Here is a 115343-nt window from a genome sequence, read left to right on the forward strand (position 1 = left end):
TTTGCTTCGGTCTGGAGCAACGATAATTTTCTGCATAATCTGTTTGTCGACCCGCAGTATCAGGGCGGTGGCGCAGGGAGCCTGATGCTGGAACACGTACAACAAAGGTTCACCAGTACAGGATCGCTTAAGTGTCTGGTCAGAAATGAGCGGGCGGTGGCGTTTTACCAGCGGCACGGCTGGCATATCGAAGCGACGGGGGATTCTCCGGACGGAGAGTATTACCTGATGCATTACCGGTTGCGGTAATGATGCGGGTTCCGTGCGGTCTTGCGCCCGGCGGCGCTTCGCTTGCGCGGGCCTACGGGTTTGGTGCGGTCTGGCTGCGCTGCGGGGCTACGGGTTTTGTAGGCCGGGTAAGGCGAAGCCGCCACCCGGCACAACAATCTAAAAATTAAACCGCACGAAACGCGATCTCGCTCGGAATCACTTCACCCTGCCAGTACAGCTGCGCAGCCACGCGCCCTGCCAGCTGACGGTACATTCCCGCAAACTCACTCTCAGGACGGCTCACCACGGTCGGTTTACCGCTGTCGAGATCTTCACGCAGCGTAATGTGCAGCGGCATTTGCCCCAGCAGTTGGGTGTGATATTGCGCGGCCAGTTTCTCTGCGCCACCGGTGCCGAAGATCGGCTCATGGTGCCCGCAGTTGCTACAGATATGCACGCTCATGTTCTCGACCACGCCGAGAACCGGCACTTCCACTTTCTCGAACATCACGATGCCTTTTTTGGCGTCAATCAGCGCGATATCCTGCGGCGTCGTCACAACGACTGCACCCGTCACCGGGATGTTTTGCGCCAGCGTCAGCTGAATATCCCCCGTACCCGGCGGCATATCCAGAACCAGATAATCGAGATCTGGCCACATGGTCTCCTGCAGCATTTGCAACAGCGCCTTACTGGCCATCGGGCCACGCCAGACCATCGCGTTATCGTCTGTTACCAGATAACCAATCGAATTGGTCGCCAGGCCATAGGCCATAATTGGCGCCATGTGGGTGCCATCCGGTGACGTAGGACGCTGATTTTCCGCACCCAGCATGTTCGGGATCGACGGGCCGTAAATATCCGCATCCAGAATACCGACTTTGGCCCCTTCGGCGGCCAGCGCCAGCGCCAGGTTCACGGCAGTGGAGGATTTCCCCACGCCGCCTTTGCCGGAGCTGATGGCAATAATGTTCTTCACGCCGTTGACGCCCGGCTGATTTTTCACACGCTTGAGCGTGGCGATGGTGTGCGTCAGCTTCCAGTCAATCGCCTTCGCCCCGGTGATGCGCAGCAAGTCAGAGCTGCACTGCTCTTTCAGGGTTTCGAAGGCGCTGGCCCAGACGAAAGGCATTTGCAATTCGACGTGCAGCGTATCATCCAGCCACGCGACGTGGTGCAGCGCTTTCAGCGCGGTGAGATTGTGCTTCAGGGTTGGATGCTGAAAATTAGCCAGCGTCCCGGCGACCATTGCTCGTAAGGCTTCCGGCGATTTGGCCTGGGATTGAGAACTCATCCCGACTCCTTTGTTCTTGTGAATAAGACCTTAGTTGAACAAGTTTACCTGAAAGGCCGTGGTTTGTGCTTACTTAATAATGACCCTTTTGGTACTATCAAAAACCCTTTTTACTGTAAAAGAAGTAATGCCCACTATGACTCAAGTCGCGAAAAAAATTCTGGTAACGTGCGCCCTGCCGTACGCAAACGGCTCAATCCACCTCGGCCACATGCTGGAGCATATCCAGGCTGATGTCTGGGTCCGTTACCAGCGAATGCGCGGCCACCAGGTAAACTTCATCTGCGCGGACGATGCTCACGGCACGCCAATCATGCTGAAAGCACAGCAATTGGGCGTCTCCCCGGAGCAGATGATTACCGAAATGAGTCAGGAGCATCAGACCGATTTTGCTGGCTTTGACATCAGCTATGACAACTACCACTCGACGCACAGCGACGAGAACCGCGAGCTGTCAGAGCTAATCTACACCCGTCTGAAAGAGAACGGTTTTATCAAAAACCGCACCATCTCTCAGCTGTACGATCCGGAAAAAGGCATGTTCCTGCCGGACCGTTTTGTGAAAGGCACCTGTCCGAAATGTAAATCCCCGGACCAGTACGGCGATAACTGCGAAGTGTGCGGCGCAACCTACAGCCCGACCGAGCTTATCGAGCCGAAGTCCGTGGTCTCCGGTGCGACCCCAGTGATGCGTGATTCTGAACACTTCTTCTTCGATCTGCCGTCGTTTAGCGAAATGCTGCAGGCGTGGACCCGCAGCGGTGCGTTGCAGGAGCAAGTGGCAAACAAGATGCAGGAGTGGTTCGAATCCGGTCTGCAGCAGTGGGATATCTCCCGCGATGCGCCGTACTTCGGCTTCGAAATTCCTGACGCACCGGGCAAATATTTCTACGTCTGGCTGGACGCACCAATCGGCTACATGGGCTCGTTCAAGAACCTGTGCGACAAGCGTGGCGACACAACAAGCTTTGAAGAGTTCTGGAAAAAAGATTCCAGCGCTGAGCTGTATCACTTCATCGGTAAAGACATCGTTTATTTCCACAGCCTGTTCTGGCCAGCGATGCTGGAAGGCAGCGGTTTCCGCAAGCCAACCAACCTGTTCGTGCACGGCTACGTAACGGTGAACGGCGCGAAGATGTCCAAATCACGCGGGACCTTCATCAAAGCCAGCACCTGGCTGAACCATTTCGACGCTGACAGCCTGCGCTACTACTACACCGCGAAGCTCTCTTCGCGCATCGACGATATCGACCTGAACCTGGAAGATTTCGTGCAGCGCGTGAACGCAGACATCGTCAATAAAGTGGTGAACCTGGCGTCGCGTAACGCAGGATTTATCGCCAAGCGTTTCGACGGCGTGATGGCGGCTGAACTGGCTGACCCGGCTCTGTACAAAACCTTCACCGACGCGGCAGCGACCATCGGCGAAGCGTGGGAAGCGCGTGAGTTCGGTAAAGCGGTGCGCGAAATCATGGCCCTGGCCGACCTGGCTAACCGCTATGTTGACGAACAGGCTCCGTGGGTAGTTGCGAAGCAGGAAGGCCGCGATGCGGATCTGCAGGCAATCTGCTCAATGGGCATCAACCTGTTCCGCGTGCTGATGACCTACCTGAAGCCGGTACTGCCGCAGCTGACCGAACGTGCTGAAGCGTTCCTGAATACCGAACTGACCTGGGATGCAATCCAGCTGCCGCTTCTCGGCCATAAAGTGAATACCTTCAAAGCGCTGTATAACCGCATTGAGATGAAACAGGTTGAAGCTCTGGTTGAAGCGTCGAAAGAAGAAGTGAAAGCGGCCGCTGCGCCAGTAACTGGCCCGCTGGCAGACGATCCGATTCAGGAAACTATCACCTTTGATGATTTCGCTAAGGTCGACCTGCGCGTTGCGCTGATTGAAAACGCGGAATTCGTGGAAGGCTCCGACAAGCTCCTGCGTCTGACGCTGGATCTGGGCGGTGAGAAGCGTAACGTCTTCTCCGGCATTCGTTCTGCGTATCCGGACCCGCAGGTGCTGATTGGTCGCCAGACGGTGATGGTCGCTAACCTTGCGCCGCGCAAAATGCGCTTCGGTATCTCGGAAGGGATGGTGATGGCCGCAGGCCCTGGCGGGAAAGACATCTTCTTGTTAAGCCCTGACGAAGGCGCGAAGCCGGGTCAGCAGGTGAAATAAACGAAAAAGCCGGAGATTATCTCCGGCTTTTTTTTGCCTATTTTGCCGGGTGGCGGCTTCGCCTTACCCGACCTACTAAACCCGTAGCCCGTGCAGGCGCAGCGTCGCCGGGCTTAGGCAGACGGCTTCGCGCCATGCACCCGATGGGTCAGCCCGCGCAGGAAATAACGCATAAACTGGTCGCCGCACTCGCGGAAATTCTTATGATCCGGCGCACGCATCATGGCGGTGATTTCCGGCATCGACACGCGGAATTTCTGCTCGGTCATGATCGCCATTACGTCGTCGGATTTCAGCGAAAACGCGATACGCAGCTTCTTCAGCACGATGTTGTTATTCACGCGACGCTCAGGTGACAGCACCGGCGCAGACTCGTCTTTGCCGCGCTTATCGTAGATCAGCCCGTTCAGGAACGAAGACAGAATGATGTCCGGGCAGCGAACGAAGCCCTCTTCGTCCTCTTTGGTTATCCAGCTGGCAATATTCGCCGGGGTCGTCTCGACCTCCGCCAGCGCCAGAATACGAACCAGATCGTTATTGTTGGATTTCAGGATGTAGCGCACGCTGCGCAGAATATCGTTACTTAACATAGAGCCTTCAACTGTCGGTGATGCGATGGGGCGCAGTGTACCAGTTTTACAACCCAATCGCCTCTTTCAGGGTTTTCAGATAGCGCCGACTCACCGGCACCGTCTGCCCCGCGCGCAACACCAGTTCCGCCTGGCCGTTCTCTTCCAGACGAATCTCCTTCAGATGCGCCATGTTCACCAGATACTGGCGATGGCAGCGGATCAGCGGCGTGCGGCTCTCCAGCGTGCGCAAGGTCAGCTCCGTAAAGCCCTCTTTGCCTTCGGAGCTTGTAACAAACACCCCGCTCATGCGACTGCTGACAAACGCCACATCGTCCATCTGCAACAGGTAAATACGACTGTGTCCGGTGCAGGGGATAAATTTCAGCGCCTGCTGATGCTCCGGCAGGAGCGTCACGTCCTGCGCGGTACGCTCCTGGCGCAAGCGGTTAAGGGTTTTCTCCAGTCGCTTCTCTTCGATCGGTTTCAGCAGATAGTCGAAAGCATGTTCTTCAAAAGCTTTGACCGCATACTCATCAAATGCGGTCAGAAAAACGATGTACGGACGATGCTCTGGATCGAGCATTCCGACCATTTCCAGACCGCTGATGCGCGGCATCTGGATATCGAGAAACAGCACGTCGGGGCGCAATTTATGCACCGCGCCAATGGCTTCGATGGCGTTGGCGCACTCACCCGCGATTTCAATGTCGCTCTGTTCTTGTAACAGAACCCGCAGGTTTTCCCGCGCTAACGGCTCATCATCGACAATCAGCACGCTTAACATGCGTTTTCCTCCAGCGGCAATCGTAAGGTAATACGGGTAAAACTGTCCGGCTCGCAGTTTACGGTAATGCCGCAATCATCGCCAAAGTGCGCGCGCAGACGTTTGTCGACCAGGCTCATTCCCAGCCCGCCTGACTCAGCGCCAGGCAGGTAAAGCCCGGCGTTGTCTTCAATGTCCAGCACCAGATGATGATTAAACTGGCTGGCGGAGATACGAATCTCGCCGGTCCCCAGCAGCTGCGAGGTGCCGTGTTTGATGGCATTTTCCACAATTGGCTGTAGGGTAAATGCCGGAAGATGCTGATGGGCCAACGCGTCCGGGACGAACAACGACACCTGCAAACGCGACTGGAACCGGGCTTTCTCAATTTGCAGATAGGCATTCACATGTTCAATCTCATCGGCCAGGGTCACAATTTCTGAAGGGCGCTTCAGATTCTTGCGGAAAAAGGTCGACAGAAATTGCACCAGCTGGGTCGCCTGTTCACTGTCGTGGCGGATTACCGCCTTGAGTGTATTCAGGGCATTAAACAGAAAATGCGGATTCACCTGAGCGTGCAGCAGCTTGATTTCTGACTGAGTCAGAAGCGCTTTTTGCCGCTCGTACTGCCCCGCCAGGATCTGCGCCGAAAGCAGCTGGGCAATCCCCTCTCCCAGCGTACGGTTGATGGAGCTGAACAGTCGGTTTTTGGCTTCATACAATTTGATGGTGCCCATCACCCGCTGATTCTCACCGCGCAGAGGAATCACCAGCGTCGAACCCAGCTTGCACTGCGGGTGCAGCGAACAACGGTACGGCACTTCATTTCCGTCGGCGTACACCACTTCGCCGGTTTCAATGGCCCGTAGCGTATAGGCTGAAGATATCGGTTTGCCCGGTAGGTGGTGGTCGTCGCCGGTGCCGGTAAAGGCCAGCAGCCTTTCACGGTCGGTGATCGCCACCGCGCCAATGTCCAGCTCCTGATACAACACCTGCGCCACTTTCATGCTGTTCTCTTCGTTAAAGCCCTGGCGCAGAATACCCTCCGTCGAGGCCGCCACCTTTAACGCCGTCGACGAAAACGCCGAGGTATATTTCTCAAACATCGCACGTTTATCTAACAGGATGCGCATGAACAGCGCCGCGCCGACGGTATTGGTCACCATCATCGGGGCAGCGATGCTGCTTACAAGATGCAAAGCATCTTCAAACGGGCGGGCGATAAGCAGAATAATCAGCATCTGCGCCAGCTCCGCCACCAGCGTAATTGCTCCGGCGGTCAGCGGGCTAAAGACTTTATCCGGGCGACCACGCTTGATCATATAGCTGTGGACAAGGCCGCCGAGCAGCCCTTCGACGATCGTCGAGATCATACAGCTGAGCGCGGTCATGCCGCCCATCGAATAGCGGTGCAATCCGCCCGTCAGCCCGACTAATCCCCCCACCACCGGGCCGCCGAGCAGCCCGCCCATCACCGCCCCGATGGCGCGTGTGTTGGCAATCGAGTCTTCAATGTGCAGGCCAAAATAGGTGCCAAGAATGCAGAAAATCGAGAAGGTGACGTAGCAGAGGAGCTTGTGCGGCAGGCGAACGGTGACCTGCATCAGGGGAATGAACAGCCGCGTTTTGCTCATCAGCCACGCGATGACCAGGAAAACGCACATCTGCTGAAGCAGCAGCAACACCAGATTAAATTCGTACATGACTGCAAACCGCACTGTCTAAAAACGCGTAACATACACTGATACACATTAACTTTCTTTGAAGCATTCCAAAAAAGCTGCAATTCGTGCCCGTCATCACATCCTTTAGCGGTACAACTTCCACCCTTCGCATTATTTGTTCAAAAAACGGTCGATTCTTCCTGGTTCGCGAATCAGCGTCTACAGTTATTCTGGGGATGCGCAAGCCAGGGGGCGAACATGGCGCTTTACACGATAGGTGAAGTGGCACTGCTTTGTGATATCAATCCTGTGACGCTGCGAGCATGGCAGCGGCGGTATGAGCTGCTAAAACCGCAGCGAACGGACGGAGGACATCGTCTGTTTAACGAAGCGGATATCGACCGGATCCGCGAGATCAAAAGCTGGATCGATAACGGCGTTCAGGTCAGCAAGGTCAAATCGTTGTTATGTGAACACGATGCCGATAGTCTGGCCGAGTGGCGTGAACATCAGGAAACACTGCTCCGGCTGCTACAGGCCGGTAACTTTCAGCGTCTGCGAACCTGGATCAAGGAGCAGGGCCGGGGTTATCCCGCCCAGACGTTAATCACACATCTGTTTATACCGCTTCGTCGCCGTCTTTCTCAGCAACCGGCACTGCAGGCGCTGCTGAGCATGCTCGATGGGATGTTGATCAATTACATTTCCGTGTGCCTGTCGACGGCACGCAAGAAGAGCGGAAAGGACGCCCTGGTGGTCGGCTGGAATGTTCACGACACCACCCGCTTATGGCTCGAAGCCTGGATAGCCACGCAGCAAGGCTGGCGTGTAGACGTGCTGGCGCATTCATTAGCTCAGCTTCGCCCGGAGCTTTTCGAAGGGCAAACCCTGCTGGTCTGGTGCGGAGATATCCCCACTGCCGCCCAACAGCAGTCGCTGAATGAATGGCGCGAACACGGCTATCCCGTCATTACCCTCGGCCCGTAAATGTCTTAACGGCATTTAATGGTTCATTAACAGGTGTGCTTCACCGTATAATTGGGCGGTTAACAAAAGGAGCACATTATGAAGGCAACCAAAGTGGCCGCAATCACCCTCTTCGCTTTAATGGCCATCAGTGGCATTGGCGGCGTTATGCTCGCCGGCTACTCATTTATCGTGCGTGGCGGTGTCGGCTGAGATACTGCGCCAGCCGTTCAAACCCGCGATCGACTACAATCGCTGCCAGCGCAACCAGCACCGCACCTTGCACAATATAGGCTGAGTTAAATCCGCTTAATCCGATGATGATCGGCGTGCCCAGGGTGTTCGCCCCGACCGTTGACGCAATGGTCGCCGTGCCGATATTGATGATCACCGACGTGCGCACCCCAGCCAGAATCACCGGTGCCGCCAGCGGCAACTCCACTTTTCGCAGACGTTGCCCCGCACTCATGCCCATTCCTTCCGCCACGCTTGTCGCCGCCGCAGGCACAGCCGTCAATCCGGCCAGCGTCGCCTGCAAAATCGGCAACACGCCGTATAAAATCAACGCAATAATCGCCGGTTCCTGACCAAAGCCAATCACCGGTACTGCAATCGCCAGCACCGCCACCGGGGGAAATGTCTGTCCAATTGCAGCAATCGTCTCCACCAGCGGGCGAAACTCACGGCCCATAGGTCGCGTCACTGCAATCCCGGCCCCAACGCCGATCACAATCGCGATGGCGCTCGAAACGCCCACCAGCCAGAAATGGGCCAGCGTCAGGCTGATAAAACTCTCCTGCAAATAAACGGGGCGCGGCAATCCGGGGAACAACGCGCTAAACAGCCCACCGCTGTAAGGCATTAGCCATAATAGCGCGACGAACAGCAGCACCAGCCACAGGAGCGGATCACGTAGCCATTTCATGTGCCACCTCTCCCGCCAGTAAATCCCGAAAATGCAGCGTTCCACACGGAAAGCCTTGCTCATCCACCACCGGCAACACTTCGCACTGACGGGCGACAAACGCCGACAGCGCATCGCGCAGGCTCATCCGTGCCTGAAGCGGCTCCCCAGTGACAGCGCCATCCTGCGGGCGCAGATACTCACCAACGGTGCGCAGAGACAGCAGCCGCACGCCCAGTTCACTGCGGCCAAAGAATTCGCGTACAAAGTCCGTCGCAGGACGCGTTAACAGCTCCAGCGGCGTGCCCTGTTGCACCACTTCCCCGCTGTCCATCAAAACCAGACGATCGGCGAGGCGCAGGGCTTCGTCGATATCGTGCGTCACCAGAATAATCGTGCGCCCGAGAATGCGGTGGATGCGGGTCATCTCCGTTTGCAGCGCGCTGCGGGTCACCGGGTCCAGCGCGCCAAAGGGTTCATCCATCAGCAGTACTTCAGGATTGGCAGCTAAGGCACGCGCCACCCCGACCCGCTGCTGTTGCCCACCGGACAGCTGATGCGGATAGCGCTCGCGAAGCGATGGCTCCAGCCCCAGCAGCGCCATCAGCTCATCCACCCGGTCGGCCACTTTTTGCCGCGACCATTTTTGCAGTTGCGGCACGGTTGCAATGTTTTGCGCCACCGTCCAGTGCGGAAACAGGCCAATCGACTGAATGGCGTAGCCCATCCGGCGGCGCAGCTCCAGCACTGGCAGGCTGCGGATCTCCTCCCCGGCAAAGCGAATCAGCCCGCTGTCGTGTTCCACCAGCCGGTTGATCATCTTCAGGGTGGTCGATTTCCCTGAACCGGAGGTGCCGATCAGCACCGAAAACGCCCCTTCTTCAAAGCGCAGATTCAGGTTTTTTACCGCCGTCTGCCCGGCAAATTCTTTGCTCACATCGTGAAATTCAATCATTATTTTTCCCCTTCAGCAGGGCCAGCCACAGGGCAAAGAGTGCGTCCACTACCACCGCCAGTGCAATGGTCGGAATGACGCCGAGTAACACCAAATCCAGCGCGCTGCTGAGCAAGCCCTGGAACACCAGCGCCCCGAAGCCACCGGCCCCAATCAGCGCGGCTATCACCGCCATCCCGACAGTTTGCACCGCAACCACGCGCAGGCTGCGCAGCAGAAGCGGTAGCGCCAGCGGAAGCTGGATTTTCCAGAATCGCTGGCTGGCGCTCATCCCCATCGCGCTGGCGCTTTCCAGCACATCGGGCGACACCTGGCTCAATCCGGCAACCACCCCGCGCGCCAGCGGCAGTAATGCATACAGCACCAGTGCAATCAGCGCAGGGGTTAGCCCGGTCCCCGCGATTCCGATGGCGGCAAGCGCGGGAAAAGATTTGACCAGGCCTGCGAGCGGTGCAATCAGCAGACCGAAAAGGGCCACGGACGGGATGGTCTGGATCACGTTCAGCACCGTAAATACCGGCCCCTGGCGTTTAGGATGACGGTAGCACCACAGGCCGATCGGCACGCCGATGAGCAGCGCCGGAACCAGTGTGCCAAACAGGATGGTCAGATGCTGCAACAGCGCATCGTTAAACACTTCCTGACGGTTGGCGTACTCTTTCAGCAGCGAAAGGGTGTTCAGTTCACCGCTGAACAGCAGCGCCAGCGGCAAAATCCAGATCTGCGCATTCAGCAGCCAGCGCCACACCGGGCGCGTCGTCAGACGGCGGATCGCATCGCTACAGGCCAGCAGGCATAGCGCCATCCACAGCCACAAACCGCTGCCTGTCGAGGTACGCGCTAGCGGAGTGTCGGCTGTGGCAAGATGATTCGCCGCCAGTCCGGCGCTCCAGGCCAGCAGCACAAAAAGCAGTTCGCAAACTATCAGCGTGAGAATGAGCGGCACGCGCCCGGCGCAAAAAGACAGCACGGTAACGCATACCAGAGAGAGCGCCAGCAGGAAGGGCGAAACCGCCCACACCTGCCAGACTGAAAGCCCCTCGCCGGACATCAGCCGGTTCGGTGCAAAATTGACGAACGGAAGCGCGCACGCTGCCAGCCCGACAAACGCGAGCAGCAGCAGTACGCGGTTATGACATGTTTTTGGCAAAGCGTTGTCCTGTTACTTCACGAGTCTTTTTTGCTTCAGGAAATCTGCCGCCACTTTTTTGGCATCCAGCCCTTCCACCGCAATACTCGCATTCAGCTGTTGCAGGGTTTTCTCATCGAGTTTTTCAAATACCGGTTTCAGCCACTCGCCGATGTGCGGATATTCTTTCAGCACCGCCTCACGTACTACCGGCGTCGGGGCATAGATAGGCTGCACGCCTTTCGGATCGGTCAGGGTTTGCAGACCCAGCGCCGCCACCGGGCCGTCGGTGCCGTAGGCCATTGCCGCATTCACGCCCGACGTTTGCTGCGCGGCGGCTTTGATGGTCACCGCCGTATCGCCGCCCGCAAGAGACAGCAGTTGCTTCTGGTCGAGTTTGAAATCATAGGCTTTTTCAAAGGCCGGAAGCGCATCCGGGCGTTCGATAAATTCCGCCGAGGCTGCCAGTTTGAAATCGCCCTTGTCTTTCAGATAGCGGCTGAGATCGTCGAGCGACGTCAGCTTGCCTTTCTCGGCGATGTCTTTACGAACCGCAATGGTCCAGGTGTTGTTGGCGGGCGCAGGCGTCAGCCAGATCAGTTTGTTCTGTTCGGCATCGAGTTTTTTCACCTTCTCGTAGCCCGCGCTGGCGTTTTTCCACGCCGCGTCGTTTTCATCTTTGAAGAAGAAAGCCCCATTACCGGTGTATTCCGGATAGATATCCAGCTCACCAGAGGTAATCGCCCCGCGAACCACTGGCGTGGTGCCAAGCTGCACTTTATTGACGGTCTTCACGCCGTGGCTTTCAAGCACTTGCAGGATAATATTGCCCAGCAACGCCCCTTCCGTATCAATCTTAGACCCCACCTTTACCGGCTCTGCCGCCTGTAAAGGCAAGCTCAGCGCCGCCAGTAACGCCGCTGAACCCCATATCCCCTTTGCGATTGTCATTCCACTTTCCTCATTAATTTGCCGCCTTTATCAGGGGCTTGAGAGAAAAGCGTAGACTAAAATCGGAAAATCATCCTTCTTCTGGCAACCGGAGCGGAACCGTCAGCAAACTGGCGGCAAAATAGAGCACCGCAATCACCCACAGCGTCCCCTCCACGCCAAAAGGTGACACGCACAGCGTCACAATCAGCGGGCCAACAAAATTGCTCAGCCCCGATCCGAGATTCAGGCACGAGATGGCTGCGCCTTTGTTCTCCGGTAGCAGCGACGGGATCAGCGCGCTCAACGGGCCAAAGGCTCCCAGCCCGATGGCGTACAGGGCCAGGGCCAGAAACAGCGCCGTTTCGCTGTCACCGAACAGTACCGGGGCGTAGCACACCGCCAGCATCGCCAGGCCGCACAGGGAGCCAGAGAACCAGACCACCGTGTTACGCCAGCCGATGGTGTCGCCCAGCCAGCCGAAGAAGTAGTTAGCAAAGATGTTGAGCACATTCACCAGCCCCCAGACGGTGAGCCACTCGGCGATGCTAAACCCGAAACGCGGGAGGTAAACCGGCATCAGGATCACCAGCGAAAACTTGCCGATATCGTTGATGGTTTTGACGATCACCGCCAGACGCATTTTCGGCTCGCGCACCAGCACCAGAATTCCCTCGGCAAAGGCCGCGCCGAGATGGCCTTCGCGCTGCCAGGTCGGGCGATCGCGATTGAGCACCAGCGCGCAGAATGCGCCTGCTGCAACAAACGCAAATCCGCTCAGCAGCGTGGAGGTTTCGCCAATTCGCGGCAGCATCAGGCTGGAGTACCACGGTCCAACGATGGTCATCCCCACGCCGAACGCTATCCAGAACCACGACACCGCGCGCCCAAGAATGCCCGGCTCGCAGCGCTGGTTAATCCACACCAGAAACGAGTACGCAAACAGCGGATACGCCACGCCGCGCAGGGCGTAGCTCGCGACCATCAAGGGATAATTCCCGTGCGGCAGCGCGTAGCCGATAAACGGAATCGAACCGATGAAGTAAATCAGCGTCGCGGCCCACATCAGGCGGCGCAGACCGAGCACGCCCGCGCCAATCCCGGAGAACCACGATACCGCCGCGACGCACAAACCAAACACCGACGACAGCAGGCTGATGTGTACCGCATCAAAACCCCGGTGCTGTAGCATCGATGCCAGCCAACTCTGCTCGATGGTGGCCCCGGTGATAAACAGAAAAATCCCGACAAAACCCCAGCACAATTCCCTGGGCAACCCCAGCCTGGCCCACAGGCCCTGCTGGATAAAAAGTCCTTGTTCCGTCATGCCATTTTGTCTCGCAGCGTGCGTGCATTCATGCGTTTACGATTCATATATCCGACGCTGTTTTCTCCCCAGCAGTGGTCGTACGGCATCCCGGTCAGGCTTTCGATCACCGCTTTGTTCTCCGCGCTGACCGTCGCCTTGCTGCCGCCCTGCTTCAGGCGCGCCACTTCTTCGTTGAGAATCGCGTGGGTGCGGCTGTTCACTTTGAACTGGAAGGCCGACCAGATCCCCCACAGCGTCAAAATGACCGGCAGCACAATCATGATCACCAGAATCATGTTGATGGCCGACTGCGGCTGTGCGCTTTGTCCGGAGACGAAACCGGATATTTGCAGTGCCACGCCGACGAGGAAAATCGACAGCGCCTGCGAGGCTTTCCGCAGCAGGCTCATAAAGCCCGCGAAGATCCCTTCCCGACGGCGGCAGGTGAGAATTTCATCCACGTCCGCAACAAAGGTGTAGTTGTTCCACGGAATAGCGTAGATACCGCCACGCGCCAGCCCAGCCACTGCTGCACCGACGTACAGCAGCGTCATCCCGCTGGTCCCGCTGAAGTACGCCGAGACAAACAGGGCAAAGGCCACCAGCGCCATCGTGGCCTGGGTAGCAAACGCGCGTGACGGGGAGTAGCGCAACGTCAGCCAGGTCGCGATGCCCACGCCGAAGAATTGCAGGCCATTGACCACGCCGAGCAGGTTAGAAGCCATCACCGACGAGGTCATCAGGGCGAAAACCACAAAGTAGGTAAAGACTGAGTTGAAAATATCCTGCGCCACCGAGCCACCGAGATACATCCCCAGATGCGAACGGAACGTTTTGATTTTTAACGTCGAAACGAAATCGTAATAGATATGGTACGCGCGGGTGGCGAACGGCTCTTTCTCTTCGTCCTCGTCGTGTTGCTCATTTTGCTGGATCTCTTCCAGCGAGCGTTCCCAGGTGCCGAAGTAAACGAAGAACAGCACGATCATAAAGGAGACGGTAAAAATCGCCCCGGTGTAGAAGAACGAATCGGACGAGTCAGGGCCAAAGTACGCCACCAGACGCCCCGGCAGAAACGCCGCCGCAAAGCCCGCGAGCTGGGCGATGTACATGCGTGCGCTGGTCAGTTTTGAGCGCTTTTTGAAATCCGACGTCATCTCCGCTGACAGGGTGTCGTACGGGATGATGATCATGGTGTAGACAATTTCAAACAGGATGTAGAACAGCAGGTACATCCAGTAGTTGAAGCCTTCTACCCATAACAGGCTGTAGACCGATACCAGCGGAATACTGGCTAACAGGAAGAAACGGCGACGGCCAAACCGACGCCCTAAACGCGTTTTGTGGAAGTTATCGGAAACGTAGCCAATCACCGGACACATGATCACGTCGACAATTCTCGCCACCGCAAACAGCGAGCCCGCCTGGATTGGCGTCAGGCCGCAAAAGGTGGTTAAGAAAAACAGCAGCCACGCACTGACTAGCGTAAAGGCCCCGGAACCGATCACATCCGCCAGACCGTAGCAGACGTAGTTCCGCAGTTTGATTTCCCGCACTTTTTTGATCATTTTGAACTCCGGATATTCTCTGGGTCCCAGCCCGTCGGCAGCGGCGTTGGGCGCGTAATGGTGATGGCATGAAGATGCAACCCGTCGACGCCGTGCGCGTAAATAGCAGGCAGGCCGTGCGGGTACATTTCCACACCGTGGGCGCGCCCGGTTTGTAGATTCACCAGATAGGCGTTATCCAGCCCCATTCCAGTTGGACGCTCCGGGTTACACGGCGGGCGAACGTCGTAGTAGCCTTGCTCGTCGGATACGGCGAGTTGCTGATTGAAGGTCAGACCGTTAAAGGTGATATCGCGGATCGCACCCGACGTTTCGCTGTGCAGATTAATCGCCCCCTCACCCACACCGTTCAGGCTGGCGAAGACAATCTGGCTGATATCGCCCGGCGTAACGTCCGGCGCGCGGTGGCGCACGGAGATAAACACCGGATCGGCTTTCCCCCAGTGACACGGATTGGCGTGGCGGCAGTCGAAAATGATGTTGCTGAAGCTCATGTGGCTGAAATGGCCGCCGTCGCGGGAGACCAGGCCGATACCGCGGTTGGATTCAAAGATCACGCAGTTGCTGACCGCCAGATGGGTGATGTCGGCGAAGGTTTCGGTCCCGACTTTAATCGCGCAGCTTTTGGAGCGAATGATGCAGTTGTTCACTGTAACGTTATAAATCGGCTGCTGTAGCTCCGGCGTTTTAGCGGTGGTTTTCAGGCAGATGCCGTCATCGGCAGCGCTAAAATAGCTGTCGCTAATGTGGACATGCTGACAGCTGTCGATATCCAGCGCGTCGGTATTCGCCAGCGTCAGATCATTATCAATGCTGATATTGCGGATAAACACGTGGTTACAGCTCACCAGATGGGCGGTCCACATCGGCGAGTCGTACAGGGTGATATCGGTGATGCGTACCTGATCGCACCCTTCCAGCACCAGCAGGCGCGGACGCTGCTCTTTCGGCTGGCGATAGCCCTGAGAATCCGCCTGTGCTTCAAACCAGGCTGTGGCGTTGCCGTCGATACAGCCCGCACCGCTCAGCGTCACGTTGCGCGCATCGCGGGCGTAGATCAGCGCCATGCGAGACAGCTCGGCCATGCTTTGCGTTTCGGCGGCGTGGTAATCGCGCGCATTCTGGCTGGCCAGCAGCCGTGCACCCGCCTCAAGATGTAGGGTGAAATTCGACGGCAGCACCAGCGTACCAGTGAGGTAAATTCCCGGCGTGACCACCAGCGTGCCGCCTCCGGCTGCGGCAAGTTGGTCAATTAGGCTTTGGAGGGTGGACGTCACCGGCGTCTGGCCGCTGCGATCGAGGGAGACATTTTCTAATGAGAGTTTCATGTGAATACCTGTCTGCTGTGATGTGACAGGGATTAAACGGGTTTTCTGCGCCGGGTAAGTGGCATGTTTAGCGGGGTTTTGTGGGAAGAGTGAAGAGAGTCACGCCTGCCCGACGCGGCAGGTTGCGCATTTGATCTTGTTCACGTTTTCATCGGTGAGGGAAAAATGAAGTGTGAATGGGGTCACGTTTGGCGGGTGGCTGAGGGGGTGAAAAGTGCGTTTCGGTGAGATTTTGGGATGAGAGGGAGGAATGTTGCGGGGTGGGTCACAGATTGGGCGGGGAGTGAGGGATTGGGGGTTGTGCGGCTTGATGCCCTCACCCCGGCCCTCTCCCACTGGGAGAGGGAGAATTAAGTCCCCTCACCTTCGAGGGAGAGGGCGAATTTAGTCCTCTCTCCCTCGAGGGATAAAACCAGCTCAGTGCGGTTCCCTCTCCCTTAGGGAGAGGGTGAGGGGGAAACCACCACTACAACAGCTCGAACTCGCCCTTATTCACCCGCGCAGAATCTACGCCGATAAAGACGTTGAACTTGCCCGCTTCCGCATCATATTTCATTTGCTGATTCCAGAACTTCAGCGCATCGACGTCAATCGGGAAGCTCACGGTTTTGGTTTCACCCGGCTTCAGGTCAACCTTCTCAAAGCCGCGCAGCTGTTTCACCGGACGGCTCATGGACGCGGTGACATCCTGAACGTACATCTGAATCACCGTTGCGCCTTCGCGTTTACCGGTGTTGGTCACGTCCACGCTGGCGGTCACTTTGCCGTCACGTTTCATCGTTGGCGTAGACATTTTCACGTCCGACACCTTGAAGGTGGTGTAGCTCAGACCATAACCGAACGGATACAGTGGGCCGTTAGCTTCGTCGAAGTAGCGCGAGGTGTATTTGTTCGGCTTATCCGCGTTATACGGACGACCGGTGTTCAGGTGGCTGTAATAGACCGGAATCTGACCAACGGAACGCGGGAAGGACATCGGCAGTTTGCCCGATGGGTTGTAATCGCCAAACAGCACGTCGGCGATGGCGTTACCGCCTTCAGTTCCGGCGAACCAGGTTTCCAGCAGCGCGTCTGCCTGCTGATCCTCTTTCACCAGCGCCAGTGGACGACCGTTCATCAGCACCAGCACCAGCGGTTTACCGGTCGCTTTCAGGGCGCTAATCAGGTCACGCTGGCTCTGCGGAATGTTGATGTCGGTACGGCTCGACGCTTCGTGCGCCATACCCTGCGCTTCGCCGACAACCGCCACGACCACATCAGACTGTTTCGCCGCATTGACCGCTTCGTCGATCATCTCTTGAGGAGAGCGCGGATCGACTTTCACCGCCTCTTCGTACTGGTTCAGGAAGGTAACGATATCTTTGTCGTTGGTGACGTTCGCCCCTTTGGCGTACACCACGTTGCCGTTTTCACCCAGCGCGTTTTTAATACCGGTCAGCACGGTAATGGACTGATCGGCGACACCCGCTGCGGACCAGCTGCCCATCACGTCGCGTTTGCTATCAGCCAGCGGGCCGACCACAGCGACAGTGCCAGATTTTTTCAGCGGCAGGGTTTCGAGGCGGTTTTTCAGCAGTACCAGGCTTTCGCGCGCCACTTCACGGGCATCTTTACGATGCAGGCGGCTTTCGGCGTTGGTATCAACCGGGTCAGAATCTTTCGGCCCTAAGTGGCTATACGGATCGTTAAACAGCCCCATGTCGTATTTTACGTTCAGCACGTGACGGGTGGCGTCATCCAGCTCCGCCATCGTGACTTTGCCGGTTTTCACCAGGTCTGGCAGGTATTTGCTGTAGTACTCGTCGCTCATGCTCATGTTGATCCCGGCTTTGAGCGCCACGCGCACCGCGTCTTCCGGATCGGAGGCGGTACCGTGTTTAATCAGCTCTTTAATCGCGCCGTGATCGGAAACGGTAATACCCTTAAAGCCCCACTGGTCGCGCAGGACATCTTTCAGCAGCCAGGAATCGGAGGTCGCCGGGGTGCCGTTGAGGGAGTTCAGGGCCACCATCACCGCGCCGCTGCCCGCGTCCAGCCCGGCTTTGTACGGCGGCATGTAGTCGTTGAACAGGCGCTGCGGACTCATATCGACGGTGTTGTACTCTTTCCCGCCCTCCACTGCGCCGTAGGCAGCGAAGTGTTTAACGCTGGTCATCACTGAATAGCGATCCGCCGGGCTTTTACCCTGCATCGCTTCAACCATCGTTTTGCCGAGAGTGGCGGTTAAATAGGTGTCTTCCCCGAAGCCTTCGGACGCACGGCCCCAGCGCGGATCGCGCGAGACATCGACCATCGGTGCCCAGGTCATGTTCAGACCGTCGTCGGCGGCTTCATAGGCGGAAATGCGCCCCACGGTTCTGACCGCATCGAGGTTAAAGGACGAGGCCAACCCCAGGCTTATCGGGAAGACGGTACGCTGGCCGTGCACCACGTCGTAGGCGAAGAAGAGAGGAATTTTCAGGCGGCTGAGCTGCATCACCTGGTCCTGCATTTTACGGATATCTTCGCGGGTGACGGTGTTGAAAATCGCCCCGACCTGGCTCTCTTTGATCATCTCACGGATCGCCTCTTTCGGGTTATCCGGGCCGACGCTTATCAAACGCAGCTGGCCGATTTTTTCGTCGACCGTCATTTTGGTCAGCAAGTCGGTAACGAAGGCGTCACGGGCTTCCGGGGTTAACGGGTGGTTGCCAAACAGATCTTCAGCCAGCGCGGGTTGCAGCGCCAGGCTTACTGCGACAGCTACAGAACAAAGCCATTTCATGTTGTTGTACTCTCTCATCATCAACCGCCGGAAAACTCGGCCAGACCGTGCGAAAAGCGCAGTGTGCCACAAACCCTTTAAACGTTGCAGGGTTATTCTCTGATTTTTCTCATGAATACTTGTTCGCTTAACAGTTAATCGCGCTATGCTTTACAGCGAGAAATTTGCCCCACCACAAGGAGTGGAAGATGACGTCTGTTCGCACACAAAATAACAACACTTTCATTAACGAACTGTCTCGCCTGGTTGGTCACTCTCACCTGCTGACTGACCCGGAAAAAACCGCCCGCTATCGCAAGGGCTTCCGTTCTGGTCAGGGCGAAGCGCTGGCGGTGGTGTTCCCCGGCACGCTGCTGGAACTGTGGCGCGTCCTCAGCGCCTGCGTCGCCGCCGACAAAATTATTCTGATGCAGGCGGCGAATACCGGCCTGACGGAAGGCTCAACGCCGAACGGCAATGATTACGACCGGGATATCGTCATTATCAGTACCCTGCGCCTCGATAAACTGCATCTGCTGGATAAAGGCGAGCAGGTGCTGGCGTATCCTGGCACCACGCTATATTCACTGGAAAAAGCGCTCAAGCCTTTCGGTCGTGAGCCGCATTCGGTGATTGGTTCCTCCTGTATTGGCGCGTCGGTGGTTGGCGGGATCTGCAATAATTCCGGCGGTTCGCTGGTGCAGCGCGGCCCGGCGTATACCGAAATGTCGCTGTTTGCGCGTATTGATGAAAACGGCAAGCTCCAGCTGGTGAACCATCTGGGGATCAATCTTGGCGTCACGCCGGAGCAGATCCTCAGCAAGCTCGACGACGAGCGTGTCAACGACGCCGACGTGCAACACGATGGCCGTCACGCCCACGATCATGATTACGTTGAACGCGTGCGTGATATCGAGGCCGATACCCCAGCGCGCTATAACGCTGACCCGGATCGTCTGTTTGAATCCTCCGGCTGCGCGGGCAAACTGGCGGTGTTTGCCGTACGCCTCGACACTTTCCCGGCAGAGAAAAATCAGCAGGTCTTTTATATCGGCACCAACCAGCCGGACGTGCTGACCGAAATCCGTCGCCATATTTTAGGTGAGTTCAAGAATCTGCCGGTGGCGGGCGAGTATATGCATCGCGATATTTACGATATCGCCGAGCGCTACGGAAAAGACACGTTCCTGATGATCGACAAGCTCGGCACCGACAAAATGCCGTTCTTCTTCACCATGAAAGGCCGCGCCGACGCGATGCTCGGTAAAGTGTCGCTGTTCAAACCGCACTTCACCGACCGCTTTATGCAGAAGCTCGGCACCGCCTTCCCGGCGCATCTGCCGCCGCGCATGAAAAGCTGGCGCGATAAGTACGAACATCACCTGCTGCTGAAGATGTCGGGCGATGGAATTACCGAAGCGCAGACCTGGCTAGCAGATTACTTTAAAACTGCCGAAGGCGATTTCTTCGCCTGTACGCCGGAAGAAGGCAGCAAGGCGTTCTTACACCGCTTTGCCGCGGCGGGCGCAGCGATTCGCTACCAGGCGGTTCACGCCGACGAAGTGGAAGATATTCTGGCGCTGGACATCGCCCTGCGTCGTAACGACACCGAATGGTTTGAACATCTGCCGCCGGAAATCGACAGCAAGCTGGTGCATAAACTCTATTATGGCCACTTTATGTGTCACGTTTTCCACCAGGATTACATTGTCAAAAAAGGCGTGGACGCGCATGGGCTGAAAGAACAGATGCTGGAACTGTTGCGCGCGCGCGGGGCGCAATACCCGGCGGAACACAACGTGGGGCATCTGTATGAAGCCCCTGAGACGCTTAAACATTTTTATCGCGAGAATGACCCAACCAATAGCATGAATCCCGGCATTGGTAAGACCACAAAGCACAAATACTGGAAAGAGGCGTCAGATGCAGAGCATGGCGAGACGCAAGCTGCTGATCAAAGAGTAAAGCCCCATTGAAACTGTTGTTAAGCTCTTAACAATCGTACTAGAGTAGTTTCACATCGCCGGAGAAACCTTTCTCCGGCATTTTATTCTGAGGAGCAAGCCCACCATGTCGGCCGTTGATATCTTATCTGCTTGTGAAGTTGAGGTACGAGACGCCCAACCTGACGACGTTCATGCCATTGCCGCGATCTATGCCTGGCATGTGCTCAACGGGCGCGCCTCGTTCGAAGAAGTGCCCCCGACTATTGATGAAATGCGCCAGCGTATGAGCACAATTGCCGCTGACAGTTTACCCTGGCTGGTGGCGCTGTATCGCGGCGTAGTGGTCGGATATTGCTACGCGGGGCTGTATCGTGTGCGCCCGGCTTATCGCTACACGCTGGAAGAGTCGATTTACGTTGATGCCAGCGCGACGGGGCGTGGCTTTGGCAGTGCATTAATGGACGCACTTATCGCCCGTTGCGAACAAGGTCCGTGGCGACAGATGATTGCCGTGGTCGGAGACGGGCATAACAATGCTGGCTCTCTGCGGTTGCATAAAAAACATGGATTCGAAGTGGCCGGACAGCTCAGAAGTGTGGGCTATAAGAAAGGGAACTGGCGGGATACGCTGATTATGCAGCGTCCGCTGAATGACGGTGACTGGACGCTGCCGGAATAGCTTTTGTGCGGTCTGGTGCCCTCACCCCGGCCCTCTCCCACGGGAGAGGGAGAAAACACTAAAAACGGCAACGAAGTTGCCGTTTTGCTTTGACCTTGTAGGCCCGGCGTTTGCCCGGCCTACAAAACCACAACCAACATAACCACAGCAGACGATCAATCGTTTTGCGCGGTTTCCATCTGCGCCGCTTTTTGCTTTTTATAGCTCATCGCCGCCGCAGGAACGGGTGTGACTTTCCCGGTTTCAATCCAGGTGCGTAAACGACTCGCATCAGCAAAGTGGGTGTATTTCCCGAATGCATCCATCACCACCAGCCCGACCGGTTTACCGTTAAAGACGGTACGCATCACCAGACAGTGACCTGCCGCATTGGTAAAGCCGGTTTTGGTTAACTGAATATTCCAGTTATCGCGATACACCAGATGGTTAGTATTGCGGAACGGCAGCGTGTACGCCGGATTGGAGAAGGTTGCCATCTCTTCGCGCGTGGTGCTGAGCTGGCCGATCAGCGGATACTGTTTGCTGGCCAGCAGAAGCTGCGTCAGGTCCCGTGCGGTCGAGACGTTATGAATCGACAGACCGGTCGGCTCGACAAAACGGGTGTTGGTCATGCCCAGTGATTTGGCTTTCGCATTCATCGCGCGGATAAACGCGTTATACCCGCCCGGATAATGGTGCGCGAGGCTCGCGGCCGCACGGTTTTCCGAGGACATCAGCGCCAGCAGCAGCATATTTTTACGGCTGATTTCGCTGTTCAGACGCACGCGAGAATAGATTCCTTTCATCTCTGGCGTCTGGCTAATATCGACTTTCAGTTTCTCATCCAGCGGCAGTCGTGCATCAAGCACCACCATCGCGGTCATTAATTTGGTAATAGACGCAATCGGACGCACCAGATCCGGATGACTGGAATAGATCACCTTATTGGTATTCAGATCGACAATCATTGCGCTACCGGAGGCAATTTCCGGTTGAGCGGCAGTGGTGACTGCAGTTGTTTTAGCAATCGCTGGCGCGGCAACAGGCACAGCCAGGATCAGCGCAAGGCTAAGCAAAGAAATTCGGAATTTCAGCATGGTGAGACTTCTGATAATTATTCATGCACGTGATGACGTACGCCTCCTGTCACATCGAGCGAAACAGGCTGGCCAAGGCATCATAGCGGCCCTGCTGAGTTGTCGCCAGTGGAGAATCATGAACAGATGCTGCATTGCTGGCATTTACGCCAGCAATGCTTTTACCTCAGAAGAGACGGTAGCCGTAACCCCACAGAATGACCGTGAGTGCCAGCAGCGCCTCCAGCACCAGCACGCCAATGGCGAGAGTTGAACTGGAGAAGCTTAAACCTTCTTCTTTGTTAATGTTGAGGAAGGTCGGAATACCGACGTACAGCAGATAGCCGGTGTAAAACAGCGCGATGGTCCCAATCAGCGCGCACAGCCAGACCAGCGGATAAAGTGCCACGATGCCGCTCATAAACAGCGGTGTCGCCACATATCCGGCGAAGACCATGCACATCGTGAGCGACGGACGCTGCGGATAGTTACGCGCCATCCAGTAAATAACCCGCCCCATCACCGCCACGCCTGCCAGCATCAGTCCGTAGAACACTATCGCCAGCGCCAGCCCGGTCATCCAGGAAAGCTTCACGATAGTGCCATCGCCAAAATTCCAGCCAATTTGTGTTGTGCCTATAAACGCGCAGATCACCGGTACGGCAGCCATGAGCAGGACATGGTGCGTGTAGTGATGCGCGACCGTTTCGTTCTCGCTTCTGATGACATGCATCTCACGATCGGGATGGGAAAACAGCCCCCAGACATGGTTCATACAGCCCCCTCATTGTCGGCCCGTCAGGCGATACCCTAAGTATAATTCAGCTTTAGATTATTTTATGACCAGCAATAAAAATGCCGCTTACGGGCAAATCACGCTGGTTGCCGCGCCATTGATTCACAGGGTGTATGCTTAAAGGAGGTTCACAGAGGGAGACAACGCTGACCTTATGGATATCAATAGTCTGATTGAACAATACGGGTATGCGGCGCTGGTGATAGGCAGCGTGGCGGAAGGTGAAACCATTACGCTTCTCGGAGGGGTGGCGGCCCATCAGGGTTTACTCCGTTTTCCGCTGGTGGTGGCCGCCGTGGCGCTCGGAGGGATGATTGGCGATCAACTGCTCTATCTGCTGGGATTACGCTTTGGCCCGACCCTGCTCAAACGTTTCTCAAAGCATCAGAAAAAAATCAACCGCGCCCAGCGGCTGATTCAGCGTCATCCTTACCTGTTTGTTATCGGCACCCGGTTTATGTACGGTTTTCGTATTATCGGCCCGCTGCTGATTGGTGCCAGTCGTTTGCCGCCGAAAATCTTCCTGCCGCTCAACATCATCGGGGCCATTGCCTGGGCGCTGATTTTTACCACGCTTGGGTACGTCGGCGGGGAAGTGATCGGCCCGTGGTTGCATAATTTCGATAAGCATCTGAAGCACTGGATCTGGTTAATCGTGGTGGTGGTCGTGGTGGTAGCCTGGCGACTGTGGCGCAAGCATCGGGATAGTGCGCGGGAGTAAAAGTATTACTCCCGCACGCGTTTAGCTGTGGTGGTATCCGCCGCCCAGCGCGGAGGTGAGTTGCAGCGTGGCATCGACGTACTGGCCTTGCAGCGTCAGCCCAGCGATGTGCTCCTGCAGAGCAGGAATTTTCACTTCGCTGACGCGCGAACCAGCAATGATCCCGGCGTTAAAGCGAGCCTGCGCCTGGGCTACCACGCGCGCGGTATCGGCTTCAATTTTCTGCTGTTGCTGGGTCTTACTGATCAGCGTGTCCACTTCACTGGCTGTGCGAGCGACTTGATTCACCGCATCGACCACCGCTTTGTTGTAATTCGCGACGGACAGATTGCTTTGCGCCTGGGCGATATCCAGATTGGCATTCAGGCGTCCGCTGTCGAAAATCGGCAACGTCAAACCTGCCGTTACGCCCATTTGTTGCGCCGACGAGCGGAACAAATCGCTTAAGTGCAGGGCATCCTGTTGCAGGAACGCCATCAGGTTGACGTCAGGATAAAAGGCCGCCTTCGCCGCATCCACTTCGTTCATAGAGGCTTCGATATACCAGTGCGCTTCCTGCAGATCCGGGCGGCGTGCCAGCAATTCGTAACCGAGCGTCGACGGTAGCGAAGCCTCAATTTTCGGCAGGTCGTGCGGGGCCAGCTTCATCGACGAGGTATTGGTCAACGCCTGCAGGCACGCTTCGATGGCTTTCATTTTCCCGTGGACTTCAGCCATCTGTTCCTCGGTTTTGCTGGCGTTGATATCGGTGACGGCGCCTTCAACAGAAGAGTTGATGCCCTGCTGATACAGCTCGCGATCGACGGCGATGATCGACTCTTGTTCTTGCTTGATGTGGGTGAGCACATTACCGATGGCGGCCTGCGTTTGCCACTCCCAGTACAAACGCGCCACGCTGCTGGCGAGCAGCTGCCGGGTCTGTTCCATCTCCGCTTTCTGCGCGTTGACTTTGCCAATGCGTGCCTCGACCTGAGAGCGGTTTTTCCCCCACAGATCCAAATCCCAGCCCGCGGTCAGGCCAAAAGTACCGTTGGTGTACCACGGCCCTGTAGTGCCCGCCGCTGGATCGGTGAAGGCAAACGGACCCATCAGCCCTTCAGCTGACATTTTTTGCCGCTCGGCATCAGCAGAGAAATCAACCTGAGGGCCACCCGCTGCCATTGCCATTTTGGCCTGTGCTTCGGCCAGCGCGATACGCTGATGCGCAATCTGCATATCCGGCGCATCGGCCTGCGCTTTCGCAATCAGGGAATCCAGCTCAGGGTCGTGGAAATCTTTCCACCATTCGTTTTTGGGCCACTGGGTATGGCTAAACTGAGTGCTGATTTGGGTCACTGGCGATTGCGGTTTCAGTGAAGCTGCCGTGTCGTGGCCAGGAGCACACGCCACAAGAAGTAAAGAGAGAGGTAAACTCAAAGAATAAATAATTGAACGTTTCATCACGCCATTCACGCAAAATAGAAAGACGCAAATTACGCCTGATGCTTTTCTTTTTTTTAGTAACCCGTGGCAACCCGCACTTTGAAACACACGCACATAATCAGAAAAATATTCTCGTTATGAATTAGTTAATTATATTCATTCATCGCACTGATGAATTAGGCGTGCTGTCAGGCTGCTACACTTAAATGGATTTGAACTCATGCCAATGGAGAAGGGAATGAAAATACTACTGTGGATTATCCTGATTATTTTCCTGATTGGTTTACTGGTTGTGACAGGCGTCTTTAAAATGATTTTCTGAGGGTCCCCCGACAGGCTTTGGCCTGTCGGGGCAAGATTATTTGGACTGAATGACCCGCGCAATATCCGCCGACGTTTGCAGAGTGCGAATCTCCTGAAATAACGTCAGCGCTTCGGCGTATTCTTTGCGTAAATAGCTCAGCCACTGCTTAATACGTGCCACATGATATAGCCCGGTATCGCCCTGCTTTTCCAGACGAGAATATTTTTGCAGCAGCGTGACCACGTCAGGCCAGGGCATACGCGGTTCATTGTACTTAATCACCCGGCTCAGATTGGGCACATTGAGCGCGCCGCGACCGATCATTACCGACTCGCAGCCCGTTTCTTTGATGCACGCCTGCGCGCTTTCGTAGTCCCAGATTTCGCCGTTAGCGATTACTGGAATAGAGAGTCGCTGGCGGATTTCGCCGATCGCCTGCCAGTTAATACGCTCGGCTTTGTAGCCGTCATCTTTGGTTCGCCCATGAACGGCCAGCTCTGTGGCTCCGGCCTGCTGTACCGCATCGGCAATTTCGAACTGGCGGTCGCTGCTGTCCCAGCCCAGGCGCACTTTCACCGTGACCGGTAAATGGGCTGGCACCGCCTCGCGCATTGCTTTCGCGCCACGATAAATGAGTTCAGGATCTTTGAGGAGTGTCGCCCCACCGCCGCTGCCGTTGACCATTTTCGACGGGCAGCCGCAGTTGAGATCCACACCGTATGAACCCAGTTCAACGGCGCGGGCGGCATTTTCCGCCAGCCACTCAGGGTATTGTCCCAATAGCTGAATGCGTACCAGCGTGCCGGATGAGGTGCGGCTCTGGCGATGCAGCTCCGGGCAGAGTCGGTAAAACGACTTTACTGGCAATAGCATATCGACCACCCGCAAAAACTCGGTGATGCAGAGATCGTAATCGTTAACCTCGGTCAGCAGCTCGCGCACTAATGAGTCGAGCACGCCTTCCATCGGCGCCAGTAAAACACGCATTCTCAGTACCTGTGAAAAAAGACGCGCTATAGTAGCCGCTCTCTACAGGCGTGCAAAGGCTTTAACGCGAGTCTATCTCACAAACCAGTAGGCCAATATGCCCAACACGATAACAATGAGTATCGTGAAAGCCGGCCCCATTGCGAAGGCGTACCAGTTCAGATCTTCTTCTTTTTTTATATCGTTGAAACGCATCAGGGCGCTTGCGGCATCCAATGCCGTAACCTCTTCAAACTGCTGTTCATAGCCCTGCTCTTTCAGAAGCGTTGCGGCCTCAGCGTTACGTTTCTCCACTGCCGAAATCTGTGTTCCCTTTTTGAAAAAAATGAAATCTTTCACCGGAATCTCCTGACCACGATAATGCCTTTTATCATATCATCGCTTCAAAAATAGTCACCGCAACTACACTGTTTTAACTGGCTTTTACTGTGAATGCTGTGGAAATGCCTAACGTTCCAAAAAGGAATGTCTGGTATGCTCAAATTTCATGTTGTGATCCGTAGCACGTTTCTATGTTTAATTGTATGATGAATTCGTTCCATCAAGGACTTTCACCATGACCAAAACATTCAATACCCTCTGGCAGTACCTGCGTGCATTTGTGCTGATTTATGCCTGCCTTTACGCCGGGATTTTCATCGCCTCCCTGCTGCCTATTATCATACCTGGCAGTATTATCGGGATGCTGATTCTGTTTTTACTGCTGGCGCTGCAAATCCTGCCCGCTAAATGGGTCAATCCCGGCTGCTACGTGCTGATCCGCTATATGGCGCTGCTGTTTGTGCCTATCGGTGTCGGGGTGATGCAATATTACGATCTGCTTAAAGCCCAGTACGGCCCGATTCTGGTCTCATGTGCGGTGAGTACGCTGGTGGTGTTCCTGGTGGTGAGCTGGAGCTCGCATCTGGTGCACGGCGAACGCAAAGTCATTGGGCAAAAAGGGACAAAAGAATGATAGCCAATATCTGGTGGTCGCTGCCGTTGACCCTGGTGGTGTTTTTCGCTGCGCGTAAACTTGCGGCACGCTTTAAGATGGCGTTGCTCAATCCGCTGCTCGTTGCCATGGTGGTCATTATTCCGTTCCTGCTGTTCACCGGTATTCCTTATGAGCGCTATTTTGCCGGTAGCAAGATTCTGAACGATTTACTCCAGCCTGCCGTTGTGGCACTGGCGTTCCCGCTGTATGAGCAATTGCATCAAATCCGCGCACGCTGGAAGTCAATCATCACCATTTGCCTGATTGGCAGCGTGGTGGCAATGGTCACTGGCACGTCAGTGGCGCTGCTGATGGGCGCATCTCCGCAAATTGCCGCCTCTATTCTGCCGAAATCCGTGACCACCCCCATTGCAATGGCCGTTGGCGGCAGCATCGGCGGGATACCAGCGATCAGCGCCATGTGCGTTATTTTTGTCGGTATTTTAGGCGCGGTGTTTGGTCATACTTTGCTAAATTTAATGCGTATCCGGACCAAAGCTGCGCGCGGCCTGGCGATGGGTACCGCTTCGCACGCCCTTGGCACTGCGCGCTGTGCCGAACTGGACTATCAGGAAGGCGCGTTCAGTTCGCTGGCGCTGGTAATTTGCGGGATCATGACTTCGCTCATCGCTCCCTTCCTGTTCCCGATTATTCTGGCGATCGTTGGCTAAAATTTGCGATGTGTCGCGCAAATTTCATTTTGTTTTCATAAGTTGCATACATAATGAGAAGTGGATCACATATAAAGCCCTGGTGGCTCCGTACACTACCGATCCATTAACCTTTATGAGGCATTGCCATGCACCCACGTTTTCAAACTGCTTTTGCCCAGTTAGCAGAGAATTTGCAATCAGCCCTGGCTCCGGTTCTGGCGGATACGCACTTCCCCGCCTTGCTGAGCGCAGAGCAGGTCACGACGCTTAAACAGGCAACGGGACTGGACGAAGACGCGCTGGCTTTCGCACTGCTGCCGCTGGCTGCCGCCTGCGCCAGAGCCGATCTCTCCCACTTTAACGTTGGTGCCATTGCGCGCGGCGTGAGCGGGACCTGGTATTTCGGCGGGAACATGGAGTTCCTGGGTGCGACCATGCAACAGACCGTCCACGCCGAACAAAGCGCCATCAGCCATGCCTGGCTGCGCGGTGAAAAAGCGCTGCAAGCCATCACCGTGAACTACACTCCTTGCGGTCACTGCCGCCAGTTTATGAATGAGCTGAACAGCGGTTTGCAACTGCGCATCAATCTGCCTGGCCGTGAGCCACATACGCTGGGTGACTATCTGCCGGATGCCTTTGGCCCGAAAGATCTGGATATCAAAACTCTGCTGATGGATGACCAGGATCACGGCTACGCTTTGACAGGTGATGCGCTGTCCCAGGCCGCAATCGCTGCGGCGAACAAAAGCCACACCCCTTACAGCAAATCACCGAGCGGCGTGGCGCTGGAGCTGCGTGATGGGCAAATTTTCTCCGGGAGCTACGCTGAAAACGCCGCCTTCAACCCGACGCTGCCACCGCTGCAAGGCGCACTGAATCTGCTGAGCCTGAACGGGTACGACTATCCGGATATTCAGCGCGCGATTCTGGCTGAAATTGCCGATGCACCGTTGATCCAGTGGGACGCCACCGCCGCCACGCTGAAAGCGCTGGGCTGTACCAGCATCGACCGGACATTGCTGGCGTAATTACCCTGTGCGGGCAGAAATGCCCGCTCTGCTGATGAAAATCCCCCCAATCAAACCGCTGTTTCTTGCGCTTACCAGGCGGGTAAAGTAGCCTGAGTGAAATTTCCCTTCACGGAACGAGCCATCTTCATGTTAAAGCGCGTGTTTTACAGCCTGTTTGTCCTGGTCGGCATTCTGCTGTTGACTGCACTTGGCCTCGACCGTTGGATGAGCTGGAAAACCGCCCCTTACATCTTTGATGATCTGCAGGATTTACCTTATCGCCAGGTCGGCGTGGTGCTGGGTACCGCCAAGTATTACCGTACTGGCGTTATCAATCAGTATTATCGCTACCGCATTCAGGGCGCGCTTAACGCCTATAACAGCGGAAAGGTCAATTACCTGCTGCTGAGTGGCGATAACGCCCAACAAAGTTATAACGAGCCGATGACCATGCGAAAGGATTTGATTGCCGCAGGTGTCGATCCGGCAGATATCGTGCTCGACTACGCCGGATTCCGTACCCTGGATTCCATCGTCCGCACGCGCAAGGTCTTTGATACCAACGATTTTATTATTATCACCCAGCGCTTCCACTGCGAACGGGCACTGTTTATCGCCCTGCACATGGGCATTCAGGCCCAGTGTTATGCCGTTCCCTCACCGAAAGATATGTGGAGCGTTCGGGTACGTGAATTTGGCGCCCGCTTTGGCGCGCTGGCCGATCTCTATCTGTTCAAACGTGAACCGCGTTTCCTCGGCCCGTTAGTTCCGATTCCGGCGATGCATCAGGTGCCTGAAGATGCGCAGGATTATCCAGCGGTGACGCCGGAACAGCTTCTTGAATTGCAAAAGAAAGAGAAAAAATAAGTCATTTTTATATTTTCTTTATAGTAGTGAGTGGCATTTTTACAGCCCGTTTATATCTTAAAATAAACGGCTATTTTATGCTGGATTCATCGCCATCACGGCCTCACTGAAGCGCAATTATGAACTCCATCATCAGTACTTTATTTCTGAAAAATATCCGCTCATATCTTAATTTCCCGGTCGCATCTCTGCCCGGTTATTTACAGTCGGAAGTTAACGATTATTTAAGTGATTATCCACTGACTCAACATGTGGATGTTTATCTTTATGACATCAATGGCACGATGCGCGGAAAACGTCTTTCTGTTGAGAGTCTTTTTACGCTTTCAAAAGGATGTTATTTTCCGCTTTCCGTCTATTCGATGGATCAGAAAGGCAAGGTTTCGTGTCATTCCCCAGCACAACCCCTTCATGACGAACCCGATCACCTGTGCCTGCCAGTGCCGGGCACGCTGCGCCCTTCGCCTCAGGACCCCTTGCATACCGCGCAGATCCTGCTGACGATGACCGACAACCATCAGGCTCCGTGTCAGCTGGAACCGCGCGTTATTCTGCAGAACGTGCTTTCGCGCTTTCATCAGCATGGGCTTTATCCGGTGGTCGCCCCCGAAATTGAGTTTTATCTCTCCAGCCCGCAGCCAGAGGATATCCGCGGCCAGGGATGTTTTAATATGGAGAATTCCACAGCCCGTAGCGCCGTTTTTAATGACCTTGAGCAGCTCGCGCAGGTTCAGCAAATCCCGCTGACCGGTATTGTGGCAGAGGCCGAATCTGGCCAGTTTGAACTGAATCTTAAGCACAGTTCCCGCATCTTAGAAGCCTGTGATAACGTACTGGCCTTGCGCCGCCTGACGCGTTATGTCGCTGAAAAACAGGGTCTTAAAGCCAACTTTATGGCGAAACCCTACAGCCTACAGTCTGGCAATGGTCTGCATTTTCACTTCAGTTTGCAGGATGTACACGGAGAAAACGTGTTTGCCTCCTCCGCCGATGAGCTCAACAGCATGATGCGCCTGTGCATTGCCGGTCAGCTGGCGCTGATGCCTGCTTCGGTAGCCATCCTCGCGCCCGGTGTGAACGCATTTCGGCGTCTGCGCAAGAACCTCGATGAGCCCCTGTTTAACTCATGGGGATATAACAACCGCTCCGCCGCCCTGCGTATTCCGTGCTCTGACGAGGGCAATCGGCGCATCGAATATCGTCTTGCAGGCGCCGATGCCAACCCCTATCTGGTGGTCGCGACCATTCTTACCGGCATGTTGTACGGACTGGAGTGCTTCGACGAGCACGACCTTGCCGACCCGCAGAACGCCGCCCCGGCCCTGCCACTGTTTCAGCAGCATGCCATCGAACAGTTTGCCCAGTGTCAGTATCTGACCGACAGCCTGGGACACGCGTTTTCGCAGCAGTGGATCGCCTGCAAACTGTCGGAATTAGCCTGGTTCGAAAGTATCGTGACAGAGGAAGAATCCACCCTGAGTTAATTCCATTCTCGAATATCATTTCCCCGAGGCCAGATTCACTGGATATATTATGTCTACGTTGATTATTGTTTCGAACCGTTGCATTACGCGAAAGACGACATTTACCGATCCGCTACTGGACGTTCTGGAAAAAATAGCCATTAATTATTCCGCTAAATGGTACGGATGGGACGGTGAAATAGAGACCAGCCGAAAAGGACCACAACGAAGCCGCCATGATATTAATACTTTTACCGTATATAGCAGACCGTTTTCCGCCAACGAATACGAGAATGGATATCACGGATACATCCATAAAGTCTTGTGGCCGGTATTTCACAATCGCCCCGACCTTGCGGAATATCAAAAAGAGTATTTCACGACCTATAAAATGAATGCGCAAAACGTCGCAGAGGATATCGCGCAAGATCTCCGCGATGAAGAGATTATCTGGGTGCATGATTACCATTTGCTCCCGGTGGGCAAAATGCTGCGTGATGGAGGGCATCACAATATGAGCGGTTTTTTCCTGCATCAACCCTTCCCGCCGGGTGACGTCCTGCGCAGCATCCCGGAGCATAACTGGCTGGTGAACGCGTTACTGGAGTATGACGTGATTGGCTTTCAGTCGAGCGCCGACGTCAGTAATTTTCTGACCTACGTGCTGCGATACCATCGGGTCACACGTCTGGCGCCTGACCTTATTCAGCTCAATGGCAAAACCATCCGCATCGGCATTTTCCCCTGCGGGATTGTGGCTGATGCTCAGAACGTGGCACCGCCCATACATCGTCAGGTTGATGACTATCCATGTCAGATAATTATCAGCAACGATGTAATCAGCGATATTAGCGGTATTCATTACCGGCTGGATGCGATGCGAACCTTTTTGAACCACCATCCGCAGTACATCCGCAATGTCAGTTTGCTACAGATATCCGATCCGTCGCGTGAATATCCTCGTTCGACCAGCAATCTCTGTACGCGTCTGGAAAGGTTTTGCGGTGAGTTAAACGGCCAGTACGGTGATTTTTCGTGGTATCCGGTGAATTACATCCACAACACCCTGTGCAGCCAGACGTTGATTCAGGAGCTGTACGCCAAAGCCCAGGTGGCGCTGTTTACACCACTATCGGAAGGCACCAGCCTGAGCGCCAAGGCCTTTATCCTGGCGCAGGATGTCGACGATCCTGGCGTGCTGATCCTCTCGATGTTTAGCGGTGCGGCGGAACAACTGAGCGAAGCGATTATTGTTAATCCCTACGATGCCAACGAAACCAGCGATGCTCTGCACTCTGCGCTCTCGATGCCGCTGCATGAGCGCAAACGGCGTCACGGATTGATGCTGAAGAAGGTTCTGCGCTACGACAGCCTGTGGTGGGGGCGAACCTTTATTGAGGCGCTGGAGGATAAAACCCGGCCTGCGGCACCGGTGTTCAGAACTTCCCATTACGGCGTTTTCACGCCGCAAAAACTCTACTAAATAAAAAGGCCCGCTGAGTCAGCGGGCCTCATAAGCGTCGTGAAGATTACTTCTTACGCGCGTATTTCAGTGAATCCAGGGCAACGGCGAAGATGATGATCGCGCCCTTGATAATGTACTGCCAGTACGGGTTCACGCCGATGTAGGTCAAACCGTAGTTGATAACGGTGAAGATGATAACACCAGTCACCACGCCGACTACGGTACCCACACCGCCGCTGAAGGATACGCCGCCCACCACGCAGGCTGCAATCGCATCCAGTTCATACATAAAGCCGAGGTTGTTGGTCGCCGAGCCGATACGGCCTGCTTCGAGCAAACCACCGAAGGCATAGAACACGCCGGACAGGGCATAAATCATGAGCAGGTTCAGAGCCACGTTCACGCCAGATACTTTTGCCGCTTCCGGGTTACCGCCGATAGCGAAGATGTTTTTACCGAAGCGGGTTTTGTTCCACAGTACCCAGACAAAACCGACGGCGATCAGCGCGTAGAAGGTGATGTAGGAAAGGCGGAAACTGCCCAGCGCCACAAAACCTTGCGCGAACGTCGAGAAGCCACTGTCGAAGCCTGAAATCGGTGATGCGCCGACGAAGTCGTAGTACAGGGAGTTGATACCGTAAACGATAATCATCGTGCCCAGCGTGGTGATAAACGGCGTCACGTTCAGGTAGGCGATGATAATACCGTTGATCAGACCGATGATGGCGCCAACCACGCAGACAATCAGCACGACGACAATGATCGGCATGGTCGCCATTTCCGGGAACACCTTGTTGGCGTTCTCCATCGACTGCAAGAGCGTGGCCGCGACAACCGCAGCCAGACCGACCTGACGCCCGGCTGACAGGTCAGTACCCTGAGTCACAATCAGCCCGGCCACCCCGAGGGCGATGATGATACGCACTGAGGACTGGGTCAAAATGTTACTCAAGTTAAGCAAACTTAAGAACGTAGGGTCCTGGAAAATAATAATGGCCAGCAACACTAAAAGAACAACGTAAATACCGCCTTCTTTCAGATAAGTGAGAAAACTCTTTTTATTTAGCGCACTCATGAGGAGCCCCTGATCTTAAAGGTGCAAAGACGCAAGACGGAGAATTTCGTTTTGCGTTGTCGTTTTGGTGTCAACAATTCCGGCAACGAGACCATTGCTCATAACCAGAATACGATCTGTGATCCCTAACAATTCCGGCATTTCGGAAGAAATAATAATAATCCCTTTATTCTTTTTCGCCAGTTCAGCAATCAGCTGATAGATTTCAAATTTTGCACCTACGTCAATACCACGAGTCGGTTCATCAAGCATTAAAATTTCTGGTTGGGTTAATAGCCAGCGACCAATAATAACCTTCTGCTGGTTACCGCCGGAAAGTGAGCCAATTTGCGTTTGATGTCCTGGCGTTTTCACACGCATTGAATCGATAACCCACTGGGTATCACTTTTCATGCGGGAAGTATCCAAAAGACCGACTTTGTTTTTATAGTTCCGAATATTAGAAATTAACGAGTTAAAATTAATATCCAGATAAGCATAAATCCCCGTTGAGCGGCGCTCTTCGGTCACCAGGGCGAAACCGTGATTAATGGCTTCATTGGCGTTGTGATTATTAATTTTCTTTCCGTGCAGCGTAATCGTACCCGCGACTTTTTCACGGATACCAAACAGGGTTTCCACGATATCGGTACGTTTTGCACCGACCAGGCCCGCGATGCCCAGAATTTCGCCTTTGTGCAAATCGAAAGACACATCACGAATAGACGGCTGGCGCAGGGATGTGAGGTTACGCACTTCAAGAATCACTTCACCCGGCTTGTTCTCTTTATCCGGGAAGCGCTGGTTCAGGGAACGGCCCACCATCATCGCGATGATCTTGTCCATATCCAGCCCTTCAAGGGGCTGAGTGGTGATCCACTGACCGTCACGCAGAATGGTGATTTCATCGCACAGCTGGAAGATTTCTTCCATTTTGTGCGAGATATAAACGATGCCGCAGCCGCGATCTTTCAGCTTACGGATAATGGTGAAAAGGTGATTAACCTCTTTTTCCGTCAGTGATGAGGTCGGCTCATCCATAATCACGATTTTCGCGTTATAGGAGAAGGCCTTGGCAATTTCGATCATCTGCATTTGTGAAACGGATAACGTGCCTACGCGTGCGCGCGGGTCGATATCAATATCCAGTTCATCAAAAATCGCTTTCGTATCACGATACATTTTGTCCTGATCGACAAATACGCCTTTGGTCGGATAACGACCCAACCACATATTGTCCATAACAGAACGTTGAAGCACCAGGTTTAATTCCTGGTGAACCATCGAAATACCATTCTCCAGTGCTTCCTTGGCGGAATGGAAGTCGATCTCTTTCCCCTGAAAAAGAATGCTACCAGAATCTTTTTGATAGATTCCAAAAAGGCATTTTAATAATGTCGATTTACCTGCACCGTTCTCTCCCATCAACGCATGAATAGAGTGAGGACGTACTTTTAAATTAACATTGTCGAGAGCCTTAACGCCCGGAAAAGACTTGTTAATACCGCTCATTTCTAACAAGAATTCACCTGAGGACTGAGTATTTGTGCTGACCATAATTATACCTTGACGGCCTCGCATATCGCGTTATAAAAGGGCGCAAAGAATTGCGCCCTGTGAGAACAGGCAATATCTAACTTATTTACCGATAAACTCAGCCAGGTTTGACTGGTCTACGCCCACGTAAGGTACGCGAACAATTTTGTTCTCGATTTTCCAGTTGGTGCCTTCTGCCGCTGCTTTACCATCGGCCAGGTTTTTCGCCAGATCGAAGGTCGCTTTCGCCTGGTTGTTGGCATCGTTCAGCACGGTACCGGCCATTGCGCCAGATTTAACCAGTGCCAGCGCTTCTGGCAGTGCATCCACGCCGAAGACCGGAATAGAGGATTTATTGTGTGCTTTCAGCGCTTCAACTGCACCCATTGCCATCGCATCGTTGTTGGCGATAACCACTTCGATTTTGTTAGCATTCGGGCCAGACAGCCATGCGTCCATCTTATCTTTCGCCTGAGCGGTATCCCACATTGCAGTGTCTAATGCCAGCTGCTGGGTTTTCAGACCTTTGTCGTTCAACTCTTTGATAACATATGTGGTACGCGCTTCAGCATCCGGATGGCCCGGCTCGCCTTTCAGCAGCACGAACTGAATCTGACCGTCTTTGTTCAGGTCCCAGTTCGGGTTAGCAGCCCAGTGTTTTGCGATCAGATCGCCCTGGATAATACCGGACTCTTTGGAATCAGTACCGACGTAGAAGGCTTTGTCATAGCTGTCCAGCGCTTTGCGGGATGGCTCTTTGTTGAAGAATACGATTGGCACATTCTGGCCACGCGCTTTCTCAATCACTGTACCTGCTGCAGCCGGGTCAACCAGGTTAATGGCCAGGGCTTTCACACCTTTCGCCAGCAGAACGTCGATCTGGTCGTTCTGTTTGGACTGGTCGTTCTGGGAGTCATTCATCAGCAGCTGAACATCTGGCGCTGCTTTAGCATCTTTCTCGATAGCTTTACGCACAACAGACATGAAGTTGTCGTCGTATTTATAGATTGTCACACCAATACGGGTATCCGCAGCGTGCGCAGCCGCACCAAAAAGCATGCTTGCCATAACAGCAGACAGAGTCAAAACCTTCTTATTCATGGTATCTCCGGTTTTTTTTATGCAGGGTAGTTCTTGTGAATAACGGTCGGCGGGCAGATGTTAAGAAAACGTTACTGACAGCCGAAGTTCACTTATAAAATTTCTATCTTCCGTGTTCGGTAACGCTCCAGTAATGCGTTTTATTGGTTGTTTGTGGCACTTTGGCTATAGTGAAAGTGATTAATCACCGTTACATAGCGTTTCAGTCCCTAAAACGCTGACATCATAGTCAGCGGCTTGTTAAGATACTGTGAATTTACTCACAGATTGAAAACGGTTACATCATCCAACATAATCAGTTAGTGATCGGAGCCACAATTTGCCGAATAGCAACCGAATGGCGACGCACTAAAGTCGGCATGAAACAGTGTGTTGCGCTGAGATCCTGCTGTCCTGCGGCCCCTTGTAACGCCAGTTCAGTGGCCAGGCGAGCCATTGACGCAATCGGGTAACGCACGGTGGTAAGCTGCGGGTCGGTGTAACGGGCAATCGGGATATCATCGAAACCAATCAATGACAGATGCTGCGGCACGGCAATGCCGTTGTCTTTCAGGGCGGTCAACGCACCTGCAGCCATGCTGTCATTGTAGGCAAAGACGGCGGTCAGTTGCAGGTTACGTCCGAGCAGTTCAACCATTGCGGCCTCCCCTCCCGGCATATCAGGCGATCCAGTGCCAATCCAGCTGTCAGCGGGCGTAATTCCGGCTTCTTTCAGAGCATTTTGCCACCCTTCCCGGCGCATATCGTCATCTTCAATATGATGGCTGGACGCCAGATAGCCGATGCGCTGATGGCCGTTATTGAGCAACATACGCGTCGCCATCATCGCCCCGCTGACGTTATCCAGCGTCACGCAGCGATGGGCGTAGCCCGGCACCACACGGTTGATGAGCACCATCCCGGGGATTTGATCCATAAACCCAGCCAACTCCTCATCGCTGAGCGCTTTTGAATGGACGATCAGGGCGTTACATCGCTGGCGAATCAGCACCTCAATGGCATGACGCTCTTTTTCAGCCTCGTGATAGCTGTTACCGATCAGCACATATTTATGGTGCTGCTGGGCGACAACGTCCACGGCTTTGACCAGCGCACCAAAAAAGGCATCTGACACGTCCATCACCACCACGCCAATGGTGTCACTCACCTGGGTGGCGAGAGCCTGGGCGTTAGCATTCGGGCGATAGCCGAGTTGCGTCACCGCCTTCATCACAGTTTCACGAGTTTCAGGACTCACCAGCGCGCTGTTGTTCAGTACGCGGGAGACAGTGGCGACAGAAACACCCGCGATGCGGGCTACGTCACGAATGGTGATCATATTCACCATCCTTATATGGATTGCAGCAACTCACAGACACCCCCTGTGTTTAGCAAGGAGGCTATTCTGGCAGTGACGAAGAGGGGACTACGTGAAGAAGGTCACACAGATGAAAACGGTTACATCCGTTTTGTTAATGATTGTGATCCAGATCGTTATCTGGATGTATTACTCAATGATACACCTGAAGCACGTGCGGTTAATTGACGCCACAGCCATTCCAGCGGGCCCTGGCGGAAAAAGCGCAGCCAGATAACAGAAAACACCATGTTTATCCCCCAGACCGGAATAACAAATGCCAGCAGCTGGAGTCGGTCGAATTTCATAAACAGACCGAATCGATAGAAAAGCGTGGTGCAAATGAGCGTTTGCAGCAGGTAATTGCTCAATGCCATTCGGCCCACACACGCCACGGCAGCCACCACCTTGAAGCGCGCCATCTGCGGCCAGAAGCCGTAAATCAACGCCGCATAGCCGATAGTCTGAAACGGTGCACTTAACTCGCGCGGGGCCTGTAGCAGGAAGGCACACCAGCGATAATCCCAGTCCAGCACCCACTGCGCGACAACCGCGGGAAGATTAATGACGACGCCAATGCACACCAGGGCAGCCCCTGTCCGGCGATAATGAGAGAGACTAAACTCCCCTTTCAGCCAGCCGGTTCGCATCAGCGCCGCGCCCATCAGCATCATCCCGGCCAGCTGCCAGCCGTACTGTGCACCCAGCGCGATCAGGTTATCGCCGAGCATATCGGCACGATTGCTGACGGCTTCGATACCACCTTTGAGTTTCCAGAACTGTTCATACTGAAGATTCGCGGCATCCGGTATCCACGACCGATTGGTCGCTCCGCCAGAAATCATCCCCAGCAGCAACAACACGCCGATACCGATGAGATACAGAATGACGCCGGTATTGAACAGATTTTTCACGTCGTGCGCGTCACGAATCATTCGCCAGCAAATCAGACCCACTAATCCATAAGCCAGCAAAATATCGCCGTCCCAGAAAAACAGACCGTGGATAAACCCGAGTAAAACGAGCAGCGTCAGGCGAGACTGGATCCAACGCTTGCCGCGTTTGAGCAGCAGCTGCAGCCCTGCGCCGAAGAGGAGTGCAAAAAGAGAAAGGAATTTAACTTGTGCGAAAAGGTCGAGGATCGCCCACGTCCAGGCGTCGCTGCGGGTGATTTCGCCATACCAGGCAGGATTGAGATACGCCGCTTTTGGCAGACCAAACGCGGCGATATTCAGCAGCAGGATACCGAGGATGGCAACGCCACGTACAAAATCCAGCGTGACATTACGCTCCATTTATCCTGCCCTGTAATTAGTTGTGGTGACGTACGGCGCGCAGAAACTCCTGGCGAGTATTCTGGCTGGATTTAAACAGACCACCCAGCGACGTAGTCGTGGTCGCGCTGGTTGCATCACGAACGCCACGCGCTTTCACGCAATAATGGACGGCATCAATGGATACAGCCACATTGTTGGTGCCGAGCAGCGTTTGCAGCGCCGTCAGGATCTGCTGTGTCAGACGTTCCTGAACCTGAGGACGCTGGGCGAAGAACTGCACGATGCGGTTGATCTTCGACAGACCAATCACCGTATCTTTCGGGATATAGGCCACGGTGGCTTTACCGTCGATGGTCACAAAATGATGTTCGCAGGTGCTGGTCAGCGTGATATCGCGCACGGTCACCATTTCATCAACCTTCATCTTGTTTTCGATGACGGTGATTTTTGGGAAGTTGGCGTAATCCAGGCCGGAGAAAATCTCATCGACATACATTTTTGCAATGCGATTCGGCGTTTCCATCAGGCTGTCATCGCTCAGATCGAGATTCAGCAACTGCATGATCTCGGTCATGTGCCCGGAAATAAGACGTTTGCGTGTTTCTTTGTCCAGTTCATTAACGGGCGGACGCAGCGGGGTTTCAAGACCACGCGCGACTAACGCTTCATGAACGAGAGCGGCTTCTTTACTGAGTGATGGCATTATTGTCTCCTGCAGGTGTGGCTGCCTTTTGCCCTCTTTGAAGCAAAAGTGTGCGCTCATTGTGCGTGAGGCGGCGCACATAATCCAGTATTCACGGCGATTATTATTGCAATTGTTGCTGCCTTTCGGCTTGTCGATCCCAGACCAATGCCCCCCCGACGATCAGCGCGACACCCGCAAGGCCCAGCGCGGGTTCCAGCTGATGGGTGAACCAGGTGGATATCGCCGACGTGACCGGGCCAACCAACTGACCCAGCGCATACCCGGTGGTCAGTAATCCGGCCATGTAACGGGTGTGATTCGGCGCAAGTTCACGCCCACACAGAAGGGACAACTGAACGGCGCACAGGAATCCACCACCGACCAAGAGCGCCCCTGTAACCAGCCCACTGATTCCCGGCATCAGCCAGGCGGCAAAGACGCCCACCCCTTGTAACCACAGCACTATCGACAGGCGGCGGTTCGACGTTGAAACATGGCGCAGCGCAATGCTTAACGCAATGCCAGCCACGGCAGCTGCACCAAACACTGGCCAGACAAACTGCGCAAACAGGCTACCGGGGAAGCGCACCGCCGCCATCTGCGATAAAAAAGTGGCGGGCAGAATGTAGCCAAAACCAGCCAGACTGTAGCTCCAGACCAAGCGACGTAAATCAGGGGTCAAGACCAGCGGTTCCGGCGTGGTGCCAGGGCGATGCAACTGCCCACCACGCGGGAGATAGCGCGCCACCAGCACAATTAATATCAGCGCCAGCACGCCGTAAATCTGCCACGCCGCTCCGGCTGAAAGCGAGCGCGCCTGAATGTAAACCGCCAGCAGGCCGCTGAGCGCAATCCCCGCCCCCGGCCCGGCAAAGACTGCCGCGCTGAGTCCCGGCTTGCCGTAGTGCGCCAGCCGTTCGTTGGTCCACGCGGCAATCAGTACCATCGACCAGCCGCTCATGCAGCCGATCACGAATCGAATCAGGCCGTGAATAACAGCGTTATCCGCCACGGCTGACAGTAGCGTCAGTGCCACTGCGCCAAAAATCCCGAGGTACAGACGCCCTTCGACAAACCGGTGCGCACGCATGGCATCCCACGCGCCGACCAGATAGCCCAGATAGTTCATGGCGGCCACCAGCCCGGCGCTGGTTAGCGTCAGTTGTCCAGCCGCAATCATCAGTGGAACCTGAGGAGTAAAGGCAAAACGCCCTATCCCCATCGCTACCACTAACACCACAAATCCGCTGAGCGCGATACGCAGCGCCATGATTGCCTCAATTGTTAAAATTTAGTTAATTCATGATGCAACATCTGACGTTTGAGCGGAAGTGAAAGTTACTCACAGGTGAATGAATAATCTGTATTATGGATTGAGTGAATATCAATACCTATCAGGAGCCTTGCATGGAACTGCTCGAAGAGCACCGTTGTTTTGAAGGTCGGCAGCAGCGCTGGCGGCACGACTCCACCACGCTAAATTGCGCCATGACGTTTAGCATTTTCCTCCCGCCGACGACAGAAAATGTTAAACCGCCGGTGTTGTACTGGCTTTCCGGTCTCACCTGTAACGATGAAAACTTCACCACTAAAGCAGGGGCACAGCGCGTGGCCGCCGAATTAGGCATTGCGCTGGTGATGCCCGACACCAGCCCGCGCGGGGATGATGTCGCCGACGACGCCGGATACGATCTGGGTAAAGGTGCTGGTTTCTATCTTAACGCCACCCAACAGCCGTGGGCGAACCACTACCGGATGTACGATTACATCCGCGACGAATTGCCTGCTCTGGTCAAGGCACAGTTTGAGGTGAGCGATCGCGCGGCTATCAGCGGACATTCGATGGGCGGCCACGGGGCGTTGATTATGGCGCTAAAAAATCCTGGCACGTTCACCAGCGTATCGGCATTTGCGCCTATCGTTAACCCGACGCACGTTCCTTGGGGGCAGAAAGCGTTCTCGAATTATCTGGGTAATGATGAAACAACGTGGCAGGAATGGGACAGCTGCGCGCTGATGCAGGCAAGTCATGCGGAACACGCGATCCCGACCCTTATCGATCAGGGCGATGCGGATCAGTTCCTCGCAAATCAGCTGCAGCCCGCCGTTCTGGCAGAAGTAGCGCGACAGAAAAGCTGGCCGTTGACCCTGCGTATTCAGCCGGGACACGATCACAGCTATTACTTTATTGCGTCGTTTATTGAGGATCATCTCCGCTTCCATGCGGAGCATTTGTTCGGATAAGTGCCTGTTTGTTGCCCGGTGGCGCTGCGCTTACCGGGCCTACAAAACCAGGTAGGCCGGGTAAGGCGAAGCCGCCACCCGGCAAACCCGCTATCAGAACCGGTAATCCACCGCCATAAAGTAACGACGGCCATCTTCGGTGTAGCTGTAGTCGTCGCGGCTCAGATCTTTATCCAGCAGGTTTTGCACGCCAGCACGCAGTTTCACATTTTTGGTGGCCTGCCACGCTGCACCGGTATTCCAGACCACATATCCGCCAGGCGTCGCTGCACCGTCGGTGAGAGCGCGTTTTTCACCAGAATAGTTACCCTGCATGTAGAACGACCAGTCCTGCGTCGCCTGCCAGTCAATGGTTCCGTTCGCGGTATGGAACGGCAGCTCGGAGAGCGGTTTGTTTCCGCCGTTGCTGATATCACGTCCGTCGTTATAGGTGTAATTCAGCGTCACTTTCCAGTCTTCCGCCAGCGGGAATTTCAGCTCAGTTTCCACGCCGCGAATACGCGCTTTATTGACGTTGTAGTAGCGGAAAATCGGCTCGCCGTCGGCATTCAGCCCAACGTAGTTCGGGTAGCTCTGCGCCTGGTTCACGTTCGCGGTGCGGCTGATGCTGATTCGGTCATCCACATCGTTCTGGAAGGTGGTAATACTGGCCTGCACGCCCTCTAACCAGCCCTCTTCCCCGGCATAGTAAAGACCCAGTTCGAAGCTTTCGCTGGTTTCGGGTTTCAGATCCGGGCTACCGACAATTTCACAGGCACCACGGCACGAGCCGGTGGTCCAGTCCGGGCTTAACTGAAGCAGGGATGGCGCTTTGAATGCCGTCGCCCAGCCGCCTTTCACCGTCACGGTGTCGGTGGCGCTATACACCAGATACGCACGCGGGCTCCAGTGGTCGCCGTAGGTTTCGTGATCGTCCATACGCACACCGGTGGTCAGCGCCAGCGGCTCAAAGATGCGCCATTCGTTTTCGATAAACAAGGCGTACTGGCTGGCGGACGTGTTGCTGCTGGAGCCGCCGGTCAGGTTGATCGGATCTTTTAGCTTATCGTGACGCCATTCCCCGCCGAAGGTCAGCACCTGGTTGATTTCAGCCAGCGGAAGGACATATTTCCCGTCGATGCTGTTGCTTTCCGAGGTGATTGGGCTGCTGTTGCCTGGATTTTTGTTATCCACTTTCTCGCCGTAGAATTTCAGCTCGCTATTACCGACATCCCAGCGCCCGTTGTGGCTCAGGGAGTAGTTCTGGCGCTCGAGGCGGTTCTGGTCGAGGGAGTCTGAATCGCGGTCCTGACGGTCGAAACCGTAGCCTGCGGTGAAATCGTGGTTTTGATTCGGCGTCCAGGCGAACTCGACGTTGGCGTCGCGGCTGGTGAATCCTTCGATGCGAGGTGTTTCGCCCGTCGCAGAGGTCGAGGATTCCTGCTGATCGTCTTTTTCACGTTTAGAGAGGCTGCCATAGGCTTTTAGCCCCAGCACGCCATCCACCAGCGGACCGCTGGTAAAGAACTGACCGTTGTAGGTATCACCGCGATCGCGATGTTCCTGAATAGTGGTGTCTGCCGTCAGGGTGCCGGTCCATTTCTGGCCGATTTTTTTGGTGATGATGTTCACCACGCCACCCAGCGCATCGGAGCCATACAGGGAGGACATCGGGCCGCGCACCACTTCGATGCGCTCGATAGCATCGACGGGGACCCAGTTGAGATCGAAATCGTTATGGCGGAAGACGGCGTTGCGGGAGTTGACGCGCTTACCGTCCACCAGAATCAGGGTGTAGCTGCTGTCCAGCCCACGGATGCTGACCCCTTTACGGTTATCCCCTTCATTGGTGAGCTGCACGCCTGGCACGTCCTGTAACACATCTTTCAGATTCTGAACGGGTTTACGCTGCAGATCTTCCTGAGTAATGACGCTGATACTGGCTGGCGCATCTTTGAGGTTTTGTTCGGTGGCAGACGCCGTGACAACCAGCGTATCGCCAGATTCAGCCGCGATAACCGGTAACGCCAGGGACATTGCAGACGCACAAAGTCCTCCCCGTACGAAGGGATTTAACCTAAACATTCCATATCTCCATGAGGTAAACACAACAATATCAAATAATTATTGCTCACAGTGCATTGCATACCGCCGGCTTCTTTGGCTGGTCGGCTGTGTGTTTATTTGCAGGTGTGGCAGTAACGTCATCGTCTGACCCACAACGCGACGCTGACTCCTTCATCCTTTTGATAACGGCGATAACGATAAAACAAACGATAATTATTATCAATTCAATTGTTAACAATTATGTCTTTTATGCATATTGTGGAGATAAAAAAGCCCGCTCGAATGAGCGGGCTAAAAGAGAGGAAGTGCGATTATTGTTTGAATCGTCCTGGGAATTCCATTTCGCTGTAGCGAACGAAGCGGGTTCCTCTCGTCAGTTTGTAACCAAACCAGATAATCAGGAACAGTGGAATACCAATATAGGTCGCCATCACGCCGCCCCAGTCGATGGTGTCAGACAGGAAGGCTTCGTAGTTTTGGCCGAGCGTAATGATCAGGCACAGGATAAAGGCGAAGATCGGACCCAGCGGGAAGAACCCGGAGCGATACGGCAGGTCATTAATATCATGTCCCTGCATCACGTAGCCGCGACGGAAACGATAGTGACTGATGGCAATACCGAGCCAGGCGATGAAACCGGTCATACCGGAGGTGTTCAGCAGCCACAGATAAACCGTCTGGTTGCCAAACATCGACGTCAGGAAGCACAGACCCGCCACTACCGTGGTCGCATACAGCGCATTGCGCGGTACGCCGCCACGAGACAGTTTAGAGAAAATACGTGGCGCTTTACCGTCGCAGGCCAGGGTGTAAAGCATACGCGTTGACGCGTACATCCCGGAGTTACCCGCCGACAGCACCGCCGTCAGGATTACCGCATTCATCACCGCCGCCGCAGAGAGCAGACCCGCATGCTGGAATACCAGCGTGAACGGACTGACGCTGATGTCTTTCACATCGTTACGCAGCAGGCTTGGATCGGTGTAAGGAATAATCAGGCTGATAATCAGGATCGCGAACACATAGAACAGCAGAATACGCCAGAACACCTGACGCACCGCGCGCGGGATGTTCTTCTCAGGATCTTCAGATTCACCGGCTGCGATACCGATAAGCTCAGTGCCCTGGAAGGAGAAGCCGACAATCATCGCCACGCCGATCATCGCCGCAAAACCGCCGGCAAACGGCGCTTCGCCTATCTGCCAGTTGCTCCAGCCCGCAGGCTGTGCCCCTTTGAAGATGCCGACAATCATTGCTACGCCGACGATGATAAAGATGATCACGGTCGCGACTTTAATCAGTGAGAACCAGTACTCCGCTTCGCCAAAACCGCGCACGGAGATGTAGTTCAGCAGGAAAATCACCGCCAGGAAGATGGCGCTCCAGATCCAGCCTGGCGTGTCCGGGAACCACCAGTTCATCACCAGCTGCGCAGCCACGAGGTCAACGGCGATGGTCACCGCCCAGTTGTACCAGTAGTTCCAGCCCAGCGCGAAGCCGAAGCCTTCTTCAACGTATTTTTGGCCGTAAGTAGAGAAGGAGCCAGAGACCGGCATGTAAGCGGCCAGTTCGCCCAGACTGGTCATCAGGAAGTACACCATCAGGCCAATCAGCATGTAAGAAAACAGCGCGCCACCGGGGCCTGCCGCTGAAATAGTTGCACCAGAGGCAACAAAAAGACCTGTACCGATTGATCCGCCAATAGCGATCATCGTCAGGTGACGCGCCTTGAGTTCGCGGCGTAGCGCGGGCGCTTCTGTGGTTTTAGTTTCGGAAACCATATGAAAATGCTGTCCATTCAAAAAATGAGGCGAGATTGTAGCAGACGATCCGCGAACCTTCCGGCAGAAATGCTCTGTTATAAGAGAGCTTCATGACTGCCCAGGAATTATAAGTAAAGCAGAGCCTGGTCTACATTTCGCAATAGCGCAAAAAGCGCTGCAACGAGTTCGACAGGTGTTTCTGGCGATGGTGAATGCACCACAGCGTGCGCACCAGCTTCGGCAGCGGGACCGGGATTTCAATCAGCGACCCGCTCTCAAGCTGCTCGGCTATCACCCGGCGGGATAAACAGCTGATCCCCAGCCCATGTCGTACGGCGTGCTTGATGGCCTCGGAATTCCCAAGCTCCATCCCGAGCTGGAACTGCGGCAGATGTGAAAGCAGCAAATAGTCGACAATTTCGCGTGTACCGGAACCGTGCTCGCGCAAAATCCACGGCGCCTGCGCCAGGCGCTCCAGCGTCACTTCGCCCTGCAGCAGAGACGATGCGGGAGAGGCAAACACCACCAGCTCATCTTCCAGCCAGGGTTCGGCAATGATATCCACGTTATGACATGGGCCTTCGATCAGCCCGATGTCGACGCGGAAATCGATGATCGCGTTGATCACATCCTGGCTGTTACCGACGCTCATCTCCAGCGGCAGCGTCGGAAAATCGCGGCGATAGCGGGCTATCACTTCCGGCAGAATATAATTACCAATCGTACTGCTGGCATACACGCGGATCGCGCCGTTGTCTTCCCGGAACAACTGCTCTATTTCGACGGCCTGCTCCAGCAGGGCCAGCGCGCGCGGGTAAAGCAGTCGCCCGTGTTCGTTCACTACCAGCCGTTTCCCTACTCTGTCGAAAAGCTGCACCCCAAGCTGCCCTTCCAGATCGGTCAGCGCCGCGCTGACCGCTGACTGGGACAACGCAAGGCGCTGCGAAGCCTGCGTGGTTGACCCGCTTTTCAGGACTTCGGCAAAGACTTCGAGTTGACGCAATGTAATGTGCATAGTGGCCTTCCGCGCGGGTAAGCGCGTTGCTTACCACTTATAAAGATTAATTATAAATATATAATCAATTTTATTTTTAAGCCAGAGCGCCGTAACCTTTTAACCATTGAAAGGAGAAGGCTATGACTGAACTCACTGTGCATCATCATCGTACGCTGTGGCATTACGTTCCGGGGCTTGCGCTGAGCGCACTCATCACCGGCGCGGCATTATGGGGCGGCAGCATTCCAGCCATCGCCGGGGCAGGTTTCAGCGCATTAACGCTGGCGATCCTACTGGGGATGGTCGTCGGGAATACGGTTTACCCTAAAATCTGGAGCTCATGCGACGGCGGCGTCTTGTTCGCGAAACAGCATCTGCTGCGCCTGGGGATTATTCTTTATGGTTTTCGCCTGACCTTCGCGCAAATTGCGGATGTCGGCGTGAGCGGCATCGCCATCGACGTGCTGACGCTGACCAGTACCTTCTTGCTAGCCTGCGTTATCGGCCAAAAAGTGTTTGGTCTCGACAAACAAACCAGCTGGTTGATTGGCGCAGGTAGCAGTATTTGCGGTGCAGCGGCAGTTCTGGCTACGGAACCGGTGGTCAAAGCGGAATCCAGTAAAGTGACCGTTGCGGTAGCCACCGTGGTTATTTTCGGTACGCTGGCAATTTTCCTGTATCCAGCCATTTACCCGCTGCTGGCACACTGGTTCACCCCGGAAGCGTACGGCATCTACATTGGTTCGACCGTGCATGAAGTGGCACAAGTGGTCGCAGCGGGCCATGCCATCAGCCCGGACGCTGAAAATGCAGCAGTGATTGCTAAAATGCTGCGCGTCATGATGCTGGCCCCGTTCCTGCTGATTCTGGCGGCACGCGTTAAACAGCTGACTCCAGCGGGCAAAGGCGAGAAAAGTAAAATCACCATTCCGTGGTTTGCGATTCTGTTTATCGTGGTGGCGATTTTTAACTCCTTCCATCTGCTGCCAAAAGCAGTGGTTGATATGCTGGTCACGCTGGATACGGTTTTACTGGCGATGGCGATGGCGGCACTGGGCGTGACCACTCACGTGAGTGCACTGAAAAAAGCCGGCGCAAAACCGCTGCTGATGGCGCTGATGCTCTTCGCCTGGCTGATTGTTGGCGGGGGCGCGATTAACCTGGCGGTTCATAGCCTGATGGCATAAACCACTACATCCTTATCCTGTTAACCCGCTATCATAAGCGTTTCGGGTTAACAGGAGTCCCTTATGAAATACGTTGGAGCGCACGTGAGCGCAGCAGGTGGTCTTGCGAATGCCGCCATTCGCGCCGCCGAAATCGAGGCGACCGCTTTCGCCCTGTTCACCAAAAATCAGCGTCAGTGGCGCGCGGCACCGCTCACCGCTGAAGTGATTGATGATTTCAAAGCCGCCTGCGAAAAGTATGGGTTCGGGCCGGGTCAGATCCTTCCCCACGACAGCTATCTCATCAACCTGGGCCATCCGGTCGAAGAAGCGCTGGAAAAATCCCGTGATGCGTTTCTTGATGAACTGCAACGCTGCGAGCAGCTTGGCCTGACGCTGCTGAACTTCCATCCAGGCAGCCATTTGATGCAAATCGACGAAGACGCCTGTCTGGCGCGCATCGCCGAGTCTATCAACATTGCGCTGGCCCAGACTCAGGGCGTGACGGCAGTCATTGAAAACACCGCCGGTCAGGGCAGCAATCTGGGATTCAAATTTGAACATCTGGCAGCGATCATCGACGGTGTGGAAGACAAATCCCGCGTTGGCGTATGTATCGATACCTGCCACGCGTTTGCCGCTGGCTATGACCTGCGTTCGCGCGAAGAGTGTGAAAAAACTTTTGCGGAGTTCGAACGTATCGTGGGCTTTAGGTATCTGCGCGGTATGCACCTGAACGACGCCAAGAGCGCATTCGGCAGTCGCGTTGACCGCCATCACAGCCTTGGCGAAGGCAACATCGGTCATGACGCGTTCCGCTTTATTATGCAGGACGACCGTTTTGACGGCATCCCGATGGTGCTCGAAACGGTGAACCCCGATATCTGGGCGGAAGAGATTGCCTGGCTGAAAGCCCAGCAAACGGCTGAACAAGCCGCATAAAAAAGGTTCATCGCGCTTTACCGGGGAACGCGGCTTTGATTTTCAGGAAGAAGTCATCGTTATCCCGGTATCCATAGAGCCCGTCAGCCATTTCCCCCTGCCGCATCTGGGGGAAACCATCTTAATTATTTAGCATGATGGAATTAAACATTTAATGCGTGTCATTATCTATAATATTACCTGATTGTTTTATTAAAATATTATCCAATTTTTAACTCTCATTTACCTCTATCACATCATCGGCATTAGCGGCTATCATCTTTAAGACGAGGAGTAATTACTCACACTAAACTAAATAGGCATCCCATTTATGGTTTTCAGTATATTAATGCTGTTGATTATCACGGTAATTATTCACTCCCTCTGGATGCTGTGGATCATGAGGTATGTGAAATTCACCAGAACATCTGCGTTTCGAATCATCCTCAGGAACATCCTCGTTGTTTCCACGGCCCTTGTTGCCCATATCCTGGAAGCCGGTGTTTTTGCCCTCTACTATTTCCACTCCGGTGCGCTCAGCACCTGGGAAAGCAGCCTCTATTTTTCACTGGTCAGCTATGCCACCGTCGGTTACGGGGATGTCACCCTGTCAGGAGAATGGCGTCTTATCGGAGCATCTGAAGGGCTGGTAGGAGCACTGATGGTGGGCTGGTCAGTTGCCGTTCTGGTCGTGTTTCTTCAGCGCCTGAGGTTTATGTTAGACGACTAAATAAACCGCCTCGATAATCCTCAAGACTGCATTCTTTTAGCGAGGTAGCTTAGCCTGGTCGATAGTGCACGGGCAAATATACGAGAAACATCAGAGTCGATTAATATTATTAGACAAAGCCTGAGGGTATGAAGAAAATTATTGAGAGCATATCTATTTCTTAATTCTTTATTGTTGTGAAAATAGATCATAGCATTCTGAAGCTTCTCTCTCCTGGAAGCGCCTCATAAAAAGGTCATGCTCACGGAAACTCTGCATTAGCGGAGTTTACCCATGATAACATTGAAAAATGTCACCAGAATCAGACATCATGGAAAATGGCAGCAATGGACAGAATCATCTGGATGTCCATCCACCGGAAATTAAGCCGGAAGCGTAAATAAAAAAGCCGGGCAGCGTAAGCACCCGACTTTTTTTGTAGGTCGGGTAAGCGAAGCGCCACCCGACAATAGGTTTAGGCTACTTTAGCAACCGCTTCGACTTCCGGGCGTTTCAACACCGCGTAAGACAGACCCGCCACCAGCGTACCGGCGATAATCGCGAACAGATAACCCAGAACCGGGGTAATCGCGCCAGGGATCAGCAGAACAAACAGACCACCGTGCGGTGCCATCAGTTTCGCGCCAATCGCCATCGAGATTGCACCTGTCACCGCGCCACCCACGATACAGCAAGGCAGAACGCGCATCGGGTCACGGGCTGCGAACGGAATCGCACCTTCGGTGATGAAGCACAGCCCCAGAACCAGAGCCGCTTTACCACCCTCTTGCTGCGCCTTGTCAAACTTACGACGTGCAATGATGGTTGCCAGACCCAGCGCCAGCGGTGGCACCATACCGGCCGCCATGATTGCCGCCATCGGGGCATAAGTCTGGGTACTCAGCAAGCCAACACCAAACGCGTACGCCGCTTTGTTGACCGGGCCACCCATGTCAGTACACATCATGCCGCCAAGGATTGCGCCCAGCAGTACCGCGTTCGCTGTACCCATAGTTTGCAGCCAGTGGGTCAGGCCTTCGAGGATACCGGCAACCGGTTTACCAATCAGGTAGATCATACCCAGGCCAACCACCAGGCTGGAAATCAGCGGGATTATCAGGATCGGTTTCAGCGCTTCCATACTCTGCGGTAATTTCAGCTTAGAGCTGATGGCTTTCGCCACGTAACCTGCCAGGAAACCGGCAATGATACCGCCAATAAAGCCAGAACCGGTGCTCACGGCCAGCATACCGCCGATAAGACCCGGCGTCAGACCCGGACGGTCAGCGATGGAGAAGGCAATATAACCCGCCAGCACCGGCACCATAAGCGCAAACGCCGAACCGCCACCGATCTGCATCAATGCCGCCGCCAGCGTGCCTGGCTCTTTAAAGGCTTCGATACCGAACGCGAAGGACAGCGCGATACACAGACCGCCCGCCACGACCATCGGCAGCATGTATGACACGCCGGTCAGCAGGTGACGATAGGCGCCCGCAGACTCTTTTTTGCCTTCGGTTGCTGAGGACTCAGATTTGCCCGTCGTCTGATAAGGCTTCGCTTCCGCGAGTGCTTTATCAAATTCCTGCGCCGTTTTCTTCAGCGCCAGTCCGGTAGAGGTGCGATACATTGGCTTACCGGCAAACTTCGCGAGGTCTACTTCGATATCAGCGGCCACAATAACCAGATCCGCTTCCGCCACTTCTTCAGGTGTGATCGCGTTGCCTGCCCCCACGGAACCGCGGGTTTCAACCTTCACCCACCAGCCGCGTTTTTTCGCTTCGGTTTCGATGGCTTCAGCCGCCATAAAGGTGTGCGCCACGCCCGTTGGACAAGCGGTGATGGCCACGACGCGTTTCGGGCCAGTCGCAGATGCAACCGCAGCGGTAGCAACAGGTGCGGTATAAACAGCCGCATGGCCTTTTGCTTCGCTCAGGAATAATTCAGGATGTGCCACTGCGCGATTGATATCGCCCAGCCACACTTTTTTGCCGTTCAGCGCGCTGTCAGCAGGAACTTTATCGCCCAAAACAATCGCCAGTTCGGCATCATTTGGGTTATCGACCATTTCAACATGCGCTTTGTGTGCCGCCGCGCCCAGCAAGGTCTTCGCCATATAGGCGCGAGCTTGTCCGAGACCGGAATCAATGATCAGCAGCGTTTTCATTATGCCTCTCCTGCTGTTAGTTAAAAGGTTGTAAGTCAACGCGCGCCATCATCGCGGCCAACTGGGTACGTTCGGTAATTCCAACATTGCTCTGACTTACGGCCAGGGCGGCAACAGCGGTAGCAAGACGTAAAGTATGCTCACTGGATTCGCGCATCAGCAGGCCGTAGATCAGGCCGCCCACCATTGAATCCCCGGCACCTACGGTGCTGACCACTTCCACCGACGGTGGCTTGGCGATCCATTCGCCAGACGCGTTAACCCACAGCGCGCCTTCCGCACCCAGCGAAATGACCACGTGAGCGATACCCTGTTCACGCAGCGCATGGGCTGCTTCAATTACATCCTTTAATTCTGGCAGCTTACGGCCCGCCCAGATCTCCAGTTCGCGGCGATTGGGTTTGACCAGCCACGGAGAGGCTTTCAGACCCGCCACCAGCGCTTCACGGCTGCTGTCAAAAATAATGCACGGGCACTGACTACGCAGACGCAGCATCCAGTCGGTGAACGCTTCCGGGCTGACGCCTGACGGCAGACTGCCGCTGACGCAAACCATATCGAACTGACCCAACCAGCTCAGGGAATCGTTCACGAAACGCTCCCAGTCTGCGCCGGTGACTTCAAAACCTGAGAAGTTCAGATCGGTCACTTCACCGTCTTTTTCCGTCAGCTTGACGTTAATACGGGTACGGCCCTGAACCACCTGGAAACGGTTGGCGATACCCAGCTCGCTGAACAGCTGCTGAAAACCGTCCTGGTTGTCTTTGCCGAGGAAACCGCCCACGGTCACGTCGATGCCTAAGTCTTTTAAAACTTTAGCCACGTTGATGCCTTTACCGGCAGCGTGCAGACCGGTGGTGCGAACGAGGTTCACTTCACCGCGTTCAATTTCAGGGCAAAAGCCAACGAGATCGTAAGCTGGATTCAGCGTAATAGTCGCGACACGTCTGCTCATTATGCGCCCTCCCCCAGACCGGCCGCGATGGCATCGCCAATCGCTTTCAACGCAAGTTCAGCATCCGCGCCCTGGGCAGTGAAGCGCAGGCGGTGGCCTTTTTTCACACCCAGTGCGACGACTTTCATCAGGCTGCGGCCATTGGCCGGTTTGCCCGAACCATCCAGGTTGGTCACGGTAATCTCACTTTCGAACTGTTTAATGGTGTTGACCAGCATGGTGCCAGGACGCGCGTGCAAACCGTGTTCGTTGCGCACCACAAACTCAGCGGTCAGCAGGTCATCGGTTGGGGCATCGTCACTGGTCAGCAGTGCCAGCAGCGTCGCTGCATCCGCTTTCAGCAGATGTTCAGCTTTGTTATTCAGCAACAGGTCACTCAGGCGTTTCAGCACGGCAACCGGCTGTTCATCGGCCATCGCGACGGTCACCAACAGAGCGGCGTGTTCGCCATCGGCTTCAAATGCCGTTGCGGCACGACTCACGGCGATAGCGCTGCGCACGTTGCCTTCCGCGCTGTCGTTCAGCCAGACGCCCTGGCCCAGATTCAGCGGCTTATCGTTAATCACGCGGGCGACGAAAGCGGTTTCGACAGCACCCACTTCTTTCAGACGACCGGCGTTCAGCGCTTGTAAGGTCACCAGATCGGAAGCCACCACGTCGAGCGTCAGCGTCTCGTTGTCCAGCTTCAGCGCTTCGCTCTGTTTTTCACCCATCAGCAGAGCGCGGAGCTCTTCTGCGGTGGTCGCGGATTGCAGCTGTTCAGCAACAGAGTCGTCGCTCAGCACATGCGTCAGCTGACGCAGCAAGCCCAGATGCTCATCACTACTGGCGGCGATGCCGATTGCCACGTAAGCCACCTGCCCTTCGCCCCACAAAATCCCCTGCGGGAACTGATAAACCTGAACACCGGTTTTCAGCACCTGGTCGCGGGTATCGGTGGTGCCATGCGGGATGGCGATACCGTTGCCGAGGAAGGTGGAGGTCTGCTGCTCACGCGCCAGCATGCCGTCTACATAGCCGTCTGCCACGTTGCCCGCCTGCACGAGGGCAGCGGCAATCTTGCGAATGGCCTCTTCTTTATTACCGGCCTGTTCGCCCGGATGGATGTCTTGCACTGATAACTGGAACATGGTTCTCCTCTCTCGCTGAATTGAATCGTTTCAGCCTTAATGAGAAAAAATGCGCTAACCTGCTCCGTCAGTTAAAACAAGATAGCGCTGAAACGTTTCAAGAAGTCTTGCGCTTAATGTTATGGCTTGCAAGGAAAGTTACATTTCACGTTTCAGAATTTAGAAGTGCAGCACATTTCTTCAACATTTGCTGATAGGACAAGGACGTTTACCGCTTCGCTTCAGCACACTTCAGCCAGATATAATTTTGAAATGCTATTTTGATTTTTCGTGGGTAATTTGACCGCACCACCTGTTTATTTTCTGACAAGCGGCGTAAACTCCGCGACTCTTCACATCACCGATATCAAACCATGCACAATTCCCCCGCTGCCGCCTCACCAAAGCCATTTGATTTGACGTCATCGGCGTTTTTGATTGTTGCCTTTCTTACCGGGATCGCCGGTGCGTTACAGACGCCAACGCTGAGCCTGTTTCTGACTAACGAAGTCCACGCCCGTCCGGCGATGGTCGGCTTTTTCTTTACCGGCAGTGCCATCATCGGCATTCTCGTCAGCCAGTTTCTGGCGGGACGATCGGATAGGAAAGGCGATCGCAAAAGCCTGATTGTCTTCTGCTGCCTGCTCGGCGTGTTTGCCTGCGTGCTGTTTGCCTGGAACCGAAACTATTTTGTTCTGCTGTTTGTCGGGGTGTTTCTGAGCAGCTTTGGCTCGACCGCCAACCCGCAGATGTTTGCCCTTGCGCGCGAACATGCGGATCACACGGGCCGCGAAGCAGTGATGTTCAGCTCCATCCTGCGCGCCCAGGTCTCGCTGGCGTGGGTGATTGGCCCGCCGCTGGCTTACGCGCTGGCGATGGGTTTTGGCTTTACGGTGATGTATTTGAGTGCAGCCGTGGCGTTTGTGGTGTGCGGGGCCATGGTGTGGTTTTTCCTGCCGTCGATGCGCAAAGAGCCGAAACTGGCAACGGGTGCGCTGGAAGCCCCGCGCCGTAACCGTCGCGATGCCCTACTGCTGTTTGTCGTCTGCACGCTGATGTGGGGCACCAACAGCCTCTATATCATCAATATGCCGCTGTTTATTATTGATGAACTGCACCTGCCGGAAAAACTGGCGGGCATCATGATGGGCACGGCGGCGGGTCTGGAAATCCCGACGATGCTGATCGCCGGTTACTACGCGAAGCGCTTCGGAAAGCGTTTTTTGATGCGGATTGCGGTCGTCGCAGGCTTGCTGTTTTACGTCGGGATGCTGACGGTTCATACCCCGGCGCTACTGCTGGCGTTACAACTGCTGAACGCTATCTATATTGGTATCCTTGCAGGTATCGGCATGCTCTACTTCCAGGATTTAATGCCTGGCCAGGCTGGTGCAGCAACCACTCTTTATACTAATACGACCCGTGTCGGCTGGATTATCGCGGGATCGTTGGCTGGAATTGTGGCGGAAATCTGGAGCTATCACACAGTGTTCTGGATAGCGCTGGTGATGTGCATCATTACTACTGGGTGCCTGACGCGGATTAAAGACGTTTAGGAAGATATCCTCATTCCCAAAGAGGTGACACTGCGACAAAGTGTCACCATTATCAATCGCTACCCGCTGAGTTATTGCAGCAGAAACGTGATCGATAGCCAGACAAAATATCCACCGCAGATAACCTGAACAAGCCGAAAACCCCAGCGGAAATATCGCCATTGATAGCACTCTTTCGCATCAGCTTCAGAGATAGCTGAACTAAAGTACTTTTCTTTTTTTCGCTTTCTCAAAATACGCCATACCCACAGCATCAGAAGTATGGCGAAGGTTATTTTGCCAAGAAGCAAATTACTCATATTAAATATCGGAGCCTCTTTCGTGCATTAGCAGAACGTTTACTAATTTGATAATTCTTTCAATATAATTTCTGGTCTTACATTTCCCATAAAAACAACTGGGGTTGGCCTTAGCACAATCATCGCGGGTGTGGCCTGGATTTCTAAACGATCAGCGAGTGCCGCCTGTTGTTCAATTAACTGTGTGCATGCTGGCGTACTGTCGTTATCGGGCAAAAAACCTTTCATCGAATTTTGCAGGCTCTTTGCCGGATCGGCAGCACACCAAACCCGGGACATGTCCTCAATGACGCTGTCACGAATGCTCTTAGGAGCAGCCGTCAGGAATGACATTGTCAAACCGACATCCGTATAGGCTTTAACGTTTTTGAGCACATCGGCGCAGTAGTAACACTGGTTTTCGACAAAGATTACGATATGATCTTTTTCATTTTCAGCCCGAAAAGTTATAGGCTTGAGCCCCGCAAGGTGCTGTTCAATATCTTGTTCATATTCTTCCGGTGTAGTGGCATATGTCCGGGTGGACACGGTCAGTGCCACTACCAAAAATAATAGCGTCGTTATTATATATCGTTGAATCATAATATTTCCCTGCAAGAAAATTCCAACTCATTATTATACAAAAGTGCCGCACGACTATTACACGCACTAAGAGAAGGGTCAATATGGGATTTGTTTTTCCCATAGAATAGACTTAGAAGGTTTAACCTGAATGAATGATAATTTCAGGGAGCCGTTTGTTGCTCCAGGTGAATAAGCCACGCCATCGCTTTGTGACGGTCCGTCGAGCACATCTCCACGGAAGGCTTAAGACTTGCGCAAACTTTTGGCCGCAGCGGCGAACCAAAGATATTGCACATATTGGCTTCAGAAAGCTGAGCGCAGCGGGTGTTCGCAGGCTTGCCCTCTGGCATCCCTGGAATCGGGCTTGAGATGGACGGCGCGGTGCAGCAAGCACCACAGTCTGGACGACAATCCATAAACCCTCTCAATGAGTGACAGATGCCCGCAGGGTCGGGCGTGGCGCGCACAGTAACACCTTTTGCGTATTGATAGCAAAAGCCACTAATTCCTCTTGCCTGAAAGGCTGCGCGCGAGTAATTTGGCGCGATATTTTTTACCTCCCAGTAAACAGGATCATTGCAATGCCAAGAGCGAACGAAATTAAGAAAGGTATGGTACTGAACTACAACAGCAAACTGCTGATTGTGAAAGATATCGATGTTCAGTCCCCTAGCGCCCGTGGCGCAGCAACGCTGTACAAAATGCGCTTTGCTGATGTGCGTACCGGCCTGAAAGTGGAAGAGCGCTTCAAAGGCGACGATATCGTAGATACCGTGACCCTGACCCGTCGTTTCGTTGATTTCTCTTACATCGACGGCAACGAATACGTGTTCATGGATAAAGAAGACTACACGCCTTACATCTTCACCAAAGATCAGATTGAAGACGAGCTGCAGTTCATTCCTGAAGGCGGTATGCCGGATATGCAGGTTCTGACATGGGACGGCCAGCTGCTGGCGCTGGAATTGCCGCAGACGGTAGATCTGGAAATCGTAGAAACCTCACCAGGCATCAAAGGTGCTTCTGCCAGTGCGCGTAACAAACCAGCGACCCTGACCACTGGTCTGGTGGTGCAGGTTCCGGAATATCTTTCTGCTGGTGAGAAAATCCGTATCCATATCGAAGAAAAACGTTATATGGGTCGTGCGGACTGATTGCGTTTATTGCCGGATGGCGACTTCGCCTTATCCGGCCTACAAAAAAACCGGCTTCTGGGCCGGTTTTTTTATGCCTGTTGTGCAGGTCGGGTAAGGCGAAGCCGCCACCCGACGATAAAAGCTACAACAACTCTGGATACTTGGTCATCTTCAGCGCCAGCTCCACGCCGCGCACTTCCGCCATCCCTTTCAGACGGCCAATCGCTGAATAGCCTGGGTTCGTTTTCTTACGCAGATCGTCCAGCATCTGATGCCCGTGGTCCGGACGGAACGGAATCGGACGCAAATCACCCGCTTTCTTACGGCGCTGCTCTTCACTCAGAATCGCATCAACCACTGCCACCATATTCACATCACCGTTGAGGTGCGCCGCTTCGTGGAAGGTTTTCGGGTTACCTTCGCGGCAGGTTGCACGTAAATGGGTGAAGTGAATGCGATCGCCGAAGGTTTCAATCATACGTACCAGGTCGTTGTCCGCGCGCACGCCATAGGAGCCGGTGCACATGGTAAAACCGTTGTTGATGCTGTCGACGGTTTCTTTCAGCCATTGCATATCTTCAATAGTGGAAACGATACGCGGCAGGCCGAGAATTGGGCGCGGTGGATCGTCCGGGTGAACCGCCAGACGTAAACCGCACGCCTCTGCTACCGGCACAATCGCACGCAGGAAATAGGCCATGTTTTCGCGCAGCTGATTTTTGTCGATATCGCCGTATTCCGCCAGACGCGCGCGGAACTGATCCAGGGTATAACCCTCTTCCGCACCCGGCAGACCGGCGATGATATTGCGGGTGAGCTTCTCGATGTCTGCTTCGGTGGCATCGTTAAACCATTGCTGCGCCTGCTGCTGCTCTTCAGCAGAATAATCCGCTGCTGCACCTGGACGCTTGAGGATATGTAATTCAAAAGCGGCAAAAGCAATCTGGTCAAAACGCAGCGCTTTAGAGCCGTCCGGTAACTGATATTCCAGGTCGGTACGCGTCCAGTCCAGTATCGGCATGAAGTTGTAGCACACGGTATCAATGCCGCAGGCCGCCAGATTGCGAATGCTTTGCTGGTAGTTAGCAATCCAGGTTTCAAACTCACCGGAGTGGGTTTTGATCTCTTCGTGTACCGGGATGCTTTCAACGACTGACCAGGTCAGCCCTTTTTCTGCCAGCACCGCCTGACGCTTTTTAATTTCGTCCACCGGCCAGACCTGACCGTTCGGAATATGGTGCAGTGCCGTGACAACACCCGTTGCGCCAGCCTGACGCACATCATCAAGAGAAACCGGATCATTCGGCCCGTACCAACGCCAGGTTTGTTCCATTGCCACACCCTCTCAAGTTGTTATACCAATATGTTTAATGCAATGACGACTACCATACATGTTTGGTTCTGACGGTCAATACAGCCGGCGACATTGATTGATCGATCTCACAGAATCTGGATATTTACGGCTTACCAATTCAATTTGCTGTCATATAACTTTACACTAACCTTGTTAATTAATGGTTAATCAGGTGTGTATTTCATGAAGACAATTGCCTCGACCGCGCTCCCTTCTCATGTCCAGCTGCCGCAGTTCGATCGCCAGCAGCTGCGCTCCCGCATCGTTCACTTCGGTTTTGGTGCTTTTCATCGCGCGCATCAGGCGTTGTTAACAAACCGCGTGCTAAATGCCAAAGGAGGCGACTGGGGGATCTGCGAGATTAGCCTGTTCAGCGGAGATACGTTGATGAGCCAGCTTCGCGCACAGGATCATCTCTTTACTGTGCTGGAAAAAGGGGCCGACGGTAATCAGCCAATTATCATCGGTGCAGTGAATGAATGTCTGAATGCAAAACTCGATTCGCTAGCGGCCATTATTGAGAAGTTTTGTGAGCCGCAGGTGGCGATTGTGTCACTCACCATAACCGAGAAAGGCTATTGCATCGATCCGGCGACGGGCAAACTGGATACGCAAAATGCGCGGATCGTTCACGATCTGGAAAATCCATCTGAGCCGCACTCGGCACCGGGCATTCTGGTGGAAGCCCTGCATCGGCGCCACGAGCGTGGACTGGCTCCGTTCACAGTACTCTCCTGCGATAACATTCCTGATAATGGTCATGTGGTGAAAAACGCGGTGCTGGGGATGGCGGAAAAACGCTCGCCGGAACTTGCCGCGTGGATTGCTGAACACGTCAGCTTCCCTGGCACTATGGTTGACCGTATTGTCCCCGCCGCCACGCAAGAGTCGCTGGCGGAAATAACCCGCGAACTGGGCGTGGAAGATCCCTGTGCCATCAGCTGCGAACCGTTCATCCAGTGGGTCGTCGAAGATAACTTTGTGGCCGGGCGGCCGGAATGGGAGCTGGCAGGCGTACAAATGGTGCAGGATGTGTTGCCCTGGGAGCAAATGAAGCTGCGGATGCTTAACGGCAGCCACTCGTTCCTTGCGTATCTGGGTTATCTGGCCGGTTTTGCGCATATCAGCGACTGTATGCAGGACGACGCGTTCCGTGAGGCCGCGCGCCGCCTGATGCTGAATGAACAGGCTCCAACGCTGCGAATTACTGGCGTTGACCTGACTGCATATGCCGACAGCCTGATCGATCGGTTTGCCAACCCGGCGCTACAGCATCGTACCTGGCAGATCGCGATGGACGGCAGCCAGAAATTGCCTCAGCGTATGCTGGAGGGCGTGCGAGTTCATTTAGCGCGAGAAAGCGCCTGGCCGCTGCTGGCACTGGGGATTGCGGGCTGGATGCGCTACGTCAGCGGTTTTGATGACGACGGCAACAGCATTGATATTCGCGATCCGCTAAGCGATAAAATTCGTGCGATTGTGGAAACCAGCAATGAAGAAGAACGCGTCAGCGCCCTGCTGGCGCTGAGCGAAGTGTTTGGCACGGATTTACCGCAGCATCCGCAGTTTGTCGAGGCGATAAATCAGGCGTATCAACGCATTGTCCAACACGGTGCGCGTCAGGCAGTGCTCGAGACTCTGGTCGTTTAACCCATCGTGCGTTTAAGGCGAACAGAAGCGCCTCTGTTCGCCTCACCCCTTCCCAACGCTGTTAATTTTCGCCAGGATTATTGATAATTGTTACAGCATTACAATTATTCCTGGAGCGCATGTGACCAAAACTAACCTCGTAACCGGTTTTCTCGGCAGCGGCAAAACCACCTCCATCCTTCATCTGCTGGCCAATAAAGATCCGGCGGAGAAATGGGCCATACTGGTGAACGAATTCGGTGAGATTGGCATTGATGGCGCGCTGATGGCTGACAGTGGCGCGATGGTCAAAGAGATCCCCGGTGGATGCATGTGCTGCGTTAACGGCCTGCCGATGCAGGTGGGGCTGAACACTCTGCTGCGCCAGGGAAAGCCGGACCGTTTAATCATTGAACCGACCGGTTTGGGCCATCCTAAGCAAATTCTCGATCTCCTCACCGCCCCGGTGTATGAGCCGTGGATCGATCTTCGCGCCACGCTGTGTATTCTCGATCCACGCCAGCTACTGGATGAGAAAGCGGTGAAAAATGAGAACTTCCGCGATCAGTTGGCTTCAGCAGACATCATTGTGGCGAATAAAGAGGACCGTGCTTCCCTGGAAAGCCGCGACGCCTTTGATTTCTGGTGGCAGAATTTTGGCAACGATCGTCAGTTTGTGATGGCGACGCAGGGAAAAATCGATAATGCGCTGCTCGACCTGCCGCGTCGGAATATGGCCGAACTGCCTGCCAGCGCCGCACATGCCCACAGTCACGCCCCACAAAAAGGGCTGGCGGCGTTGAGCCTGCCGGAACATCAGCGCTGGCGTCGCAGCCTGAACAGCGGGCAAGGCCATCAGGCCTGTGGCTGGATTTTTGATGCCGATACCTGCTTCGACACCATTGGTATTCTTGAGTGGGCAAGGCTCGCGCCGGTGGATCGCGTCAAAGGCGTTATGCGCACCCAGGATGGCCTGGTTCGCATTAACCGTCAGGGAGCGGACTTCTTCATTGAAACCCAAAACGTTGCGCCACCTGACAGCCGAATAGAGTTAATTAGTGCGGTTAACACCGACTGGAACGCACTTCAGGCGAGCTTGTTGAGGCTTCGTTTAAGTTGAAGCCACTAACGTTGCCCCCGACTAAACTGCTATGCATATGACGATGATTAAAAAACTTCCCCTGATATTACTGCTCAACGCCGCCGGTGTGGCGCTCTTTTTGTCCTGGTATCTGCCGGTAAATCACGGTTTCTGGTTCCCGATTGATTCCGGTATCTTCCATTTCTTCAATGAACAGCTGGTCAAGAGCCAGGTGATTCTGTGGCTTGTCGCGATCACTAACAATCGCGCCTTCGATGGCTGTTCCCTGCTGGCAATGGGCTGCCTAATGCTCTCATTCTGGCTCAAAGAAGATGCCGCGGGACGCCGCCGAATCATTATGATCGGTCTGGTGATGCTGCTCACCGCCGTGGTGATTAACCAGCTCGCGCAAGGGTTGATGCCGGTTAAGCGCTCCAGTCCGTCGCTGTTCTTCCCAAATGTTCATCGGGTCAGTGAATTACTGCATATCTCCACCAAGGATGCGTCAAAGGACAGCTTCCCTGGGGATCATGGAATGATGTTGCTTATTTTCTCTTCATTCATGCTTCGCTATTTCGGCAAAAAAGCCTTCGCAGTTGCCCTGATTATTGTTGTGGTTTTCGCTTTCCCACGCGTAATGATTGGCGCGCATTGGCTAACGGATATTGTTATCGGTTCACTTTCTGCAGTGCTGATTGGCGCGCCGTGGTGCTTAATGACCCCGCTCAGCGATCGTCTGATTGCGTTATTTGATCGCTATCTTCCGGGTAAAATGCAACAAAACCAAAACAAATAACCCACCTAAATTAACATCATCCATCAGGGATCATTTCGATCCCTGATGCTTTTCCCGCCGCTTATGCCCTATTTTGTCATCTTCTCGTAATATCATTCACCTGACAAATGAATGCCTTGCATAAGATTTAACCTAAATTGCCGCTATTTTAGTCAATCCCGGTTAATCGCTTTGCCTATCACATTTTCTTATAAAAAAGCCCCTATTTTTGCTTTCAATGCCTAAGGGGATCGGGTAATCTCGAACTCGTTTTGCCTCACAGAGATAATTATTCTCAGGGTGAATAAGTTTGTGCGTTAGACCACAGATTTGGCCATAAAGAATTGTCTCATTGTGCGCAGGTAATTAGTCTCGTCACGTTTGGCATTTTTATAACGGTATTTATCGTTAAGGACTTCAAGGGAAAATAATCAAAATGGTCAAATCTCAACCGATTTTGAGATATATCTTGCGGGGAATCCCGGCAATAGCAGTAGCGGTACTGTTATCTGCATGTAGCACGACAAACACCGCAAAGAATATGCATCCTGAGACGCGTGTTGTGGGCATGGAAGATGCCTCGTCACTGCAAGCCTCTCAGGATGAATTTGAGAATATGGTACGTAATCTGGACGTTAAGTCCCGCATTATGGACCAGTATGCTAGCTGGAAAGGCGTGCGCTATCGCCTGGGCGGCAGCACCAAAAAAGGTATCGATTGTTCCGGTTTTGTACAGCGTACATTCCGCGAGCAGTTTGGCTTAGATCTGCCACGTTCGACTTACGAACAGCAGGAAATGGGTAAATCCATCTCGCGTACGAAATTGCGTACCGGTGATTTGGTTCTGTTCCGCGCCGGTTCAACAGGCCGTCACGTCGGTATCTACATCGGCAACGACCAGTTTGTTCATGCTTCCACAAGTAGTGGTGTGACGATTTCCAGCATGAATGAGCCTTACTGGAAGAAGCGCTATAACGAAGCGCGCCGTGTACTGAGTCGCAGTTAATCTGTCGTGTTGTTGGTTATCCCTTGGCTGGCAACGCGATAAAAAATAAGCACTGCTTCGGCAGTGTTTTTTTTTGCCCGTTTAACCCCGCGCGCTCTTTTCTCATATATCACTGGTTATATAAAACCAGGCTATAGTCTTGTAAATACGTAAGATTAGTCGTCCTGCCGGAACCACGACGATCCAGGAACAATGACGTTTATGCTCACTCGTTTCTTTTCCACCAGCCGCAAAGTTCTGACAGGCAGCATCCTCGCGGGCATTATTGTTGCCCTCCTCTGCGGAATGCTGCAGTTTTTTCTGAGCTACCATAAGCGGGAAGTGAAGTTCGATACCCTTATTGTTGACCTTAAAGTCTACATGGAGAGCTATTTCTCCGATCTCAAAACCTCTATTGATACCCTGCAACCCTTCACCCTGAGTAATTGCCAGGACGTGGGCGCAGAGCTGACCTCCCGTGCCGCCTTTAGCGTTAACGTTCGCGCCTTTTTACTGGTCCGGGATAACGCTGCATTTTGCTCTTCGGCCACCGGGCCGATGGACGTCCCGATGAAGGAACTGATACCGGATCTGGATACCACTAAATCCGTGGATATGGCACTGCTGCCCGGTACACCAATGCTGCCAGACAAACCCGCGATCGTCGTCTGGTATCAAAATCCGCTGATCAAAGGCGGTGGTGTATTCACCTCAATCAATATCAATTTAACGCCCTATTTGCTCTATACCTCGCGTCAGGATGAGTTTGCCGGTATCGCGGTAATCATTGGCAAAACGGCGTTATCCACCGCGTCAGGCCGTCTGATCAACGTCAACGATTTGCATGAAAACCCTATCCGCAGCGCTACCCTGAAAGACGTCCCACTCACCATAAACCTGTATGCCCAGGAGTGGACGCCCTACGAAATCCTGTTTGCACTGCTCTTTGGCCTGATATGCGGCATTTTGGCGGGCACGCTCACTTTTTATATCCTCACCATTCGTTTGCATCCCGGCAAAGAGATCCTGACCGCTATAAAACGTGGCCAGTTCTATGTGGTCTATCAGCCGGTGGTAGATGCGAAAGAGCTGAAGATGCAGGGCTGCGAAGTGCTGATGCGCTGGAAGCACCCGACGATGGGAGAAATCCCGCCGGATGCGTTTATCAATTTTGCCGAAGCGCAAAAGCTGATTGTCCCGCTGACGCTACATCTTTTCGATCTGATTATCCGCGATGCTCCGCAGCTACAAACCGTGCTGCCACCGGGGGCGAAGCTGGGGATTAACATCGCGCCAGGTCATCTTCATGCCGACAGCTTCAAAGACGACATGCGTAAATTCGCGGCCTCTCTGCCGCCGGATCATTTCCAGGTGGTACTGGAAGTGACTGAGCGCGACATGATAAATCAGCTCGAAGCCGCCCCGCTATTCGAATGGCTGCACCATGAAGGCTTTGAAATTGCGATAGATGATTTTGGTACTGGCCACAGCGCGCTGATTTATCTGGAACGCTTCACGATGGATTACCTCAAAATCGATCGCGGTTTTGTGAATGCCATCGGTACGGAAACGGTCACTTCTCCGGTTCTGGATGCCGTGCTGACGCTGGCACGACGCCTGAATATGGTAACGGTTGCTGAAGGCGTCGAAACGCCCGAGCAGGCAGCCTGGCTCCGCCAACATGGCGTGAACTACCTGCAAGGTTACTGGATTAGCCGCCCCATGCCGCTGGCACAATTCCTGAAATGGGAACCTGATTTTGTTAAAGACAGTGAATGATTTCACAATGGCGGTTTCGTCACTTATTATCAGCTAACCATAAGTCTCACTGACGGTGAGCCAGAATAGAAGAGGGATACGCTGCGAATGACTATGCGCTTTGTTTTGCTGTTAATGGCGTTCATCAGCGTGACTTGCCAGGCGCAGAATATTAAAGAGAGCTATGCGTTTGCCGTGCTTGGCGAGCCAAAGTATGAGGCAAACTTTACCCACTTCGATTACGTTAACCCTGCGGCACCTAAAGGTGGGAATATCACTCTCTCTTCGCTAGGGACGTTTGACAATTTCAACCGTTTTGCCCTACGCGGAGTCGCCGCTGAGCGTACCGATTCGCTGTATGACACGCTTTTTGTCACCTCTGATGACGAGCCAGGAAGCTACTACCCGCTTATCGCCGATTCCGTCCGTTACGCAGATGACTTTTCCTGGGCGGAAGTGACGCTCAATCCCCGCGCACGTTTTCATGACGGTTCCCCCGTCAAAGCCAGCGATGTTGCTTTTACCTTTCATAAATTTATGACTGAAGGTGTGCCGCAGTTTCGCCTGGTGTTCAAAGGTGCCACCGTGAAAGCTATCGCCCCACTTACCGTGCGCATCGCACTGGCTGAGCCGGGCAAAGAGAACATGCTGAGTCTTTTCTCGCTCCCGGTGATGCCAGAATCATTCTGGAAAGACCATAAGCTCAGCGACCCGATCTCCACACCACCGTTGGCTGGCGGCCCTTATCGCATCACCCGCTGGAAGATGGGGCAATACATCGTCTACTCCCGCGTGAAAGATTATTGGGCGGCTAATTTACCGGTCAACCGTGGGCGCTGGAATTTCGATACCATTCGCTACGACTACTATCTGGACGACAATGTCGCCTTCGAAGCGTTCAAAGCCGGAGCGTACGATATGCGCCAGGAAGTCAGCGCTAAAAACTGGGCGACCCGCTACGTGGGCAAAAACTTTGCTAACCACTTCATCGTGAAAGATGAGCAAAAAAACGAATCCGCGCAGGACACCCGCTGGCTGGCGTTCAACATCCAGCGCCCGGTGTTTGCCGACCGGCGTGTGCGTCAGGCAATCACCCTGGCCTTTGACTTTGAATGGATGAACAAAGCGCTGTTTTACGGGGCTTACAGCCGCACCAATAGTTATTTCCAGAACACTGAGTACGCGGCGCGGGGTTATCCCGACGCCGCCGAACTGACCCTGCTTGCACCACTCAAAGCGGAGGTTCCTCCAGAAGTCTTTACCAGCATCTTTGAGCCACCGACGTCGAAAGGCGATGGCTACGACCGGGATAACCTGCTCAAAGCCAGCAAACTGCTGGACGACGCTGGCTGGACGCTTAAAAACCAGAAGCGGGTGAATGCGCAAACCGGGAAACCGCTCAGCTTCGAGCTGCTGCTCTCTTCAGCGGGCAATAATCAGTGGGTGCTGCCGTTCCAGCACAATCTGGAACGTTTAGGTGTCACCGTGGAGATCCGCCAGGTTGATAATGCGCAGATAACCAACCGCATGCGCAACCGTGATTACGACATGATGCCGCGCTTATGGCAGGCCCAACCGTGGCCCAACACCAATCTGCGGATTTCGTGGGCGTCGGACTATATCAACTCCTCTTACAATGCGCCTGGCGTCAAAAGCCCGGTCATCGACAACCTGATTGCTCAGATTATCGCCGCGCAGGGAGATAAAGATAAACTGGTTCCTCTGGGCCGCGCACTCGATCGCGTTTTGACCTGGAACTACTACATGCTGCCGATGTGGTTTATGGGGGAAGATCGCCTCGCTTACTGGGATAAGTTCTCGAAGCCGTCCGTTCGCCCGATCTACTCGCTGGGATTCGATAACTGGTGGTATGACGTCAATAAAGCCGCCAGACTGCCCGCTGAACGGCGTTAAGGAATAAAAATGGGTGCTTACCTGATTCGCCGCTTATTGCTGATTATCCCGACGCTGTGGGCGATTATTACTATTAACTTTTTCATCGTGCAGATTGCCCCCGGCGGCCCGGTCGATCAGGCCATTGCCGCCATTGAGTTTGGCCACAGCGGCAGCTTACCCGGCGGCGGTGGCGAAGGCCTACGCGCCAGCCACGCACAAACAGGCACCGGGAATATCAGTGAGAGTCACTATCGCGGCGGACGTGGGCTAGATCCCGAAGTGATCGCCGAGATCACCCATCGCTATGGCTTCGACAAACCGATTCACGAACGTTATTTCAAAATGCTCTGGGATTACGTGCGTTTCGATTTCGGTGACAGCCTGTTTCGCAGCGCCTCGGTGATCCAGCTCATTAAAGATAGCCTGCCGGTATCGATAACCCTCGGGTTGTGGGGCACGCTAATTATCTATCTGGTGTCGATTCCTCTGGGAATACGCAAAGCGGTGCATAACGGCAGCCGCTTTGACATCTGGAGCAGCACTTTCATCATCATTGGTTACGCGATCCCGGCGTTTCTGTTCGCGGTTCTGCTGATCGTCTTTTTTGCTGGCGGCAGTTATTTTGACCTCTTCCCGCTGCGCGGACTGGTGTCAGCTGACTTCAGCTCATTGCCGTGGTATCAGAAAATCACCGATTATCTGTGGCATATCACCCTGCCGGTGCTGGCGACCGTTATCGGTGGGTTTGCCGCCCTGACGATGCTGACCAAAAACGCGTTTCTGGATGAGATCCGCAAGCAGTACGTGGTGACCGCGCGGGCAAAAGGGGTGAGCGAAAAGCAAATCATGTGGAAGCATGTGTTTCGCAACGCCATGCTGCTGGTGATCGCCGGTTTTCCGGCCACTTTCATCAGCATGTTTTTCACCGGCTCGCTGCTAATCGAGGTGATGTTCTCCCTCAATGGCCTTGGCCTGCTCGGCTACGAAGCCACCGTCTCACGCGACTATCCCGTGATGTTTGGCACACTCTATATTTTCACCTTGATCGGCCTGCTGCTGAATATTATCAGCGACATCAGCTACACGCTGGTCGATCCTCGTATTGATTTTGAGGGCCGCTGATGCCGCATTTAAGCCCCGTCAACCAGGCCCGCTGGGCGCGTTTTCGCCATAACCGTCGCGGCTATTGGTCCCTGTGGATCTTTGCCGTGCTGTTTATCCTGAGCCTGTGTTCAGAACTTATCGCCAACGACAAACCGCTGCTGGTGCATTTTAACGATCGCTGGTACACGCCGGTTATCAATAACTACAGCGAAAGCGATTTCGGTGGGCCGTTTGCCACACCGGCGGATTATCGGGACCCGTGGCTGCGCGATCGGCTCGACAACCACGGCTGGACGCTGTGGGCGCCGATTCGTTTTGGCGCGAACAGTATTAACTTCTCCACCTCGACGCCCTTCCCTTCTGCTCCCTCGGCGCAAAACTGGCTAGGGACCGACGCGAACGGCGGGGATGTGCTGGCACGTATTCTCTACGGTACGCGGATCTCCATTCTGTTCGGCCTGATGCTGACGCTGTGTTCAAGCGTGATGGGCGTGGTGGCAGGCGCAGTTCAGGGCTATTACGGCGGCAAAATCGATCTGTGGGGCCAGCGTTTTATTGAAGTCTGGTCCGGAATGCCGACGCTGTTTTTGATTATTTTGCTCTCAAGCGTATTACAACCTAACTTTTGGTGGCTGCTGGGCATTACGGTTCTGTTTGGCTGGATGGCGCTGGTGGGCGTGGTACGCGCAGAGTTTTTACGCACCCGTAACTTCGATTATATCCGCGCAGCACAGGCATTAGGCGTCAGCGATCGCAGCATTATCTTCCGCCATATGCTGCCCAACGCGGTGGTGGCGACGCTAACCTTTCTGCCGTTTATTCTGTGCAGCTCGATTACCACCCTGACTTCGCTCGATTTTCTGGGGTTCGGTTTACCGCTCGGCTCACCGTCATTAGGCGAACTGCTGTTGCAGGGCAAAAACAATTTGCAGGCACCGTGGCTGGGTATTACGGCATTTCTTTCCGTGGCCATATTGCTGTCGCTACTGATTTTTATTGGCGAAGCGGTCCGCGATGCCTTCGATCCTAACAAGGCGGTATAAGATGACCCAGCCTCTTCTTAGCATTGAACATCTTTCTATCGCTTTTACCCAGCAGGGTGAGACGCGTGACGTGGTGAGTGATTTATCTCTGCAAATCCACACCGGGGAAACGCTGGCGCTGGTCGGTGAATCCGGCTCCGGCAAAAGTGTGACGGCGCTGTCGGTGTTGCGTCTGCTCCCCTCACCGCCGGTGGTTTATCCGCAGGGCGATATCCTGTTCCACAGCCAGTCGTTGCTGCACGCAGATGAACATACCCTGCGCGGGGTACGCGGGAATAAAATCGCGATGATCTTCCAGGAACCGATGGTGTCGCTCAACCCGCTGCACACCCTGGAAAAACAGCTGTACGAAGTGCTGTCCCTGCACCGGGGAATGCGCAAAGAAGCCGCCCGTGGCGAGATTCTCGATTGTCTGGAGCGTACCGGCATCCGCAATGCTGCTAAACGGCTGACGGACTTTCCGCATCAGCTGTCGGGCGGAGAGCGCCAGCGTGTGATGATTGCCATGGCACTGCTGACGCGCCCGGAACTGCTGATTGCCGACGAGCCGACGACTGCGCTGGATGTCACGGTGCAGGCGCAAATCCTGCAGTTGCTGCGCGAATTGCGCGATGAGCTCAACATGAGCCTGCTGTTTATCACCCACAACCTCAGCATTGTGAAGAAGCTGGCGGATAATGTGGCGGTGATGCAAAACGGCCGCTGCGTCGAACAGAACACAGCGAGCGCCCTGTTCCATGCGCCTCAACACCCTTACACACAGCGCCTGCTCGACAGCGAGCCATCGGGCGATCCGGTCCCGCTGACGGCGGGCAGCCCACCGCTATTGAACGTCGAAAACCTTGGCGTCGCCTTCCCGGTGCGTAAAGGTATTTTCCGCCGCCAGGTGGCAGAGAATACCGTGTTGAAGAACGTCAGCTTTTCGCTGCGTCCAGGTGAAACGCTGGGGCTGGTTGGCGAGTCAGGTTCCGGGAAAAGCACCACTGGCCTGGCACTGCTGCGCCTGATTGCCTCTCGCGGCACCATTATGTTTGATGGTAAACCGCTTCACAGCTGGAACCGCAGGCAGATGTTACCCGTGCGACCACGAATGCAGGTGGTATTTCAGGACCCGAACTCGTCGCTCAATCCCCGGCTGAACGTACTGCAAATTATTGAGGAAGGGCTGCGCGTTCACCACCCGGAACTGAGCGCTCGCCAGCGAGAAGATGAAGTGATTCGTGTGATGCGGGAAGTTGGACTGGACCCAGAGACACGCCATCGATATCCGGCGGCCTTTTCCGGCGGTCAGCGCCAGCGAATTGCCATCTCCCGCGCGCTGATTTTGAAGCCCGAGTTGATTATTCTGGATGAACCGACGTCGTCCCTCGACAGAACGGTACAAGCGCAGATTCTGGCATTACTGAAGGGATTACAGGAAAAGCACCGGCTGGCCTATATCTTTATCAGCCACGACTTACACGTAGTGCGCGCGTTGTGCCATCAGGTGATTGTGTTGCGACAGGGAGAAGTGGTCGAACAGGGTGATTGTCAGCGCGTTTTTGCCGCGCCGACGCATGAGTATACGCGTCAGCTGCTAGCGTTGAGCTGACGCTCAGAAAGGATACTGGCCGGAAAACGGCTCGGCGATCGCAACACCAAAGTTCTTCAAACGACAGGTCGCCGCAAATTCATCCTGGCTGTTTACAAACAGGCACGGCTCGCCTTCGCACTCCAGCACAGAGCTGACGACTTCGATATCGGTCAGCGCCTGGCTCAAACGCTCCATAACCGGCCATGCATTTTCATCATCCGGGCTGAGTAACTTCAGCGCAACCAGACTGTTTTCGCCCTCTTTTCCACTTTGCGGAATCGGTTCAACTTTCGAACCTGCAAAACCCGCCGACCAGCGATAGCTCTGGGGCAAGCGATGGACTATAGAGAGTTGTAATGTATTCACGTTCTTTCCCCGGAAGCAAAAAAGCCTTCACAATTTATTTACATTTATAGTAACACATCGTTGCTAACCTGCCGTTATTTTCCTGAGAAACCGCATACAGCCTGATGTTACAAGCTATGAAGTCTGATTTTACAGGGCATTATTTTGTGAGTTACAGGCTCGCTTTGGCGCTATATGTACCCGTTTCTGCGATCTAACTCAACCTTTTTAACTACAACGATGTGACTTTTTACATAAATAGATTTTACATAAAAGAAACAAACAAGGGGTAAACAAACGAGAGTTTGGTTGACGAGCGTCAAAAAAAGGGGCCGCATTGGCCCCTTTTCTTCATCAGCTTGCCGATTTTCGTGGCCGACTGGCATAGAGATAGAAAAGAATCGAACTGGTGGCGCAAAACGCGATCGACCAAATCATCGGCCAGGCGGTGTTAAACGTCGCCATTGAGAGCAGCGCACCGACAATCGCGCCAATGCCGAAACGGAATGTCCCCGCCAGGGACGATGCGGTTCCCGCCATGTGAGGAAACTCGTCGAGAATTACCGCCATGCCGTTGGATGACACCATCGACACACAGCCGACAAACGCCGCTACACCGACCACCAGCGCCCAGAAACCGATGCCAAAGAAAGCGGTTAGCACCATCCAGATAGCCATTACAAATTGGATCCACAGCCCCGCGCGGAACATATTGATGGCCCCAACCCGACGGACAAAGCGGCTGTTAATGATGGTCATCACAAACAGGAACACGATGTTTAGCGCGAAGTAGTAGCCGAAATGCTGCGGTGAGACGTGGTTGATTTCGATGTACACGAACGGACCGGCGCTCAGGAATGAGAACATTCCCGCAAAGCTGAAGCCGCTCGCCAGCATGTAGCTCAGGACGCGTTTATGACGAAACAGCGACGCAAAGTTTCCGATAGTGGTGCGAATATGAAACTTCTGCCGACGTTCCACCGGCAAAGTTTCATCGATAAAGAAGAAAATCATTGCTGAGGCCAGCAGCGCGGCAATCGCCAGAATCCAGAAAATCGCGTGCCAGCTAAACCATACCAATACTGCGCCACCAATCATCGGAGCCAACAGCGGCGCGATGGTGGTCACCAGCATGACGAAAGACATCATGCGCGAGAACTCTTCCTTCGGATAGATATCGCGCATCAGGGCATTTATCACCACGCTCGCCGCCGCAGCCGCCAGACCGTGGAAGAAACGCATGATAATCAGATGATCGATCGTCTGCGCCAGCGCACAGGCCACCGCCGCACCCGCAAACACCAGCGTTCCCCCGAGGATCACCGGCTTGCGGCCAATGCTGTCCGCCATCGGGCCATACAACAATTGGCCAACGGCAAAACCGAGGATATAGGTGCTGAGCGTCATTTGCGCGCTGCCGGCTGGTACGCCAAACTGCGCGGAAATCACCGGCAGTGCAGGCAGGTACATGTCGATAGACAGCGGCATCAACATGGCCAGCAGACCAAGGATAAACACGATGCTGATTGATGAGTGTGGCCTGGTGGTCACAGTGTGCTCCTGAAATTAGCGGGAAGTCATGCCAACGCTGGCAATTTCTTCTTCCGTCAACGGGCGGTATTCACCGGGTTCAAGCTCGGGATCAAGGGCAATCTCACCGATGCGCTCGCGGTGCAGGCCGACCACGCGGTTACCCACAGCAGCGAACATACGTTTCACCTGATGATAACGACCTTCGCTGATGGTGAGGCGTACTTCGGTCGGGGTGATCACTTCCAGCACTGCAGGTTTGGTGAGATCTTTCTCGTTGTGCAGCTGCACACCCTGGGTAAACTGCTCGGCGGTATCGTCAGACACCGGCGATTCGAGCGTGACCAGATAGGTTTTTTCGCAGTGATGACGCGGAGAGGTAATGCGGTGCGACCACTGACCGTCGTCGGTCATCAACACCAGGCCGGTGGTGTCGATATCCAGACGCCCCGCCGCATGCAGCTTGTGCGCCACCGGTACATCGAGGAAATAGAGCACCGTCGGATGATCCGGGTCGTCCGTAGAGCACACGTACCCTACCGGCTTGTTGAGCATGAAGTAGCGCGGGCCGTTCTGCTGAGCCAACGTGTTGCCGTCGAACTCCACGTCATGTTCTGGCAGGAGTTTGAAAGAACTGTCTTTCACAATATCGCCATCCACGGTAACGCGGCTGGCGCGAATTTCACGCCCGGCAATAGCGCGGCTTACGCCGAGTTGCTGAGCGATAAACTTATCAAGTCGCATGAAATCTTATAGCCTTTATGGTGCTGGAAGTCGGACAACATGTCCGAAAAAGAAGCAGTCAAGAACTGTCCAGTATAGCGGTCTGGTTGCGCCACTCAAGGGAAAAAGTTTCGTGGCATACTATGTGCGAGATAACAAATTAGAGAGCCCATGACTTTTACACTTCGCCCCTATCAGCAGGAAGCCGTTGACGCCACCTTAGACTGGTTTCGCAAACACACAGATCCTGCCGCCATCGTCCTGCCCACCGGGGCGGGTAAAAGCCTGGTGATAGCCGAACTGGCGCGACTGGCGCGTGGCCGCGTGCTGGTGCTGGCTCACGTCAAAGAGCTGGTGGCGCAAAACCACGCCAAATACTGCGCGCTGGGTCTGGAGGCCGATATCTTCGCTGCCGGGCTGAAGCGTAAAGAGAGCCACGGCAAAGTGGTGTTCGGTAGCGTGCAGTCGGTGGCGCGAAATCTGCCGCATTTTCGCAGTGAATTCTCGCTATTGATTGTCGATGAGTGCCATCGCATCAGCGATGACGACCAAAGCCAGTATCAGCAAATCCTCAACCACCTGAAAGAGGTGAACCCGCAGGTGCGTCTGCTTGGGCTGACCGCCACACCGTTTCGCCTTGGCAAAGGCTGGATTTATCAGTTCCACTATCACGGCATGGTGCGCGGTGACGAAAAAGCGCTGTTCCGCGACTGCATCTATGAACTGCCGCTGCGCTACATGATCAAACATGGCTACCTTACGCCGCCTGAGCGTCTTGATATGCCCGTCGTTCAGTATGATTTCAGCCGGTTGCAGGCCCAGAGTAACGGTCTGTTCAGCGAAGCGGACATGAATCAGGAGCTGAAAAAACAGCAGCGCATCACGCCGCACATCATCAGTCAGATTGAGGAGTTCGCCCAGACGCGCAAAGGGGTGATGATTTTCGCGGCTACCGTCGAACATGCCAGGGAAGTGACTGGCCTGCTCCCTGCTAACGACGCAGCGCTGATCACCGGCGAAACACCGGGACCTGAGCGCGACAAGCTCATTGACGCGTTTAAAGCGCAGCAGTTCCGCTATCTGGTCAACGTTTCGGTACTGACCACCGGCTTTGACGCCCCACACGTCGATTTGATTGCCATTTTGCGCCCAACCGAATCCGTCAGCCTGTATCAGCAGATTGTCGGGCGCGGGCTACGGCTGGCTCCCGGCAAGACCGACTGCCTGATTCTGGATTACGCCGGGAATCCGCACGATCTCTATTCGCCCGAGGTAGGTACGCCAAAAGGCAAAAGCGGTAACGTTCCGGTGCAGGTATTTTGTCCAGGATGCGGTTTCGCCAATACTTTCTGGGGAAAAACCACCGCCGACGGCACGCTGATTGAACATTTTGGCCGTCGCTGTCAGGGCTGGTTTGAAGATGACGACGGCCATCGCGAGCAGTGCGATTATCGCTTTCGCTTTAAAAATTGCCCGCAATGTAACGCTGAAAATGACATCGCGGCGCGGCGCTGTCGCGAGTGCGATACGGTGCTGGTCGACCCCGACGATATGCTGAAAGCCGCGCTGAAACTCAAAGACGCGCTGGTGCTGCGCTGCTCCGGCATGGCACTACAAACCGGTGCCGACGAGAAAGGCGAATGGCTGAAAATCACCTACTACGATGAAGATGGCGCAGACGTCAGCGAACGTTTCCGTCTGCATACACCCGCCCAGCGCATGGCCTTTGAGCAGCTCTTTATACGCCCGCACACCCGCACGCCAGGGGTGCCTCTGCGCTGGATTACCGCCGCTGATATCGTTCATCATCAGGCGCTGTTGCGTCATCCTGATTTTGTTGTCGCACGTAAAAAAGGCCAGTTCTGGCAGGTGCGCGAAAAGGTGTTCGATTACGAAGGACGCTTCCGCCGGGCCAATGAATTGCGCGGTTAAGGGACTTTTGATTGATGTGAAAGGCGTTTGAGTATAAAATGCCGCCCGCTTCACATCCGTGAGGCAGAACACTCACCTGCTGCTGGGTCGCCTGTAGCAGGACTTATTTACAGAGAGAAATCAATGTTTACTATCAATGCAGAAGTACGTTCTGTGCAGGGTAAGGGTGCGAGCCGCCGCCTGCGCGCAGCTAACAAGTTCCCGGCTATCATCTATGGTGGCGATGCTGCTCCAGTCGCAATCGAACTGGACCAGGACAAAGTCTGGAACCAGCAGACTAAAGAAGGGTTCTACACTGAAGTTCTGACTATCGTTTTCGATGGTAAAGAAGAAAAAGTGAAAGTTCAGGCTGTTCAGCGTCACCCGTTCAAGCCAAAACTGTCTCACGTCGACTTCGTTCGCGCTTAATCGCCAACAAGTTGAGAAAAACCCCGCATTGCGGGGTTTTTTTATGGCTGTTATTTACCGCCAGAAGTCCGGCGTTGCAGCTGATCGCGCAGGTTCGGCGGGGTGCCTTTGATGGTCAGGGTGTCCGTTGCCGGGTCCCAGAAAATACGCTCGCCCAGCAGCATGGCATCAAAATTCACCGTTAACCCACCGCCGCTACCAGCAAACTTGGTGAGCTGACGCAGCGTGCTGCGATCCGCCGGGAAACTCTCTTCCAGCTCGTAGCCTTTCTCCGCCGTAAATTTGTGGAAGCTAACTTCGCTGACGCCTGACAGCTCTTTCGACAGGGATTCCAGTTCAATCTCTTCCCCGGCCTGCAGCTGTTCGTTGCAGTAGCTGTAAACCTGCTGACGCACGTTTTGACGCTCAGATTTATCGAGCTGCGCTTCGGCGGTGAAATCATCCACTGCTTGCAGCAGCCCTTTGTTCTGTGCTTTGGCGTTCAGACCTTCGGTGGCACCGAGGAAATCCATAAAGAAATCGGCAACTTTGCGGCCTACGCGTCCTTTCAGGAAGGTCAGATAGCGGGTCGATTCCGGATTGGTTTCCCATTCGGTCAAATCGATACGCGCCACGATGTCGGCGTGATTGATATCCAGATAGTGGGTGGAGCTGATATCCATTTGCTCGTTAACGCGCATGCTGCTCAGATTACTGAGAACCGTTATCAACAAATACTCAACGGCCAGGTAGCGATACTGGCAGAACAGGACAATCCCGCCGTCAGCAAATGGATATTTTGCCAGCTCGTCACGCAGACGACCGGTCGCCGCGCGGCTAAACGCCAGGAAATCTTCGTCGCCCTTGCGTTGCAGACGCAGGCTTTCGGCCAGTTCACTCTCTTCGTTGAACATGCCGTAGACTTTATTTTTCGCGCTGTAGACGCGATGCAGCTCCGCCATCATTTCCGTAACGGTAGGCGTAGATTCCAGTAACGAATCGCGAAGCACCAGCTCCAGGGTTTGCTCATCGCGCTTGATAAGCTGGTGCAAGGCAATCTGGTTGATATCCAGACTCATGATAAACTCTCCTTTAAGACCGGGCGGTATTCAACCACCACCCACGCATGTGTGCAATAGAAGATAAAAAAGGGGAAAAAAAGCTGTTGCTACGGTAATATGTTGCCCTTTCATCAACAAACTGATTTCGATTTATGCCACAACATTCCCGCTATAGTGATGAACACGTTGAACAACTCCTCAGTGAGATGGTCAACGTACTTGAAAAACATAAAACGCCGACCGATCTTTCCCTGATGGTTTTGGGAAATATGGTCACCAACCTTATCAATACCAGCGTTGCTCCGGCTCAACGTCAGGCGATCGCAAAATCATTCGCCCAGGCTTTGCAGTCTTCAGTGAGCGACGACCAGGCGCACTAAGGGAAACGAACGACAGTCTATGGTGACGAATCGTCAGCGCTACCGTGAAAAAGTCTCCCAGATGGTTAGCTGGGGGCACTGGTTCGCCTTGTTCAACATTCTGTTGGCCATGGTGCTCGGCAGCCGTTATCTGTTAGTGGCCGACTGGCCGACGACGTTGACCGGGCGTATTTACTCCTGGATAAGCGTTGTCGGGCACTTTAGCTTTTTGGTTTTCGCCACCTATCTGCTGATTCTGTTCCCTCTGACGTTTATTGTGATGTCGCAGCGGCTGATGCGGTTCTTATCCGCCATCCTCGCCACTGTCGGCATGACCCTGTTACTGATCGACAGTGAAGTTTTCACCCGTTTTCATCTCCATCTCAATCCGATCGTCTGGGAACTGGTGATCAATCCCGACCAGAACGAAACCGCACGTGACTGGCAGCTGATGTTTATCAGCGTGCCGATTATCCTGCTGATTGAGATGCTGTTTGCCACCTGGAGCTGGCAAAAACTGCGTAGCCTCACCCGACGTCGTCACTACGCGCAGCCGATTGCCGCCCTGTTTTTTGTGGCGTTTATCAGCTCACACATTATGTACATCTGGGCAGATGCGAACTTCTATCGCCCGATTACCATGCAGCGCGCCAACCTGCCGCTCTCTTATCCAATGACGGCCCGTCGTTTCCTTGAGAAACACGGTCTACTGGATGCCCAGGAATACCAGCGTCGTCTGGTAGAACAAGGCAATCCGGAAGCGGTGTCGGTTCAGTATCCGCTGAGTGAATTGCGCTATCGCGATATGGGCCAGGGCCAGAACGTTCTGCTCATTACCGTCGATGGCCTGAACTACTCACGCTACGAGAAGCAGATGCCTGCGTTGGCACAATTCGCTGAACAAAACATCAATTTCACACAGCATATGAGTTCGGGTAATAACACCGATGCCGGGATTTTTGGTCTGTTCTACGGTATTTCCGCAGGCTATATGGACGGCGTACTTTCCTCGCGTACCCCTGCGGCGCTGATTACGTCTCTGAACCAACAGGGTTATCAGCTTGGGCTGTTCTCATCTGACGGTTTCAGTAGCCCGCTCTATCGCCAGGCACTGCTGTCTGATTTCTCTCTGCCTGCGGCAAAAAATCAGTCCGACGAACAAACCGCCGGTCAGTGGGTTAACTGGCTTAACCGTTATGCGCAGGAAGATAACCGCTGGTTCTCATGGGTAGCATTCAACGGCACCACGCTTAATGACAGCAATCAAAAAGGCTTTGTTCGCCGCTACGCCCGCGCAGCTGGCGATGTCGACACTCAGATTGCACGGGTCATTACGGCATTGCGCGAATCCGGCAAACTGGACAATACGGTAGTCATTATTACCGCGGGCCACGGCGTACCGCTGGGTGATGAAGCGAATGACATGAACTGGACTCGCCCTAACCTGCACGTGCCACTCGTGGTTCACTGGCCGGGCACGCCCGCGCAGCGCATCAATATGCTGACGGAACACAAAGATGTAATGACCACGCTGATGCAACGTTTGCTGCATGTCAGCACCCCGGCTAATGAATACTCACAGGGGCAAGACCTGTTTAGCGCCACACGTCGCCATAACTGGGTAACGGCAGCCAGCGGAAATACTCTGGCGGTAACAACGCCTATGCTGACTCTGGTGCTGAACAGCAACGGGAATTACCAGACATACAACCTGCAGGGTGAGAAGATACACGACCAAAAACCACAGCTTAGTCTGCTGTTGCAAGTACTAACCGATGAGAAACGGTTTATCGCTAACTGATTAATTTTAAATCAGTTAGCGCTGTGCGGACTTGCAATCAATTAGCAAACAGGTAGTATCTTTTTCATACGTCGGCACGTAGCGCAGCCTGGTAGCGCATCGTCATGGGGTGGCGAGGGTCGAGAGTTCAAATCTCTCCGTGCCGACCAAAACATATAAAAAAACCAACCTTTTACGGTTGGTTTTTTTATACCTGCATATCCACGCCGCTTGACTCTCACCCATTTTACAGTGAAAATACTGTACATAAAAACAGTTATCATGAGGCAGTTATGTTTGTTGAACTGGTGTATGACAAGCGCAACGTTGCAGGTTTACCCGGCGCGAGTGACATTATTCTGAATGAATTAACAAAGCGTGTGCATCGGATTTTCCCGGATGCCGTCGTGAAGGTTAAACCCATGCAAGCTAACGGATTAAACAGCGATGCCAGCAAAAGCGATCGTGAAAAGCTCAACCGAATGCTCGAAGAAATGTTTGATGAAGCCGATATGTGGATGGTTTCTGAGTAATTCTTAGTGCAGATTTAGCGCGTGATTGCGCGCTTTATAACTTCTGCAATAATAATGTAAACAGCTGATGGGCAACATCATGAATCCCAAAGTCGTCATGCCGCTCCACACTCTGACACGTTTTAAGCCTTTCGCTCAGATTGACAGCCTGATTCACCACTTCCTTCCGCATGCAGAAATTGAACACTTTTCCGCTAATCGTCTCCTTCATCTTGATCGCAAGGGAGAACGGGCATGCTTAATACTGCTCGAGGGTCTGGTCGATATTTCCCGCATCGATGACGGCATTCTTAAAGGAACATTGAAAGCGCCATTTGTGGCGGGGATATCACATCCAGACTATATGGGAAACGCATTCCATTTAATGAGTGCAACGGCGGTAAAAGTCGCTATCCTGCCATATAAAAGTGCGATGACGATAATCAGAGAGCAGAAGTTATGGGAGGACTACAGTAATTATCTTCTGTATATTATGGGATTACATTCCACTCTGAGTAATCATAGTATCGGGCTTCGTTCACGCGATATCATTCGTGACTGTCTGTTTGATTTGATGAACGAGAATGAACAATATCGCCTGAAAACGAATGCCTGCAAATATATTATTGAAAAAACGGCACTGTCACGCAGCGGCGTGATGGGGATTCTGGCAGACATGAAAAAAGAAAACATCATTGGGATCCAGAGAGGGGTGCTTATTTTTATTAATGATGAGCAGAACTCACATCGCAACGATTAAAAAGGCCATCAACTGATGGCCTTTTTAATTTTACTAACGCGGCAATTACATATGGAATCCACCACCGGCACCGTCATGTCCACCAAAAGCGTGGTCATGCGCATTGTCAGCACCCGTGCCCGTGCCGTGATCACCGTGAGAAACGGCGTTCTCATGGCTGTTACCACCTTTTACGGAATGCTGGAAAACGTCGTGGAACGGCACGCTAATCTGAGTAGACGGCGTCAGAGTTGATGCTTTTACCACGCTTTTGCGACCAGTTGTGCGATCGGTAACCTGAATGAGGGTGTCAGGTTTAAGAGTATTGGCGGCAACGTTGATTGTCGCGCCGGTGTTTGGGCGCGTCGTGATACCACTGTAAGTCATCGCGTGAGGCTGTTCATTGTAAGTTGCTGTGCCCGTGCGTTTGACACCGTAGTTCGCGATGTCTATTGCATGCTCTTTAACCTGACTATCTGCTTCAGCCTGGCGCGCATCAGCAAGGGCTACAGCTTGTTGCTCTGTTCGGGCAATATTCGCTTGTGTCAGGCTTTTGCCCATATCGGGAGATTGCTGATGTGTCGGCGTACCTGTTGGGTCATTTTTAATTCCGGACAACATCGTATTCGTCGCCCCGGTATTTGGACGAGAAGAGGTGCCTGAATAGCTAACCGCATGAGCAGGCTCTGAATACGTCGCGGTGCCAGACTGTTTTATTCCGTATTGAGACAACTCAGCCTTATGTTGGGCCATTGCTGCTTTCGCCGCAGCTTTAGCTGCCTGATGATCCGCAGTACTACTATCAAGACGAGTCGCTGGCCCAATTTGATGGGTTGGATGCCCCGCCGGATTACTCTCTTTCACAACGCCTGGCGTTTGCGTCCAGTGGTGAGGGTCCATCGGGTCAACCTGATGAGTGGGATGCCCTTCAGGGTTGGATTCTTTGATGATACCCGGCGCCATCGTCCAGCCAAGGCTTCGGCTGGCCGTTGCAGACGGCGTATTTAAACGAGCTGCAGCCGTTCTGGCATCTCGCTCTGCAATCATCTCAGCTTTATCAGCGGTGTCTTGTTTATTCTGCGCTTCTTGTACTGCCGCACGCTGGTCAGCATACGCCTGAGCACGCATTTCACCTGCAGCATTCATTAAATCGCGATCGTCTTGCATCGTCGTATGAGAGACACTGTGTATATTGTGAATAACTTGCTCATGGGCAGATTCTACGGCTCGCTCAGAGCGAGCGACTTCTGCATCAGCATCCGCAATAGACATTGCATGCGCAGACATCGATAAAGCAGAAAGTACCACCAGAGAAATAATTGTTTTATTCATTGCATTACTCATCAAATTTATTTAATAGAAAATCCCGCATAGATTAAATGCGTTAAAAATTTCATCATTATTCGTGGGGCTGAAAATGTTTACATTAAATCTATTACTGTGTGAATTAGATTTGTATGACAAAGAATAGAGTTATTACAAAATGAAAGCAATCATCTCAACGAATACAATAAATGAAAGTTTTTTATAGGATGGCCATTATTTAATGTATACATAATAGGTGTTAATTAAATATATTTCTGACATTAAACAACTTAACGCACGAGTAACTTTTTAACGATGATAAAACGATATTAGCTAACAATCAGGCATAAAAAAGCCAACTCACAGGCTGGCTTCTTCTATCAGGTATTCGTGTTTAGCGCTTATCGGGGCCGCCGAGGAAAAAGATCCCAAGGGGAATAGCCAGAAGGACCGTAAATACCAGACTGTAAACAAAGATCATCGCAGACTGCAGCACATACATGCTGGTGGTCCACTGCGAGAGCGGAATGTTGTACTGCTCAATCACGCCGACAATTGTCGCTCGCCCAACGCCAGCTGCGGCAATCAAAAACACCACAAACAGCGCCAGTAAAAACTTCCTGCCTTGCGGAGTGTTAAGTTTTTCGCGGACCATGTCTCTCTTTCCTTTACAGATGAATAACATTATTTCCGCTTACCCTAACACGATCGTCCTTTTCATTCCATATCAGCATTTAAATCTGCACCATCACCACCAAAGCAGTTCAATCCACCTTATGAAATCAAAATATAAGTAAATCAAACCAAACACTGGCCTACGCTATGCTAATCTTGCATCGATTGTTTGACATAAAAGGAATGAATGTGAAAAACACACCTAAATTTGCCATTGCCCTTCTGACCGCTGCCTGCATGAGCACCAGCGCTTTCGCAAGCGAAACGCAGAAGCCACAGCCTCTTGAAAAGACTGCGCCGTATCCACAGGCGGAAAAAGGCATGAAGCGCCAGGTCATCCAGCTCCCGGTTCAGGAAGATGAATCGGCGTTTAAAGTCGAGCTGTTGATTGGGCAAAACCTGGAAGTGGACTGTAACCGTCATCGCCTGGGTGGCAAACTGGAGAGCAAAACCCTCGAAGGCTGGGGCTATGACTATTACGTGTTTGATAACGTGACGTCACCGGTTTCAACCATGATGGCCTGCCCGGATGGCAAGAAAACCCAGCAGTTCGTGACGGCCTATCTGGGTGATAACAGTCTGCTGCGCTACAACAGCAAATTACCGATTGTGGTCTACACGCCTGAGAATATCGACGTGAAATACCGCGTCTGGAAAGCAGACGAGAAAGTCGAAAACGCCGTCGTGCGTTAAAAAAAGGCCGGGTAGCGATACCCGGCCTTTTTGTATTGCGTTAACTCAGAGGGCAATATCCGCGACCGGTTTGGATTCCGGCTGAGGTTTTGCCTGCGGTTGCGCCTGTGGAGCCGCATCCGCTGCCTGCGGTTTTTCGTATTTAAGCTGCAGAACGCCGCTGGTGTATTCCAGCTCTTGTTCCGTCGCGGCAACATTCCCGTTCAGTTTAGTGCCATAAGAAGGAATAATCGTTTTCAGCTTCGCCTGCCATTCCGGGCTGGCGACTTTGTCTTTAAACACTTTTTCCATCAGATGCAGCATGATCGGTGCGGCAGTTGATGCACCAGGCGATGCGCCAAGCAGCGCCGCAATGGTGCCGTCTTTGTCGCTCACCACTTCGGTACCGAGGCGCAGTACACCACCCTCTTTCGGATCGCGTTTAATAATCTGCACGCGCTGGCCCGCCTGCCACAAGCGCCAGTCGGCTTTCTTAGCCTGCGGGTAATACTCTTGCAGGGCAGCGAAGCGGTCATCATCGGACAGCATCACCTGGCTAATCAGGTATTTCACCAGATCGAAGTTATCCAGGCCCACGTCCACCATCGGCATAAAGTTAGAGGTGGTCGTGGAGCTGAGCAGATCCCACAGGGAACCATTTTTCAGGAATTTAGTGGAGAAGGTCGCGAACGGCCCAAACAACACCACGCGTTTACCGTCCAGAATACGGGTATCGATGTGCGGAACAGACATTGGCGGTGCGCCAACAGAGGCCTGACCGTACACTTTCGCCAGATGGCGATTCACCACTTCCGGGTTATCAGACACCAGGAACTGGCCGCCGACCGGGAAGCCTGCATAATCGTCCGCTTCAGGAATACCAGACTCCTGCAGCAGTTTCAGCGCTGCGCCACCGGCACCGATAAAGACAAACTTCGCCTTGATCACGTGCTCGGCTTCGTTGTTTTTCAGATCGGCGACTGTCACGCTCCAGCTGTTATCCGCATTGCGCTTGAAACCGCGCACTTCGGTGCTGACCTGCAGTTTAAAGTTGTCTTTTTTCTGCAGAGCGCCCACCAGCTGACGGGTGATTTCGCCGTAGTTCACGTCCGTACCGATCTCAGTGCGCGTGGCGGCCACTTTCTGATTCGGGTCGCGACCTTCCATCACCAGCGGCGCCCACTCTTTGATCTGAGCATGATCTTCAGAATATTTCATGCCGCGGAACAGGCTGCTCTGCTGGAGTGCCGCATAGCGCGCGCGCAGGAAATTGACGTTATCGTCGCCCCAGACAAAGCTCATGTGCGGAACGGTGTTAATGAACGAGTGCGGATCGTGCATCACGCCGCTGTTGACCTGATGCGACCAGAACTGGCGGGAGATCTGGAATGCTTCATTGATCTCCACCGCCTTCTCGATACTAATGGAACCGTCCTTTTTCTGCGGGGTATAGTTCAGTTCCATGAGTGCCGAGTGGCCCGTACCGGCGTTATTCCAGCCGTTCGAACTCTCTTTCGCGACGCCGTCGAGGCGCTCAACCATGGTCATCGACCAGTCTGGCTGCAATTCTTGTAAGTAGGTGCCCAGAGTGGCGCTCATAATGCCGCCGCCAATTAAAAGGACGTCCGTTTCCTGCTCTTTCGGGGTATCAGCTTTCGCCGCCATCGAGATGGCGCTCAGCCCTACGGCCATAGAAAAGAGCATGGCAGTCATTTTTTTCATCATTTATGCCTTACTTGTAGTCGTGCTTTTTAGGTGGAAATTGCAGGTGAAATAAACTGCGGGGCAAACTTAACAATTTTTAAACATTGTTTAAAGGTTAAGAAATTATTGTAATTGTGAAATTAAATGTTGGGATTATTGTAGGGATACCCACAGAGGCGGCTGGCAAGGCGAGGTTTTTGTGGCTACTATGCTGCACTTTGTGATCGCGCGCACGGAAGCCTGCCCTAACCAGTGAATGCCTATGTCATTACCCCACTCTCCTGCCCTGACGCCTGACGATGGCCGTGTGGCGAGCGTTTTGCGCTCCCCCAAATTGTTTATGCGAGAAACATTAGCGGGTGTGATTACCGCACTGGCGCTGATCCCCGAGGTGATTTCGTTTTCTGTGGTCGCCGGGGTTGATCCGAAGGTGAGCCTGATTGCGTCAGTGGTGCTGTGTCTGGCGATGTCCGTTTTCGGCGGTCGCCCGGCGATGGTCACGGCTGCTGCTGGCTCCGTCGCGCTGGTGATCGGCCCGATGGTGCATCAGCATGGCGTGCAGTACATTCTGCCTGCGGTGATCCTCGCCGGACTCATTCAAATCCTGTTTGGCGCACTGGGCATGGCGCGTCTGATGCGCTTTATTCCGCAAGCGGTCATGACCGGATTTGTTAACGCCCTTGGCGTTTTAATTTTCTTTGCTCAGGTTCCCCATTTCTGGAGCAAAAGCCCGCTGATCGTCGGCCTGTTTGTGCTCACATTGCTGATTGTTATCTGGGCACCACGCTTTATCAAAAGTGTTCCCTCGCCGCTGATCGCCATTGTGATATTAACGATATTCACTGTGACCAGCGGGCAAATTCTGCCGACCGTCGGCGATGAAGGTTCCATGAGCGGCGGTTTGCCAGGCCTGACGCAGCTGCTGGTGCCGTTGAATATGCAAACTCTGAGCATTATCTGGCCCTGCGCATTGAGTATCGCGTTTGTCGGTCTGATGGAATCGCTACTGACCGCGAAACTGGTTGATGAACTGACCTTGACGCCGTCCAGCAAGCGCCGGGAGAGCATCGGGCTGGGCGTGGCGAACATTATGTCGGGTTTTTATGGCGGTATCGCCGGTTGCGCGATGATCGGGCAAACCATCGTCAATGTGGAGATGGGGAAAGGTCGCAGCCGTATCTCTACGCTGGCTGCGGGGGTTATTTTGCTGCTTCTGGTGACGGCACTGAGTGAAGTGATGGCCAAAATCCCGATGGCGGTGCTGGCCGGTATCATGGCTATTGTGGCGTTCAAAACCTTCAACTGGCACAGCGTTCAGCCAGCAGCCGTTAAGGCTGTACCAGTCGCGGAAACGGCGGTGATGCTAGTAACCGTTGCAGCCACCGTATTCACCGGCAATCTGGCGATTGGCGTAGTGGGCGGAATTATCGTGATGGCGATAATCCCTGCCCGCCTAAAACACAAACACAAACACAAACACAAACACAAACACAAGGTTAAAGCAGGAAAATCGTCGCCAGACCAAGGAAAATAAAGAAGCCGCCGGTATCGGTAATGGCGGTGATCATCACGCTCGACCCCACTGCGGGGTCGCGCCCAAAGCGGGTCATAGCCAGTGGGATAATGACTCCCATCATCGACGCCACCAACAGGTTTAGCACCATTGCCAGCATCATCACCCCGCCCAGCGCCATATCGTCGTAAAGCCACCAGGTGATGCCGCCCATGATTCCGCCCCAGACCAGGCCGTTAATCAGCGCTACGCCCATCTCTCTGAAGATCAGAAACGTGAAGTTACCGGGCTGGATTTTCTCCAGCGCCAGAGCACGTACAATCATAGTAATGGTTTGATTACCGGTGTTACCGCCAATCCCCGCCACAATGGGCATCAGTGAGGCCAGCGCCACCAGCTGTGAAATGGTATGTTCGAAGCCGTCGATCACACGAGAAGCAATAAAAGCGGTGCAAAGGTTAATGGCCAGCCACGCCCAGCGCGTTTTAACCGCCTTACCGACGGAGGCGTGAACGTCATCCTCGGCGCTTAAACCGCCTAACGCACGTAAATCGTTGTCGGTTTCTTCGTACACCACGTCAACGATCTCATCGATCGTCACACGGCCCATCAGTTTGCCGACAGAATCGACCACGGCGGCACTGATCAGGTTGTCACGTTCGAAGGTACGCGCGGCTTTTTCGGCATCGTCTTCGGGTGAGAAAACCATCGGCTGGGTTTCCATAACCTCACTCACCCGGCACTGCGTACCTTTGAGCAGGATGGTTTGCAGCGTTAACTCACCGAGCAACGTTTTGTCGCGCGCCGTGACAAACAATTTATCGGTGTTCTCAGGCATTTTCCCCAGTCGGCGCAGATAGCGCTGCACGGTTGCCAGCGTGACATCCGGGCGCACCATGATCACTTCGAATTCCATGATCGCGCCGACGCTGTCCTTATCGAAATTCATCACCTGCCGCACGCGGGCACGTTCTTCGGCTGGCAGCGACGCCAGCAACCGGCCAGTCAGATTTCGCGGCAGGTGTTGGACAAGGTAGATCTGTTCGTCGATATCCAGGGTCTGTACGGCATCAAGAAGTTCACGGTCGCTCATCTCATCAATGAGATCGTCCCAGACGTTTTCAGAAGCTTCCAGAAGTACCTGACCACGTTCATGATCCTGCACCAGTCGCCATAGGGCATGACGCTCTTCAGAGGGGAGAGATTCGAGGGTATCCGCCAGATCCGGCGGCGGCAAATGGGCTACCAGCGCCCCTACCTCAGCAATATCGTCGGACAAGGTACCGACGTCATATTGCTCAGCCAGGGTTAATTTACCTAATAACGCCGACGTGACTGCTTTATCAGTAGTGAGGAGCCAGATAAGTCGGGCACGCTCCTGATCGCGCAGCCTTGCGCTGTTTTTGTTTATCAACGACATCAATCATAAATCCATGAAATAAGGTGATATCAAGCATAGCGCGGGGGAATGTAAATGATAATAAACAAATAGCCGGAATGGATAAAAAAGCGGCGGATAGTGAGAGGTTTTGTGCCGGGTGGCGGCTACGCCTTACCCGGCCTACGGTTTTGTAGGCCCGGCAAACGCAGTGCCGCCGGGCAAAACAGTTTATGCGGTTCGCGCCACCGCATCCCGCGACGCCGCATCGCGCTCGTCGCCGGTCAGTTCACTGAGCTGACCGTCACGCATCTCCAGCAGGCGGTCGGCGTGAATGAAGTAGTGATCGTCATGGCTGATGGCGAAAATAGTCTTACCCATTTCCTGCATCAATGGCAGCAACACCTGATAAAACTCGCGGCGGAAGTGCGGGTCCTGATCGGCCGCCCATTCGTCCAGCAAAATGATGTCACGCTCTTCCGCTAACGCCAGCAGCAGCGCCACGCGTTTTTTCTGCCCTTTCGACAGCTTGAGATTGAGGATTTTCCCGTCCTGTAGCTCCAGTTTATGGGACATTTTCAGCTGTTCAAGCCATTTTGCCACCAGCTCAGGATCGGCCTGTTTGCCTTCGGAACCTAACAGCTGGTCGAATAGCCACACGTCGGTAAAGACGGCAGAAAAGAGTTTGCGATAATCCTCCGGCTTCTCGACCGACACGGCTTGACCATCCAGCAAAATTTCGCCCGACTGCGGTTGATACAGCCCGGTCAGGAGCATCGCCAGAGTCGATTTCCCGCTACCGTTGCCGCCAATCAGGAACAGCAGTTCGCCACGATTGATCGTCAGATTCACCGGGCCGACCGCAAAATTATGATCCTGATAATGGAAAGTGACGTTACGCAGTTCCAGCGTTTTCCAGTTCGGAAAGGCTTGTGGGCGCGGGAATTCTGCGCGGAACGGCGCCAGCGCAAACTGATTGAGTTTTCTGAACGCCACCTGCGCACTAAGCAGCGTCGGCAGTGCGCCAACGGCAGAAAGCAGCGGCGTGCGCAGGAACAGCAGCGTCAGCGAGTAGGTCGCCGCCACGTTGGTATCGGCCCAACCGAGGCTGTTCGCCATCCAGAACACCAGACCAATTGCGCCCAGCATCATGATATTCGACCAGTTCACCGCGCTCAGGTGGAAAGTATCGGCGCGGATAATGTGATGCCGATACTCGCGCGCATCCGGGATATAGAGATTATTGAAGATGTGCTCGGCGCGTTCGCGGTTCAGCGTCAACTCTTTACGCCCTTCCAGCACCGTCTGATAATCGTTATAGAGCTTGTCTTCTGTTTCGCGCAGCACCGCCATGTGTTTGTACACGCGCGACACCAGCAGATAGCCGCCCCAGATAGTGACTACGATCCAGATTGCGGTCACGGCCAGCATTTTGGTCGACAGCCACGCCAGATAAGCCGCTGACCCGAAAGTCAGAATGATGCCCTGTACCAGCTCCGGCAAGCGCACGAACGCGATGGTAATGGCACGCACATCGCTGGTCAGCCCCGCGAGCAATGACGCACTGCCCAGCTGTTCGATACGCTCAACCTGGGTGTCGAGGATCCGTTTGATAAATTCGCCACGCAGGCGATAGACAAAATGGTGCCCCAACGCCGTCAGCGCCAGCTGTGAGGCCAGGGTGACTGCCATTAATAGCAGCAGCAGGCCGAGAAACTCCGGCAAAACCGACAGTTGGGTATCGACCATTTCAATCAAACGCACGTTTATAAAGGCGATAAGCCCAATGCCCAGCGCGGCGCTGGCAAGGCTGAGCGCCATGACCGCGACAAACGGCCAGCGGTACTGACGCCAGACAAGGAGAAGTAGTTGCATGCAAAGCAATCCGGACAAGAAAAAACAGCCAGCAGTGTAAACTGCCCGACGGTTACATCAAGAATAATTCTTATTTTTATTCGCTATCAGCCGCCTGACGGAAAGTCAGATTATAGCGATACTCCCCCGCCAGCGGATGCACACCGGGTTTAAGGGGTTGAATCCCGTGATAAAACAGCCGTGACTCTCCACCCCACACCACTACATCGCCGTGTTCAAGCATCAGGCGTTTAAGCGGATCGCTGCGACGTAAACCGCCAAACTGAAAGATAGCGGGCAGGCCCAGCGAAACAGACACAATCGGCGCGCGCAGGTCGGGCTCGTCTTTATCCTGATGCAGCGACAGTTTCGCCCCTGGCGCGTAGCGGTTGACCAGGCAGGCGTCGGGCCGAAAATGCGGATAGCCTGCTGCAACCGCTGCGTCATAGCACAGCGAACTGAAAACCTCAGGTGTTTTCGGCCACTGATGACCCGTTTTGGGATCGACGGGCGAATAGAGATATCCTCTTTCGTTCGTCGCCCAGCCCAGATTGCCACAGTTGGTCATCGCCACCGACATCGTGTAGCCGCCCGGCGTGACCATGTGGCGGAACGGCGAAATAGCGGCTACGGCTTCAATGCCCTGAAATAAGGTCTCTGCGCGTGCTAAAGCAAAGCGGCGCAAAATCACCGCGCCGGGCGCTAAAGGCTCTTCCCAGGGATCGCTATCCGCAAACAGATCCAGCATCACTCCTCCTGGTTTTTTGCTTCACGTTGCAACAACTGCGCTTTTCGCGCCGTTCCCCAGCGATAGCCGGACAGAGCGCCGTCGTTTCGCACCACGCGGTGACAGGGGATGACGATTGCCAGTTTATTTGCCGCACAGGCGCTCGCGACTGCCCGCACGGCTTTCGGTTTACCGATAGCGCTGGCGATCTGCTGATAGCTGGCCGTTTCACCGCAAGGAATAGAGCGCAGGGTTTGCCAGACCTGCTGCTGAAACGCAGTCCCGCGAATATCCAGCGGGAGTGCCAAAGTATTACTGCTGTTATCCAGGCTGTTAATGACCTGGTGGAGCCTTTTTGCAAATTCACCCTCTGGCGATTCTGAGTGCGCCAGAGGAAAGAGCGTGTGGATTTCTTCGATCAAAGAATCATCATTATCGCCCAGCAGAATTGCGCAGATCCCACGCTGGCTTTCTGCGACCAGACAACGGCCCAGATCGCAGTCGCTGATGGCGTAGCGCACGGTCACGTCGCTTCCGCCGCTGCGATACTGTTTCGCCGTCATACCCAGCGTGTCATCGGCTTTTCGATAATAGCTGCTGCTGTCGGGGAATCCGGCGGCTAACACTGAGTCAGTAATTTTTTCTCCCGCCGTGAGAGACGTGCGCAAACGTCGGGCTCGTGCCGCCTGTTGCCAGGCTTTGGGCGTCATGCCCGTCACCGATCTAAACAGACGGTGAAAATGAAACGGACTCATCGCCACCTGATCGGCAAGTGCATTCAGGGTTAGCGTCGAATCACTTTCCAGCAGGCGGCAGGCCCTTTCGATTTTGGCCATTTTTTGCGCCAGTGGATCAGCTTTATCCGGCGCACAGCGTTTGCAGGGGCGAAACCCTGCCTGTTCGGCATGAAAAGAATCGGGATAGAAATGAACATTCTTACGCAGCGCGTGACGCGCCCGACAGGAGGGACGGCAATAGATGCCGGTTGTCTGGACGGCAAAGACAAACTGGTTATCGGCATTAACATCGCGGGCCAGCACAGCCAGCCAGCGTTGTTCATCGGTATTCAGGGTCAGGTTTTTCATCATCGGCTCCTCTTACAAGCATACTCATACAATGCCTGAGCGCCACTGAACAAAAACCCGCAACCTTGCTTTTTAATTTTGTTCGCTGACGAGGAAGCCCTGGAACTGTGGCGACATCCAGGTTTTAAAACTCTCGCCCTCTTTGGTTATCATATACACCGCCAGCCCTTCTTGTCGCACCACCTGTTTGGCTTTCTCCGGGCCGAGGACCATCAGCCCCGTATCCCAGGTATCGGCCTCCAGCGCAGTTGGCGCGATGACGGTGACGGAAACCAGATTGTGTTCGATCGGACGACCGGTATTTGGATCGATAACGTGCGAAACTCGCTTTCCATCCAGCTCGTAATAGTTGCGGTAGCTGCCAGACGTGCTGATACCGTGGCCGTTAATGTCCACCACCGCCTGGACCGCATTTTGGGTATCGGTCGGTTTTTGGATCGCTACACGCCAGGGCTTATCGCTGGCGTTCAGGCCCCTACTCACCAGCGCACCGCCCACCGAGACCAGATAGCGTGAGATACCTTCCTGCGCCATTAGCGTAGCCAGATGATCCGCAGCGTAGCCTTCTCCGACTGTCGACAGGTCAACAAACAGATCGGGAATGTCTTTTTGCAGGTACTGCTGCCCGTATTGATTGATCACCGTCAGATGCTGCAAACCGGTACGCGCGCGGGCATCGTCGATTTGTGCCTGATCGGGCACATGTTCAGGTTGTTTTGTTGGGCCAAAACCCCACAGATTGACCAACGGCCCGACGGTAATATCCATTGCGCCATTGGTTTTATAGCCAATGTGCAGAGACTCGGTCACGATATCGGCCATCGCTTCGCTGACCGGCCACAGGGAAGTGCTGTTCGACAGGTTAAAGCGCATCAGCGCTGAGTCATTTTTATACGTAGAGAGCAGTTGATCGTCAGCGTCGAGCTGTGACTGAATTTTATCGCGTAGTTCGTCCGCGCGTTTGGTATCAACATTGATAATGCTGACACGCCAGAACGTCCCCATGGTCTTCCCTTCGAGCACGGTGGCCGCAGGGGTTTCGGTTTTTACCGCTGAGGTGGAAGAGTCGCATGCCGCCAGTAATAAAACGCTCGCCAGAAGTCCGGCGCGCCAAAAAGTCATGTCCATTGGTTATTATCCTCATGCCTGGGCGGCAAGAGTATACCAAAACATGACGCAGGTAAGACCGCAAAAAGAGAAGAGAAAAAGGGGCCATTTGGCCCCTTTTGTGTTACTGAGCGTGTCTTAGAACTGGTAAACCAGACCCAGAGCGACGATATCATCAGTACCGATACCAGCCTGTTTGGTGAAGGTGTTTTCATCCAGCAGGTTGATTTTGTAATCCACGTAGGTGGACATGTTTTTGTTGAAGTAGTAAGTCGCGCCAACATCAACATATTTCAGCAGATCCTGATCGCCGAAGTTGGTGGTGCTGTTGCTTACGTCCTTACCTTTAGACTGCAGGTAAGCCACGGATGGACGCAGACCGAAGTCGAACTGGTACTGAGCAACCACTTCGAAGTTCTGCGCTTTGTTCGCGAAGCCGTAAACAGTGCTGTTGTTCTGAGAGTTACCGAAACGCGTTGCGTTGTAAGTCTGAGAATACTGCGCTGCCAGGTAGATGTTGTTGGCATCGTATTTCAGACCACCGCTGTAAACATCCGCGCGGTCACCCTGACCATACACAACCGCGCCATTCTGGTCAGCAGTACGTTTAGAGGAAGACGCTGCACCACCGATGCTGAAGCCTTCGCCCAGGTTGTAAGTCAGGGATCCACCGTAACCGTCACCATTCTGTTTCAGCGTGCTGCGACCAGTGTCGTTTTCACCGCTTGCGCTGCCGTTTTTACCCTGATACTGCAGAGCGAAGTTCAGACCATCAACCAGACCGAAGAAGTCCTGGTTACGGTAAGTAGCTACGCCGTTAGCACGGGATTGCAGGAAGTTGTCAGAACCGTAGGTGTCGCCGCCAAATTCTGGCAGAACGTCAGTCCAGGAGGTCACGTCATAGATCACGCCGTAGTTACGACCGTAATCGAAAGAACCCGCGTCAGCGAATTTCAGACCCGCGAACGCAACACGCGTCCAGGACTGGTTGTCGCTTTCGGTGGTGTTGCCCTGAACCTGATATTCCCACTGGCCGTAACCGGTCAGTTGATCGTTAACCTGAGTTTCGCCTTTGAAGCCGATACGCATGTAGGTCTGATCGCCGTCGTTACCTTTGTCGTCGGAGAAATAGTGCAGGCCGTCGACTTTACCGAACAGATCTAATTTGTTGCCGTCTTTATTATAAATTTCAGCCGCATTTGCTGCGCCTGCTACCAGCAGAGCTGGTACCAGGAGGGACAGTACTTTAACTTTCATTTTATTAACCCTCTGTTATATGCCTTATTATTACCACTGCTTACTGATTAACCCTCTTAACCAGTCGGCAACTTCATTCTCCGCAAAAATACAGAATAATCCAATAAGATTATGATACTAAAACTTTGAAGATGTTTCATTTATCTACGAACATGTTTCATTTTGTAAATAAGAGGGAACTTTTCATTAGCACGAATAGCTAAAAAATATAGCACTTTAAAGCAACAACCCAGTTAATACATGTAATACCAAAGACTTAGCGAAAGAATACATTACCGCACTGATTGTCAAAACAAAATCCATCCAAATCACTAAAATAACTCCCGCTATCATCATTAACTTTATTTATTACCGTCATTCAGCTTTGAATGTCTGTTTATCCCTAATTCAACCGAGTGCACTGCATTCGGTTTTTTTTTACTCTTCTTTACGTAAACTGAATTGATTTGTGCTACCGCACTGAAATTATAACGACTATTAATTAATCATTAATTGCCTTTCTGATTCTTTCCTGAAATTTAACAATCTTTAATTTCTTGTTAATTAGTGCTATTTTTCGAGCATCTTGCCAAATATTTGTACAGTTCTATCACTCTTGTACACTTTCTGAATCACTCAGCCACGCGCAATTCAATGTACAAAAAGTCCCTCCTGCTCGGGCTACGATGCTGGAAATTCAGGTATTACCCTTTATACTGCCCTATCCCCCTTTACGTGCGGCCAAATCGGGTTAAACATATCAATGAGTCAGTCTGAAACCTCAGCGCCAGGTAAGTTCTCCCTCCTTCCTGGGAGCATCACCCGCTTCTTTCTTCTCTTGATCATTGTGCTGTTGGTGACGATGGGCGTTATGGTTCAAAGCGCGGTCAATACCTGGCTGAAGGACAGAAGCTACCAGATTGTTGACATCACCCACGCGGTGCATAAGCGTATTGATACCTGGCGCTATGCTACCTGGCAGATTTACGACAACATCGCTGCCGCACCAGGAGCATCATCAGGGGAAGGTTTGCAGGAAACGCGCCTGAAACAGGACGTTTACTACCTTGAAAAAACGCGCCGTAAGACCGAAGCGCTGATATTTGGCTCGCACGATAGCGCAACGCTTGAGATGACGCAGCGGATCTCAACCTATCTCGATACCCTGTGGGGCGCAGAAACCGTGCCCTGGTCGATGTACTATTTGAACGGTCAGGATAACAGCATGATCCTGATTTCCACGCTGCCTCTTAAAGATCTCTCTTCCGGGTTTAAAGAGTCCACTATTGGGTCGATTGTCGATTCTCGCCGTGCGGAGATGCTCCAGCAGGCCAACGCCCTTGATGAGCGCGAAAGCTTCTCTTCCCTGCGCCGTCTGGCGTGGCAAAACGGGCATTACTTTACGCTGCGTACCACTTTTAATCAGCCGGGGCATCTCGCCACCGTCGTCGCGTTCGATTTACCGATTAACGATCTGATTCCTCCTGATATGCAGCTGGACAGCTTCCGTCTGGAACCCGACAACTCCGCGCAAAATCTGCGTACGCCACCGGATAAAAAAGAGAGCACCGAGAGCGCATCCATCTCCTTTAATGGCTCGAAAATTGAAATCGCCTCGCCGCTTAATTCGACAGGGATGCGCCTGGTCTGGCAAGTCCCGTTTGGCACGCTGCTGCTCGATACCCTGCAAAATATTCTGTTACCGCTGCTGTTGAATATTGGTCTGCTGGCGCTGGCATTGTTTGGCTACAGCACCTTCCGCTTCCAGCCTGGACGTCAAAGCGAAAGCGTTTCGTCATCCGGCTCAAACAATGAATTACGTGTTTTGCGAGCGCTGAATGAAGAGATCGTCTCCATTCTGCCCCTCGGACTGCTGGTGCATGACCAGGAAGCCAATCGTACAATCATGAGCAACAAAATTGCCGATCACCTGCTGCCGCACCTGAATTTACAGAACATCACTGCGATGGCCGATCAGCATCAGGGGGTGATTCAGGCCACCATAAATAATGAATTGTACGAAATCCGTCAGTTCCGCAGTCAGGTCGCTTCTCGCACGCAGATCTTTATCATTCGCGACCAGGACCGTGAAGTTCTGGTGAACAAAAAGCTGAAGCAGGCCCAGCGGTTGTACGAGAAAAACCAGCAGGGCCGCGCGGCGTTTATGCAAAACATCAGCGACGCGTTTAAACGCCCATTGAAAGAGCTTGCCAGCCAGGCGGCGATGGTCAGCACCCCGGAAAACCATCAGCTCGCCAGCCAGGCGGATGCGCTGGTACACCTGGTAGATGAAATCCAGCTGGCCAATATGCTGGAAAATGACACCTGGAAAGGCAACGCCACCCTGTTTTCCATTCAGGATCTGATTAACGAAGTGGTGCCAGAAGTCCTGCCGGTTATCAAGCGCAAAGGGCTGCAGCTGCTGATTAACAACAACCTGCCTGCCAACGATAAGCGTCATGGCGATCGTGATGCGCTGCGCCGCATTGTGCTGATGCTTATCCAATATGCCGTCACCACCACGCAAATCGGCAAAATTACGCTGGAAGTGAGCACTGACGAATCCGCCGACGATCGTCTGACGTTCCGCATTCTGGACACCGGCGAAGGCGTTACGCTGAGCGAAGTCGACAATCTGCACTTCCCGTTCCTGAACGATACCCAGAGCGACAGTTACGGCAAAGCCAACGCCCTCACCTTCTGGCTGTGCGATCAACTGGCGCGCAAACTTGGCGGTCATCTGAACATTAAAGCCCGCGAGTCGCTTGGCACACGCTATTCACTGCACGTCAAAATGGCCGCCACTCCGCAGGAAGAAGATGAAGAACGACTGCTGGATGATGTGGTTATCATGGTGGATGTGACCTCGAGTGAGATCCGCAACATCGTGGTACGCCAGCTGGAAAACTGGGGCGCGTCCTGCATAACGCCGGATGAAAGGCTCACGAGTCAAGAATATGATCTGTTTTTAACTGATAATCCGTCTAATCTTACTGCCTCGGGCTTGCTTTTAAGCGATGATGAGTCAGGCGTGCGAAAAATCGGCCCTGGCCAGATGCGCGTCAACTTTAATATGAGCAATGCTATGCAGGAGGCTGTACTACAACTAATAGAGGAGCAGCTGGCACAAGAAGAGATCCTGGAGTCCCCGTTGGGTGGTGATGAAAATGCCGAACTCCATGCCAGTGGATATTATTCGCTCTTTGTAGATACAGTACCAGATGATGTTAAGCGGTTGTATACTGAGTCCGCGGCGAAGGATTTCGCTGCGCTGGCGCAGACAGCACACCGGCTTAAAGGGGTGTTTGCCATGCTTAATCTGGTTCCGGGCAAGCAGTTATGTGAAACGCTGGAACATCTTATTCGCGAGAAGGATGCTTCTGGCACAGAAAAATACATCAGCGACATTGACGCCTACGTCAAAAGCTTGCTGTAGCAAGGTAGCCTTATACATGAACAATATGAACGTAATTATTGCCGATGACCACCCGATTGTACTGTTCGGTATTCGCAAATCACTTGAACAGATCGAGTGGGTGAATGTTGTCGGTGAATTTGAAGACTCTACAGCACTTATCAATAACCTCCCGAAACTTGATGCACATGTTCTCATTACCGATCTCTCCATGCCTGGAGACAAATACGGTGATGGGATTACGCTTATCAAATACATTAAGCGCCACTTCCCGAGCATTTCGATCATCGTTCTGACGATGAACAACAACCCGGCGATTTTAAGCGCCGTGCTGGAACTCGATATTGAAGGGATTGTCCTGAAGCAAGGTGCGCCAACCGATTTGCCAAAAGCGCTGGCTGCGCTGCAGAAAGGTAAGAAATTCACGCCGGAAAGCGTCTCTCGTCTGCTCGAGAAAATTAGCGCCGGTGGATACGGTGACAAACGTCTGTCGCCGAAAGAGAGTGAAGTGCTGCGCCTGTTCGCCGAAGGTTTCCTGGTGACGGAGATCGCCAAGAAGCTGAACCGCAGTATTAAAACCATCAGTAGCCAGAAGAAATCGGCCATGATGAAGCTGGGTGTGGAAAACGATATCGCCCTGCTGAACTATCTCTCTTCGGTTACGCTGAGCGCGGTTGATAAAGACTGATTCTGCGCCTCTCATAAAAAACCCGGCAGCGCTCGCGCTTACCGGGTTTTTTTATACCCTGGATTTCCTGACGCGATCGGCATACACCGTCAGCGTCTGTTTAATCACATCCAGCGTCACCGGTTTCGACAGGCAGCTGTCCATGCCCGACTCCAGACAGCGCTGTTTCTCTTCCGCCAGCGCATTCGCCGTCACGCCGACAACCGGCAGCGTCAGGCCCAACTGACGAATACGCTGCGTCAGACGATAGCCGTCCATATTCGGCATATTCACGTCGCTAAGCACAATATCGATGTGATTTTTGCTCAGCACATTGAGGGCGTCCACACCGTCATTGGCCGTCAGGCATTGATATCCCAGCGATCCGAGCTGATCGGCAAGCAGACGGCGGTTGATCGGGTGATCGTCCACGACCAGAATCATCATATCGTCATTCATCGCCACCGTTGAGTCCGGCGACGGTAGCGCGTTAACGCCGTCGTGCTCGTCCACTTCCACGCGATAAATATGCGCCAGCAGGTGCATCAGCTCATGCGGCGTTGCGACGCTATGCGTCCACTCTCCCGGCACACGCTCTTGCGGAATACCAATATGACGGCGACAGAAGATGATGGCGGCTCTGCCCTGCCACGATGGGTCAACGTCCACATCCGTAATCAATGTATCGTCTGCATCCGTGCTTTGCCCTTCGTAGCGCACAACGCGAAGACCCCTGTTCGTCAGCATTGATTCCAGGAAGGCATACAGCGAAGCGTTATGGACTGCCAGCCAGCAGGTTTTGCCGCTCAAGCCTTCCGCTGGTGCTTTCACTGGATATTTTGCCGAGTAGAGCGGAATACGAATCGTGAACTGACTGCCCATGCCCGGTTCGGTATCCACAGAAATATCGCCGTCCATCATGCTGATCAACTGCTCGCAAATCGCCAGCCCCAGCCCCGTTCCCTGGAAGTTACGCTGAACGCCGGTCCCCACCTGGAAGAATGGATCGAACAGTTTTACCACCTCTTTTGCCGGGATACCCGTTCCCGTATCACGGACACGAATGCTCAGATAATCTCCGGCGCGGGAAACGTGCAGTACGATACAACCCACATCGGTAAATTTGATAGCGTTACTGAGCAGGTTCGAAATAACTTGCTGCAGGCGCATCGGGTCGCCAAGCAGCGTTACCGGCACATCAGGCTCGATAAAGCAGTAAAGGCCGAGCTGTTTACGCACCACCAGCGGCATATAGTTAGCGCTGATGTGGTTCATAACCTCACGCGGAGAAAATTCGCTCGGCTCGATTTTCAGCTGCTCAGATTCAATTTTAGAGAAGTCGAGAATGTCGCTAATGATTTTCAACAACAGGCTTGATGAGTTATTCATCGCGGTTACCAGGCGCTCAACGCCCTTCGGTAACTCTTTGGTTTGCAGCAGATCGAGGTTGCCGATAATACCGTAAAGCGGTGTACGCAATTCATGGCTAACGGTCGCAAGGAACATCGACTTCGACTGGCTGGCCTGCTCCGCCGCCTGCGCCATCTCCTGCAACGACTCTTCCATTTTCACGCGCGAGGAGACATCCACCAGCACGCAAATCGCCACGTTTTCGTTGCGATAGCGGGAATGTACAAAACTGATTTGCAGATTAGTGTGATTGCTGGTTAACACATCGACAAAATTCACCTGCTGACCGCAGATAATCTGCGTCAGCCGCTGCCTGTCCTCATGCGTCAGCATGTTCAGATAGTTATGCGCCAGCTCATTACTGAGGATATTTGTCCCGTCCTGAGTACGCAGGATACAGATACCGACAGGCGCGGAGGCCACAATTTTGCGGTTAAACTGTTCGTGCTCTTCCAGTCGCTGGGCGTCATTTTCCGCCGGAATGAAAATCTTACGCTCATACATTCGCGCCAGCGTAAACAACGCAATCCCCACCAGCACATTCAGTAAGATGGAATTGAGAATCAGCATCCGAATGCGTTCCAGCACCATATCAACCGGTACGGAATAGACGATGCTCAGGGAGGACGGTGGCAGGCTTTTCTTCAGCACCAAATCACGGAACCCTGAGGTGTAGCCAAACCAGGAGCGTTCCTGCATCCAGCGTGGATCGACCTTCAAACGATCTTCCGGTCCGGTCAGGGAAATCAGCTTATGACCATTTTCGTCGAGAATGGTCACGCCCATCGGTAAGCTGCCCGGCGTGAAAAAATTCTCCATGCGGATCGTCTGCTCAGTGCCCAGCAGCGCCTGCAGGCGATTGGCCAGATACACCGGCGTCAGGGCATAGAAGTACCCCACTCCCGGACGCGGCCCCTGACTTATCCAGAAGATATTATTGCTGCGCTCATCCTGCGGCGCATTACGATATTTAAGAATACGCTCGTGCAGACTTTTCAGCGCATCTTCCCGCTCAACGGGCATATCCCGCAGGCCGAAATCAGCCATACACAGATTTTCGCTGCCGATGAGGAACACGCGGTTAAGGTCGTACGCAGCAGAAAAATTATCGCGCCAGTAGCGCATAAACCAGGACAGTGACTCAAGAGAGCCTCGCCACGCATTGCCCATCGCCGAGCAGTCTGAATCCGGGAACAAAGGCTCAAAGTCCGGAACTTCTGATTTGTCTTCCCGCCCACGCGTGGCAAGAATGCCGTTTTCCGCCGTCAGACGGTTTTCAGCAATGTACTTAAGCTCTTTCATCACATCAGACGTTCGCTGAATATAGCGTTGGGCCTGATCGGAGCTTAAGTTAAACTCCTGGCGGATCTCGGACTCCTTCTGATGCAGCGCGTTAACGATATAGAACACCGAGAACAGCGCGACCAGCAACCAAAGCAATAACGCCAGCGCCCGAAACAGATAGCGAGAGACTTTAAGCGTGGTACGAAAGGAGACGAGGTATTTCAAGGGGGCGAAGCTCCGCCAGCAGGGTCAAAAAGGAATGTGGTTAAGGTAGCGGTAAACGCGGCTTGCCGCAATGCTCGCTTGTCTGCAAAAAAGAAAGGGCCGGAAACCGGCCCTTTTTCTGTCAGGAGACATTACTCTTCGGCATCATCTGCCGCTTCATCATCGGCATCGGTATCAGCTTCTGGCGCGATTTCATCATCGCCTTCTGCCACACTTCCGTCGATAGAATCGAGTTCTTCGTCATCCACTGGTTCAGCTACACGCTGCAGACCCACAACGTTTTCGTCTTCCGCGGTACGGATGAGGATTACGCCCTGAGTATTACGACCGACGACGCTGATTTCAGAGACGCGTGTACGCACCAGCGTGCCCGCATCAGTGATCATCATGATCTGGTCGCAATCATCAACCTGCACTGCGCCGACCACGGAGCCGTTACGCTCGGTCACTTTAATCGAGATAACGCCCTGCGTGCCGCGAGACTTGGTTGGGTATTCCCCTTCCGCCGTACGTTTACCGTAACCATTCTGCGTCACGGTGAGGATTGCGCCTTCGCCACGTGGAATAATCAGGGAAACAACGCTGTCTTCGCCCGCCAGTTTGATGCCGCGCACGCCGGTCGCCGTACGACCCATTGCGCGCACCGCGCTCTCTTTAAAGCGCACCACTTTACCGGCGGCAGAGAACAGCATGACCTCGTCAGTACCGGATGTCAGATCGACGCCAATCAGCTCATCGCCTTCGTTCAGGTTGACGGCAATGATGCCGGCAGAACGTGGACGGCTAAACTCTTTCAGCGCGGTTTTCTTCACGGTACCGCTGGCGGTTGCCATGAAGACGTTGACACCTTCTGCGTACTCACGCACCGGCAGAATCGCAGTAATACGCTCATTCGGCTCAAGCGGCAGCAGGTTGACGATTGGACGACCACGTGCCCCACGGCTCGCTTCCGGCAGCTGATAAACCTTCATCCAGTACAGACGACCACGGCTGGAGAAGCACAGGATCGTATCGTGGGTGTTGGCCACCAGCAGGCGGTCGATAAAGTCTTCTTCTTTGATACGTGCAGCAGATTTGCCTTTACCACCACGACGTTGAGCTTCGTAGTCGGTCAGAGGCTGATACTTCACGTAGCCCTGGTGAGACAGGGTTACAACCACATCTTCCTGGTTGATCAGATCTTCGATGTTGATATCAGCGGTGTTCGCTGTAATCTCAGTGCGACGCTCATCGCCAAACTGATCGCGGACCAGCTCCAGCTCTTCACGAATCACTTCCATCAGACGATCTGCGCTACCCAGGATGTGCAGCAGTTCAGCGATCTGCTCCAGCAACTCTTTGTACTCGTCGAGCAGTTTTTCATGCTCAAGGCCAGTCAGTTTCTGCAGACGCAGATCCAGAATCGCCTGTGCCTGCTGTTCAGTCAGGTAATACTGACCGTCACGCACACCGAACTCAGGTTCCAGCCACTCAGGACGCGCGGCGTCATCGCCCGCACGTTCCAGCATTGCAGAAACATTGCCCAGCTCCCACGAACGTGCAACCAGGCCCGCTTTTGCTTCTGCAGGCGTTGGCGCGCGACGGATCAGTTCGATGATCGGATCAATGTTCGCCAGTGCAACAGCCAGTGCTTCGAGAATGTGCGCACGATCGCGCGCTTTACGCAGTTCGAAAATGGTACGGCGCGTCACCACTTCACGGCGGTGACGGACGAACGCGCTCAGGATCTCTTTCAGGTTCATGATCTTCGGCTGACCATGGTGCAATGCCACCATGTTGATACCGAAGGAAACCTGCAGCTGAGTCTGGGAGTAAAGGTTGTTCAGAACCACTTCACCCACGGCGTCGCGTTTGATTTCAATCACGATGCGCATACCGTCTTTATCAGACTCGTCACGCAGCGCGCTGATGCCTTCAACGCGTTTATCTTTTACCAGCTCCGCGATTTTCTCGATCAGGCGCGCTTTGTTCACCTGATACGGAATTTCGTGGACGATAATGGTTTCGCGGCCAGTCTTCGCGTCAGCTTCCACTTCCGCGCGGGCACGAATATAAATTTTGCCGCGACCGGTACGGTACGCTTCTTCGATACCACGACGGCCATTGATGATGGCGGCAGTCGGGAAGTCCGGGCCAGGGATGTGTTCCATCAGACCTTCAATGCTGATGTCTTCATCTTCAATAAAGGCCAGACAACCGTTGATCACTTCCGTGATGTTATGCGGCGGAATGTTGGTCGCCATACCCACGGCAATACCGGAAGAACCGTTCACCAGCAGGTTCGGGATCTTAGTTGGCATGACGTCTGGGATGCGCTCGGTGCCGTCGTAGTTATCGACGAAATCTACCGTCTCTTTTTCCAGGTCGGCCATCAGCTCATGGGCGATTTTCGACATACGGATTTCCGTATAACGCATCGCCGCAGCGGAGTCGCCATCGACAGAACCAAAGTTACCCTGGCCATCCACCAGCATGTAACGTAAGGAGAAAGGCTGCGCCATACGCACGATAGTGTCATAAACGGCGGTATCACCATGAGGGTGGTATTTACCGATTACGTCACCAACGACACGGGCAGATTTTTTGTAGGCTTTATTCCAGTCATTGCCCAATACGTTCATGGCGTATAGTACGCGACGGTGTACCGGCTTCAGGCCATCTCGGACGTCTGGCAGCGCACGGCCAACAATGACCGACATCGCATAGTCCAGATAGGAGCTCTTAAGCTCTTCCTCGATGTTAACCGGTGTAATTTCTCTCGCAAGGTCGCTCATCTAACCGCTATCCCTCTACTGTGTCCCGGATTCAAAGGTCGCAAATTATAACACAACCGCTCTCAGACAGGTAAACCTGTATGCTTTATTCATGGGGAGAGCCTGATATACTCGATCCTCTTGCGAAATAAGGAGTAAAAGCGCCCATGAATGCCGAAAAATCCCCGGTAGCTCACAACGTTGACCACAACGAGATCGCCAAATTTGAAGCGGTGGCATCCCGCTGGTGGGATCTCGAAGGTGAGTTCAAACCTCTGCACCGTATTAACCCGCTACGTCTGGGCTATATCGCGGAGCGTTCCGGCGGTCTGTTCGGTAAAAAAGTGCTCGATGTCGGCTGTGGTGGTGGCATCCTGGCAGAAAGCATGGCGCGCGAAGGCGCAACGGTCACCGGGCTGGATATGGGTTTTGAGCCGTTACAGGTGGCGCGTCTGCACGCTTTAGAAACCGGTATTCAGGTGGAATATGTGCAGGAGACTGTAGAAGAACACGCGGCGAAACATGCGCATCAGTATGACGTCGTCACCTGCATGGAAATGCTGGAACACGTTCCTGATCCACAGTCGGTTGTCAAAGCCTGTGCCGCGCTGGTCAAACCCGGTGGACAGGTCTTCTTCTCGACCATTAACCGCAACGGCAAGGCGTGGCTGATGGCGGTGGTCGGCGCGGAATATGTGCTGCGGATGGTGCCAAAAGGCACCCATGACGTGAAAAAATTCATTAAACCAGCAGAGTTGTTAGGCTGGGTCGATGGCACTTGGCTCAAAGAGCAGCACATCACCGGTCTGCATTACAATCCGTTAACGGATAAATTCAAGCTGGCGCCGGGTGTAGATGTTAATTATATGTTGCACACAACCGCAAAAAACGACTAACGTCATTCGATAATCTTATAAAGATTGCGCAGCATCATGTTGCGCAATTTTGACCTCTCGTTGAAGAAATCAGCACTCGATCAAATTTTGAATTTTTTTTCTTAAATATTGACATGTCGTCCAGGCCTTACAGTACGAGGACTTAGGCTTTTTTACCCTTTCACAACCTCAATTTAACGTCAAAATCAACCCTTGTACTGAAATGATTCGATACTAGAATACTCACCATATAGCGTTCTTCTAATCGCAAAACCCCTACATGTAGTATTTATCCACAGACTTAGTCACAAGACCATTCTGTGGATAAGCGGGGGATATTTCTATTTCACGGTAATTCACGGACAGGTAAAAACCCACATGAATCAGAGTCTGCTGGTGACAAAGCGCGACGGTACCACTGAGCGTATCAATCTCGATAAACTTCATCGAGTTCTCGACTGGGCAGCAGAAGGACTGAATAACGTATCTATCTCCCAGGTTGAGCTGCGTTCACACATTCAGTTCTACGACGGCATCAAAACCTCTGACATCCACGAAACGATCATCAAGGCGGCGGCTGACCTCATCTCCCGCGAAGCGCCGGATTATCAGTATCTCGCGGCACGTCTGGCGATTTTCCACCTGCGTAAAAAAGCCTACGGCCAGTTTGAGCCGCCAAAGCTGTACGATCACGTGGTGAAAATGGTCGGACTGGGCAAATACGACACGCATCTGCTGGAAGACTACACGGAAGAAGAGTTCGAGCAGATGAACGGGTTTATCGACCACTGGCGCGATATGAACTTCTCTTACGCAGCGGTTAAACAGCTCGAAGGGAAATACCTGGTTCAGAACCGCGTCACCGGCGAAATCTACGAAAGCGCGCAGTTCCTGTACATTCTGGTTGCCGCATGCCTGTTCTCTGGCTATCCGCGTGAGACGCGTTTGAGCTACGTGAAGCGTTTTTATGATGCGGTTTCGACCTTCAAAATTTCTCTGCCTACGCCGATCATGTCTGGCGTGCGCACCCCGACTCGTCAGTTCAGCTCCTGCGTGCTGATCGAGTGCGGCGACAGCCTGGATTCTATCAACGCCACCTCCAGCGCCATTGTGAAATACGTCTCCCAGCGTGCCGGAATCGGCATCAACGCCGGTCGTATTCGTGCCCTGGGTAGCCCGATTCGCGGCGGTGAAGCGTTCCATACCGGCTGTATTCCGTTCTACAAACACTTCCAGACTGCGGTGAAGTCCTGCTCTCAGGGCGGCGTTCGCGGCGGTGCGGCCACTCTGTTCTACCCGATGTGGCATCTGGAAGTTGAAAGCCTGCTGGTTCTGAAAAACAACCGTGGCGTCGAAGGTAACCGCGTTCGTCACATGGACTATGGCGTACAAATCAACAAACTGATGTACACCCGTCTGCTGAAAGGCCAGGACATCACCCTGTTCAGCCCGTCTGACGTCCCTGGCCTGTACGATGCGTTCTTCGCCGATCAGGATGAGTTCGAGCGTCTGTACACCCAATATGAAAACGACGACAGCATCCGTAAACAGCGTGTGAAAGCCGTGGACCTGTTCTCCCTGATGATGCAGGAACGTGCCTCAACGGGCCGTATCTACATCCAGAACGTCGACCACTGCAACACCCACAGCCCGTTTGATCCAGCCATCGCGCCAGTGCGCCAGTCCAACCTGTGCCTGGAAATCGCCCTGCCGACCAAACCGCTGTACGACGTTAACGACGAAAACGGCGAAATCGCGCTGTGTACATTGTCCGCCTTCAACCTTGGCGCAATCAAAAGCCTGTCCGAGCTGGAAGAACTGGCTGTGCTGGCGGTTCGTGCGCTGGATGCGCTGCTGGATTATCAGGATTACCCAATTCCTGCGGCAAAACGTGGCGCAATGGGCCGCCGTACGCTGGGTATTGGTGTGATCAACTTCGCTTACTGGCTGGCGAAAAACGGCAAGCGTTACTCCGATGGCAGCGCCAACAATCTGACGCACGAAACCTTCGAAGCGATTCAGTATTACCTGATGAAAGCCTCGAACGAGCTGGCGAAAGAGCAAGGCGCGTGCCCGTGGTTCAACGAAACCACTTACGCGAAAGGCATTCTGCCGATCGACACTTACAAGAAAGATCTGGATGCTATCGTTAACGAACCGCTGCATCTCGACTGGGAAGCGTTACGTGAGTCCATTAAAACTCACGGCCTGCGTAACTCCACGCTCTCCGCACTGATGCCGTCTGAGACCTCTTCGCAGATCTCCAACGCCACCAACGGCATTGAGCCGCCGCGCGGTCACGTGAGCATTAAAGCGTCGAAAGATGGCGTGCTGCGTCAGGTCGTGCCGGATTATGAACTGCTGAAAGACAACTATGAACTGCTGTGGGAAATGCCGAATAACGACGGTTACCTGCAGCTGGTGGGCATCATGCAGAAATTTATCGACCAGTCGATCTCTGCGAACACCAACTACGATCCGACGCGCTTCCCGTCTGGCAAAGTGCCGATGCAGCAGTTGCTCAAAGATCTGCTGACCGCCTACAAATTTGGCGTCAAAACCCTGTACTATCACAACACCCGTGACGGTGCAGAAGATGCGCAGGATGATATGGCACCGTCCATTCAGGATGATGGCTGCGAAAGCGGCGCATGTAAGATCTAGTTTTGCCTTTTGCCGGATGGCGGCGTAAACGCCTTCTCCGGCCTACATAATTACGTGGTGTTGTAGGCCGGATAAGCGAAGCGCCATCCGGCATTACACTCCTACAGGACCCACATTAATGGCATATACCACCTTTTCACAGACGAAAAACGATCAGCTCAAAGAGCCAATGTTCTTTGGCCAGTCGGTCAACGTGGCACGCTACGATCAGCAAAAATATGACATCTTCGAAAAGCTGATCGAAAAGCAACTCTCCTTCTTCTGGCGTCCGGAAGAAGTCGATGTCTCACGCGATCGCATCGATTTTCAGGCGCTGCCTGACCATGAAAAACACATCTTCCTCAGCAACCTGAAATACCAGACGCTGCTGGACTCCATTCAGGGTCGTAGCCCGAACGTGGCGCTGCTGCCGCTGATCTCGATTCCTGAGCTGGAAACCTGGGTCGAAACCTGGGCGTTTTCTGAGACGATCCACTCGCGCTCTTACACTCACATCATCCGTAACATCGTCAACGATCCGGCGGTGGTGTTTGACGATATCGTCACCAACGAGCAGATCCAGAAACGCGCTGAGGGCATCGCCCATTACTACGATGAGCTGATCGAAATGACCAGCTACTGGCACCTGCTCGGCGAAGGGACGCACAACGTGAACGGTAAAACCGTCACCGTGAATCTGCGCGCGCTGAAAAAACAGCTGTATCTGTGCCTGATGAGCGTCAACGCGCTGGAAGCGATCCGTTTCTACGTCAGCTTCGCCTGCTCATTTGCCTTTGCCGAGCGCAAGCTGATGGAAGGTAACGCCAAAATTATCCGTCTAATCGCTCGCGACGAAGCCCTGCACCTGACCGGCACTCAGCACATGCTGAACCTACTGCGCAGCGGCATCGACGATCCGGAAATGGCAGAGATTGCTGAAGAGAGCAAACAGGAGTGCTATGACCTGTTCGTGCTGGCGGCTCAACAGGAAAAAGAGTGGGCAGATTACCTGTTCCGCGACGGTTCGATGATCGGTCTGAATAAAGACATTCTGTGTCAGTACGTGGAATACATCACCAACATCCGCATGCAGGCGGTGGGCCTGGATCTGCCGTTCAAAACGCGTTCCAACCCAATTCCGTGGATCAACACCTGGCTGGTGTCCGATAACGTCCAGGTTGCGCCGCAGGAAGTGGAAGTGAGTTCGTACCTGGTCGGTCAGATTGATTCCGAAGTGAACACTGACGACCTGAGCGATTTCCAGCTCTGATGAGTCGCGTCACGCTAAGCCTTTCCGGCACAGAAGTTCTGTGCCGCGAAGAGCACCCTTCTCTGTTGGTCGCGCTCGAATCGCACCAGGTTGAGGTCGAATACCAGTGCCGCGCCGGTTACTGTGGCTCCTGCCGCTGTCGTTTAGTGGCAGGCCAGGTCGACTGGCTCACGGAGCCGCTGGCGTTTATCAGCGAAGGGGAAATTTTGCCCTGCTGTTGCCGGGCAAAAGGCGATATCGAAATCGAGATGTAATGCCTGAAAGACACGCCCGGCGGCGCTTCGCTTGCACGGGCCTACGGGTTTTGTAGGCCGGGTAAGCGCAGCGCCACCCGGCAATACATGCGTCTGATTATCCGCGTTTCTGCATCATCTCGGCATGATGACGCTTCTCACCAATCATCACCACAATCAACAACAGCACCGCCATAATGCTGCCGCCAATCATCACCATAAAGCCACCGTCCCAGCCGAAGAAATCGACCGTATAACCAACAATGGCGCTGGCCGCAACCGATCCACCGAGATAACCAAAGAGCCCGGTAAAGCCCGCAGCGGTTCCTGCGGCTTTCTTCGGTGCCAGTTCAAGGGCGTGCAGGCCAATCAGCATTACCGGACCGTAAATCAGGAAGCCGATGACGATCATACAGGCCATATCTACGCCCGGATTGCCCGGCGGGTTGAGCCAGTAAACGATGGTCGCAATGGTCACCAGCGTCATAAAGAACACGCCCGTTGCACCGCGATTACCCCGGAACACTTTGTCCGACATCCAGCCACACAGCAGCGTGCCCGGAATCCCGGCGTATTCGTACAGGAAATAAGCCCAGGATGACTTATCCAGCGCGAAGTGTTTCACCTCTTTCAGGTAGGTCGGAGACCAGTCGAGAATGCCGTAGCGCAGCAGATAGACAAACACGTTCGCCACCGCGATGTACCACAGCAGCTTGTTCGGCAACACGTATTTCATGAAGATCTGCTTTGCCGTCAGCTCTTCTTCATGCTCTTTGCTGTAATCATCCGGGTAGTCGTTTTTATACTCTTCAATCGGCGGAAGGCCACAGGACTGCGGCGTATCGCGCATTAGCGCAAAGGCAATCATCGCGACGACAATCGCGCCAAACGCCGGCATGTACAGCGCGGCTTTCCAGTCGTTAAACCACGCCATCCCCAGCAGGAACAGCAGCGGAGGGATACCGCCGCCGACGTTATGCGCACAGTTCCATACCGACACAATCCCGCCACGTTCTTTCTGTGACCACCAGTGAACCATGGTACGCCCACACGGCGGCCACCCCATCCCCTGGAACCAGCCGCAGAGGAACAGCAGAACAAACATCACCGCGATGCTCGATGTCGCCCACGGCACAAAGCCCATAAACAACATCACCGCAGCGGCGAGAATCAAACCCGCGGGTAAGAAGACGCGCGGATTCGAACGATCCGAAACGGACCCCATAATGAATTTGGAAAATCCATAGGCGATAGAAATACCGGACAGGGCAAATCCTAAATCACCGCGCGAAAATCCCTGTTCCACCAGGTAAGGCATCGCCAGCGCGAAGTTTTTACGCACCAGATAGTAGGCGGCATAGCCGAAGAAAATCCCGAGGAAAATTTGCCAGCGCAGGCGGCGATAGAGCGGGTCAACTTCTGCGTCAGGCAGACGCGCCCGATGCGGGGCAGGTTTGAAGATACTGAGCATAATAGCCTCCGTGGCCATATTTTGAATTGCCGGGGCGTATCACAGCACCCCAGCTCCAGAGAGGCGGCGATGTTAAATAATCACAACGATTGTTACTGTGAATCAACGCACGAATTGTTACAGAAATATGACATAGTGCGCAAAAAGGCGCACGGAATCACGTTTCAATTTCGTTTTATGCTCGAATGTGTTCGAAATCAAACAAACCACATTTTTGATGTGGCTAAATGGTAAAAAAACGAACATGAGGGAAGACAATGACAATCCGCGATCCCCGTTATAGCGATGTGATTATCATTGGTGGCGGCGCAACGGGTGCCGGAATGGCGCGGGACTGCGCCCTGCGAGGATTAAGCGTTACGTTGCTGGAACGCCACGATATTGCCACTGGCGCCACCGGACGCAATCATGGCCTGCTTCACAGCGGCGCGCGCTATGCCGTCACCGATAACGAATCGGCGCGCGAGTGCATTGCTGAAAACCAGATCCTCAAACGCATCGCCCGCCACTGCATCGAGCCGACCAGCGGCCTGTTTATCACCCTCCCCGAAGACGATCTCGCCTTTCAGAAAACCTTTATTACCGCCTGCACCGAAGCGGGTATTACCGCCGAAGCGATCGCCCCTGAACTTGCGCGGCGTATCGAACCTGCCGTGAACCCTGCCCTGCTCGGCGCGGTCCGCGTTCCCGATGGCACCGTTGACCCCTTCCGTCTGACGGCCGCTAATATGCTCGATGCCCGCGAGCACGGCGCGACTATTCTAACCGCGCATGAAGTGACGGGGCTGATCCGCGAAGGCGACAGAGTGCGGGGCGTACGCGTCTATGACCACCTCTACGGCGAACACAGCGAGTTGTACGCCAGTGTGGTAGTGAACGCCGCGGGGATCTGGGGACAGCGTATTGCCGAATATGCCGAGCTGTCCATTCGCATGTTCCCGGCCAAAGGCTCGCTGCTGATCCTCGATCACCGCATCAACAATCACGTCATCAACCGCTGCCGTAAGCCGTCCGACGCCGACATTCTGGTACCCGGCGATACCATTTCCCTGATTGGGACCACCTCGACGCACATTGATTACAAGGATATCGACAGCAACCGTGTCACCGCGGAAGAGGTGGACATCCTGCTGCGCGAAGGGGAAAAACTGGCGCCGATCATGGCGCAAACCCGCATTCTGCGGGCTTATTCCGGTGTGCGTCCGCTGGTCGCCAGCGATGACGATCCAAGCGGGCGTAACGTCAGCCGTGGCATTGTCTTGCTGGATCACGCCGCCCGCGACGGGCTGGAAGGGTTCATTACCATTACCGGCGGCAAGCTGATGACCTACCGTTTAATGGCCCAATGGGCGACGGACGCCGTGTGCCGCAAGCTTGGCAATACGCAGCCCTGCACCACCGCCGAACGCCCGCTGCCTGGCTCACAGGAGCCGACCGAAAAAACGCTGCAAAAAATCATCTCACTGCCCGCCCCACTGCGCGGCTCAGCCATTTATCGACACGGCGATCGCACGCCCGTCTGGCTTGGAGAGGGCCGTCTGAGCCGCAGCCTGGTGTGTGAGTGCGAGGCAGTGACGGCGGGCGAAGTGCAGTACGCGGTGGAAAATCTGACGGTCAACAATCTGCTCGATCTGCGCCGTCGCACCCGTGTAGGCATGGGGACCTGTCAGGGCGAACTGTGCGCCTGCCGCGCGGCGGGTCTGTTGCAACGGTTTAATGTCACCACGTCAGCGCAATCTCTGACGCAGCTCAGCGAGTTCCTCAATGAGCGCTGGAAAGGGGTGCAGCCTATCGCCTGGGGCGACGCGCTGCGCGAAAGCGAATTTACCCGCTGGGTCTATCAGGGGCTGTGCGGGCTGGAAAAGGAGCAGCACGATGAAGTTTGATACGGTGATTATCGGCGGCGGTCTGGCCGGACTGCTGTGTGGCCTGAAACTGACGCAAAATGGTCAGCGCTGCGCCATCATCACGCGCGGTCAAAGTGCGCTGCATTTTTCCTCCGGGTCACTGGACTTACTCGGCGCAATGGCCGACGGGTCCCCCGTGCAGAATCCACTCACCGCGCTGCAAAATCCACAGGCACTGCCGCCTGAACATCCTTATCGTCGGGTGGGTATCGACAAAATTTCCCGCCTGGCACTGGAAACCGAGGCGCTGCTCGCCCATTGCGGCACGCGCTTAAAGGGTCACGCCGGGAATAATCATCAGCGCGTCACACCGCTGGGCACATTGCGCAGTGCATGGCTCAGCCCGGAAGAGGTGCCTGTCGCACCCGCGCAAACTCAGCGCGTTCGTGTGGTTGGCATCAGCGGATTTCTCGATTTTCAGGCTCACCTCGCCGCTGCTTCTCTGCGACATCAGGGAATCGAGGCGGACACCGTAGAAATCGAGCTGCCGGAGCTGGATGTCCTGCGCGAAAACGCCAGCGAGTTTCGCGCGGTGAATATCGCCCGCTTGCTGGATAACGACGTTCACTGGACGATGCTGTTTGATGCCTTAAAACCGCTGGCTGCGGATGTCGATGCGCTGTATCTGCCCGCCTGCTTTGGACTGACGGATAACCGTTTGTGGCGCTGGCTCTCCGACCGACTGCCCTGCCCGCTGCATCTGTTGCCCACGCTTCCGCCGTCGGTGCCCGGAATCCGTCTGCATAATCAGCTCCAGCGCCAGTTTGTCGCGCAGGGCGGCGTGTGGATGGCAGGGGATGAAGTTAAAAAAGTGTCTCTGGAGGAGGGAAAAGCCCGCGCCGTCTGGACGCGAAATCACGACGATATTCCGCTTCGCGCACGTTTCGTGGTGCTGGCGAGCGGCAGTTTCTTCAGCAACGGTTTGCTCAGCACCCGTGATGGTATTCGTGAGGCGGTGATGGGCCTCGACGTGCGCCAGAGCGCCTCCCGCGCCGACTGGTATCAGAGTGACTTCTTCACCCCGCAGCCGTGGCAACAGTTCGGCGTGATCACCGACGATCATTTACGCCCGCAGCTTTCCGGGGTAGCGGTAGATAATCTTTATGCCATTGGCTCAGTACTCGGCGGTTTTGATCCGATAGCCCAGGGCTGCGGCGGCGGCGTCTGCGCCATCACCGCACTGGCGGTTGCCGAACAGATTTGCCAGCGTGCGGGAGAACACCCATGAACGACACCCGATTTGAAAGCTGCATTAAGTGCACCGTTTGCACCACAGTCTGCCCGGTCAGCAGCGTGAATCCTCGCTATCCTGGCCCGAAACAGGCCGGGCCAGACGGGGAGCGCCTGCGCCTGAAAGATGGCGCGCTGTACGACGAAGCGCTCAAATACTGCATCAACTGCAAGCGCTGCGAAGTTGCCTGTCCGTCTGACGTGAAAATCGGCGACATTATTCAGCGCGCGCGGGCGCAATACAGCACACAAAAGCCGACCCTGCGCGACGCCATTTTGAGCCACACGGATCTGATGGGCAGCGTCTCAACGCCGTTCGCTCCGCTGGTCAACGCCGCCACGGCGTTAAAACCCGTGCGCAAATTGCTCGACGTAGCGCTTAAAATTGACCATCATCGCAGCCTGCCAAAATACTCCCACGGCACCTTCCGCCGCTGGTATCAATCTGTCGCCGCTGAACAGGCGCAATACACCGACCAGGCCGCGTTTTTCCACGGTTGTTACGTCAACTATAACCACCCGCAGTTGGGCAAAGATCTGGTCACGGTGCTGAATGCGATGGGAACCGGCGTGCAACTTCTGAATAAAGAGAAGTGCTGCGGGGTGCCGCTGATTGCCAACGGCTTTACCGACAAAGCACGTAAACAGGCGCAGCATAACGTGACCTCCCTGCGCGAAGCGATTGTCGACAAAGGCATTCCGGTGCTCGCCACCTCATCCACCTGCACTTTTACCCTTCGCGATGAGTATCCGCACCTGCTGGATGTCGATAACAGCGGCCTGCGCGAGCACATCGAGCTGGCAACGCGCTTTATCTGGCGCAAGCTCGATAATGGCCAGACGTTGCCGCTCAAACCCTTGCCGCTAAAAGTGGTGTATCACACGCCCTGTCATATGGAGAAAATGGGCTGGGCGATCTATACGCTGGAGCTGCTGCGCCTCATTCCGGGGCTGGAACTTACGGTGCTGGATTCGCGCTGCTGCGGGATTGCGGGAACGTACGGCTTTAAGAGCGAAAACTACCCGACCTCGCAGGCCATCGGCGCACCGCTGTTCCGGCAAATTGAAGAAAGCGGCGCCGACCTGGTGGTGACCGACTGCGAAACCTGTAAATGGCAGATTGAGATGTCCACCAGCAAGCGCTGCGAACATCCGATTTCGCTGCTGGCGAAGGCATTGCGGTAGCAATTTGTTAAACACCTGAGGTTTTCCCGTTCACCTTATGTTCAGCAGAACATAATCACTCTCTAACCTGTGAACGTGATAAGGGGGCTGCGCGGCCCCCTTATCAATCCCCGCGCCCCTCCATGAAATCGGTGCTTCGCACTGCGCTCACCTCCCGGCCTGCTGCCTGCGGTCGGCTCGACGTCCCTGTCGCGTTTCGCCTCTGGCCGCCATCCCTGGCGTCCAGCCCTTGTCATCCGGCCTCCGGTTCGCCGATTTCTGCGGGGACCCAACACCGGTGCCACATTCAAACAGTTGTGAAGGCTGAGGGATCGTGAGTCCGGCAGAAAATCGCCGAAGCGTTTCCGTAAGGCCGGGGCGACGCGCAGGGATGCGCGGAGAGGGTGCGACCTGCATGGATGCAGGATCGCGCCCGACCCGAAAGTCTGAAGGAATAAGCTGAGGGCACCGCGAAGCGGCGATTTTCATTGCCGGGAGCCGGGATTGTTAAGGGGGCGGCGATAGCCCCCTTAACACGTTCACCGCAGAGAAACAGACAAAAAGCAGCGAACTAAGAGTGAACGGAACGATTCCACTCATTTCCCAAAGCGCATCAAACAGCACGGCCCCACATAGTTCTACTCAATAAACAGAGTATCCACCACATCAATCCAGCCGTGATCGCTCGCAACATCTTTGCCATTCAACCAGCGGCGCAGCATATTCAACGCCATCATCGCGCACACTTCCTGACGCACCGGCAGGCTGTAGCGCGTCGCGCTCATTTTCACCCGCAGGGCATGAGTTCCCTGCGGCGTGGCGAGGGCAAAGTTGAGATGCTCGTCTTCAAGCCCACTGACCGACAGCGCCAGCCCGGCGAAATGATTCACCCGACGATCGGCTGCCCAGTGAGCGGTTTGTGCCAACGTCTCTTCCTGCGAGGGCACCACTTCGCTCGCCAGCAGCGACGCGTTTTCTCGCGAGAGTTGCAGCGCCAGTAAACCGCCAGTGAATTGCTCGCTTAAGGTCAGGCTTAGCTGACGCTCCTGCAAATGACGGGCAATTTGCGCCGGTAATCCTTCGGTGCCTTCGAAGATCAAGTTTTCACCCGCCACGCGCTGCACTTCCGGCCATGCCGCCAGCATGGCTGCCTTTTCGCTGGCCGGGCCGGTGAGTTTTAACTCAATGATTGGCATCGAAGAGCGATAACCCATAGACACGCTTTCCGGCAGCGCAAGATGGTCGAGGCTTTGCGCCAGATCGCTTTCCGAGCGGCCAAAAGTGGTCAGACGCAGGCAGATCGGCGGCTCAGGCAGCGTGAAACGCTCGCGCAGGCGCGGCATGATTTCCTGCTCGACCATCACTTTAAATTCAGAGGGAACGCCAGGCGTGAAGAACATCAGGCAGCGGTTCAGCTTAATGGCAAACCCGCAGGCCGTGCCGACCGGGTTATTGATAAATTCGGCGCTGACGGGGATTTCCGCCTGTTTGCGGTTGCTGG

The 115343-nt window shown here is 54.0% G+C and carries 97 protein-coding genes and 1 tRNA gene (2 of these 98 only partly in view); 47 read left to right on the top strand and 51 right to left on the bottom strand.

The features are described from left to right. On the top strand, positions 1 to 249 hold the 3' portion of the coding sequence (locus tag JBO43_RS04650) for a GNAT family N-acetyltransferase (RefSeq protein ID WP_095282639.1). Its footprint begins 240 nt before the window's first position; 249 of the gene's 489 nt are visible here — the last part of the coding sequence; its start codon lies off the left edge, out of view; its stop codon occupies positions 247 to 249. Positions 250 to 394: 145 nt separating this feature from the next. Here JBO43_RS04650 and apbC read toward each other — a convergent pair whose 3' ends face one another. Beyond that, a complete protein-coding gene (gene apbC, locus JBO43_RS04655; RefSeq protein ID WP_095282640.1) occupies positions 395 to 1504 on the bottom strand; it encodes an iron-sulfur cluster carrier protein ApbC in 1110 nt (369 codons plus the stop codon). 136 nt (positions 1505 to 1640) lie between these two features. Between apbC and metG the strand changes: the two genes are divergently transcribed. Beyond that, positions 1641 to 3674 carry a methionine--tRNA ligase gene (metG, locus tag JBO43_RS04660; protein WP_202673805.1) on the top strand — a complete coding sequence of 678 codons (2034 nt, stop codon included), beginning with the start codon at positions 1641 to 1643 and terminating at the stop codon, positions 3672 to 3674. A gap of 113 nt (positions 3675 to 3787) precedes the next feature. Here metG and JBO43_RS04665 read toward each other — a convergent pair whose 3' ends face one another. Genes JBO43_RS04665 through JBO43_RS04675 form a run of 3 tightly spaced genes read right to left on the bottom strand, consistent with a single transcriptional unit; the run spans position 3788 to position 6712 of the window. Then, a complete protein-coding gene (locus tag JBO43_RS04665) occupies positions 3788 to 4264 on the bottom strand; it encodes a YehS family protein (protein ID WP_202673806.1) in 477 nt (158 codons plus the stop codon). A 46-nt stretch (positions 4265 to 4310) separates the two neighbouring features. Beyond that, the gene (gene btsR / locus JBO43_RS04670) at positions 4311 to 5030 is read right to left on the bottom strand and encodes a two-component system response regulator BtsR (RefSeq protein WP_095282643.1); all 720 of its coding nucleotides are present in this window, start codon (positions 5028 to 5030) and stop codon (positions 4311 to 4313) included. Next, positions 5024 to 6712: a sensor histidine kinase gene (locus tag JBO43_RS04675; protein ID WP_202673807.1), complete on the bottom strand. Its 1689-nt coding sequence runs from the start codon at positions 6710 to 6712 to the stop codon at positions 5024 to 5026. Before JBO43_RS04675 ends, btsR begins: the two co-directional genes overlap by 7 nt. A 219-nt stretch (positions 6713 to 6931) precedes the next feature. Here JBO43_RS04675 and mlrA point away from each other — a divergent pair, with 219 nt between their 5' ends. Together mlrA and JBO43_RS04685 are read left to right on the top strand one after the other, a co-directional pair. After that, the gene (gene mlrA, locus JBO43_RS04680; RefSeq protein ID WP_095282645.1) at positions 6932 to 7660 is read left to right on the top strand and encodes an HTH-type transcriptional regulator MlrA; all 729 of its coding nucleotides are present in this window, start codon (positions 6932 to 6934) and stop codon (positions 7658 to 7660) included. A 78-nt stretch (positions 7661 to 7738) separates the two neighbouring features. Continuing rightward, on the top strand, positions 7739 to 7852 hold the full coding sequence (locus JBO43_RS04685; RefSeq protein ID WP_015959724.1) for a protein YohO: 114 nt from the start codon (positions 7739 to 7741) through the stop codon (positions 7850 to 7852). Here JBO43_RS04685 and JBO43_RS04690 read toward each other — a convergent pair. The 8 genes from JBO43_RS04690 to bglX form a co-directional block, all read right to left on the bottom strand. Further along, positions 7827 to 8564 carry an ABC transporter permease gene (locus JBO43_RS04690; protein WP_095282646.1) on the bottom strand — a complete coding sequence of 246 codons (738 nt, stop codon included), beginning with the start codon at positions 8562 to 8564 and terminating at the stop codon, positions 7827 to 7829. The genes JBO43_RS04685 and JBO43_RS04690 overlap by 26 nt on opposite strands. Beyond that, positions 8548 to 9498, bottom strand: a complete 951-nt coding sequence (locus JBO43_RS04695) for an ABC transporter ATP-binding protein (RefSeq protein ID WP_202673808.1) — start codon at positions 9496 to 9498, stop codon at positions 8548 to 8550. The genes JBO43_RS04690 and JBO43_RS04695 overlap by 17 nt, the downstream gene beginning before the upstream one ends. Beyond that, the gene (locus JBO43_RS04700; RefSeq protein WP_095282648.1) at positions 9491 to 10648 is read right to left on the bottom strand and encodes an ABC transporter permease; all 1158 of its coding nucleotides are present in this window, start codon (positions 10646 to 10648) and stop codon (positions 9491 to 9493) included. The genes JBO43_RS04695 and JBO43_RS04700 overlap by 8 nt, the downstream gene beginning before the upstream one ends. A gap of 12 nt (positions 10649 to 10660) precedes the next feature. After that, complete coding sequence (gene osmF / locus JBO43_RS04705) at positions 10661 to 11578, bottom strand: glycine betaine ABC transporter substrate-binding protein OsmF (protein ID WP_202673809.1); 918 nt, start codon at positions 11576 to 11578, stop codon at positions 10661 to 10663. Positions 11579 to 11648: 70 nt separating this feature from the next. After that, entirely contained in the window at positions 11649 to 12884 is a 1236-nt protein-coding gene (locus tag JBO43_RS04710; RefSeq protein ID WP_202673810.1) for an MFS transporter, read from the bottom strand. Further along, the gene (locus tag JBO43_RS04715) at positions 12881 to 14434 is read right to left on the bottom strand and encodes an MFS transporter (RefSeq protein ID WP_103946222.1); all 1554 of its coding nucleotides are present in this window, start codon (positions 14432 to 14434) and stop codon (positions 12881 to 12883) included. The genes JBO43_RS04710 and JBO43_RS04715 overlap by 4 nt, the downstream gene beginning before the upstream one ends. After that, complete coding sequence (locus JBO43_RS04720; RefSeq protein WP_202673811.1) at positions 14431 to 15762, bottom strand: glycoside hydrolase family 28 protein; 1332 nt, start codon at positions 15760 to 15762, stop codon at positions 14431 to 14433. Before JBO43_RS04720 ends, JBO43_RS04715 begins: the two co-directional genes overlap by 4 nt. Positions 15763 to 16228: 466 nt before the next feature. Continuing rightward, positions 16229 to 18526, bottom strand: coding sequence for a beta-glucosidase BglX (bglX, locus tag JBO43_RS04725; RefSeq protein WP_202673812.1), 2298 nt, complete (start codon positions 18524 to 18526; stop codon positions 16229 to 16231). Between the two features lie 188 nt (positions 18527 to 18714). Between bglX and dld the strand changes: the two genes are divergently transcribed. Further along, positions 18715 to 20481 (top strand): D-lactate dehydrogenase, encoded by a 1767-nt coding sequence (dld, locus tag JBO43_RS04730; RefSeq protein WP_202673813.1) that lies wholly within the window; start codon positions 18715 to 18717, stop codon positions 20479 to 20481. 94 nt (positions 20482 to 20575) lie between these two features. Continuing rightward, entirely contained in the window at positions 20576 to 21130 is a 555-nt protein-coding gene (locus JBO43_RS04735; RefSeq protein WP_202673814.1) for a GNAT family N-acetyltransferase, read from the top strand. A gap of 155 nt (positions 21131 to 21285) precedes the next feature. Here the strand turns inward: JBO43_RS04735 and pbpG are convergent, their stop codons facing one another. Together pbpG and JBO43_RS04745 are read right to left on the bottom strand one after the other, a co-directional pair. Continuing rightward, the gene (gene pbpG / locus JBO43_RS04740; protein ID WP_095282656.1) at positions 21286 to 22206 is read right to left on the bottom strand and encodes a D-alanyl-D-alanine endopeptidase; all 921 of its coding nucleotides are present in this window, start codon (positions 22204 to 22206) and stop codon (positions 21286 to 21288) included. A 166-nt stretch (positions 22207 to 22372) separates the two neighbouring features. Then, a complete protein-coding gene (locus JBO43_RS04745; RefSeq protein ID WP_202673815.1) occupies positions 22373 to 22960 on the bottom strand; it encodes a Yip1 family protein in 588 nt (195 codons plus the stop codon). Between the two features lie 175 nt (positions 22961 to 23135). On the opposite strand from JBO43_RS04745, the gene JBO43_RS04750 reads away from it, so the two are divergent. Then, a complete protein-coding gene (locus tag JBO43_RS04750) occupies positions 23136 to 23702 on the top strand; it encodes a DedA family protein (RefSeq protein ID WP_095282658.1) in 567 nt (188 codons plus the stop codon). A gap of 21 nt (positions 23703 to 23723) precedes the next feature. Here JBO43_RS04750 and mdtQ read toward each other — a convergent pair whose 3' ends face one another. Further along, positions 23724 to 25142, bottom strand: a complete 1419-nt coding sequence (gene mdtQ / locus JBO43_RS04755; protein WP_202673816.1) for a multidrug resistance outer membrane protein MdtQ — start codon at positions 25140 to 25142, stop codon at positions 23724 to 23726. 220 nt (positions 25143 to 25362) lie between these two features. On the opposite strand from mdtQ, the gene yohP reads away from it, so the two are divergent. Continuing rightward, positions 25363 to 25446, top strand: a complete 84-nt coding sequence (gene yohP / locus JBO43_RS23270) for a small membrane protein YohP (RefSeq protein ID WP_087855921.1) — start codon at positions 25363 to 25365, stop codon at positions 25444 to 25446. A 36-nt stretch (positions 25447 to 25482) separates the two neighbouring features. Here the strand turns inward: yohP and dusC are convergent, their stop codons facing one another. Beyond that, positions 25483 to 26415, bottom strand: coding sequence for a tRNA dihydrouridine(16) synthase DusC (gene dusC / locus JBO43_RS04760; protein ID WP_202673817.1), 933 nt, complete (start codon positions 26413 to 26415; stop codon positions 25483 to 25485). Positions 26416 to 26487: 72 nt separating this feature from the next. Continuing rightward, on the bottom strand, positions 26488 to 26754 hold the full coding sequence (locus JBO43_RS04765) for a hypothetical protein (RefSeq protein WP_103949601.1): 267 nt from the start codon (positions 26752 to 26754) through the stop codon (positions 26488 to 26490). Between the two features lie 217 nt (positions 26755 to 26971). Between JBO43_RS04765 and JBO43_RS04770 the strand changes: the two genes are divergently transcribed. The 6 genes from JBO43_RS04770 (at position 26972) to JBO43_RS04795 (ending at position 32870) form a co-directional block, all read left to right on the top strand. Further along, the gene (locus JBO43_RS04770; protein ID WP_095282662.1) at positions 26972 to 27370 is read left to right on the top strand and encodes a CidA/LrgA family protein; all 399 of its coding nucleotides are present in this window, start codon (positions 26972 to 26974) and stop codon (positions 27368 to 27370) included. Then, entirely contained in the window at positions 27367 to 28062 is a 696-nt protein-coding gene (locus JBO43_RS04775) for a CidB/LrgB family autolysis modulator (RefSeq protein WP_103947184.1), read from the top strand. The genes JBO43_RS04770 and JBO43_RS04775 overlap by 4 nt, the downstream gene beginning before the upstream one ends. Positions 28063 to 28190: 128 nt before the next feature. After that, positions 28191 to 29075 carry a cytidine deaminase gene (gene cdd, locus JBO43_RS04780; protein WP_103947185.1) on the top strand — a complete coding sequence of 295 codons (885 nt, stop codon included), beginning with the start codon at positions 28191 to 28193 and terminating at the stop codon, positions 29073 to 29075. A 129-nt stretch (positions 29076 to 29204) separates the two neighbouring features. Then, positions 29205 to 29924 (top strand): outer membrane permeability protein SanA, encoded by a 720-nt coding sequence (gene sanA, locus JBO43_RS04785; protein WP_095282665.1) that lies wholly within the window; start codon positions 29205 to 29207, stop codon positions 29922 to 29924. A 119-nt stretch (positions 29925 to 30043) separates the two neighbouring features. After that, positions 30044 to 31408 carry a glutamine synthetase family protein gene (locus tag JBO43_RS04790; protein ID WP_237729925.1) on the top strand — a complete coding sequence of 455 codons (1365 nt, stop codon included), beginning with the start codon at positions 30044 to 30046 and terminating at the stop codon, positions 31406 to 31408. Between the two features lie 49 nt (positions 31409 to 31457). Further along, positions 31458 to 32870, top strand: coding sequence for an alpha,alpha-trehalose-phosphate synthase (UDP-forming) (locus JBO43_RS04795; protein ID WP_202673818.1), 1413 nt, complete (start codon positions 31458 to 31460; stop codon positions 32868 to 32870). A 46-nt stretch (positions 32871 to 32916) separates the two neighbouring features. Here the strand turns inward: JBO43_RS04795 and mglC are convergent, their stop codons facing one another. The 7 genes from mglC to JBO43_RS04830 form a co-directional block, all read right to left on the bottom strand. Then, on the bottom strand, positions 32917 to 33927 hold the full coding sequence (gene mglC, locus JBO43_RS04800; protein ID WP_095282667.1) for a galactose/methyl galactoside ABC transporter permease MglC: 1011 nt from the start codon (positions 33925 to 33927) through the stop codon (positions 32917 to 32919). Positions 33928 to 33942: 15 nt separating this feature from the next. Continuing rightward, on the bottom strand, positions 33943 to 35463 hold the full coding sequence (mglA, locus tag JBO43_RS04805; RefSeq protein ID WP_103947187.1) for a galactose/methyl galactoside ABC transporter ATP-binding protein MglA: 1521 nt from the start codon (positions 35461 to 35463) through the stop codon (positions 33943 to 33945). 81 nt (positions 35464 to 35544) lie between these two features. After that, a complete protein-coding gene (gene mglB / locus JBO43_RS04810) occupies positions 35545 to 36543 on the bottom strand; it encodes a galactose/glucose ABC transporter substrate-binding protein MglB (protein ID WP_103947188.1) in 999 nt (332 codons plus the stop codon). A gap of 295 nt (positions 36544 to 36838) precedes the next feature. Continuing rightward, positions 36839 to 37861 carry an HTH-type transcriptional regulator GalS gene (gene galS / locus JBO43_RS04815; protein WP_103947189.1) on the bottom strand — a complete coding sequence of 341 codons (1023 nt, stop codon included), beginning with the start codon at positions 37859 to 37861 and terminating at the stop codon, positions 36839 to 36841. 155 nt (positions 37862 to 38016) lie between these two features. Beyond that, positions 38017 to 39174 (bottom strand): DUF418 domain-containing protein YeiB, encoded by a 1158-nt coding sequence (gene yeiB, locus JBO43_RS04820; protein ID WP_202673819.1) that lies wholly within the window; start codon positions 39172 to 39174, stop codon positions 38017 to 38019. A gap of 16 nt (positions 39175 to 39190) precedes the next feature. Further along, positions 39191 to 39859 carry a GTP cyclohydrolase I FolE gene (gene folE, locus JBO43_RS04825; RefSeq protein ID WP_095282673.1) on the bottom strand — a complete coding sequence of 223 codons (669 nt, stop codon included), beginning with the start codon at positions 39857 to 39859 and terminating at the stop codon, positions 39191 to 39193. A gap of 103 nt (positions 39860 to 39962) precedes the next feature. Beyond that, a complete protein-coding gene (locus JBO43_RS04830) occupies positions 39963 to 41111 on the bottom strand; it encodes a YbfB/YjiJ family MFS transporter (protein ID WP_202673820.1) in 1149 nt (382 codons plus the stop codon). 137 nt (positions 41112 to 41248) lie between these two features. On the opposite strand from JBO43_RS04830, the gene fghA reads away from it, so the two are divergent. Further along, entirely contained in the window at positions 41249 to 42085 is an 837-nt protein-coding gene (gene fghA / locus JBO43_RS04835; RefSeq protein WP_202673821.1) for an S-formylglutathione hydrolase, read from the top strand. Between the two features lie 93 nt (positions 42086 to 42178). Here fghA and cirA read toward each other — a convergent pair whose 3' ends face one another. The 3 genes from cirA to yieE all read right to left on the bottom strand — a co-directional run bounded on the left by cirA (position 42179) and on the right by yieE (position 46909). Next, entirely contained in the window at positions 42179 to 44149 is a 1971-nt protein-coding gene (gene cirA, locus JBO43_RS04840) for a catecholate siderophore receptor CirA (protein ID WP_202673822.1), read from the bottom strand. A 293-nt stretch (positions 44150 to 44442) separates the two neighbouring features. Further along, the gene (lysP, locus tag JBO43_RS04845; protein WP_095282677.1) at positions 44443 to 45912 is read right to left on the bottom strand and encodes a lysine-specific permease; all 1470 of its coding nucleotides are present in this window, start codon (positions 45910 to 45912) and stop codon (positions 44443 to 44445) included. A gap of 130 nt (positions 45913 to 46042) precedes the next feature. Next, a complete protein-coding gene (gene yieE / locus JBO43_RS04850; RefSeq protein WP_202673823.1) occupies positions 46043 to 46909 on the bottom strand; it encodes a DNA-binding transcriptional regulator YeiE in 867 nt (288 codons plus the stop codon). A gap of 122 nt (positions 46910 to 47031) precedes the next feature. On the opposite strand from yieE, the gene JBO43_RS04855 reads away from it, so the two are divergent. The 3 genes from JBO43_RS04855 to JBO43_RS04865 all read left to right on the top strand — a co-directional run bounded on the left by JBO43_RS04855 (position 47032) and on the right by JBO43_RS04865 (position 49708). After that, positions 47032 to 48078 carry a YeiH family protein gene (locus tag JBO43_RS04855; protein ID WP_095282679.1) on the top strand — a complete coding sequence of 349 codons (1047 nt, stop codon included), beginning with the start codon at positions 47032 to 47034 and terminating at the stop codon, positions 48076 to 48078. A 63-nt stretch (positions 48079 to 48141) separates the two neighbouring features. Continuing rightward, positions 48142 to 48999 carry a deoxyribonuclease IV gene (nfo, locus tag JBO43_RS04860; protein WP_095282680.1) on the top strand — a complete coding sequence of 286 codons (858 nt, stop codon included), beginning with the start codon at positions 48142 to 48144 and terminating at the stop codon, positions 48997 to 48999. Positions 49000 to 49327: 328 nt separating this feature from the next. Then, positions 49328 to 49708 carry a potassium channel family protein gene (locus tag JBO43_RS04865; protein WP_237729926.1) on the top strand — a complete coding sequence of 127 codons (381 nt, stop codon included), beginning with the start codon at positions 49328 to 49330 and terminating at the stop codon, positions 49706 to 49708. 454 nt (positions 49709 to 50162) lie between these two features. Here the strand turns inward: JBO43_RS04865 and fruA are convergent, their stop codons facing one another. From fruA to fruB, 3 genes are read right to left on the bottom strand one after another with little or no spacing between them, the layout of a single operon-like run. Further along, a complete protein-coding gene (fruA, locus tag JBO43_RS04870; protein ID WP_202673825.1) occupies positions 50163 to 51854 on the bottom strand; it encodes a PTS fructose transporter subunit IIBC in 1692 nt (563 codons plus the stop codon). Positions 51855 to 51870: 16 nt separating this feature from the next. Continuing rightward, positions 51871 to 52809, bottom strand: a complete 939-nt coding sequence (gene fruK, locus JBO43_RS04875) for a 1-phosphofructokinase (protein WP_095282683.1) — start codon at positions 52807 to 52809, stop codon at positions 51871 to 51873. Then, positions 52809 to 53939, bottom strand: a complete 1131-nt coding sequence (gene fruB, locus JBO43_RS04880; protein WP_202673826.1) for a fused PTS fructose transporter subunit IIA/HPr protein — start codon at positions 53937 to 53939, stop codon at positions 52809 to 52811. Before fruB ends, fruK begins: the two co-directional genes overlap by 1 nt. A 353-nt stretch (positions 53940 to 54292) precedes the next feature. Here fruB and setB point away from each other — a divergent pair, with 353 nt between their 5' ends. After that, complete coding sequence (setB, locus tag JBO43_RS04885) at positions 54293 to 55474, top strand: sugar efflux transporter SetB (protein ID WP_095282685.1); 1182 nt, start codon at positions 54293 to 54295, stop codon at positions 55472 to 55474. A gap of 71 nt (positions 55475 to 55545) precedes the next feature. Here the strand turns inward: setB and JBO43_RS04890 are convergent, their stop codons facing one another. From JBO43_RS04890 to JBO43_RS04900, 3 genes are all read right to left on the bottom strand, one after another. Continuing rightward, entirely contained in the window at positions 55546 to 55773 is a 228-nt protein-coding gene (locus JBO43_RS04890; RefSeq protein ID WP_103949611.1) for a hypothetical protein, read from the bottom strand. Between the two features lie 42 nt (positions 55774 to 55815). Then, complete coding sequence (locus tag JBO43_RS04895; RefSeq protein WP_217450146.1) at positions 55816 to 56355, bottom strand: thioredoxin fold domain-containing protein; 540 nt, start codon at positions 56353 to 56355, stop codon at positions 55816 to 55818. Between the two features lie 143 nt (positions 56356 to 56498). Further along, on the bottom strand, positions 56499 to 56753 hold the full coding sequence (locus tag JBO43_RS04900) for a YkgJ family cysteine cluster protein (RefSeq protein ID WP_202673827.1): 255 nt from the start codon (positions 56751 to 56753) through the stop codon (positions 56499 to 56501). Between the two features lie 165 nt (positions 56754 to 56918). On the opposite strand from JBO43_RS04900, the gene yeiP reads away from it, so the two are divergent. After that, positions 56919 to 57491 carry an elongation factor P-like protein YeiP gene (yeiP, locus tag JBO43_RS04905; RefSeq protein ID WP_095282688.1) on the top strand — a complete coding sequence of 191 codons (573 nt, stop codon included), beginning with the start codon at positions 56919 to 56921 and terminating at the stop codon, positions 57489 to 57491. 124 nt (positions 57492 to 57615) lie between these two features. On the opposite strand, the gene uxuA is transcribed toward yeiP, so the two are convergent. After that, entirely contained in the window at positions 57616 to 58806 is a 1191-nt protein-coding gene (gene uxuA / locus JBO43_RS04910; protein WP_103947196.1) for a mannonate dehydratase, read from the bottom strand. A gap of 204 nt (positions 58807 to 59010) precedes the next feature. On the opposite strand from uxuA, the gene JBO43_RS04915 reads away from it, so the two are divergent. From JBO43_RS04915 to yejF, 9 genes are all read left to right on the top strand, one after another. Then, on the top strand, positions 59011 to 60477 hold the full coding sequence (locus JBO43_RS04915) for a mannitol dehydrogenase family protein (RefSeq protein WP_103947197.1): 1467 nt from the start codon (positions 59011 to 59013) through the stop codon (positions 60475 to 60477). Positions 60478 to 60598: 121 nt separating this feature from the next. Further along, on the top strand, positions 60599 to 61576 hold the full coding sequence (locus JBO43_RS04920) for a CobW family GTP-binding protein (RefSeq protein WP_202673828.1): 978 nt from the start codon (positions 60599 to 60601) through the stop codon (positions 61574 to 61576). 43 nt (positions 61577 to 61619) lie between these two features. Continuing rightward, positions 61620 to 62333, top strand: coding sequence for a phosphatase PAP2 family protein (locus tag JBO43_RS04925; protein WP_202673829.1), 714 nt, complete (start codon positions 61620 to 61622; stop codon positions 62331 to 62333). A 415-nt stretch (positions 62334 to 62748) separates the two neighbouring features. Next, on the top strand, positions 62749 to 63318 hold the full coding sequence (gene mepS, locus JBO43_RS04930) for a bifunctional murein DD-endopeptidase/murein LD-carboxypeptidase (protein WP_095282692.1): 570 nt from the start codon (positions 62749 to 62751) through the stop codon (positions 63316 to 63318). 201 nt (positions 63319 to 63519) lie between these two features. Beyond that, complete coding sequence (locus JBO43_RS04935) at positions 63520 to 65076, top strand: cyclic di-GMP phosphodiesterase (protein ID WP_103949640.1); 1557 nt, start codon at positions 63520 to 63522, stop codon at positions 65074 to 65076. Between the two features lie 87 nt (positions 65077 to 65163). Further along, entirely contained in the window at positions 65164 to 66969 is a 1806-nt protein-coding gene (locus tag JBO43_RS04940) for an extracellular solute-binding protein (RefSeq protein ID WP_202673830.1), read from the top strand. Positions 66970 to 66978: 9 nt separating this feature from the next. After that, positions 66979 to 68073, top strand: a complete 1095-nt coding sequence (locus tag JBO43_RS04945; RefSeq protein WP_095282694.1) for a microcin C ABC transporter permease YejB — start codon at positions 66979 to 66981, stop codon at positions 68071 to 68073. Further along, complete coding sequence (locus JBO43_RS04950; RefSeq protein WP_202673831.1) at positions 68073 to 69098, top strand: ABC transporter permease; 1026 nt, start codon at positions 68073 to 68075, stop codon at positions 69096 to 69098. The genes JBO43_RS04945 and JBO43_RS04950 overlap by 1 nt, the downstream gene beginning before the upstream one ends. A 1-nt stretch (position 69099) precedes the next feature. After that, complete coding sequence (gene yejF / locus JBO43_RS04955) at positions 69100 to 70689, top strand: microcin C ABC transporter ATP-binding protein YejF (protein ID WP_202673832.1); 1590 nt, start codon at positions 69100 to 69102, stop codon at positions 70687 to 70689. A 3-nt stretch (positions 70690 to 70692) separates the two neighbouring features. Here yejF and JBO43_RS04960 read toward each other — a convergent pair whose 3' ends face one another. From JBO43_RS04960 to rsuA, 3 genes are all read right to left on the bottom strand, one after another. Beyond that, a complete protein-coding gene (locus JBO43_RS04960) occupies positions 70693 to 71037 on the bottom strand; it encodes a YejG family protein (protein ID WP_095282697.1) in 345 nt (114 codons plus the stop codon). A gap of 333 nt (positions 71038 to 71370) precedes the next feature. Beyond that, positions 71371 to 72567 (bottom strand): Bcr/CflA family multidrug efflux MFS transporter, encoded by a 1197-nt coding sequence (locus tag JBO43_RS04965; protein WP_103949619.1) that lies wholly within the window; start codon positions 72565 to 72567, stop codon positions 71371 to 71373. Positions 72568 to 72582: 15 nt separating this feature from the next. Further along, entirely contained in the window at positions 72583 to 73290 is a 708-nt protein-coding gene (gene rsuA / locus JBO43_RS04970) for a 16S rRNA pseudouridine(516) synthase RsuA (RefSeq protein WP_095282700.1), read from the bottom strand. A gap of 150 nt (positions 73291 to 73440) precedes the next feature. On the opposite strand from rsuA, the gene JBO43_RS04975 reads away from it, so the two are divergent. Further along, positions 73441 to 75201 (top strand): DNA repair helicase RadD, encoded by a 1761-nt coding sequence (locus JBO43_RS04975; RefSeq protein ID WP_202673833.1) that lies wholly within the window; start codon positions 73441 to 73443, stop codon positions 75199 to 75201. Between the two features lie 123 nt (positions 75202 to 75324). Next, entirely contained in the window at positions 75325 to 75609 is a 285-nt protein-coding gene (gene rplY / locus JBO43_RS04980) for a 50S ribosomal protein L25 (RefSeq protein ID WP_095282702.1), read from the top strand. A 50-nt stretch (positions 75610 to 75659) separates the two neighbouring features. On the opposite strand, the gene yejK is transcribed toward rplY, so the two are convergent. Beyond that, positions 75660 to 76667 carry a nucleoid-associated protein YejK gene (yejK, locus tag JBO43_RS04985; RefSeq protein WP_202673834.1) on the bottom strand — a complete coding sequence of 336 codons (1008 nt, stop codon included), beginning with the start codon at positions 76665 to 76667 and terminating at the stop codon, positions 75660 to 75662. A 134-nt stretch (positions 76668 to 76801) separates the two neighbouring features. Here yejK and JBO43_RS04990 point away from each other — a divergent pair, with 134 nt between their 5' ends. From JBO43_RS04990 to JBO43_RS05010, 5 genes are all read left to right on the top strand, one after another. After that, positions 76802 to 77029 (top strand): YejL family protein, encoded by a 228-nt coding sequence (locus JBO43_RS04990; protein ID WP_095282704.1) that lies wholly within the window; start codon positions 76802 to 76804, stop codon positions 77027 to 77029. A gap of 19 nt (positions 77030 to 77048) precedes the next feature. Next, a complete protein-coding gene (gene yejM / locus JBO43_RS04995; protein WP_095282705.1) occupies positions 77049 to 78809 on the top strand; it encodes an LPS biosynthesis-modulating metalloenzyme YejM in 1761 nt (586 codons plus the stop codon). Between the two features lie 72 nt (positions 78810 to 78881). Continuing rightward, a tRNA-Pro gene (locus JBO43_RS05000) sits at positions 78882 to 78958 on the top strand. A 123-nt stretch (positions 78959 to 79081) separates the two neighbouring features. After that, the gene (locus JBO43_RS05005) at positions 79082 to 79321 is read left to right on the top strand and encodes a DinI family protein (RefSeq protein ID WP_095282706.1); all 240 of its coding nucleotides are present in this window, start codon (positions 79082 to 79084) and stop codon (positions 79319 to 79321) included. A gap of 79 nt (positions 79322 to 79400) precedes the next feature. Further along, entirely contained in the window at positions 79401 to 80060 is a 660-nt protein-coding gene (locus JBO43_RS05010; RefSeq protein ID WP_157738411.1) for a helix-turn-helix domain-containing protein, read from the top strand. Positions 80061 to 80105: 45 nt separating this feature from the next. On the opposite strand, the gene JBO43_RS05015 is transcribed toward JBO43_RS05010, so the two are convergent. Beyond that, positions 80106 to 81371 (bottom strand): hypothetical protein, encoded by a 1266-nt coding sequence (locus JBO43_RS05015; protein ID WP_202673835.1) that lies wholly within the window; start codon positions 81369 to 81371, stop codon positions 80106 to 80108. 367 nt (positions 81372 to 81738) lie between these two features. After that, a complete protein-coding gene (locus tag JBO43_RS05020; protein ID WP_095282709.1) occupies positions 81739 to 81999 on the bottom strand; it encodes a DUF2534 family protein in 261 nt (86 codons plus the stop codon). A gap of 203 nt (positions 82000 to 82202) precedes the next feature. Here JBO43_RS05020 and eco point away from each other — a divergent pair, with 203 nt between their 5' ends. After that, positions 82203 to 82712, top strand: coding sequence for a serine protease inhibitor ecotin (eco, locus tag JBO43_RS05025; protein ID WP_095282710.1), 510 nt, complete (start codon positions 82203 to 82205; stop codon positions 82710 to 82712). 45 nt (positions 82713 to 82757) lie between these two features. Here eco and mqo read toward each other — a convergent pair whose 3' ends face one another. Next, the gene (mqo, locus tag JBO43_RS05030; protein WP_103949623.1) at positions 82758 to 84413 is read right to left on the bottom strand and encodes a malate dehydrogenase (quinone); all 1656 of its coding nucleotides are present in this window, start codon (positions 84411 to 84413) and stop codon (positions 82758 to 82760) included. 238 nt (positions 84414 to 84651) lie between these two features. On the opposite strand from mqo, the gene JBO43_RS05035 reads away from it, so the two are divergent. Beyond that, positions 84652 to 85929 carry a SulP family inorganic anion transporter gene (locus tag JBO43_RS05035; RefSeq protein WP_237729927.1) on the top strand — a complete coding sequence of 426 codons (1278 nt, stop codon included), beginning with the start codon at positions 84652 to 84654 and terminating at the stop codon, positions 85927 to 85929. Here JBO43_RS05035 and mgtE read toward each other — a convergent pair. The 6 genes from mgtE to JBO43_RS05065 form a co-directional block, all read right to left on the bottom strand. Continuing rightward, positions 85892 to 87328, bottom strand: coding sequence for a magnesium transporter (gene mgtE / locus JBO43_RS05040; RefSeq protein WP_095282713.1), 1437 nt, complete (start codon positions 87326 to 87328; stop codon positions 85892 to 85894). The two genes, JBO43_RS05035 and mgtE, sit on opposite strands and share 38 nt — an antisense overlap. 189 nt (positions 87329 to 87517) lie before the next feature. Continuing rightward, positions 87518 to 89161 carry a multidrug ABC transporter permease/ATP-binding protein gene (locus JBO43_RS05045; protein WP_103947207.1) on the bottom strand — a complete coding sequence of 548 codons (1644 nt, stop codon included), beginning with the start codon at positions 89159 to 89161 and terminating at the stop codon, positions 87518 to 87520. Between the two features lie 76 nt (positions 89162 to 89237). Beyond that, complete coding sequence (gene alkB, locus JBO43_RS05050) at positions 89238 to 89888, bottom strand: DNA oxidative demethylase AlkB (protein WP_103949626.1); 651 nt, start codon at positions 89886 to 89888, stop codon at positions 89238 to 89240. After that, positions 89888 to 90952, bottom strand: coding sequence for a bifunctional DNA-binding transcriptional regulator/O6-methylguanine-DNA methyltransferase Ada (gene ada, locus JBO43_RS05055; RefSeq protein ID WP_202673958.1), 1065 nt, complete (start codon positions 90950 to 90952; stop codon positions 89888 to 89890). Before ada ends, alkB begins: the two co-directional genes overlap by 1 nt. Positions 90953 to 91024: 72 nt before the next feature. Continuing rightward, a complete protein-coding gene (gene apbE, locus JBO43_RS05060) occupies positions 91025 to 92080 on the bottom strand; it encodes an FAD:protein FMN transferase ApbE (protein ID WP_095282717.1) in 1056 nt (351 codons plus the stop codon). 117 nt (positions 92081 to 92197) lie between these two features. Next, complete coding sequence (locus tag JBO43_RS05065) at positions 92198 to 93316, bottom strand: porin OmpC (protein ID WP_095282718.1); 1119 nt, start codon at positions 93314 to 93316, stop codon at positions 92198 to 92200. A gap of 742 nt (positions 93317 to 94058) precedes the next feature. On the opposite strand from JBO43_RS05065, the gene rcsD reads away from it, so the two are divergent. Then, positions 94059 to 96731 carry a phosphotransferase RcsD gene (gene rcsD, locus JBO43_RS05070; protein WP_202673836.1) on the top strand — a complete coding sequence of 891 codons (2673 nt, stop codon included), beginning with the start codon at positions 94059 to 94061 and terminating at the stop codon, positions 96729 to 96731. A gap of 16 nt (positions 96732 to 96747) precedes the next feature. Then, the gene (gene rcsB / locus JBO43_RS05075) at positions 96748 to 97398 is read left to right on the top strand and encodes a response regulator transcription factor RcsB (RefSeq protein ID WP_015959795.1); all 651 of its coding nucleotides are present in this window, start codon (positions 96748 to 96750) and stop codon (positions 97396 to 97398) included. A gap of 51 nt (positions 97399 to 97449) precedes the next feature. Here rcsB and rcsC read toward each other — a convergent pair whose 3' ends face one another. Continuing rightward, entirely contained in the window at positions 97450 to 100296 is a 2847-nt protein-coding gene (gene rcsC, locus JBO43_RS05080; protein ID WP_095282720.1) for a two-component system sensor histidine kinase RcsC, read from the bottom strand. A 131-nt stretch (positions 100297 to 100427) separates the two neighbouring features. Beyond that, on the bottom strand, positions 100428 to 103070 hold the full coding sequence (gyrA, locus tag JBO43_RS05085; protein WP_095282721.1) for a DNA topoisomerase (ATP-hydrolyzing) subunit A: 2643 nt from the start codon (positions 103068 to 103070) through the stop codon (positions 100428 to 100430). A 146-nt stretch (positions 103071 to 103216) separates the two neighbouring features. On the opposite strand from gyrA, the gene ubiG reads away from it, so the two are divergent. The 4 genes from ubiG (at position 103217) to yfaE (ending at position 108091) form a co-directional block, all read left to right on the top strand. Continuing rightward, positions 103217 to 103945, top strand: a complete 729-nt coding sequence (gene ubiG, locus JBO43_RS05090; RefSeq protein WP_095282722.1) for a bifunctional 2-polyprenyl-6-hydroxyphenol methylase/3-demethylubiquinol 3-O-methyltransferase UbiG — start codon at positions 103217 to 103219, stop codon at positions 103943 to 103945. 357 nt (positions 103946 to 104302) lie between these two features. Next, positions 104303 to 106588, top strand: a complete 2286-nt coding sequence (gene nrdA / locus JBO43_RS05095; RefSeq protein WP_095282723.1) for a class 1a ribonucleoside-diphosphate reductase subunit alpha — start codon at positions 104303 to 104305, stop codon at positions 106586 to 106588. A 118-nt stretch (positions 106589 to 106706) separates the two neighbouring features. Further along, on the top strand, positions 106707 to 107837 hold the full coding sequence (nrdB, locus tag JBO43_RS05100) for a class Ia ribonucleoside-diphosphate reductase subunit beta (RefSeq protein WP_095282724.1): 1131 nt from the start codon (positions 106707 to 106709) through the stop codon (positions 107835 to 107837). Continuing rightward, positions 107837 to 108091, top strand: a complete 255-nt coding sequence (gene yfaE / locus JBO43_RS05105) for a class I ribonucleotide reductase maintenance protein YfaE (protein WP_095282725.1) — start codon at positions 107837 to 107839, stop codon at positions 108089 to 108091. Before nrdB ends, yfaE begins: the two co-directional genes overlap by 1 nt. A gap of 97 nt (positions 108092 to 108188) precedes the next feature. On the opposite strand, the gene glpT is transcribed toward yfaE, so the two are convergent. Beyond that, complete coding sequence (gene glpT, locus JBO43_RS05110) at positions 108189 to 109541, bottom strand: glycerol-3-phosphate transporter (protein ID WP_103947211.1); 1353 nt, start codon at positions 109539 to 109541, stop codon at positions 108189 to 108191. 257 nt (positions 109542 to 109798) lie between these two features. On the opposite strand from glpT, the gene glpA reads away from it, so the two are divergent. From glpA to glpC, 3 genes are read left to right on the top strand one after another with little or no spacing between them, the layout of a single operon-like run. Beyond that, a complete protein-coding gene (gene glpA / locus JBO43_RS05115; protein ID WP_095282727.1) occupies positions 109799 to 111427 on the top strand; it encodes an anaerobic glycerol-3-phosphate dehydrogenase subunit A in 1629 nt (542 codons plus the stop codon). Then, positions 111417 to 112676 (top strand): glycerol-3-phosphate dehydrogenase subunit GlpB, encoded by a 1260-nt coding sequence (gene glpB, locus JBO43_RS05120; protein WP_095282728.1) that lies wholly within the window; start codon positions 111417 to 111419, stop codon positions 112674 to 112676. The genes glpA and glpB overlap by 11 nt, the downstream gene beginning before the upstream one ends. Continuing rightward, the gene (gene glpC, locus JBO43_RS05125) at positions 112673 to 113863 is read left to right on the top strand and encodes an anaerobic glycerol-3-phosphate dehydrogenase subunit GlpC (protein WP_202673837.1); all 1191 of its coding nucleotides are present in this window, start codon (positions 112673 to 112675) and stop codon (positions 113861 to 113863) included. The genes glpB and glpC overlap by 4 nt, the downstream gene beginning before the upstream one ends. A 617-nt stretch (positions 113864 to 114480) precedes the next feature. Here the strand turns inward: glpC and JBO43_RS05130 are convergent. After that, positions 114481 to 115343 carry the 3' portion of a nicotinamide mononucleotide deamidase-related protein YfaY gene (locus JBO43_RS05130; RefSeq protein WP_202673838.1) on the bottom strand. It continues 337 nt past the right edge of the window, so 863 of the gene's 1200 nt are visible here — the last part of the coding sequence; its start codon lies beyond the right edge, outside the window; it ends in the stop codon at positions 114481 to 114483.

This window comes from Lelliottia jeotgali, from assembly GCF_016771845.1.
Classification (GTDB): Bacteria; Pseudomonadota; Gammaproteobacteria; order Enterobacterales; family Enterobacteriaceae; genus Enterobacter; species Enterobacter jeotgali.

Excerpts from the sequence above, each read along its gene's own strand:
- JBO43_RS05020 (WP_095282709.1), bottom strand. The coding sequence starts at position 81,999 with ATGGTCCGCGAAAAACTTAACACTCCGCAAGGCAGGAAGTTTTTACTG.
- JBO43_RS04865 (WP_237729926.1), top strand. The coding sequence starts at position 49,328 with ATGCTGTTGATTATCACGGTAATTATTCACTCCCTCTGGATGCTGTGG.
- JBO43_RS04855 (WP_095282679.1), top strand. The coding sequence starts at position 47,032 with ATGACTGAACTCACTGTGCATCATCATCGTACGCTGTGGCATTACGTT.
- fruB (WP_202673826.1), bottom strand. The coding sequence starts at position 53,939 with ATGTTCCAGTTATCAGTGCAAGACATCCATCCGGGCGAACAGGCCGGT.
- glpT (WP_103947211.1), bottom strand. The coding sequence starts at position 109,541 with ATGCTCAGTATCTTCAAACCTGCCCCGCATCGGGCGCGTCTGCCTGAC.
- apbC (WP_095282640.1), bottom strand. The coding sequence starts at position 1,504 with ATGAGTTCTCAATCCCAGGCCAAATCGCCGGAAGCCTTACGAGCAATG.
- JBO43_RS04715 (WP_103946222.1), bottom strand. The coding sequence starts at position 14,434 with ATGATCAAAAAAGTGCGGGAAATCAAACTGCGGAACTACGTCTGCTAC.
- yohP (WP_087855921.1), top strand. The coding sequence starts at position 25,363 with ATGAAAATACTACTGTGGATTATCCTGATTATTTTCCTGATTGGTTTA.
- fruK (WP_095282683.1), bottom strand. The coding sequence starts at position 52,809 with ATGAGCAGACGTGTCGCGACTATTACGCTGAATCCAGCTTACGATCTC.
- glpC (WP_202673837.1), top strand. The coding sequence starts at position 112,673 with ATGAACGACACCCGATTTGAAAGCTGCATTAAGTGCACCGTTTGCACC.
- mglC (WP_095282667.1), bottom strand. The coding sequence starts at position 33,927 with ATGAGTGCGCTAAATAAAAAGAGTTTTCTCACTTATCTGAAAGAAGGC.
- JBO43_RS04695 (WP_202673808.1), bottom strand. The coding sequence starts at position 9,498 with ATGATTGAATTTCACGATGTGAGCAAAGAATTTGCCGGGCAGACGGCG.
- nfo (WP_095282680.1), top strand. The coding sequence starts at position 48,142 with ATGAAATACGTTGGAGCGCACGTGAGCGCAGCAGGTGGTCTTGCGAAT.
- fghA (WP_202673821.1), top strand. The coding sequence starts at position 41,249 with ATGGAACTGCTCGAAGAGCACCGTTGTTTTGAAGGTCGGCAGCAGCGC.
- mepS (WP_095282692.1), top strand. The coding sequence starts at position 62,749 with ATGGTCAAATCTCAACCGATTTTGAGATATATCTTGCGGGGAATCCCG.
- glpB (WP_095282728.1), top strand. The coding sequence starts at position 111,417 with ATGAAGTTTGATACGGTGATTATCGGCGGCGGTCTGGCCGGACTGCTG.
- glpA (WP_095282727.1), top strand. The coding sequence starts at position 109,799 with ATGACAATCCGCGATCCCCGTTATAGCGATGTGATTATCATTGGTGGC.
- JBO43_RS04685 (WP_015959724.1), top strand. The coding sequence starts at position 7,739 with ATGAAGGCAACCAAAGTGGCCGCAATCACCCTCTTCGCTTTAATGGCC.
- JBO43_RS04790 (WP_237729925.1), top strand. The coding sequence starts at position 30,044 with ATGAACTCCATCATCAGTACTTTATTTCTGAAAAATATCCGCTCATAT.
- JBO43_RS04940 (WP_202673830.1), top strand. The coding sequence starts at position 65,164 with ATGACTATGCGCTTTGTTTTGCTGTTAATGGCGTTCATCAGCGTGACT.
- rcsD (WP_202673836.1), top strand. The coding sequence starts at position 94,059 with ATGAGTCAGTCTGAAACCTCAGCGCCAGGTAAGTTCTCCCTCCTTCCT.
- alkB (WP_103949626.1), bottom strand. The coding sequence starts at position 89,888 with ATGCTGGATCTGTTTGCGGATAGCGATCCCTGGGAAGAGCCTTTAGCG.
- ada (WP_202673958.1), bottom strand. The coding sequence starts at position 90,952 with ATGAAAAACCTGACCCTGAATACCGATGAACAACGCTGGCTGGCTGTG.
- mlrA (WP_095282645.1), top strand. The coding sequence starts at position 6,932 with ATGGCGCTTTACACGATAGGTGAAGTGGCACTGCTTTGTGATATCAAT.
- gyrA (WP_095282721.1), bottom strand. The coding sequence starts at position 103,070 with ATGAGCGACCTTGCGAGAGAAATTACACCGGTTAACATCGAGGAAGAG.
- JBO43_RS04830 (WP_202673820.1), bottom strand. The coding sequence starts at position 41,111 with ATGGCGCTGCGTATCGCGCTCAGCGGATTTGTGGTGTTAGTGGTAGCG.
- JBO43_RS04710 (WP_202673810.1), bottom strand. The coding sequence starts at position 12,884 with ATGACGGAACAAGGACTTTTTATCCAGCAGGGCCTGTGGGCCAGGCTG.
- JBO43_RS05065 (WP_095282718.1), bottom strand. The coding sequence starts at position 93,316 with ATGAAAGTTAAAGTACTGTCCCTCCTGGTACCAGCTCTGCTGGTAGCA.
- metG (WP_202673805.1), top strand. The coding sequence starts at position 1,641 with ATGACTCAAGTCGCGAAAAAAATTCTGGTAACGTGCGCCCTGCCGTAC.
- JBO43_RS04900 (WP_202673827.1), bottom strand. The coding sequence starts at position 56,753 with ATGGATTGTCGTCCAGACTGTGGTGCTTGCTGCACCGCGCCGTCCATC.
- galS (WP_103947189.1), bottom strand. The coding sequence starts at position 37,861 with ATGATCACCATTCGTGACGTAGCCCGCATCGCGGGTGTTTCTGTCGCC.
- JBO43_RS04675 (WP_202673807.1), bottom strand. The coding sequence starts at position 6,712 with ATGTACGAATTTAATCTGGTGTTGCTGCTGCTTCAGCAGATGTGCGTT.
- JBO43_RS04895 (WP_217450146.1), bottom strand. The coding sequence starts at position 56,355 with ATGATTCAACGATATATAATAACGACGCTATTATTTTTGGTAGTGGCA.
- yieE (WP_202673823.1), bottom strand. The coding sequence starts at position 46,909 with ATGCACATTACATTGCGTCAACTCGAAGTCTTTGCCGAAGTCCTGAAA.
- yeiP (WP_095282688.1), top strand. The coding sequence starts at position 56,919 with ATGCCAAGAGCGAACGAAATTAAGAAAGGTATGGTACTGAACTACAAC.
- JBO43_RS04745 (WP_202673815.1), bottom strand. The coding sequence starts at position 22,960 with ATGAACCATGTCTGGGGGCTGTTTTCCCATCCCGATCGTGAGATGCAT.
- yejM (WP_095282705.1), top strand. The coding sequence starts at position 77,049 with ATGGTGACGAATCGTCAGCGCTACCGTGAAAAAGTCTCCCAGATGGTT.
- lysP (WP_095282677.1), bottom strand. The coding sequence starts at position 45,912 with ATGGTTTCCGAAACTAAAACCACAGAAGCGCCCGCGCTACGCCGCGAA.
- rcsB (WP_015959795.1), top strand. The coding sequence starts at position 96,748 with ATGAACAATATGAACGTAATTATTGCCGATGACCACCCGATTGTACTG.
- nrdA (WP_095282723.1), top strand. The coding sequence starts at position 104,303 with ATGAATCAGAGTCTGCTGGTGACAAAGCGCGACGGTACCACTGAGCGT.
- rplY (WP_095282702.1), top strand. The coding sequence starts at position 75,325 with ATGTTTACTATCAATGCAGAAGTACGTTCTGTGCAGGGTAAGGGTGCG.
- apbE (WP_095282717.1), bottom strand. The coding sequence starts at position 92,080 with ATGGACATGACTTTTTGGCGCGCCGGACTTCTGGCGAGCGTTTTATTA.
- btsR (WP_095282643.1), bottom strand. The coding sequence starts at position 5,030 with ATGTTAAGCGTGCTGATTGTCGATGATGAGCCGTTAGCGCGGGAAAAC.
- yfaE (WP_095282725.1), top strand. The coding sequence starts at position 107,837 with ATGAGTCGCGTCACGCTAAGCCTTTCCGGCACAGAAGTTCTGTGCCGC.
- sanA (WP_095282665.1), top strand. The coding sequence starts at position 29,205 with ATGTTAAAGCGCGTGTTTTACAGCCTGTTTGTCCTGGTCGGCATTCTG.
- uxuA (WP_103947196.1), bottom strand. The coding sequence starts at position 58,806 with ATGGAACAAACCTGGCGTTGGTACGGGCCGAATGATCCGGTTTCTCTT.
- ubiG (WP_095282722.1), top strand. The coding sequence starts at position 103,217 with ATGAATGCCGAAAAATCCCCGGTAGCTCACAACGTTGACCACAACGAG.
- JBO43_RS04690 (WP_095282646.1), bottom strand. The coding sequence starts at position 8,564 with ATGAAATGGCTACGTGATCCGCTCCTGTGGCTGGTGCTGCTGTTCGTC.
- JBO43_RS04890 (WP_103949611.1), bottom strand. The coding sequence starts at position 55,773 with ATGAGTAATTTGCTTCTTGGCAAAATAACCTTCGCCATACTTCTGATG.
- JBO43_RS04665 (WP_202673806.1), bottom strand. The coding sequence starts at position 4,264 with ATGTTAAGTAACGATATTCTGCGCAGCGTGCGCTACATCCTGAAATCC.
- eco (WP_095282710.1), top strand. The coding sequence starts at position 82,203 with ATGAATGTGAAAAACACACCTAAATTTGCCATTGCCCTTCTGACCGCT.
- setB (WP_095282685.1), top strand. The coding sequence starts at position 54,293 with ATGCACAATTCCCCCGCTGCCGCCTCACCAAAGCCATTTGATTTGACG.
- nrdB (WP_095282724.1), top strand. The coding sequence starts at position 106,707 with ATGGCATATACCACCTTTTCACAGACGAAAAACGATCAGCTCAAAGAG.
- JBO43_RS04735 (WP_202673814.1), top strand. The coding sequence starts at position 20,576 with ATGTCGGCCGTTGATATCTTATCTGCTTGTGAAGTTGAGGTACGAGAC.
- JBO43_RS04775 (WP_103947184.1), top strand. The coding sequence starts at position 27,367 with ATGATAGCCAATATCTGGTGGTCGCTGCCGTTGACCCTGGTGGTGTTT.
- fruA (WP_202673825.1), bottom strand. The coding sequence starts at position 51,854 with ATGAAAACGCTGCTGATCATTGATTCCGGTCTCGGACAAGCTCGCGCC.
- JBO43_RS05010 (WP_157738411.1), top strand. The coding sequence starts at position 79,401 with ATGAATCCCAAAGTCGTCATGCCGCTCCACACTCTGACACGTTTTAAG.
- mglA (WP_103947187.1), bottom strand. The coding sequence starts at position 35,463 with ATGGTCAGCACAAATACTCAGTCCTCAGGTGAATTCTTGTTAGAAATG.
- JBO43_RS04935 (WP_103949640.1), top strand. The coding sequence starts at position 63,520 with ATGCTCACTCGTTTCTTTTCCACCAGCCGCAAAGTTCTGACAGGCAGC.
- mglB (WP_103947188.1), bottom strand. The coding sequence starts at position 36,543 with ATGAATAAGAAGGTTTTGACTCTGTCTGCTGTTATGGCAAGCATGCTT.
- JBO43_RS04770 (WP_095282662.1), top strand. The coding sequence starts at position 26,972 with ATGACCAAAACATTCAATACCCTCTGGCAGTACCTGCGTGCATTTGTG.
- yejF (WP_202673832.1), top strand. The coding sequence starts at position 69,100 with ATGACCCAGCCTCTTCTTAGCATTGAACATCTTTCTATCGCTTTTACC.
- mgtE (WP_095282713.1), bottom strand. The coding sequence starts at position 87,328 with ATGTCGTTGATAAACAAAAACAGCGCAAGGCTGCGCGATCAGGAGCGT.
- JBO43_RS04720 (WP_202673811.1), bottom strand. The coding sequence starts at position 15,762 with ATGAAACTCTCATTAGAAAATGTCTCCCTCGATCGCAGCGGCCAGACG.
- yeiB (WP_202673819.1), bottom strand. The coding sequence starts at position 39,174 with ATGGAGCGTAATGTCACGCTGGATTTTGTACGTGGCGTTGCCATCCTC.
- dusC (WP_202673817.1), bottom strand. The coding sequence starts at position 26,415 with ATGCGTGTTTTACTGGCGCCGATGGAAGGCGTGCTCGACTCATTAGTG.
- bglX (WP_202673812.1), bottom strand. The coding sequence starts at position 18,526 with ATGAAATGGCTTTGTTCTGTAGCTGTCGCAGTAAGCCTGGCGCTGCAA.
- mqo (WP_103949623.1), bottom strand. The coding sequence starts at position 84,413 with ATGAAAAAAATGACTGCCATGCTCTTTTCTATGGCCGTAGGGCTGAGC.
- JBO43_RS04795 (WP_202673818.1), top strand. The coding sequence starts at position 31,458 with ATGTCTACGTTGATTATTGTTTCGAACCGTTGCATTACGCGAAAGACG.
- folE (WP_095282673.1), bottom strand. The coding sequence starts at position 39,859 with ATGCCATCACTCAGTAAAGAAGCCGCTCTCGTTCATGAAGCGTTAGTC.
- pbpG (WP_095282656.1), bottom strand. The coding sequence starts at position 22,206 with ATGCTGAAATTCCGAATTTCTTTGCTTAGCCTTGCGCTGATCCTGGCT.
- rsuA (WP_095282700.1), bottom strand. The coding sequence starts at position 73,290 with ATGCGACTTGATAAGTTTATCGCTCAGCAACTCGGCGTAAGCCGCGCT.
- JBO43_RS04750 (WP_095282658.1), top strand. The coding sequence starts at position 23,136 with ATGGATATCAATAGTCTGATTGAACAATACGGGTATGCGGCGCTGGTG.
- cdd (WP_103947185.1), top strand. The coding sequence starts at position 28,191 with ATGCACCCACGTTTTCAAACTGCTTTTGCCCAGTTAGCAGAGAATTTG.
- JBO43_RS05045 (WP_103947207.1), bottom strand. The coding sequence starts at position 89,161 with ATGCAACTACTTCTCCTTGTCTGGCGTCAGTACCGCTGGCCGTTTGTC.
- JBO43_RS05035 (WP_237729927.1), top strand. The coding sequence starts at position 84,652 with ATGCCTATGTCATTACCCCACTCTCCTGCCCTGACGCCTGACGATGGC.
- JBO43_RS04945 (WP_095282694.1), top strand. The coding sequence starts at position 66,979 with ATGGGTGCTTACCTGATTCGCCGCTTATTGCTGATTATCCCGACGCTG.
- JBO43_RS04925 (WP_202673829.1), top strand. The coding sequence starts at position 61,620 with ATGATTAAAAAACTTCCCCTGATATTACTGCTCAACGCCGCCGGTGTG.
- JBO43_RS04990 (WP_095282704.1), top strand. The coding sequence starts at position 76,802 with ATGCCACAACATTCCCGCTATAGTGATGAACACGTTGAACAACTCCTC.
- JBO43_RS05005 (WP_095282706.1), top strand. The coding sequence starts at position 79,082 with ATGTTTGTTGAACTGGTGTATGACAAGCGCAACGTTGCAGGTTTACCC.
- cirA (WP_202673822.1), bottom strand. The coding sequence starts at position 44,149 with ATGTTTAGGTTAAATCCCTTCGTACGGGGAGGACTTTGTGCGTCTGCA.
- JBO43_RS05015 (WP_202673835.1), bottom strand. The coding sequence starts at position 81,371 with ATGAATAAAACAATTATTTCTCTGGTGGTACTTTCTGCTTTATCGATG.
- JBO43_RS04915 (WP_103947197.1), top strand. The coding sequence starts at position 59,011 with ATGAAGACAATTGCCTCGACCGCGCTCCCTTCTCATGTCCAGCTGCCG.
- yejK (WP_202673834.1), bottom strand. The coding sequence starts at position 76,667 with ATGAGTCTGGATATCAACCAGATTGCCTTGCACCAGCTTATCAAGCGC.
- mdtQ (WP_202673816.1), bottom strand. The coding sequence starts at position 25,142 with ATGAAACGTTCAATTATTTATTCTTTGAGTTTACCTCTCTCTTTACTT.
- JBO43_RS04950 (WP_202673831.1), top strand. The coding sequence starts at position 68,073 with ATGCCGCATTTAAGCCCCGTCAACCAGGCCCGCTGGGCGCGTTTTCGC.
- osmF (WP_202673809.1), bottom strand. The coding sequence starts at position 11,578 with ATGACAATCGCAAAGGGGATATGGGGTTCAGCGGCGTTACTGGCGGCG.
- dld (WP_202673813.1), top strand. The coding sequence starts at position 18,715 with ATGACGTCTGTTCGCACACAAAATAACAACACTTTCATTAACGAACTG.
- JBO43_RS04975 (WP_202673833.1), top strand. The coding sequence starts at position 73,441 with ATGACTTTTACACTTCGCCCCTATCAGCAGGAAGCCGTTGACGCCACC.